Origin of the sequence: Flectobacillus rivi (genome assembly GCF_030056655.1) — a bacterium.
Classification (GTDB): Bacteria; Bacteroidota; Bacteroidia; order Cytophagales; family Spirosomataceae; genus Flectobacillus; species Flectobacillus rivi.
The window spans coordinates 115,343-227,803 of sequence record NZ_JASHIE010000013.1; the positions used below are offsets into that span (position 1 = coordinate 115,343).

General features: G+C 37.8%; 68 protein-coding genes (1 of these 68 running past the window's edge). 47 read left to right on the forward strand and 21 right to left on the reverse strand.

Annotated elements, in window-relative coordinates:
• The 4 genes from QM481_RS18275 to QM481_RS18290 all read left to right on the forward strand — a co-directional run.
• On the forward strand, positions 1-332 hold the end of the coding sequence (locus tag QM481_RS18275) for a sodium:solute symporter family transporter (protein WP_283382800.1). Its footprint begins 1,249 nt before the window's first position; only the last 332 of its 1,581 coding nucleotides appear in the window; its start codon lies off the left edge, out of view; it ends in the stop codon at positions 330-332.
• A gap of 49 nt (positions 333-381) precedes the next feature.
• Positions 382-2,568, forward strand: coding sequence for an alpha-L-rhamnosidase-related protein (locus QM481_RS18280; protein ID WP_283382801.1), 2,187 nt, complete (start codon positions 382-384; stop codon positions 2,566-2,568).
• A gap of 174 nt (positions 2,569-2,742) precedes the next feature.
• Positions 2,743-5,442: a family 78 glycoside hydrolase catalytic domain gene (locus tag QM481_RS18285; protein ID WP_283382802.1), complete on the forward strand. Its 2,700-nt coding sequence runs from the start codon at positions 2,743-2,745 to the stop codon at positions 5,440-5,442.
• A 177-nt stretch (positions 5,443-5,619) separates the two neighbouring features.
• A complete protein-coding gene (locus QM481_RS18290; RefSeq protein ID WP_283382803.1) occupies positions 5,620-7,170 on the forward strand; it encodes a glycoside hydrolase family 28 protein in 1,551 nt (516 codons plus the stop codon).
• A gap of 188 nt (positions 7,171-7,358) precedes the next feature.
• Here QM481_RS18290 and QM481_RS18295 read toward each other — a convergent pair whose 3' ends face one another.
• From QM481_RS18295 to QM481_RS18305, 3 genes are all read right to left on the reverse strand, one after another.
• A complete protein-coding gene (locus QM481_RS18295; protein ID WP_283382804.1) occupies positions 7,359-8,354 on the reverse strand; it encodes a hypothetical protein in 996 nt (331 codons plus the stop codon).
• A gap of 24 nt (positions 8,355-8,378) precedes the next feature.
• Complete coding sequence (locus QM481_RS18300) at positions 8,379-10,127, reverse strand: AAA family ATPase (protein ID WP_283382805.1); 1,749 nt, start codon at positions 10,125-10,127, stop codon at positions 8,379-8,381.
• Between the two features lie 95 nt (positions 10,128-10,222).
• Positions 10,223-11,119, reverse strand: coding sequence for a M48 family metallopeptidase (locus tag QM481_RS18305; RefSeq protein WP_283382806.1), 897 nt, complete (start codon positions 11,117-11,119; stop codon positions 10,223-10,225).
• A 337-nt stretch (positions 11,120-11,456) separates the two neighbouring features.
• Between QM481_RS18305 and QM481_RS18310 the strand changes: the two genes are divergently transcribed.
• From QM481_RS18310 to QM481_RS18385, 16 genes are all read left to right on the forward strand, one after another.
• Complete coding sequence (locus QM481_RS18310) at positions 11,457-11,957, forward strand: Xre family toxin-antitoxin system antitoxin (protein WP_166550786.1); 501 nt, start codon at positions 11,457-11,459, stop codon at positions 11,955-11,957.
• Positions 11,957-12,427 (forward strand): RES family NAD+ phosphorylase, encoded by a 471-nt coding sequence (locus QM481_RS18315; protein WP_283382807.1) that lies wholly within the window; start codon positions 11,957-11,959, stop codon positions 12,425-12,427. Before QM481_RS18310 ends, QM481_RS18315 begins: the two co-directional genes overlap by 1 nt.
• 258 nt (positions 12,428-12,685) lie before the next feature.
• Positions 12,686-14,167, forward strand: coding sequence for a serine hydrolase domain-containing protein (locus tag QM481_RS18320; protein WP_283382808.1), 1,482 nt, complete (start codon positions 12,686-12,688; stop codon positions 14,165-14,167).
• A gap of 291 nt (positions 14,168-14,458) precedes the next feature.
• Positions 14,459-16,984: a right-handed parallel beta-helix repeat-containing protein gene (locus QM481_RS18325; protein WP_283382809.1), complete on the forward strand. Its 2,526-nt coding sequence runs from the start codon at positions 14,459-14,461 to the stop codon at positions 16,982-16,984.
• A gap of 46 nt (positions 16,985-17,030) precedes the next feature.
• On the forward strand, positions 17,031-18,092 hold the full coding sequence (locus QM481_RS18330; RefSeq protein WP_166550782.1) for a Gfo/Idh/MocA family protein: 1,062 nt from the start codon (positions 17,031-17,033) through the stop codon (positions 18,090-18,092).
• A gap of 103 nt (positions 18,093-18,195) precedes the next feature.
• Positions 18,196-20,934 (forward strand): alpha-L-rhamnosidase, encoded by a 2,739-nt coding sequence (locus QM481_RS18335; RefSeq protein WP_283382810.1) that lies wholly within the window; start codon positions 18,196-18,198, stop codon positions 20,932-20,934.
• An 80-nt stretch (positions 20,935-21,014) separates the two neighbouring features.
• Positions 21,015-22,142 (forward strand): sialidase family protein, encoded by a 1,128-nt coding sequence (locus QM481_RS18340; RefSeq protein ID WP_283382811.1) that lies wholly within the window; start codon positions 21,015-21,017, stop codon positions 22,140-22,142.
• A 23-nt stretch (positions 22,143-22,165) separates the two neighbouring features.
• Complete coding sequence (locus QM481_RS18345) at positions 22,166-23,320, forward strand: iron-containing alcohol dehydrogenase (RefSeq protein WP_283382812.1); 1,155 nt, start codon at positions 22,166-22,168, stop codon at positions 23,318-23,320.
• A gap of 215 nt (positions 23,321-23,535) precedes the next feature.
• Positions 23,536-24,456, forward strand: a complete 921-nt coding sequence (locus QM481_RS18350; protein ID WP_166550778.1) for a dihydrodipicolinate synthase family protein — start codon at positions 23,536-23,538, stop codon at positions 24,454-24,456.
• 237 nt (positions 24,457-24,693) lie between these two features.
• Positions 24,694-25,722, forward strand: a complete 1,029-nt coding sequence (pdxA, locus tag QM481_RS18355; protein WP_283382813.1) for a 4-hydroxythreonine-4-phosphate dehydrogenase PdxA — start codon at positions 24,694-24,696, stop codon at positions 25,720-25,722.
• Positions 25,723-25,968: 246 nt separating this feature from the next.
• Complete coding sequence (locus QM481_RS18360) at positions 25,969-27,135, forward strand: four-carbon acid sugar kinase family protein (RefSeq protein ID WP_283382814.1); 1,167 nt, start codon at positions 25,969-25,971, stop codon at positions 27,133-27,135.
• A 20-nt stretch (positions 27,136-27,155) separates the two neighbouring features.
• The gene (locus QM481_RS18365) at positions 27,156-28,706 is read left to right on the forward strand and encodes a sodium:solute symporter family protein (protein ID WP_166550775.1); all 1,551 of its coding nucleotides are present in this window, start codon (positions 27,156-27,158) and stop codon (positions 28,704-28,706) included.
• A gap of 31 nt (positions 28,707-28,737) precedes the next feature.
• Positions 28,738-31,518 carry a glycoside hydrolase family 95 protein gene (locus tag QM481_RS18370; RefSeq protein ID WP_283382815.1) on the forward strand — a complete coding sequence of 927 codons (2,781 nt, stop codon included), beginning with the start codon at positions 28,738-28,740 and terminating at the stop codon, positions 31,516-31,518.
• Positions 31,519-32,100: 582 nt separating this feature from the next.
• Positions 32,101-35,556, forward strand: coding sequence for a malectin domain-containing carbohydrate-binding protein (locus QM481_RS18375; RefSeq protein ID WP_283382816.1), 3,456 nt, complete (start codon positions 32,101-32,103; stop codon positions 35,554-35,556).
• 166 nt (positions 35,557-35,722) lie between these two features.
• Positions 35,723-37,285, forward strand: coding sequence for a sodium:solute symporter family protein (locus tag QM481_RS18380; RefSeq protein ID WP_283382817.1), 1,563 nt, complete (start codon positions 35,723-35,725; stop codon positions 37,283-37,285).
• 33 nt (positions 37,286-37,318) lie between these two features.
• On the forward strand, positions 37,319-38,251 hold the full coding sequence (locus QM481_RS18385) for a dihydrodipicolinate synthase family protein (protein ID WP_283382818.1): 933 nt from the start codon (positions 37,319-37,321) through the stop codon (positions 38,249-38,251).
• 90 nt (positions 38,252-38,341) lie between these two features.
• Here the strand turns inward: QM481_RS18385 and QM481_RS18390 are convergent, their stop codons facing one another.
• The gene (locus QM481_RS18390) at positions 38,342-39,211 is read right to left on the reverse strand and encodes an AraC family transcriptional regulator (protein WP_166550770.1); all 870 of its coding nucleotides are present in this window, start codon (positions 39,209-39,211) and stop codon (positions 38,342-38,344) included.
• Positions 39,212-39,788: 577 nt separating this feature from the next.
• Between QM481_RS18390 and QM481_RS18395 the strand changes: the two genes are divergently transcribed.
• The 3 genes from QM481_RS18395 (at position 39,789) to QM481_RS18405 (ending at position 45,741) form a co-directional block, all read left to right on the forward strand.
• The gene (locus QM481_RS18395; RefSeq protein ID WP_166550769.1) at positions 39,789-40,496 is read left to right on the forward strand and encodes a DUF3826 domain-containing protein; all 708 of its coding nucleotides are present in this window, start codon (positions 39,789-39,791) and stop codon (positions 40,494-40,496) included.
• Between the two features lie 83 nt (positions 40,497-40,579).
• Positions 40,580-43,852, forward strand: coding sequence for a SusC/RagA family TonB-linked outer membrane protein (locus QM481_RS18400; RefSeq protein ID WP_283382819.1), 3,273 nt, complete (start codon positions 40,580-40,582; stop codon positions 43,850-43,852).
• A gap of 59 nt (positions 43,853-43,911) precedes the next feature.
• A complete protein-coding gene (locus tag QM481_RS18405; RefSeq protein ID WP_283382820.1) occupies positions 43,912-45,741 on the forward strand; it encodes a RagB/SusD family nutrient uptake outer membrane protein in 1,830 nt (609 codons plus the stop codon).
• A gap of 155 nt (positions 45,742-45,896) precedes the next feature.
• Here the strand turns inward: QM481_RS18405 and QM481_RS18410 are convergent, their stop codons facing one another.
• Positions 45,897-46,814: a bestrophin family protein gene (locus QM481_RS18410; protein ID WP_283382821.1), complete on the reverse strand. Its 918-nt coding sequence runs from the start codon at positions 46,812-46,814 to the stop codon at positions 45,897-45,899.
• Positions 46,815-47,084: 270 nt separating this feature from the next.
• On the opposite strand from QM481_RS18410, the gene QM481_RS18415 reads away from it, so the two are divergent.
• Entirely contained in the window at positions 47,085-47,636 is a 552-nt protein-coding gene (locus QM481_RS18415; protein ID WP_283382822.1) for a pyridoxamine 5'-phosphate oxidase family protein, read from the forward strand.
• Positions 47,637-47,846: 210 nt separating this feature from the next.
• Here the strand turns inward: QM481_RS18415 and QM481_RS18420 are convergent, their stop codons facing one another.
• The 7 genes from QM481_RS18420 to QM481_RS18450 form a co-directional block, all read right to left on the reverse strand.
• Positions 47,847-48,959: a glycoside hydrolase family protein gene (locus QM481_RS18420; RefSeq protein WP_283382823.1), complete on the reverse strand. Its 1,113-nt coding sequence runs from the start codon at positions 48,957-48,959 to the stop codon at positions 47,847-47,849.
• 17 nt (positions 48,960-48,976) lie between these two features.
• On the reverse strand, positions 48,977-50,239 hold the full coding sequence (locus QM481_RS18425; protein WP_283382824.1) for a bile acid:sodium symporter family protein: 1,263 nt from the start codon (positions 50,237-50,239) through the stop codon (positions 48,977-48,979).
• 9 nt (positions 50,240-50,248) lie between these two features.
• Positions 50,249-50,911, reverse strand: coding sequence for an aspartate/glutamate racemase family protein (locus tag QM481_RS18430; RefSeq protein ID WP_166550762.1), 663 nt, complete (start codon positions 50,909-50,911; stop codon positions 50,249-50,251).
• A gap of 127 nt (positions 50,912-51,038) precedes the next feature.
• Positions 51,039-51,950: a glycoside hydrolase family 43 protein gene (locus tag QM481_RS18435; RefSeq protein ID WP_283382825.1), complete on the reverse strand. Its 912-nt coding sequence runs from the start codon at positions 51,948-51,950 to the stop codon at positions 51,039-51,041.
• A 21-nt stretch (positions 51,951-51,971) separates the two neighbouring features.
• On the reverse strand, positions 51,972-53,816 hold the full coding sequence (locus QM481_RS18440) for a sialidase family protein (protein ID WP_283382826.1): 1,845 nt from the start codon (positions 53,814-53,816) through the stop codon (positions 51,972-51,974).
• 108 nt (positions 53,817-53,924) lie between these two features.
• Complete coding sequence (locus QM481_RS18445) at positions 53,925-55,169, reverse strand: ribulose-bisphosphate carboxylase large subunit family protein (RefSeq protein WP_283382827.1); 1,245 nt, start codon at positions 55,167-55,169, stop codon at positions 53,925-53,927.
• Between the two features lie 93 nt (positions 55,170-55,262).
• Complete coding sequence (locus tag QM481_RS18450; protein ID WP_283382828.1) at positions 55,263-57,293, reverse strand: aceric acid hydrolase; 2,031 nt, start codon at positions 57,291-57,293, stop codon at positions 55,263-55,265.
• Between the two features lie 273 nt (positions 57,294-57,566).
• Here QM481_RS18450 and QM481_RS18455 point away from each other — a divergent pair, with 273 nt between their 5' ends.
• From QM481_RS18455 to QM481_RS18500, 10 genes are all read left to right on the forward strand, one after another.
• Positions 57,567-59,903, forward strand: a complete 2,337-nt coding sequence (locus QM481_RS18455) for a DUF5703 domain-containing protein (protein ID WP_283382829.1) — start codon at positions 57,567-57,569, stop codon at positions 59,901-59,903.
• A 710-nt stretch (positions 59,904-60,613) separates the two neighbouring features.
• Entirely contained in the window at positions 60,614-61,750 is a 1,137-nt protein-coding gene (locus QM481_RS18460) for a glycoside hydrolase 5 family protein (RefSeq protein WP_283382830.1), read from the forward strand.
• Between the two features lie 96 nt (positions 61,751-61,846).
• A complete protein-coding gene (locus QM481_RS18465) occupies positions 61,847-62,893 on the forward strand; it encodes a glycoside hydrolase family 43 protein (RefSeq protein WP_310589675.1) in 1,047 nt (348 codons plus the stop codon).
• A gap of 304 nt (positions 62,894-63,197) precedes the next feature.
• Positions 63,198-65,225 carry a beta-L-arabinofuranosidase domain-containing protein gene (locus QM481_RS18470; RefSeq protein ID WP_283382831.1) on the forward strand — a complete coding sequence of 676 codons (2,028 nt, stop codon included), beginning with the start codon at positions 63,198-63,200 and terminating at the stop codon, positions 65,223-65,225.
• A gap of 92 nt (positions 65,226-65,317) precedes the next feature.
• Positions 65,318-67,723: a glutaminase family protein gene (locus QM481_RS18475; protein ID WP_283382832.1), complete on the forward strand. Its 2,406-nt coding sequence runs from the start codon at positions 65,318-65,320 to the stop codon at positions 67,721-67,723.
• A 209-nt stretch (positions 67,724-67,932) separates the two neighbouring features.
• Positions 67,933-71,889, forward strand: a complete 3,957-nt coding sequence (locus QM481_RS18480; RefSeq protein WP_283382833.1) for a hybrid sensor histidine kinase/response regulator transcription factor — start codon at positions 67,933-67,935, stop codon at positions 71,887-71,889.
• Between the two features lie 421 nt (positions 71,890-72,310).
• Entirely contained in the window at positions 72,311-75,526 is a 3,216-nt protein-coding gene (locus tag QM481_RS18485) for a SusC/RagA family TonB-linked outer membrane protein (RefSeq protein WP_283382834.1), read from the forward strand.
• 18 nt (positions 75,527-75,544) lie between these two features.
• On the forward strand, positions 75,545-77,434 hold the full coding sequence (locus QM481_RS18490) for a RagB/SusD family nutrient uptake outer membrane protein (protein ID WP_166550755.1): 1,890 nt from the start codon (positions 75,545-75,547) through the stop codon (positions 77,432-77,434).
• A gap of 19 nt (positions 77,435-77,453) precedes the next feature.
• Positions 77,454-78,152 carry a DUF3823 domain-containing protein gene (locus QM481_RS18495; protein ID WP_166550754.1) on the forward strand — a complete coding sequence of 233 codons (699 nt, stop codon included), beginning with the start codon at positions 77,454-77,456 and terminating at the stop codon, positions 78,150-78,152.
• Positions 78,153-78,959: 807 nt separating this feature from the next.
• The gene (locus tag QM481_RS18500) at positions 78,960-80,516 is read left to right on the forward strand and encodes a replication initiation protein (RefSeq protein ID WP_283382835.1); all 1,557 of its coding nucleotides are present in this window, start codon (positions 78,960-78,962) and stop codon (positions 80,514-80,516) included.
• 52 nt (positions 80,517-80,568) lie between these two features.
• Here the strand turns inward: QM481_RS18500 and QM481_RS18505 are convergent, their stop codons facing one another.
• Positions 80,569-81,474, reverse strand: a complete 906-nt coding sequence (locus tag QM481_RS18505; RefSeq protein ID WP_283382836.1) for a ParB N-terminal domain-containing protein — start codon at positions 81,472-81,474, stop codon at positions 80,569-80,571.
• Positions 81,475-81,476: 2 nt separating this feature from the next.
• The gene (locus QM481_RS18510) at positions 81,477-82,421 is read right to left on the reverse strand and encodes a ParA family protein (RefSeq protein WP_166550751.1); all 945 of its coding nucleotides are present in this window, start codon (positions 82,419-82,421) and stop codon (positions 81,477-81,479) included.
• Between the two features lie 757 nt (positions 82,422-83,178).
• Between QM481_RS18510 and QM481_RS18515 the strand changes: the two genes are divergently transcribed.
• The 6 genes from QM481_RS18515 to QM481_RS18540 all read left to right on the forward strand — a co-directional run bounded on the left by QM481_RS18515 (position 83,179) and on the right by QM481_RS18540 (position 90,957).
• Positions 83,179-85,464 carry a TonB-dependent receptor gene (locus QM481_RS18515; RefSeq protein ID WP_283382837.1) on the forward strand — a complete coding sequence of 762 codons (2,286 nt, stop codon included), beginning with the start codon at positions 83,179-83,181 and terminating at the stop codon, positions 85,462-85,464.
• A 37-nt stretch (positions 85,465-85,501) separates the two neighbouring features.
• Positions 85,502-86,896 carry an HmuY family protein gene (locus QM481_RS18520; RefSeq protein WP_283382838.1) on the forward strand — a complete coding sequence of 465 codons (1,395 nt, stop codon included), beginning with the start codon at positions 85,502-85,504 and terminating at the stop codon, positions 86,894-86,896.
• A 52-nt stretch (positions 86,897-86,948) separates the two neighbouring features.
• The gene (locus QM481_RS18525; protein WP_283382839.1) at positions 86,949-87,785 is read left to right on the forward strand and encodes a heme/hemin ABC transporter substrate-binding protein; all 837 of its coding nucleotides are present in this window, start codon (positions 86,949-86,951) and stop codon (positions 87,783-87,785) included.
• 4 nt (positions 87,786-87,789) lie between these two features.
• Positions 87,790-88,875 (forward strand): FecCD family ABC transporter permease, encoded by a 1,086-nt coding sequence (locus QM481_RS18530; RefSeq protein WP_283382840.1) that lies wholly within the window; start codon positions 87,790-87,792, stop codon positions 88,873-88,875.
• 226 nt (positions 88,876-89,101) lie between these two features.
• Entirely contained in the window at positions 89,102-89,947 is an 846-nt protein-coding gene (locus tag QM481_RS18535) for a heme ABC transporter ATP-binding protein (RefSeq protein ID WP_283382841.1), read from the forward strand.
• Positions 89,935-90,957: a hemin-degrading factor gene (locus QM481_RS18540; RefSeq protein ID WP_283382842.1), complete on the forward strand. Its 1,023-nt coding sequence runs from the start codon at positions 89,935-89,937 to the stop codon at positions 90,955-90,957. The genes QM481_RS18535 and QM481_RS18540 overlap by 13 nt, the downstream gene beginning before the upstream one ends.
• Positions 90,958-91,130: 173 nt before the next feature.
• On the opposite strand, the gene QM481_RS18545 is transcribed toward QM481_RS18540, so the two are convergent.
• On the reverse strand, positions 91,131-91,577 hold the full coding sequence (locus QM481_RS18545) for a molybdopterin-binding protein (protein ID WP_283382843.1): 447 nt from the start codon (positions 91,575-91,577) through the stop codon (positions 91,131-91,133).
• A complete protein-coding gene (locus QM481_RS18550; RefSeq protein WP_283382844.1) occupies positions 91,574-92,737 on the reverse strand; it encodes a cytochrome-c peroxidase in 1,164 nt (387 codons plus the stop codon). Before QM481_RS18550 ends, QM481_RS18545 begins: the two co-directional genes overlap by 4 nt.
• A gap of 77 nt (positions 92,738-92,814) precedes the next feature.
• On the opposite strand from QM481_RS18550, the gene QM481_RS18555 reads away from it, so the two are divergent.
• The gene (locus QM481_RS18555; protein ID WP_283382845.1) at positions 92,815-93,324 is read left to right on the forward strand and encodes a hypothetical protein; all 510 of its coding nucleotides are present in this window, start codon (positions 92,815-92,817) and stop codon (positions 93,322-93,324) included.
• Between the two features lie 410 nt (positions 93,325-93,734).
• Positions 93,735-95,921, forward strand: a complete 2,187-nt coding sequence (locus tag QM481_RS18560; protein WP_283382846.1) for a TonB-dependent receptor family protein — start codon at positions 93,735-93,737, stop codon at positions 95,919-95,921.
• A gap of 86 nt (positions 95,922-96,007) precedes the next feature.
• On the opposite strand, the gene QM481_RS18565 is transcribed toward QM481_RS18560, so the two are convergent.
• The 4 genes from QM481_RS18565 to QM481_RS18580 form a co-directional block, all read right to left on the reverse strand.
• Entirely contained in the window at positions 96,008-97,090 is a 1,083-nt protein-coding gene (locus QM481_RS18565; protein WP_283382847.1) for a PepSY-associated TM helix domain-containing protein, read from the reverse strand.
• Positions 97,091-97,147: 57 nt separating this feature from the next.
• Complete coding sequence (locus QM481_RS18570; RefSeq protein WP_283382848.1) at positions 97,148-98,695, reverse strand: PepSY domain-containing protein; 1,548 nt, start codon at positions 98,693-98,695, stop codon at positions 97,148-97,150.
• A 64-nt stretch (positions 98,696-98,759) separates the two neighbouring features.
• Positions 98,760-101,108, reverse strand: a complete 2,349-nt coding sequence (locus QM481_RS18575) for a TonB-dependent receptor (protein ID WP_283382849.1) — start codon at positions 101,106-101,108, stop codon at positions 98,760-98,762.
• Positions 101,109-101,383: 275 nt separating this feature from the next.
• Positions 101,384-101,782, reverse strand: coding sequence for a hypothetical protein (locus tag QM481_RS18580; protein ID WP_283382850.1), 399 nt, complete (start codon positions 101,780-101,782; stop codon positions 101,384-101,386).
• Positions 101,783-101,941: 159 nt separating this feature from the next.
• On the opposite strand from QM481_RS18580, the gene QM481_RS18585 reads away from it, so the two are divergent.
• The gene (locus tag QM481_RS18585) at positions 101,942-102,415 is read left to right on the forward strand and encodes a hypothetical protein (protein WP_283382851.1); all 474 of its coding nucleotides are present in this window, start codon (positions 101,942-101,944) and stop codon (positions 102,413-102,415) included.
• Positions 102,416-102,573: 158 nt separating this feature from the next.
• On the forward strand, positions 102,574-103,872 hold the full coding sequence (locus QM481_RS18590; protein ID WP_283382852.1) for a Fic family protein: 1,299 nt from the start codon (positions 102,574-102,576) through the stop codon (positions 103,870-103,872).
• A 134-nt stretch (positions 103,873-104,006) separates the two neighbouring features.
• On the opposite strand, the gene QM481_RS18595 is transcribed toward QM481_RS18590, so the two are convergent.
• Positions 104,007-107,297, reverse strand: coding sequence for a glycoside hydrolase family 2 TIM barrel-domain containing protein (locus QM481_RS18595; protein ID WP_283382853.1), 3,291 nt, complete (start codon positions 107,295-107,297; stop codon positions 104,007-104,009).
• Positions 107,298-107,692: 395 nt separating this feature from the next.
• Between QM481_RS18595 and QM481_RS18600 the strand changes: the two genes are divergently transcribed.
• From QM481_RS18600 to QM481_RS18610, 3 genes are all read left to right on the forward strand, one after another.
• On the forward strand, positions 107,693-111,025 hold the full coding sequence (locus tag QM481_RS18600) for a PAS domain S-box protein (RefSeq protein WP_283382854.1): 3,333 nt from the start codon (positions 107,693-107,695) through the stop codon (positions 111,023-111,025).
• 15 nt (positions 111,026-111,040) lie between these two features.
• Positions 111,041-111,478, forward strand: coding sequence for a response regulator (locus QM481_RS18605; RefSeq protein ID WP_283382855.1), 438 nt, complete (start codon positions 111,041-111,043; stop codon positions 111,476-111,478).
• Positions 111,471-112,461: PAS domain S-box protein (locus tag QM481_RS18610; RefSeq protein WP_283382856.1), on the forward strand; the 991-nt coding region annotated here is incomplete at its 3' end. The genes QM481_RS18605 and QM481_RS18610, both read left to right, overlap by 8 nt.

Genomic DNA, 112,461 nt, shown 5'->3' on the forward strand with positions numbered 1-112,461 from the left:
TAACTGTTTTCTGGAAAACCATGACACAAAAGGCCGTAAACGCCATTCTATCTTTTGGCTCAGCCTTTAGTCTTGGAGTTGGTGTATTGTACTTATGGGTATTTACGCCTGACAAATACAGTTTTTGGCCGCATTATCTCTTGTTATCCTTTTTCATTTTTGCCTTTTTGGCATTTGTCGCAGTGATTATTTCTATTACCGACAAAAAACCAGTTATCTATCTTTCTGAAAAAGAAGAATCTAGTCAAGAATTTAAACCAAGTACCAGAGTAATCACCCTTTGGACAGCCTTAGTGGTTGTGATGGTTTCTTTATATCTGTTTTTTAGTTAAAACAACCATTTCAAAAGCGAGAATTTTCGCCCCAAACCTCAATACATACATGAAACGTTTTTTCTACAAAAGCCTTTTACAGTCCCAGCTCATTTTGGGACTTTGGTTGTTTAGTGCAGGGCTAAGTCTTGCGCAACAAGCTACTTGGATTTGGTATCCAGGAGATTTCGAAATTTGGCTGGGTAACAAAATGCAAAACCGCCGTACCGAACGTGGTGTGTTTTTCCCACCTTTCTGGAAATTGGATAGTCATTATAACTTGATTGATTTTCATAAATCATTTACGCTCAATGCCCCAGAAGAAGTCTCGATTTTTGTAGAAGGACAATACAATGTTAAGATTGATGGAAAAGCCATTATGGGTTATCCCAAAAAAATCACGATGCCCACAGGAAAACATAAGTTAAGTCTGAAGGTATTTTGCCAAGACCGTGTTCCTGCTATTTTTATTCAAGGAAAAAATGTCGTTTCTGACAATTCTTGGTTGGTGACTTTTGAAGATAAAGAGTGGATTGACGAAACAGGAAAAGCTTCTGACCAATCGGGCACAACATGGCTCAATGCTGGTTCTTGGAATTTTAATACGCCAGCACAAGCACCTTCCAAATTTAGCTTAGCAACCAAATCACAAAAACCTGTAAAAGTAGAAATACTAAAAGAGGGTACAATGCTAGATTTTGGGAAGGAAACGTTTGGTTTTGTTCAACTCAAAGGACTAAAAGGGAAAGGAAAAGTTGAGATTTTTTATGGTGAATCTAAAGAAGAAGCCATGGATACTGAACACTGCGAAACACTTGATCAACTCACCATCAATCAGTCGATTGCCAAAGATTCGACAATGGAATTGACAAAGGCTTTTCGATATATTTTTATCAAAAAATCTCCTGTCGTATCCTTCAAAGAGGTATCCATGTTGTATGAGTATATGCCTGAGAAAGAGCGTGGTAATTTCCGTTGTTCAGACGAGCAAATTAATCAGATCTATGATGTGGCAAAATACACATTTCAGCTCAATACTCGGGAGTTTTTCATAGATGGTATCAAACGTGACCGTTGGATTTGGTCGGGCGATGCCTACCAAAGTTATTTGATGAACTACTATTCCTTCTTTGATTCGCCTGCTGTTACTCGAACGCTCTTGGCTTTGCGTGGCAAAGATCCTGTAACTAGCCATATCAATACCATTATGGATTACACATTCTATTGGTTCTTAGGAATTTACGATTATTATTTATACACGGGAGATAAAACTTTTATCCAACAATTTTATCCTCGTATGCAAACGCTCATGGAGTATTGCTTGAGTCGTCGCAACAAAGATGGTATGATGGAAGGGCTTTCGGGTGACTGGGTATTTATCGACTGGGCAGAAGGTTTGAGTAAAAAAGGAGCTGTAAGCTTTGAACAACTATTGCTTACTCGTAGTCTCGAAACTATGACCTTATGTGCCAATATCGCTAATGATACCAAAGGGGCTACTCGATACAAGCAAATTGGAGAAGAATTGAAATCTAAATTTTTCTCAACTTATTGGAATGACAACAAGCATGCTTTTGTACATAGTCAAGTAGATGGAAAACAGACCGATAACGTAACCAGATACAGCAATATGTTTGCGATTTTCTTCAATTATTTGGATGATGCCAAAAAACAAGGAATCAAAAATCATGTTTTGTTAAATGATAAAATTCAAAAAATCACTACGCCATATATGCGTTTTTACGAATTGGAAGCGTTGTGTGCTTTAGGTGAACAAAAATTCGTTTTAGACGAAATGAAATCCTATTGGGGCGGTATGCTCAAACTTGGAGCGACCTCTTTCTGGGAAGAATATAATCCAACAAAATCAGGAGCTGAGCATTATGCCATGTATGGTCGTCCGTTCGGGAAAAGTCTTTGTCATGCTTGGGGAGCAAGTCCTATTTACTTATTAGGAAAATACTATTTAGGCGTAAAACCAACAAGTCCAGCTTATGAGCAATATGAGATTACTCCTGAGCTTGGTGGCTTAGCTTGGATGGAAGGAAGCGTCCCAACCCCAAAAGGTGATGTCAAATTGTATTGTAGCAAAGAATCTATCAAAATAACTGGTACCAATGATGGTGTTGGAAAACTTAAGTTTAAAAGTCAAACCACACCAACTTGTACACAAGGAACGATTCAATCTATTGGCAATCAATGGTATGAACTAAGTATTCTAAAAGGACAAACCATCGAGGTGAAGTATCAGCAGTAGAAAAGTGACAAAGGGAACAGGCACAAAGGCACATAGTATTTTCAGATTCAATTTACACTTTGCGCCTTTGTGCCTGTTCCCTCTATAACTTCAGATTCAATTTTTATGAAAAACCCTCCATTAAACTACAAAAAACTAAAATTCTTCTTTTTATGCTTACTTCAAATTCTGTGCATGAGCTTTCTTGGGAATGCACAAAATTTGTCGCTTTATGACTTGCGTTGTGAATATCTCAAAAACCCTATTGGTATAGATATTCGCAAACCACGCTTGAGTTGGAAAATTCAGTCGGGGGGATATAATGTTAAGCAAACAGCATATCAAATTTTAGTAGCAGATTCACCTGAGTTGCTACAACCTAACAAAGCCAATATTTGGGATTCTGGCAAAATTACCTCTGACCAGTCTATCCAAATAGAATTTGATGGTAAAACGCTGGAAGCCACTCAAGTTTATTACTGGAAAGTTAAAATCTGGGATAATCAGGGGCGCTCGTCGGCTTGGAGTGAAGTTGCTACTTGGCAAATGGGGCTTTTCTCTGCTGGGGATTGGCGCAATGCCCAATGGATTGCCTACGAACGCTTGGCTGACAGTTTGGTGAATATTTTACCAACCGATGGACAAAAAGATAAGGTTTTCAAGAACAATATTTTACCGATGTTTCGCAAAGATTTTTCGGTAAAGAAAAAAGTGAAACGTGCTACTGTCTTTATCTCAGGCTTAGGGCATTTTGAGTTGAGTTTGAATGGTAAAAAAGTTGGCGATAATTTTCTGGATGCAGGATGGACAAAGTACGATAAACAAGCACTTTATGTAGGTTTTGACATAACAAAATCCTTGGAAGAAGGTAAAAATACCTTTGGGGTAATGCTTGGAAACGGCTTTTACTACATACCTCCCGTAAAAGGACGCTATCGCAAACTCAAAGGTATGTTTGGTTTACCCAAAATGATTTGTCGACTAAAAGTGGAATTCCAAGATGGTTCTGAGCAAAACCTCTACAGTGATAATTCGTGGAAAACTGCCCCAAGTCCAATAACTTTTTCAAGTATTTATGGAGGTGAAGACTACAACGCTAATCTGGAACAAAAAGGCTGGGATATGCCCAACTTCGATGAGAGTTTATGGCGAAATGCCATCGTGGTGGAAGGCCATACTCGTTTGAGTCCTCAGCTGATAGAACCTGTCAAAATCATGGAGTCTTTTCAGCCAATTCAGCAAAAACAAGTTGCCTCAAGCGATTGGGTATTTGATTTAGGACAAAATGCTTCTGGTATTATCGAATTAAAAGTAAAAGGTAATAAAGGCGATACGGTATGGGTTCGACCTTCGGAATTACTCAACGCCAATGGTACTGTCAATCAAAAGGCTTCTGGAAGTCCCTATATTTTTAGTTATGTACTCAAAGGAGAAGGCATCGAAACATGGCAACCACGCTTTAGCTATTATGGTTTTCGATATTTACAAGTAAAAGGAGCCAAGCCCGAGACTAATGCTAAAATACAGTTAATCAGCATAAAAGGATTACATATTCGTAATTCTGCCTCAACGATTGGGCAGTTTGCTAGCTCAGATACTCTTTTTAACCAGACACATCAGCTTATTGATTGGGCGATTAAAAGCAATATGACTTCGGTGTTCACCGATTGTCCACATCGTGAAAAATTAGGTTGGCTAGAACAAGTTCATTTGATGGGTTCTTCGGTTCGCTATCGTTACGACGTAGCTCCAATGTTCAAAAAGGCGGTTAAAGATATGCAGCTCTCGCAACTTCCAAACGGTTTGATTCCCGAGATTGCTCCTGAATATGTCAAATTTGAATGGGGTGGCGACATGTTTCGCGACTCACCAGAATGGGGCAGTAGCAGCATTATTGTTCCATACTACATGTATCTCTGGTATGGCGACACCCGTGTACTAGACGAGGCCTATCCCATGATGCAGCGCTATTTGAAATACCTTGCCAGCAAAGCTCAAAACCATATTCTTTCACAAGGCTTAGGCGATTGGTATGATTTAGGACCAAAACCTCCTGGCGTATCACAACTTACCCCTATGGGCGTAACAGGTACAGCGATTTACTATTATGATTTACAAATCGCTGAGAAAATTGCCAAAATCTTAGGGCATGGCGACGACGCACAGGAATATGCCGATATAGCTGAAGAAGTCAAAAAAGCATTTAATCAGACTTTCTTTAACCCTGACACCAAACAGTATGCTTCGGGTAGTCAAACCGTAAATGCCATGGCACTGTTCATGAATTTGGTTGAGCCAGAAAATCGTAAAGCAGTTTTACAACATTTGATTGATGACATTCAAACACGTAACTATGCCCTAACAGCAGGGGATATTGGCTACCGATATGTTCTAAGAGTATTAGAATCAGAAGGACGCTCTGACATCATTTTTGCGATGAACAACCGCTCGGATGTGCCAGGTTATGGCTATCAGCTCAAAAAAGGCGCTACTGCCCTTACCGAATCTTGGCAAGCTGGTGGTAATTCTCACAACCATTTTATGCTTGGACATTTAATGGAGTGGTTGTATAGCGGTTTAGCAGGAATCCGCCAAAGTGAAAGAGATGTCGCTTTTAAGGAAATCATCATCGCACCAGAAGTGGTAGGAACCCTTACACAAGCCGAGGGAAATTATGAATCTCCTTACGGAAAAATAAGTACCCTTTGGAAAAAAACAAGCAAACGCTTTACCCTAAACGTAAGCATTCCTGTCAATACAAATGCCAAGATTTTAATAGATCAACATTTAGGAAAAACTATTAAGCAAAATGGTAAAATCATTCCAGCCGAAAAGCAGGGCAATAAATATCTGATTTCAGTAGGCTCAGGAAATTACCTTTTCGAATTGTATTAGTCCTTTTTATCCGTAGAGATGCAAGGCATTGGAATTGTAACAAATATTATATCTACGAATAATAGAAAAGGTTCTATTAACAATATTTCTGTAGCTTTTTTTTGATAGTATCCATCTGATTATGAGTGCAATCTTATAACAGATATACTATTAACAAATAACTTATTTTTGAAAAACATGAGAAAAAATATCAGTCTTACCCTTCTCTTATTGGCGCTAGGTATCAGCGCACAAGCGCAGGTATATTTGAATGTATTGAAATTTGGGGTCAAAAATGATAGTTCTAAACTTGCTACAGAAGGCATCAAAAAAGCGATTGCCACTGCGGTCAAGCAAGGGGGAGGAACTATCTATTTTCCTGCTGGAAAATATAAAACTGGTCCTATCGAACTCAAAAGTAATATTACCATCTTCATCGATGCCGGTGCTGAATTGCATTTTACCGATGATTTTGACGCGTACCTTCCTATGGTTCCTTCTCGATGGGAAGGGACAGATGTCATTAATTTTTCACCACTCTTTTACGCTTACAAAGCCGAAAACATTGCCATAAAGGGTAGAGGGTTGATAGATGGTCATGGCAAAAAATGGTGGGCTTACTCAGAAGTACATGTCAAAAATATCCCCACTTCTAAATGGCAAGAGGAGTTTAAAAGACTTAACAAAGATGTATTGGCGCCAGACCTTCCGGGTTGGATAGAAAAAGGTTTTTTACGTCCTCCTTTCATTCAACCCATGTTTTGTAAAAATGTCCAAATTGAAGGTATCACGATTCGAAATTCTCCTTTCTGGACAGTCAACCCTGAGTTTTGTGACAATGTAACCATTCATGGTGTGACCATCGAAAACCCACATTCTCCCAATACAGACGGTATAAACCCCGAATCTTGTAGCAATGTACATATTTCCAATTGTCATATTAGTGTTGGGGATGACTGCATTACCATCAAATCTGGAAAAGATCGTTCGGGACGAAAAAGAAATATTCCTGCCGAAAATTATACCATTACTAACTGCACGATGCTGTCGGGACATGGAGGTGTTGTAATTGGTAGTGAAATGTCGGGTGGTGTGAAAAAAATTGTGATTTCTAACTGTATTTTCGATGGTACCGACAGAGGTATTCGTATCAAAACGGCACGCGGTCGTGGGGGCGTGGTCGAGGATATTCGTGTGGACAATATCGTGATGAAAAATATCAAAGAACAAGCTATTGTGCTTGATATGCAATACGCTAAAACGACGGTTGAGCCCATTTCTGAACGTACACCTATTTTCCGCAATATTCATTTTAGCAATATTACCGCACAAGGAAATCAAGCTGGTTATCTAAATGGACTTGAAGAACTACCTATAGAAGACATCAGTTTTCAAGACCTAAATTTCGATACTCAATCAGGTTTTGTCATTAAAAACTCCAAAAATATCCAGTTCGACAATGTGCATGTCAATACCGAAAGAGGAGCGGTCATTAAAGCCGAAAATAGTCAGCAAATCAGCATCAAACAAGTATTGACGAATAAGCCTCATGCAGGAGTTCCTATCTTGGATTTCAGCAACTTACAACAAGTTTCCATCCAAGGAAATATCCCATTAGTGCCGTCTGATATATATTTAAAGGTCTCTGGAGAAAAGTCAACTAATTATTTGATGGGAGATAACAATTTCAAAAATGTTAAAACGCCCATCCAAACAAGCCCAGAAGTTCCTGTAGGATTTAATCAGTAAAATTCGCATTGTAGAGACGTAACATGTTACGTCTCATTTGCTGGTGCTGGATTTCTATCCAGCACCTTATTTTTTCCAAGGATTCCAATCCTTGCTGTAGAAACGTAACATATTACGTCTCCAGATGATTGTCAAAATAGAAATCTAATTGGTAGACGTAGCAGTGCTACGTCTCTACGATGATGGATTTATAAAATTACCTTTATTAAATCATTGGTCAATTTTGAAAATGGTTTTAGATAGTATTTATGATGGTCAAGTTCAATACCCCAATAAACAGCCTTCATCTCATCAGAAAACCCATTTAACCCTAAGTCTGCAAACTGTTTTCCATAGCCTTTTAATAATGTTTCATTGTACATCTTTGCTCTTTCTACAACTAAATTGATTACTCCTTTATGTTGTTTCATTCTATCCTTTAGCTTAACTGATTCAAATAATGCTTCAAGCGATTTTTTTAATGCTAAATCTTGTGTTTTAAACTCAATTATTTCCCTAGAAGGAATATTTTGGTCTTTAGAAGTTTCTTTATCTTCCAAAATCGTATTTAGTTTTGCATCTAAACTAAAGTTGAAGCTATACACATCATCAACATTCACATTTTCGAATGGATTAAAAAACAATTTTGAATCAGCATTCTTAAATGAATTGCATACCTTACATGATGGTACCAAATTATAGAATGATACTGCAAGAAAAGGGTATTTTTCCTTGGGAAATAAATGATCCCAGTCGAATGTTCTTCTTATTGATTTTTTATCTTTACTACAAACTATTCGATATGTATAATTTTCATTACAATAGGGGCAAGTCAAAATATCGCAATCTTCGATAAGTTTATCGGAATCATATTCCTTTATAGTATTATTCTTTCTTGTAAATGTATCATATAAAGAGGTGAAATCTAAGCATCCTTTTTTATCTTTACTACCTGCTAATTTCATCTGTTCTTCAATTGGTAATTGATCAAAAGTATTCACAATCGAAGTAATTTCTTTGGGGGAAGCACATAATAAATCTTTAATATCTTTGATTCCCACATTCGAAAAATATTGGGCTATCAAGGCATTTATATCATCAAGATTGTACTTTGTACCCGATCGGCCCATATACTCTATCAATGCATTTGCATGCCTATCCTCTAGTCGTCCTTTTGCATATTTTGAATCAGAGATAGAAATCATAGTTTTATAATTGTTTTTAGTAGTTTAGTTAGCTTTATTTCTTTTATATCTTTCAAACATGCTTCTTAGTTGATTTCGAATAACAGATTCGCCAATTAGGGAGATAAATTTAGAAACATCCTCATCATTTTTGAAGGTAGCCCTTTTTTCTCCAGACGATTTTATGTATTCAACAGCCTCTTTTATCTTCTCATAAGCAAAGGCACTTATAAATTCATCAACAAAAAACTCATCTTGAAACAGCCTAAAGATATTTCCTCCAAGTGTTTCTGTTTCTTGATTATTCATCACTTTAGTAAATCCGTTTTCATCCTTTTGTAGTTTAATGAGGTTATAATGAGGTATATCCGACACTATAAATGGCGAGTGAGAGGTGAGTATGATTTGAAATTTTTTATTTAATCCTTGTACCTCATTGACTACTTCAAGAAATGAGCAAAGGCTACTGATATATTTTCTTTGCCACTCAGGATGAAAATAGGCTTCTCCTTCGTCGATTGAAATGATAATATTTTCTGCTTCAAGTTGATCTTTCTTTTCATTGTTGTCATTTCTTATTACTGAGAATAATTCTGCAAATTGTGACATTAAGGCTTCTTGCCCCGTACTAAAATTTCTAGGCCATCCATAAACTATTCCGTTATCAATGTGTGTTGAAGTAGCTCTCAATTTTCTAATAAATGAATTTGTTGATTCTGTAATCTTCATCAAGAATCTGCCATTTCTAAAACTAACTTCCTCATTTTCAGAAACTTTAAATTCTTCTACTTTATCAAGAAAAATCTTATCTAACTTTAGTTCATCGAATTTTAAATTAATATAACTCTCGTCAAGTCCTATTTCTTTTATTTCTATATTCTTGAAAAAATCTAAAATCGTATTACATTCAGACAAAAAAAGATAAATGTAGAGTTTAACATATAAGTTTAGCAAATTATTTAGCGGTAAAGGTGATGATTCAATTGATTTGGGCATATTTTCTAAATGCTCAATTAGTTGCTTATATAGTTCTTTTGATGGTTGTTTCTTTTCCCATTCAACTTTTAGCTTTTCATCTGAAAATATAATTACTATGCTTTCTGGGTTTATTTCTTTTAAAAGCTTCATCGATTCTCTATCTTGTTGCTTAAAAATATCTAGATTTTTATTAAGCCATGCAAAGAGATCAATCTGCCGACTATGAAGGAGTATCTTAAAATCATCAAGTAATTTCCCCCCAGAGGACTTAACCTCGGTACTTAAAAACTCTGCTGTTGCTGAATAATCTATAAAATGCTCTCTTTTAAAATATATACTCTCTGAACTTGAGAGAATTGGGTTGTAAAAAATCAATGCTAAATCATTGAACATTCTTTGAATTTCATCATCTTTTCTTTCTGTTATTAAAGAGCTCATGTTAAGCCTTACTCTAGGATTAGCTATTCGTATAAAGCTCAACATTTTTATACCTATATAGTCATAATAAATATATTCAGTCCCTTCCTCAAATATTAACACCACGGGCGCAAATAGTGGTTTTTGAGCAAATATCATATTTAACAACTTCAAAAAAGAGCTTTTCCCTGTACCATTAACCCCTACGATTCCTGTCACATTTGTGATAGCACTACTATTTTGAAATAGGTCAACATAGTTAATGGTTTCTTTTACTTCAATAGTTAGCGTGTTATCACTCAACCTGAAATCAAATGTATGTTTTCCTCCAAGGTTAAATCCTTGATTTTCAATTCCCATATAATTACTCACCCATACTGCAACTAATCTTTTACTCATGTTATTCTTAATTAAATAAGTGTGTTTATTATTTTTTCTCCAATTTAATAATATTTAATTAAAACCACCTTTCTAGACGTAGCACTGCTACGTCTCTACGACGCTGGTGCTGGCAGGACTTGAAACTGAATATTAGCCAATCGCTTTTCGATGCTGGGATGCGTCATACTCCCTTGGTCTACAATATGTTCTGTAAGTTCAGAGAGTTTTAGAAGAGCATTTCCCATCGCCTGATTTGAAGTATGCTGTGCTCCATATTGATCAGCCCGATATTCTGCATAATGACTTATTTTGGAGAATATAATTGCATAAACCAAGCCTATTAAACCTCCGTACCAAAAGACAAGATTTCCATCATTGAATGAAGGATAAAATTGATGCACCAAATCGAAGAAAGGTTGTCTGAAACACACAAAAAGGATAAATTGCAAAACCACCACAAAATAAAACTTTATCAAATCGTAGTGTTTATGATGCCCCACCTCATGATACAAGATTGCTTCTCGTTCTTCTTGTGTTAGCTTTTCCATCAAACCTCGTCCCATGACTATCACTCTATTTTGTGGCAAAAAGCCTGTAGCAAAAGCATTGATAGTATCATTATTGGTAATATATACCGAGACTTTTTTCTGGAGATTCTCAGATAACGTTGCTGAATATTCGGGACTAAATGTTAGCCTACGCTTATCGTATTTAAGAACAAATGGATGAACTATAAAAAAGTACCCATTAATAATAAGTAAGCCAATGAAAAATAGAGGAGCATTTTGAATAGTCCAATCTCCCTCAAACCATTCAAATAGTTTTGCAAAATAGGTGAATACAAATAGATAAATTGTTGCAAATAAATAATCTCGAAAAGTAAAAAATAGCAATTTACGAATAATGCTTAATTGCTTCTTGCGCAGGAAAAGATAGGGAAACAGGGTGACAAACAACTGAATGAGGGATAAACCAAGTGTGAGCTCTAGGGCAGATAGTAGTGTTTTCATTTTAAATAAGTGTTAAAAATCATTTTGTGAAGAAATGTATAAATTATTTCTGAAAACCCTTCTATTTAATCTCCAATAAATTTTATTTCTCGCTGGTGCTGGTTTATTTGCTGGTGCTAGATTCCTATCCAGCACCCCATTTTTCCAAAGATTCCAATCCTTGCCGTAGAAACGTAACATGTTACATCTACAAATGATTGTCAAGATATAAACTTACTTAGTAGACGTAGCGGTGCTATGTCTCTACTGGATAAAGATAATTCTCTTATTTTTAGGCATAAAGAAACTTTTCATTATAGCATAATTGTTGTACATTAGTAACAAATATGTTATAGCTATGGAAAAGTCAAGCATAAAAACAGGACGTTTTGACCCAAAACTCAGCATCAAACGTGCTCGTGAACAGAAAAAAGTCACCCTTGGGTCAACATTGGTAACCCCCACGCATACCTACACTTGGAGTTCAAGCATGGAACGCTTAAACATTCTTCGTGAAGGAATTCCTTATGAGTCAATCGAAGTATTGAGTCAGCGCATCAATACGTCTGTCAAAGATATTTTACAGTTGATAGATATGCCCCAAACCACTTATAATAAGAAGAAAAGAGAACAAGCGCTCCTAACAGGTCGCGATAGCGAAATTGTCTTGCTATCTATCGAACTACTCGATTATGGGATTGAGGTATTTAATCAGGAAGAAGACAAATTTCAGCGTTGGCTCAAAAAAAGCAATATTGCGCTTGGCGGTGTTACCCCCGAAAGTTTACTAGACTCTACCACAGGTATTCAAGAAGTGATGAATTGCCTCAACCGACTTGAATACGGAAATTTAGCTTAATGAAAGTTTATAGAATCGAACGAGAAAAGTATCTGTCCACCACGCTACAGGGGATTGGGGCAGCGCTTAGTAAAGGTTTTCGTTGGAATAGTCAAAATACCTATTTGGTTTATACTGCTGCCACTCGTGCATTGGCAATGCTCGAAGTAGCCGTTCACCTCGATTTGAGTGAAGATTTACCTAATGATCGGTATTATGTAGAAATAGAAATTCCTGACGACATAACCATTTTAGAATTAGCCAATGAAGATTTGCCAGAACAATGGGACGCAAAACCTCCATTGTTAGAAACCCAGTACATAGGCGACGATTTTGTCAGAAGTAATAGCGCAGCCGTTCTCAAAGTACCAAGTAGTATAGTACCACCAGAGTATAATTACCTTATCAATCCCAATCATCCAGAAGCTGCTAAAATAAAAGTTGTCTCAACCCAAAAGCTCGCTTTTGATAAACGACTTAGGGGAGAATAGTGACTTAGGAATGTACTATTGCGGATTTTGGATTTCGGATGTGTGACCTACTTCTTTCGAACCATATTTTATGAAAAATTAAGGTATGTTTCCTTATTCCGAAAACAAAAATCCAAAATCTGAAATAGCTGAAAGTCCCTCATGCCCCTACAGCCTACCATTATCCACTCATCTCACCAGTCATCATTATTTGTGTTATTGCTGGTCAAAAATCAGGCAATTTGCCTGCCTCAATCATTTATTAATCCCTCTTTAGAAATGAAAAAATACCTTTTTTACCTATTCATTCTTGTAAGTAATGCTTCAATTGCACAAGTATCTAAAAGTTCTGAGCTATTTAAAAGCATTATGAAACAAGACAGTCTATTGTTTAATGTAGGCTTTAATACCTGCGATATTTCACAATTTGAGCGTTTGTTAAGTGACAAATTTGAGTTTTTCCATGACGTCGATAGCATTTCGTATAAACCTCAGTTTTTACAAAATATCAAAAATGGATTATGTAAAACTCCAGATACCTATCAATCTCGTCGTGCATTGGTGGAAGAAAGTACAGAGGTTTACCCATTGTACAAAAACAAGGTTCTGTATGGCGCTATTCAACATGGCGTGCATAAGTTTTATGAAAAAATAGCTGGCAAAGCAGAACGATTTGCCAGTACTGCTAAGTTTACTCATGTATGGTTACTCGAAAATGGCACATGGAAATTAGCGCGTGGACTCAGCTTTGACCATCAGCAAAAAGATATTCCATTTCAATCTGCCTCTACTTTTGACAATATTCCTGATATAGAAAAATGGTTACAAGAAAACAAAGTTCCCACGCTCGGAATAGGCGTGATAAACGGTGGAAAAATTCAGGATATTAAGGTGTATGGAGAGCTAAAAAAAGGAATTTCTGCACCATATAATACTATTTTCAATGTAGCTTCTTTGACCAAACCTGTCACTGCAATGGTTACGCTCAAGCTAGTAAGTCAAGGAAAATGGAATTTGGACGAACCTATTTACAAATACTGGACAGACCCTGACGTTGCGAAAGACCTCAATAGCAAAATTTTGACCACAAGACATCTACTGAGTCATCAAAGCGGATTCAAAAACTGGCGTTTTATTAATCCAGATAATAAACTTCATTTTGATTTTACCCCAGGTACTAAATATCACTATTCGGGTGAAGGGTTTGAGTATTTGAGAAAAGCCTTGGAACACAAATTTCATAAAAGCTTGGAGCAACTAGCGCAAGAACTCATTTTTACCCCTTTGCAAATGACCCAAACCCAGCTGGTTTGGACCAACAAAATAGATATTTCAAGATATGCTATCGGCTACAACAAAGAGGGCGAAGCATATCCTATAGAAAAATATACTACTGCTAGTGCTGCCGATAATTTACTTACAACGATTGAAGACTATAGTAAATTTATGGTGAGTATCATGAAAGGAGAGGGCTTAAGCAAGGCTGTTTTTGAGGATATGATTAAAAATCAAGTTGTGACCAAAAAAGGAAAACATTTTGGCTTAGGTTTGGAAATCTATGAATTAGACAACGGAGAATATGCCATTTCGCATGGAGGAGCCGACAAAGGTTGTCAAACCATTATGTTTATTCTGCCTAAAACCCAACAAGGCTTAGTCATTTTTACCAATGTCGATGACGGATACAAAGTTTATGAGAAAATCCTTTTCCACTATTTAGGAGAAAAAGGTAGAAAAATATTTGATATCGAAACCAAATAATTTTTGTCACGTAGAGACTCTATTCAATGGGTCTCTACAATTTTATAAGTTACCCTTCATTTTAGGATAAATACACCTAGAATCCCAATAAGAAAAACTCCCAAAACTACCTTCCAAGCCTTTTGTACAAAGTTGACCAAACATTTCAAATAAGTAATTAAAAGCATCTATATCTACGGCAAAATTGTATAATACATTGAGAAAATGATACAAATAAGACCCTACACTGTAGGCTATCTTTGTGATTCAATCATTCTCATTTTTTCAATTACCTCAGCGTACTAATTGCCAATGAAAAATAGCACTGGTAAGATATTTTTGGTCTTTTGTTGTACTTTTATTGTACTTTGTTCAAATTGTTTTGGACAAATATCCGAAGTATGGGTATCTCCCACAGGTTCGGACAGTAACACTGGTACCAAAGAACAACCTCTTGCTAGCCCTTCTATGGCAGTGAGAAAGGTACGTGAGCTGAGAAGATTACAACAAACAGACCCTTCAAAATCTGTACATATTTATCTTAGCTCAGGTAGATATTTTTTAGAAGAACCTATCCATATTAGACCCGAAGATTCAGGTATATTAAATAACCCCACTATCCTCGAAGCAGCCCCTCATGCACAAGTTTCTATTAGTGGTGGCAAAGCCATTGTTAACTGGAAATTATTAAAAGAAAACCTCCCATTTTTACCACAAAAAGCTAAAGGCAAAATTTGGGTTGCCGATTTGCCCGAAGGTATTTCATTGGGAATTCGTCAGCTGTGGGTCAATGGAAAAAAGGCAACTCGTGCCAAGAATACTGCTGGCATTGAGATGCAACGTATTCTTTCTTGGAACAAAAAAGAACAAACCTGTTGGATTCCTGCTCCCAAAGAAGCGCATTTGGAACAAGCCAAAGGACTTGAGTTTTTTATCCATCAGTGGTGGGAAATTGCACAATTGAGGGTAAAAAGGATAGAAGTGCAAGGAGATAGCGCCAAACTTACTTTCTTCCAACCCGAAAGTCGTATTCAATCTGAACACCCTTGGCCAGCACCTTGGATTTCAAAAGAGACGGGTAATTCTGCCTTTTATCTATGTAATGCTCTACAGTTTTTGGACGAAGCAGGCGAATATTATTGTGATCCTGTTGCGCAGAAGATTTACTATTTCCCTTTCTCAAACGAGAACATGCTTCAAACAGAAGCAATTGCTTCTCATTTGGAAACCTTAGTTCGTATAGAAGGAACTCCCGAAAAACCTGTACAACATTTTCATATTCAAAACATTAACTTTGAACATACTGCTTATTGGCGACCAGCTACTCATGGGCACGTGGCGCACCAAACGGGTATGCCTATGACGGATGCCTACAACCTGAAAATTGCAGGTACGCCAGAAAAGCAAACGCTCGAAAATCAGGCTTGGATTATTCGTCCTACGGCAGCGGTTAGTATCAACCATAGTCAAAATATTCATATTCAAAACTGTCAATTTACTCATACAGCCTCTACTGGCTTGGATTTGTACAAAGGTGTTAACCAAAGTTTGGTGACTGGAAATGTTTTCAAAGACATTGGAGGAAACGGTATTTTGGTTGGTAATTTTTCTGATGAAGCTACCGAAATACATTTACCATACAACCCTACAGACCTTCGTGAAGTCAGTCACCATATCCAAATTTCAAATAACCTTATTTCCGATGCTACCAACGAAGACTGGGGAAGTGTGGGAATAGGCGTGGGCTTTGCACATGATATTCAAATTACGCACAATGATATTTCAAACGTACATTATTCTGGTATCAGCGTAGGTTGGGGCTGGACACGTCATATAACTGTTTTGAAAAACAATCTTGTAAAGGCTAATAAAATTCGCCTTTACGGCAAAAATATGTATGATGTCGCTGGTATCTATACGCTTTCGGCACAACCTAATACGCAAATCATTGAAAATGTCATTGATAGCATTTATCGTGCGCCGTATGCGCACATTCCTAGTCACTGGTTTTACCTCTATACCGATGAAGGCTCTTCATTTATGACCATTCGTGATAACTGGACAGCTTCGACCAAATATCTACAAAATGCGAATGGACCTGCTAATACGTGGGAAAACAACGGTCCTAGCGTAGCAGATAGTATTTATCAAAAAGCTGGTTTAGCGCCACAATACCAATCTCTTTTACGTTTCGCCAATCCGTATGACGCTCGTTACGACATCAATATCGAAAAGCCTGTAATAGTCGAGTTGGTGACAGCACAAGGAAAAACGCTTGACAAAGAAAAACTAAAAGTCATTTTGGGTAAAAGCAAAATCAGTACTTCATCGGTCTATCAGTGGCAAAATCACACAGTTATTTTCGATAAGGTACAGGATGTGTATTTACTGCAAGATCGCCTTAAAAATGCTTTTCCTGATGTAAAAATTAAAACTTATCATGATTTATTCTATGAATTTAATCGTGAAAAATGTGGCGAAAAGAAAAAGGAAGGCGCTTGGAAACATATTTTGTTAACTGCCAATTTGGTTGCTGATCCCAACAAACAAAAAGCGTATTTAGACGCTCACGCTACTCAATTTGAAAAATGGCCAGAAGTATCAAAAGGCTTTTGCAATGCTGATTTTCAACAACTCTTATTGTTTAGAAATGGGCGGCAGCTCATGCTTGTGATTAGCATCCCAGCAGAGGCGGATTTTGAAAAACTGAATCCACGTACCACACTCAACAATCCACGAGTAAACGACTGGAATAAAGCCATGAAAGATTATCAAGAAGGTTTGGAGGATGCTCCGAAGGGTGATACCTGGGAGTTTTTCAAATCATTCGAATTTTAAGATATACTGTTAACGAATAAAGTTATAAAAATAGAAAGTCAAGGTCATGTTAAGAATCGGCATTTTAGGACTAGGAGAAGGACGAAGCACCATGTCTGCTGCATTAGCCAGCTCAAAATTAGAATTAGTAAAAATCTGTGATTTGCGTTTAGAGCTATGTCAGCAGCGCGCCAAAGAATTTGATTTTCATGCTTATACTACCAATTTTCAAGAACTACTCGACGACGCAAGTATCGATATTATCGCCATTTATACCCCTGACAAATGGCATGCAACGCATGTAAAGCAAGCACTCTTACACGGCAAACATGTGGTATGTACAAAACCATTTATCGACAATTTGGCTGATGCCAAAGAGCTCATCGAGTTGTCTGAGAAAACAGGGAAAAAGGTATTTGTTGGTCAAAGCTCTCGTTTTTTCGAACCTATGAAAAAACAAAGAGCGGATTACGAAAATGGACTGATTGGCGATCTTATTACGATCGAGGGCTATTATCATGCCGACCACCGTTGGTTTTTGGAAAAAGGCTGGTCATTGGAATCAGCGTTTAAATGGTTGTATGGCGGATTGAGTCACCCTGTAGACTTTATTCGTTGGTATTTACCTAACATCGAAGAGGTGATGGGTTACGGTATGTTGAGTGCCAATGGTTTAAAAGGAGGGCTCAAAAATCCTGACACTATGCACTTTATCTTCAAAGCGACCGACGGGCGTATTGCTCGTGTAAGTGGCTGTTATACAGGTCCTGTGCAACCAGTAGTGCGCGATAGCGAAATGAGCTGCATTCTGCGAGGAACAGAGGGTTGTAGCCAAGCCGATTATATGGATTTGAGATACGCTGTGACAACCAATACAGGCGAAGAAATCGTACAGACTTGGGAACATAAACTAAAACATTATTTCAGATTTGAAGGTAAAAGTCACCACGCTGGCGAATATCAAAATTATCTTGAATACTTTGTTGATTGTCTAGAAAGTGGACAAACTGCTTATCCAGATGTAAGAGAAGGAATTGGAACTGTAGCTTTATTACAAGCAATGGATCGTTCTTTGTCGACTGGTCAGCCTGTAAAAGTTGCTGATCTTTTAGCAGAATTTGACATGTAAATCTTAGTATAGAATCATGAATATAAGTTTTTAATTATCAGAAACTTACATTCATGATTCGCTATTCTGCATTATTACCTCCGTTTGACAAAATAGTAAAACCATGAAACACTATTGCTTACTACTGGCTTTGTTGGGATTGCTTTTTTCTAGTTTTAGAAAAGACGAAAAAGCTATTTCTATAGAAAAAGCTCGTTGTGAATTTTTACAAAATCCTGAAGGCATCGACGTAGTACAACCATGTTTGAGCTGGCAAGTCAGCAGTAAACTAAGAGCTGTAAATCAAACGGCTTATCAAATTTTAGTGGCTTCTAGCAAGGAATTATTGGCACAAAACCAAGGTGATTTATGGGATTCTGGAAAAATCAATTCAGAAGAGACCATTCAGGTACGCTATGCAGGAAAAGTGCTCAAAAGTCGTAGCAAATGTTTTTGGAAGGTAAAAATATGGACAAATAAAGGTGAGTCGGATTGGTCTGAAACAGCTTCTTTTAGTATTGGTTTGCTCAATTATGTAGATTGGAAAGGACGCTGGATTGGTTTAGATCGTTCGTTCCCATGGGATAACGAAGGTCAGTTTTCACGCTTATCTGCTCGTTATTTTAGAAAAGATTTTACCGTAAAGAAAAAACTCAAAAGTGCCACGGCCTATATCATCGGTTTGGGTCTGTATGAGTTATATCTCAATGGTCAAAAAGTTGGTAATCAGGTATTAGCACCTGTTCCTACTGATTATAACAAAGGCGTCAAATACAATACTTTCGATGTAACAGCTCTATTGCAACAAGGAGCCAATGCTGTAGGGTCAATTCTGGGGAATGGTCGTTATTACACGATGCGCCAAGATTATAAACCTTATAAAATCAAAACATTTGGTTATCCTAAAATGCTTTTCAATCTCGAATTGGTTTACGAAGATGGAAGCCACGAAACCGTTGTCAGTGATGACACTTGGAAGGTGACAGCCGATGGACCCATACGTTGCAACAATGAATACGACGGAGAAGAATACGATGCGACCAAAGAATTAGGAAATTGGAGTCAATCGGGTTACGCAGACACTTCTTGGCTGAAGGCTCAATTGGTACAAGAACCAGGTGGAGATTATGAAGCGCAAATGACTGCAAACATGAAAGTTATGCAGACCATCAAACCAATTGCTCTTAAAAAGCTCAATGCTCAAACCTATATTTTGGATATGGGTCAAAACATGGCTGGCTGGTTACGACTAAGTGTTCAGGGGAAAAAAGGTCAAAAAGTTACCCTTCGCTTTGCCGAAAGTCTACAACCCGATGGGAGTCTGTATGTACGAAATCTGCGTGATGCCAAAGTAACCGATATCTACACGCTCAAAGGAGAAGGCGTAGAAACATGGGAGCCCCGTTTTGTTTATCATGGTTTTAGATATGTAGAAATTACAGGTTTCACTACCGAACCAAAGCTTGAGCAATTTGAAGGAAGAGTAGTATATGATGAGATGAGTGATACGGGCAAATTTCAAAGCTCAAATACTACACTCAATCAGATATTTACCAACGCTTATTGGGGAATTCGTAGCAATTACAAGGGGATGCCTGTAGATTGCCCACAGCGAAACGAGCGTCAGCCATGGTTAGGCGACCGCACTACAGGAGCTTATGGAGAAAGCTATTTATTTGATAATCAAACACTTTATACAAAATGGTTAGACGATATTGAACAAAGCCAAAAAGCAGACGGAAGCATCCCAGACGTAGCCCCAAGTTTTTGGAGATACTATGGCGACAATGTTACTTGGCCTAGTACCTATATCACGATTGCAGATATGCTTTACCAGCAGTTCGGGGACGCAGAACCCATCAAAAAGCATTATCCTTCTATGAAAAAATGGGTCATGTACATGGCCGAAAAGTATACCGAGAACGGATTAATTACCAAAGATAAATACGGAGATTGGTGCGTGCCACCTGAATCAAAAGAGTTGATTCATGCGAAGGATGAGAGCCGATTGACTGATGGTAAATTGCTAGCTACAGCAACTTACATTCGGGTGTTGCAGTTAATGCAAAAATTTGCTCAAATCACCGATAACACCAAAGATTTGGAAGGTTTTTCAAAAAAGGAAAGTGACTATAAAAATGCTTTTAACCAAGCTTTTCTAAAATCTTCAAATTATGGAAATGGCACCGTAACTGCCAATTTATTGCCCTTGGTCTATGGCATCATCCCAACGGAAGAGCGCAATAAAGTAGCTGAGCAATTGACACAAACGATTATTCAAAAAAATAAAAGTCATATCAGCACAGGCGTAATTGGTACCCAATGGCTCATGAGAGGCTTAAGTAGCATTGGTCAAGGGGATTTAGCTTATACGATTGCAACACAAAAAGATTATCCGAGTTGGGGTTATATGGTCGAAAATGGCGCCACTACAATTTGGGAATTATGGAATGGCAATACCGCCAACCCCGAAATGAACTCAGCTAACCATGTGATGTTGCTTGGCGATTTGTTGATTTGGTATTACCAACATTTGGCAGGAATTAAATCCAGAGAAACCGCATACAAATACATTGAATTAAAATCAGATTTTCCAAAAGGATTGAATCAAGTACAAGCTAGTTATCAGTCTATTCGAGGAACTATTGAATCTCATTGGAAAAAAGAAGGCAACACTACTACTTGGCAGGTGAACGTACCAGCCAATAGCAAAGCTATTATTTACCTACCAACTTCTGATTATCAAAACATTACAGAAGGAGGCAAAAATATTTCTCAGTATAAAGAAATCAAAATTATGGGATTGAGCAGAGAATATACGATACTAGAAATTGGTTCTGGTTCTTACTCATTCGCATTTTAAATATAGGAATAGAACAAAGGCTCAATTTTACACTTTGTGCCTATGTGCCTTTGTCACTGTTCTCTAGCAAAAAAGCATTTATGAAAAAATTACTCATAGGATTTATCTCATGCACACTGGCATTGCCCCTGACATCTGAAGCTCAAGCTTGGAAAAAAGGGCTTCTGTTGGATGAATTTGTGGTAGAAAATCCACCTTTTCTCGAAAGTCATGCCTCTACAATTGCTGAAACACCTACAGGGTTAGTTTCGGCGTGGTTTGGAGGTACCAAAGAACGCAATCCAGATGTTTGTATCTGGGTGAGTCGCCAAGAGAATGGCAAATGGCAAGCGCCACAAAATGTTGCTAATGGCATTGTCAACGACACTCTGCGCTATGCTTGCTGGAATCCAGTTTTGTACCAAATTCCAAATGGCGAGCTTTTACTTTTCTACAAAATAGGGCCTAGCCCTGCTAAATGGAAAGGCTGGCTAAAAACCTCTGCCGATGGCGGAAAAACTTGGTCAGAGGCAAGAGCTTTACCAGAAGGATATATCGGACCTGTGAAAAACAAACCTGTTTTGTTATCTAATGGAAATCTATTTTGTCCAAGCAGTACCGAAGGCTCACTGGGCTGGCGTTTGCATTTTGAGGTGACCAAAGATGGTGGAAAAACTTGGAGACAAGTCGGACCTATCCAAGGAGATAAGGATACGCAAGGAATCCAACCAAGTATTTTAGATCATGGAAAAGGTACATTACAAATTTTGGCGCGAAGCAGAAATAGAGCCATTTTGACCTCTTGGTCGTATGACAATGGAGAAACTTGGACTCCTTTAGCAAAAAGTAATTTGCCCAATAACAACTCAGGTACAGATGCCGTAACAGCCTCAAATGGAAAACATTATTTGATTTATAATCACGTATTGCCTCCTGGAGATTTGGCAAAAGGACCAAGAACACCCCTGAATTTATCGGTTTCAAAAGATGGAATCAATTGGTCAGCCGCCTTGATTATCGAAGATTCTCCTATTAGTCAATATTCATATCCATCTATTATTCAAACCAAAGATGGATTGTTGCATGTGATTTACACATGGCGTAGACAAAAAATTAAACATGCTGTTATAAATCCCAAAAAACTTAAAATCGTAAAAATTACTGATGGAAAATGGCCTTTTGTAAAAGGTTATACAGCTCCGCAAGGAGGCGAAATCACAAAAGACTAATCCTCAGAAATACCTTAATTAATATGAATACGCTTCAAAATGTAAGTATTTACTTCCCGAATAAATTGGTGTTTGGTAGCGGTGTGATCAACCAAATCGCCGATGAATTGAGTGGATACAATGCTCAAAAAGTTTTATTAGTAACAATAGAACCTATTCTAAAAGCCTTAGAACCGCTTTTAGCAGATATAAAAGCTCGACAAATCGAAGTACAGATTGATACTAGTATTGTTCAAGAACCTACTTTCGAAGACTTTTTTACATTAATGAAAAAAGTAGAGCCATTCAATCCCGACGTAGTACTTGGTATTGGCGGTGGAAGTGTGCTAGATATTGCCAAATTAGTAGCTGCTCAGCTTGACAATCCCCAAGAATTAAGAGAATATGTTGGTATTGGATTGTTAAAACAAAGAGCCAAAAAGTTGATTTGTGCACCAGCCACCGCAGGAACAGGAAGTGAGGTTTCTCCCAATGCAATTTTGGTAGATAATCTTGATAACCAGAAAAAAGGCATTATTAGCCCTTATCTAGTTCCTGATGCGGTATATGCCGACCCTTTGTTAACTGTAAGTGTACCAGCGGGTATCACAGCAGCTACAGGGCTTGACGCTCTTACGCATTGTTTGGAAGCCTATACCAACAAATTTGCCAATTTGTTTATCGATATGTATGCTTATGAAGGAATGAAGTTGATTGGAGCACATATTGTCGAAGCTGTACAAAATGGCAGTAACGAGCACGCACGTGTACAGGTTGCCATGGGAAGTTTATTAGGAGGTTTTTGTTTAGGTCCTGTCAACACGGCTGGAGTACATGCACTGTCCTATCCATTAGGAAGTTTATATCACTTACCGCATGGTTTGTCAAATGCCCTTTTGCTACCCTTTGTAATGGAATATAACCTTGTGGCAGCTCCCGAAAGATATGCTAAAGTGGCAGAAGCTCTTGGCTGTGAACCTATTAGCGACACCCTCGAAATGGCGAAATCGGGAGTAGCCAAGGTGCGAGAACTTATCAAGGCTTGTGGGATTCCTGCTACCTTACGTGAGGTTGGTGTGGCACGTGAAGAAATTTCACAAATGGCGAAAGATGCCTTAAAGATTCAACGGTTATTAAAGAATAATCCAAGACTAATAGAAGAGACTGACGCTATTCAAATTTTTGAAGCCGCCTTTTAAACTCCTAATTAGGACGGTACGAAGGAATATAATACCCATCCATTTCGGATATCGGATGTTGAATTTCGGAAGTATAATCTACTATTTTTTGTAAAAAATAAAGGTATTTTACTCTATTTCCGAAATCAGAAATCCCAAATCTGAAATGGCTGAAAAACTCCCAATCATAAATCCTTAAATCAACTGTTCTCGATGAACACGATATAAACTACCCCATGAGTATTCAAAAAAAATATAGCGGAATAGTGGTACCAGCGGTAACGCCTTTGACTGAAAATTTTCAGTTGGACCACGGTGCAGTCGAAAGCATGTTCGATAATTTTTATCGCAACCATGTTTTACCTTTTATTCTTGGAACTACTGGCGAGTCTGCATCTTTACCTTTTGAACTAAAGGCAGATTATGTGAGACAAGCTGGAAAAAATAAGCAAAAAGGTACAACATTGTATGCTGGTATTGCCTCTAATTGCCTCGAAGAATCGATAGAGCTTACTAAAATTAGCGAACAAGCAGGAGTAGATGTAGTGGCAGCTACGTTGCCATCCTACTACGCGCTGACCGAAAGTCAGATGAAGCGCTATTTTGAGCAATTGGCCGATGCTATTCCTTTGCCATTGATTATTTATAATATTCCTGCCACCACACATAGCTCTGTTCCTCTAAAAATTATCGATGAATTGAGCTATCATAGCAATATTATTGGCTTAAAAGATTCTGAAAGAAATATAGAACGCCTTCATGAATCTCTTCATCTGTGGAGAGATAGACCAGACTTCAGTCATTTTATGGGATGGGCAGCCAAATCGGCAGAAGCTATGCTCCTAGGAAGTGACGGTATTATTCCAAGTACTGGAAATTTCATTCCTAGCATTTATCACGAAATGCAAGAGGCTGTGCTTCAAAATGATACCAACAAAGCTTTACGAATGCAAGAGCTCTCGGATTTGTATGGTGGTTTGTATCAAAAAGGGCGTACACTCGGCGAATCTCTTTGGGCTTTAAAAGTCCTAATGTCAACACACCAGCTTTGTCAGCCGATCGTGATGCCTCCATTACAAGGTTCGTCGCAGGAAGATTTATTGCAATTGCAAGAAGCTTACGCACAAACGCTAGAGAGTTTAGCATTGTCAGAATAGACTTAATGTAGCTATCTGATAATCAATATTAATCCTGTACAAGGTTGAAGCTTTGTCATAAAAATAGAATTGGTGTAGTGGCAACTCTTGCAGTTGCCGCATTCAAGATGGCAACCGCAAGGGTTGCTACTACATCAAAAAATAAGAATGCTTTTGTACAAAATAAAATCTTTGTAAAAGAGTAAATCTATATTCACTCATTCACAATTCAACATTAAAAATTCTGCATTAGTACTTATGTCAGCATTACCAATTATCGGAATCACCATGGGGGATCCAGCCAGTATTGGACCCGAAATCGCCATAAAAGCCTTATTAGATCAAAATATTTATCAAACTTGTCGCCCACTATTGGTGGGTAGTGCCAAAGTTTTTAGCCATATCATTCATTTATTAGGTCTCGAAGCCACGATTAATCCTATAAAATCGGTAAAAGATGCGCAGTTTCAGTTTGGACAAATTGATGTCTATGACTTGGACAATGTGGATATGGATACCTTACGTTTTGGCGAGATTTCTGCCATGTGCGGTGAAGCCTCTTTTCAAGCAGTAAAAACGGTTATTGAACTAGCCTTAGCCAATGAAATCGACGCGACTGTTACTGGTCCTATCAACAAAAAGTCTATCAACGAGGCTGGTCATCATTTTGCAGGACATACCGAAATTTATGCGCATTACACCAATACAAAAAAATATGCCATGCTTTTGGTAGAAGATAAACTAAAAGTAATTCACGTATCCACGCACGTATCCTTACGCCAAGCTTGTGATTTGGTGAAAAAAGAACGCATTCTACAAGTAACAGAATTGCTACACACAGGCATGAAACGTTTGGGCGAAACCAATATGCGTATCGGTATTGCAGGTCTAAATCCTCACGCTGGCGATTCTGGTTTGTTTGGTACCGAAGAAGCAGAGGATATTGCTCCAGCAGTCGAGGAAGCTTTGCGTTTGGGCTATGAAGTAGAAGGTCCCGTTCCTCCAGATACCTTATTTGCCAAAGCAGCAACTGGATATTATGGTGGCGTAGTAGCTATGTATCATGACCAAGGACATATCCCTTTCAAACTTACTGGGTTTAGATGGAATGCCGAAAAAGGTCAAATGGATAGTGTAAAAGGGGTAAATATTACCTTGGGTTTACCAATTATCCGTACATCTGTTGACCACGGAACGGCTTTTGAAATTGCAGGAAAAGGCATCGCTAGTCCAGATGCTATGACATTGGCTATCGAAAGTGCTATTCAATTGAGTAAGAATAAGTAAAAAGAGGTTATTTGTTAATAGTATATCAGTTATTGGAATACACTCATAGTCAGAAGAATACTATTAAAGTGTAGTGTATAAACTTTGTTAATTTAATATTACCTTTTATTTCTTGTACGAAAGATTGTAAGAACTATATATTTCGGAAGTAAAGTAAAAATAAAGGTATTTTACTTTACTTCCGAAATCAGAAATCCCAAATCTGAAATAGGAAGAAATCCTTCGTACAGTCCTAATTTTCTAACTATGATTCTTGTCATTGCTGACGACCTAACTGGAGCAGCCGAAATAGCTGGGATTGGATTGAGATATGGGCTCAAAGTAAGAGTTTGTACAGAAATTAATCAAGAAGCAACAGAGGATTTGTTAGTCATTTCAGCAGACACTCGTTCGCTAACTAAAAATCAGGCAATTACTAAGATTGAGTATTTGATTCAAACTAGTCAACAATATAAGCCTAGTTTGATTTATAAAAAAATAGATTCAGTGCTTCGTGGTCATGTTTTGGCTGAAATTAAGGAGATTCAACATTCTCTTGGTCAAAAAAATTGCTTAATTATCCCTACCAATCCATCCATGGGACGGAGAATACAGGACGGAAAATATTATATAGGTGATAAATTAGCGCATGAAACGGCATTTGCTCATGACCCAGAGTTTCCGATTCAGGATAGCGAAGTAATGAATATGCTGCGTGCCAAGCCAACTGATAAGGTACAAATATTAGCACAACCTGTATTGCCATTACAAGGTACAATTATTGCTGAGGTTAGTCAAAAGGAAGATTTATTGAAATGGGTAACACACTCAGCACAAATTGACCTGTTGGTCGGCGGAGCTGAGTTTTTTGCCTCAATTCTATCGAATTTAGGGTATAATCTTGTTGAAAAAACCTTTTCTCCTCAACATACAGCCCAGAAATGTCTATATGTGAGTGGAACGACTTTTAGTGATAGTGTTGAAAAAATACAAAACCATGCCAATCAACAAGGTGGTGTTTGCTATTTACCTAAAGAGCCAACCACACAACCTGTTGACTCAGAAGAATTTAACCAATCGCTAAATCGTTGGGCAAGCAATATCATTCAATGCTTTAGTCAACATCAAGTAGTTGTTATGGCTATTGAAAAGCAGTTGGATACGACCAAAATATCTCCTGCTGGATTAGCTAAATTAATGGCGAAAGTTGTCAAAAAAGTATTGAATCAAGTACATTTAGAAGAAATACTCATCGAAGGAGGTGCGACGTCAGCCGCTATTTTGGCAGAAATTCCATTACAGAATTTTCTTCCCACTGAAGAATTTGCTCAAGGGGTAATTCGTATGCAAAGCCTCGAACGTCCGAGTACCTATTTAACACTCAAACCAGGAAGTTACGCATGGCCACCAGCTGTGACGTATGCTCAACTGTAGAAAATCTTTATCACCAACCCATGAACCATACATTACATGCCATTGACTATGGCATTATTTTGTTTTTTTTAGGATTGACGTTATACTTCGGTTTTATTTTCGCCAACAAACAAAAAACAACTCAAAACTATTTTCTTGCGAAAGGTAAAGTACCTTCTTGGGCCATTGGTATGTCCTTGCTGGCTACACTTATCAGTAGTGTAACTTTTTTGGGATACCCAGGCGAAGGTTATTCTTCCAACTGGATTTTATTGGTACAAGGCTTGATGGTTCCCATTGTTTTATTAGGAACAATATGGTTTATCGTGCCTATTTTCAGAAAAGTCATTGGACTCAGTACTTACGAATATTTCGAGAAACGCTTCGGACGTTTTGCTCGTTATTATAGCTCCTCTTCATTTATCCTTCGTCAATTTTCGGGCATGGGAACGGTATTGTTCCTGATGGCAATTGCATTGGGTAATCTTACGGGACAATCTCCTTTACTAATCATGCTGGTGATTGGCGGAATTATCATTTTGGTCAATCTCAAAGGTGGTATTGAGGCCGTAATTTGGCTCGACGTATTTCAAGGTTTTATGCTGTTAGCCAGTGGTATTACCTGTCTGGTCGTTTTATTATATTCTATCAAAGGTGGTTTTTCAGAAGCTTGGCAGATTGCCTCTAGCAAAGGTCATACAGGCTTTGGACCTTATGAACTAGATTTAAGCAAATTGACTTTTATCGTGATGGTAATCAATGGAAGTTTTTATGCTATTCAAAAATATGGGACAGACCAAACTGTTGTTCAGAGATATCTAACCGCCAAAACTGACCGTCAAGCTATCAGAGCCTCACTTATGGGTATTTTCTTAACTGTACCTGTTTGGATGATGTTTATGTTTATTGGAACGCTACTTTTTGTATTTTACCAACAAAATCCACTTCCTGAAAAGGTACAAGCTGACGCTGTATTTCCTTATTTCATGATGACTCAATTACCAACAGGCGTGGTAGGCTTTATTCTTTCTGCCCTAATATCAGCAGCGATTTGTAGTCTAAGTGCCGATCTAAATTCATTGGCTGCCGTGGGCGTAGAAGATTATTATAAAGTATTGCGTCCCAACCAAAGCGATGAAAGTTATTTGAAAGCCAGTAAATGGATTGTTGTTCTTTCAGGAGTCATTACCCTTCTTATTGGCGCTCTATATCTGAGCACTGGCAGCGAAGGAGTACTTGGAATTGTATTCACACTTTACGCAATATTTTCAGGAGGAATAGTTGGTATTTTCTTGTTAGGTTTACTCAGTAGTCGTGCCAATACACAAGGAGTAAATATTGGTATTTTTGTCTGTATTCTCTTTACTGCCTATGCTTTTTTGACGTCTACTCAAATTGGATTAGGTGACCAGAAATCATTACTATTAGATTTGGGAGCGTACAATTTCCCACACCATAAACTCATGTTGGGCGTTTATAGTCACCTGATTGTGATTGTAGTAGGATATGTGGCAAGTCTATTTTTTCCAGCACCTAACTGTGATAGAAATTTATTGCTAAAAGGTTGGTTTGAGGATAGAAAGAAAAAATAATACCATAATCAATTCTCTGAACTTAAAGCTTATGAAAAAGCTATCTTTCTTGCTTTTGGGTGTATTTTTTGCCCATATTCTTAGTGCTCAAAATTATCAATTATGGTACGATAAACCTGCTCAGAAATGGACAGATGCTTTGCCATTAGGTAATGGGCGTATTGGAGCAATGGTTTTTGCAAATCCTTCCCAAGAGCGCATTCAATTCAATGAAGAAACACTTTGGACTGGAGAACCTCGTGAGTATAATCGAAAAGATGCCTATCAATATTTGGGGCAAATTCGTCAGTTATTACAAGAAGGAAAACAAAAAGAAGCAGAGGCTTTAGCCGAAAAGCAGTTCATGGGGCTCAAAAGCAATGAAGGCAAGCGAGAAACTTGGATTGCAGATATGTTGGCTTTGAAAGGAATATCTGGAAATCCTTCACAATTAAACTTTGATGACTCTTCATGGAAAACGATGACTGTGCCATCCTATGAAGGTTGGGAAGCGGTCGGCTATGAGGGGCTCGATGGAGCTGTTTGGTTTAGAACAACGATTGATATTCCAGCAGGTTGGGAAAATCAAACGCTCGTATTGGATTTGAATCGCATCCGAGATTATGATTATACCTATATCAACGGAAAGTTGATTGGTAGTTCACAGCATACAGAAGGGCGTAAATATCAAATTCCTGTCAATACTTTACACGTAGGAAAAAACTTGATAGCGATTCAAGTATTGAACTTTTCCGATAAAGGAGGTATAGCAGGCTACAAAGATACTTCTCGCCATATTGGTATATATCCTGTGGGTCAAGAGGATAAAAAAATCTCGTTGAATGGTCAATGGAAATACTTTATTCAAAGCGATGAAGCGCCAGCAGTAGGCAAATATCAAGCAGATTACCAACCATTTGGTGATTTGTATATCAATCTTCTGCATGGAAAAGAATATCAAAACTATCGTCGCTCTCTTAATTTAGCGACTGCTGAATCACAAACTGAATATTCTGTTGACAATGTAGTTTTTAAAAGAGAGTATCTGGTAAGTCAACCTCATCAGGTGCTAGCATTGAGACTTTCTGTCAACAAAGCTCATCAAATCAACTTAGAGAGTTTTTTGACAAGTCCACACAAAAACTATAGCTTTAAATCTCTCGGTAATAATACTTGGGAGTTGTCGGTCAGGGTTCGAAATGGCGCCTTATTTGGAAAAGCCTATTTACAAATCCAGCAAAAAAATGGCTCAGTAGAGGAGCAAGCAGGTAAAATCGTCATTAAAGGAGCAGATGAAGTCGTTTTTTATTTGACCGCTGCCACCAATTTTATCAATTATCAAAATATTTCAGGAAACCCTCAAAAGCGTTGCGAGGAAGTTTTTAGCAAACTAAAAGGAATATCTTACGAGCAAATTCGAAAGGCACATCAAGCTGAGTATCAAAAATATTACAAACGTTTTGCCATTGAGTTAGGTCAGGATGCCAAAAGTCATTTACCTACGGATGTTCGTTTAGCGAATTTTGGCAAAGACAATGACCCATCTTTCGCAGCATTATATGTACAATACGGACGCTATTTATTGATTTCGGCTTCACGAGCAGGAACACAACCTTCTAATTTACAAGGTATTTGGAATGATTTGTTGGCTCCACCTTGGGGAAGTAAGTACACTACCAATATCAATGCCGAAATGAACTATTGGCCTGCGGGTGTTTTGAACCTTATTCCTACTCAACAACCTCTGATACAAATGATTACAGATTTGTATAAAGCTGGTCAAACTACCGCAAAAAATTATTATAATGCTCGTGGTTGGGTGGTTCATCACAATACAGATTTATGGCGAGGAACAGCCCCTATCAATGCCTCAAACCACGGTATTTGGGTGAGTGGTGCAGGATGGTTGAGTCAGCATTTGTGGGAACATTATCAGTACACGCAGGATAAAGAGTTTTTAAGAAAAACGGCTTATCCTATCATGAAATCGGCTTCAGAATTTTTTGTAGATTTTTTGGTAAAAGATCCTAAAACGGGTTGGCTTATCAGTACGCCTTCTAATTCACCAGAACAAGGTGGATTGGTAGCTGGACCAAGCATGGATCATCAGATTATCAGAGAGTTATACAAGAATACGATTAAAGCCTCGCAAATTTTAGGGCTAGACAATGCCTTTGCTGATACACTGAGCCAACAATACAAACAAATAGCGCCCAATCAAATTGGCAAGCATGGGCAATTGCAGGAATGGCTACAAGATTTGGACGATCCAAAAAATAATCACCGCCATGTTTCACACCTTTGGGGCGTACACCCAGGCCATGATATTGGTTGGGACATCGACTCGACGATGATGAAAGCCGCTCGACAATCACTTATTTATCGTGGTGACGAAGGTACAGGTTGGAGTTTGGCTTGGAAAATTAATTTCTGGGCAAGATTTCATGAGGGCGAGCACGCTTTACAATTAGTCAAAATGTTACTCAGACCGGCCACAAGTGCAGGAGGTTCATACTTAAACCTATTTGATGCCCATCCACCGTTCCAAATAGATGGCAATTTTGGTGGTGCAGCGGGTATTGCCGAAATGCTTATCCAAAGCCAAACAGATATTATTGAGTTATTACCTGCCTTACCCAAAGACTGGTCAGAAGGGAAAGTAAAAGGCATACAAGCTAGGGGAGGGTATATCTTGAGTTATGCTTGGAAGAATGGTAAAATCACAGAATTGAGCATTACAAGTAAGGAGTCTACCACCTGCAAAATAAGAATTAATCAGGTTGTACATACCCTCAAGCTACAGTCTAATAAGCCCTACCTCATCGAATTTTAAACTTTTCTAGTCAATAAGTAAGTAAAGAGACGTTATTAGTCAACAGTATATCTGTTATTGTAAGATAATCATAATCAAAAGGTTACACTCAATTTTTTACCTTTGAGATACTATTGATTTAATCTTTCCTGCTACTTAGGGAAACGTTATTAGTTAATAGTCTGATTACTGGACAAAATGAGAAAGTGTGATACAGGAGTATCGACTTTTTCACTGATTTTTTTAAAACAGTTTTAAACTGTTTTAAAAATGAGTCCAAGACTAAGTCTTGAACTAGTAAATGGGCTTTGGAAAAATGCATGTTTGTGGTTTTTAAATACATTTAACACTCTGTGCCTTGTGCCTGTTGCCTTATGCCTAAACACATAACTTAAATCTTATTTTGCTTGATTACTTACTTCTGAAACTTACTGTTAACACGAGATATTTTCATAAAAGTATCTCGTGTTAATTTTGTACAATACTTTGAAAAAATCTTACCGAAAAAGTCGCATTTACCTACCTATTTTTGTACAATAATTCTGATAAAATTCATTTTACCGATATTTACCTATGTTCACCAGAAGAAGGTATTGTACAATCTTGATATTCTTTCTAGGATTCTTATTTTCTGCAAAAGCACAAAGACAAGATATTTCCCTCAATGACAACTGGCTAACCACCATTCATGAATCCAACATTCATGCGTATGATGGATTTGAGAAAAACACGTTTGCAACTCAATCTTGGAAATCTGTACAAGTACCTCATAACTGGGATCAATACGACGGTTATCGCCGTTTGACACATGGCAACAAACATGGATACGCATGGTATCGTAAAAGTTTCACCGTCAATTCTTCTCATAAAAACAAGCGCTATTTTCTTTATTTTGAAGGTGTTGGCTCCTATGCAACTGTTTGGCTCAATGGAAAATTACTAGGCACACATGCGGGTGGGCGTACTACCTTCCAACTAGATGCCACAAACTATATTTTACTCAATAATCAAGAAAATATTCTGGCAGTACGCGCCGATCATCCTGCCGAAATCCAAGATTTACCTTGGGTCTGTGGTGGATGCAGTACCGAACGAGGTTTTTCTGAAGGCTCACAACCGATGGGGATTTTTCGTCCTGTGCATTTATTGATTACAGAACCTATTCGAATAGCTCCCTTCGGCATTCATATTTGGAATGACACGACAATCACAACACAAAAAGCTCAACTCTATGGCTCGGTAGAAATACAAAATCTAAGTACTAAAAAATCTTCTATTAAAATCGTTCATGAATTACGAAACCAAGATAATCAACTGATTGTCAGCAGTAACAATATTTATTCTCTTTCAGCCAAAACAACAGAGACCATTCCTATTTCTTTGCCAAGTATTACCAATCCTAAACTTTGGTCGCCAGAACAGCCCCATTTATATCAAATGGTGACAAAAATTTATGAAAATGGAAAACTATTAGATATCCAACAGACCTCTTATGGTATCCGAGTTATCACATGGTTAAAAAGACCGAATGGACAAAAGCAATTATTAGTAAATGGTAAACCATTCTTTATCAATGGCATAGCCGAATACGAGCATCTTTTGGGCAATAGCCATGCCTTTAGTGCAGAGCAAATTAAGACTAGAGTTGGCATGGTAAAAGCTGCTGGATTCAATGCTTTTAGAGATGCTCATCAACCTCATAACTTGCGCTATCAAGACTATTGGGATAAAGATGGGATTTTATGGTGGCCACAAATGGCAGCACATATTTGGTATGATTCGCCAGCGTTTCGACAAAATTTTAAGGCTCTATTAAAAGATTGGGTTAGAGAACGCAGAAACAGTCCTTCCATTATTCTTTGGGGACTCGAAAATGAAAGTACTTTGCCTGAGGATTTTGCCAAAGAATGTACCCAAATTATTCGAGAATTAGACCCAACAGCTTCTATCCAACGATTGGTGACAACCTGTAATGGAGGCAAAGGCACCGATTGGGATGTGCCTCAAAACTGGACAGGAACTTATGGTGGTGATCCAGCCAAATATGCAGAAGATCTTGAAAGACAAGTACTCGTAGGAGAATATGGCGCATGGAGAACGGTAGACTTACACCAAGAAAAACCCCAAGCAGGAATATTTAGCGAAGAAGCCATCGGAGAATTAATACAGCTAAAACTTCGCTTGGCCGAAGCTGCCAAACAAAATTCCGTAGGGCATTTCTTCTGGCTATTGACCTCTCACGATAACCCTGGGCGTGTTCAAAGTGGAGAAGCATTGCGCGAATTAGACAGAATCGGTCCCGTAAATTATAAAGGCTTATTAACCCCATGGGAAGAGCCAGCCGATATATTTTATTTATTTAGAGCGACTTATGCTCCAGCTAAAACCCAACCGATGGTCTATATTGTCTCTCACACTTGGCCTGATCGTTGGACTCAAACGGGCATAAAATCAGGGATAAAAGTGTATTCCAATTGTGACGAAGTCGAATTGTTTAACGACCTAAATATTTCGTTAGGAAAACAAAAAAGAGGTAAAGAGAGCGTATTTACTTGGAACAATGTTGCGATTCAATACAATGTGCTAATTGCAAAAGGCTACGTAAATGAGAAAAAAGTGGCAGAAGATGTAGTGCAATTGCATCATTTACCAATAGCTCCTGCTTGGTCTGCTCAAAAGAGTCTAACAAAAAGCATTATTACCCATAACCCACAAAAACACTATCTCTACCGTGTCAATTGTGGGGGCGATTCCTATACAGACAGAAACAAATCCTCATGGCTAGCAGACCAAGCAAAAACACCTCAAAATAAATGGGGGTACATTTCTTGGGCGAATGATTTTGAAGGTATTCCTAAAGCTTATGCAAGTCAAAGGAGAACATTTGACCCGATCACAAATACCACAGACGATGAATTATTCCAGAGTTTTAGATATGGGCGAGATAAACTTTCCTATCAATTTGCCCTACCAGACGGTCATTATGAAGTAGAATTATATTTTATCGAGCCGTGGCATGGCACAGGTGGTGGTTATGACTATTCGGGTTGGCGTTTGTTCGACGTGGCTTTTAACGGTAAAACTGTTCTCAAAAATTTGGATATCTGGAAAGAAGTAGGGCATGATGCAGTGTTGAAAAAAACAATTCCATTTCAAGTAAAAGGAGGAAAGCTAAACATTTCTTTCCCACAAATCGCCTCAGGACAAGCCATTATTTCGGCTATTGCAATTGCTAGTACTGAGAAGAAAAGTACCTTTTCTACAAGTTCAAATACTTTGATTTCGTCAGCAAAAACTATCAAAACTTGGCTAGATACTGGCAAACCACTTTTTAAAGATTCACAAGAAAATTATGTGGGTTTACCACCAGTTTTATACGGGGCAGAATACCTATTTTCTGAAAAAAGTGAAAAATTGTACAAACTTGCTCTGAATGAGATAGGAGATATTTACGTCGGAATAGATTCTACAAATGCATTACCAAAGACTTTAGAGGCATTTGAAAATACCCAAAGTTATATTCAAAGTACCCAAAAAGTATATCGAGTTTTTAAGAAAAGAGTTCAAGCCAAAACAGAAGTAGAATTAAATTTCAATGCTATTGATGCTGAACCACTCATTTTTGCCTTGCCAGCAAGTACTTTGCAACCACCATTTGACCTAAAAACTACGACAACCTATAAGGCTACCGAAGCCAAAGGAATAGGAGAGGGGATCAAAAAAATGGCTTTCTTGGGCAAAGAACGCATGAGTATTGTCAAAAAAGGTCAAAATTCGATTCAATGGACTATTTCTACTGGCGTTGCTGATACCTATTCTTTAACTATCAAATACCATAATCCTACAACTGAAACGATTTATGGAAAACTAAACATTAGTCTGATTGATGGCACCATTATCAAAAGTGATGAAAGGGTTGCTCTAGTTCCAACCAAAACAGGCAAATGGAATTATGTAAGTACCACAACAGGCACAATGATTAATGCAGGAAAATATCATATTGTTCTAGAATTAGATGACGCAACAGAACTTCATTTGGATGCCTTGGACATCCAGTAAGATATATGCTAATATCGTATAATTTAATATAAAAATACTATAAATTTTACTAGATAAAGTACTATAATTTTGTATCAGCCTCCAAGGGGAGAAAGAGAAAAAGTAGGGCGGAGCGTTAGTGACATAGTGAGACCTTTTAACTTTATGAAAATAATCTCAATACACTATGAACCACCAAAGCTTACCGCTTGTGGATATCTCTCTGATTATCATCTATTTATTGGGAATGATAGCAGTAGGATACCATTTTTCGAAAAAGAACCAAAACGCAGAACAATTTACTAAGGCATCGGGGAGTATCCCTGGCTGGGCAATAGGAGCTTCAATTTATGCCACTTTTTTGAGTAGTAATACCTTTTTAGGGGTACCGGGCAAAGCTTATGCAGGCAATTGGAATGCATTTGTATTCAGTTTGTCTATGCCCTTAGCAGCTTGGGTAGCATCCAAATATTTTATACCATTTTATCGAGGAACAGGTGAAATATCAGCCTATACCAATCTCGAAAAAAGGTTTGGTGCATGGGCAAGAACGTACGCTGTAGTGTGCTTTTTGCTAACACAATTAGCCCGAATGGGTTCTATCTTTTTCGGAATAGCACTTAGTTTACAAGCACTTACAGGCTATTCGATGGAAATAATTATGTGGGTGATGGGTATTTGCATCATTGTATATACAGTGTTAGGAGGTATCGAGGCTGTGATTTGGACAGAAGTAGCGCAGGCATTTATCAAAACTTTTGGCGCCTTATTGATTCTATACTTAATCATAAAGGATATGCCCGAGGGGACACAACAAGTAATCGAAATCGGCACAACAGAAAATAAATTTAGCTTGGGTTCTTTGAATTGGGATTTTACTAGTTCAACTTTCTGGGTGGTTTTGTTTTATGGTTTTTTAATAAATCTGAACAATTTTGGGATGGACCAAAACTACATTCAGCGTTATCATACTACCACCTCGGAAAGCGAAGCTCGAAAATCCCTCTGGATGTGCGTTTGGATGTATATTCCAGCATCCTTGCTTTTTTTCATTATTGGCTCAAGTTTATATGCCTACTATGAGGTTCATCCTGAATTATTGAATCAACTCAAATTGGAAGTTGTCAAAGCTAAATTTCCCAATCTGAGTTCTTCTGAGTTAGTAGCCCAGGCGGCTCAACTCAAAGTAGAAGATTATGGAGATAAGGTAATGCCACATTTTATGGTTCACAAAATCCCTGTTGGATTGATGGGACTCATTATCTCGGCATTATTGTCTGCTGCTATGAGTACCATTAGCTCTGGCATGAATGCCTCAGCCACAGTGTTTTCAATAGACATTTACCAACGATATTTTGTCAAAGAGATAAGCGACAAAAGTAGCTTACGTATATTACATACGTCAACGGTTATTTTCGGCTTTTTAGGACTAGCCTCGGGGATGGCTATGATTGGTGTCAAAAGCATTTTAGATATATGGTGGCAACTATCAGGTCTATTTGCCGCAGGTATGTTAGGTTTATTTTTACTAGGATTATTTAGTAAAAAAGCAACTAATCAGGCTGCCATTATTGCTACACTAATAGGATTAGTTGTTATTTGTTGGGTCACATTCTCTGACATCTTACCAGCAGAATATGATGGATTAAAAAGTCATTTACATAAAAATATGAGTATTGTACTTGGTACAGTTACCCTATTCATCTCAGGAGTGATTGTCACTAAATTAATGGCCAAAAACGACTCATAATCAAGATATTAGCTTTTCAATTCCTCTACAGTTATGATTACTACCAAAAAAGGATTTATTCCAGTAATGTTAACGCCATTCCATGAAAATGGCGAGATAGATTTCGAAGGTCTTGGTCGACTGACAGAGTTTTATGTAGAAGCTGGAGCAAGTGGTCTATTTGCCAATTGTTTGTCTAGTGAAATGTTTGAACTTACTGAAAATGAACGCCTTCAAGTAATCAAACAAACTATAAAGAGTGCGTCAGGGTTACCGGTAGTAGCCACAGGAAGTTTTGGCAATAGCTTACAAGAGCAAGCTGATTTTGTCAAAAAAGTATATGATACTGGCACTGATGCAGTGATTATCTTGGCAAACGCCATTGCCGAAAGTCATGAGACTGACGAGGTTTTTGAAGACAGAATGATGGCTTTATTAGACTTAACTGAAAACATTCCCCTAGGGCTTTACGAATGTCCAGTACCCTACAAGCGATTGGTTTCAGCAGACATTTTGTCGAGACTAAGTCGCACAGGAAGAGTCATTTATCATAAAGATACTTGCTTAGATATTGAGCAAATAAAGGCTAAAATCAAAGCTACAGAAGGGCAAAATTTTGGACTTTATGATGCATACATGGTTCATGCTGTGGATTCTCTAAAGGCAGGGAGTGCTGGTTTGTCTTGTATTCAAGGCAATTATTTCCCTAAATTAATCGTCTGGTTATGTGACAATTATAATAAAGAGGAGCTTTCGTCCGAAATACAAAAAGTACAAGACTTTTTAGTGAAACAAATGGATGTCATGCATCAGGTTTATCCAACTGTTTCTAAACTATTTTTACAAAAAAGAAATTTTCAGATTTCGACATTCACACGACGTAACGTAGGGAAGATCAGCCCTTCAGTCGCAAACGATATTGAGACTTTGTATCTGGCATACAAGGACTTACAAGATACTATACCTTTACAGGAGATAGTTTGTTAATTAATTTGGGATGGAATCCCCCGCAATAGTTTTACTAGCGGGGGATTTTTTTTGGCTCTTAAATATTCTTTCGTTGCTGTAAGCCAACAGTTATTTCTTATGATATTTTCGCTTATACTCCAGCGGTGTAATACCCATTACTTTTTTGAAATGTCTATAGAAATTCGACACATTATTGAATCCACAGTCAAAGCAAATCACCTCTGTAGGTAGCTTATCCTCAACCAAAGCCCTACAGGCGTGTGAAATACGGATTTCAATCAAGAAATCATAGTAGGTCTTCTTGGTCATGAGCTTAAAGTATCTACAAAACGATGTGACGCTCAGGTTACTAATTGCAGCAATTTCTTCAAGGGTAATATCCTTTTTATAGTTCATCAAAGTATAATTACACACCTTATTCAATCGGAGTGTATCCGACTCGTTCGACTGGTAAAAAGCTTGTCCACCCGCAATGGTTTCGAACTCATCACTTTCTGCCAAAAGATGCAAAATAGAAATGAGCAAAGAGATACGCTCTAAGTTTTTGGCCTGCGCAATTTTTACCATCAGCTCAGTCAGGCGTTCTCGGGTTTCGCCAATAATAACCATGCCGCTTTTGGCCTTATCATACAATTTTGGGAGCAAATATGCCTCTGGTAATCCAAGCAAATATTTTCCAAGACAATCAGGCAAAAATTGTATAACCACAGCCTCTACGTCGAGGTCATTATCAGGATAAAAATACTCCTCTTTACAACGCCAAGTATGAGGTAAGTTTTCGCCCACCAACACAATCTCACCATGCGAAAAGTTGCTGATATTATCACCAATAAAACGAACCCCTTCGCCTCTGATAATATAGTGCAACTCTAGCTCAGGGTGATAATGCCAGATGCCTCCAAAGTTAGGTCGAACGTCGTGTCTGACACTAAAGGAGCTTTCTAGCTTAACAGGAACTTTCTGGAAAAGTGGTTTCATAACTCAATATTATCAAAAAAATAGGACTATTCTTTTATTTCTACTTTCTCTAAAAAACGTTCTACTATCAAAAATTTTGTACAATATATTCAAATATGATGATTCCAATTTATTATATGACAATATTCTACACTAAGTTGGTAAAAAAATGCATAAAAATAGGACTTTATATAGTGAAATTTGAATCGTAGAAACAACACAATTTTACTTGTATAAAAGAATATTACCAAATTATATAACTAACGTAATATAAAAAAAGTATAAAGTTGTCATTACTTGTCTTGATTGAAACTTATAATAAATTAATAATCAATTACTTAACCACTAAAAAATTACAAGTACCAGTAAATCAATGTGTCAAAATAACACTTATCATAGTTCTCAGAAATCAGGTTTTGAACAAGTAGAGTGCAATTCCATGATATTATGATAAAAGACTACAATAGATAGCCTAAAAAAATTAGAAAATAGCAATATTTTATCAAAAAGCACTGCTAATAAATCATAATTATACAGACTGTCGAAAAGTGTTAAAAAAAAAATTCAATACCAACATAACAGATAAACGTACCTTATAATGTTCCAATTCAGATTTCTCTCGATTACCTCTTTGCTATTAGGATTTGTATTGTTTGGAAATGCGCAAAACATTCAAGATGCTTCTGCAAAAGAAGCCGCATATACCAAAGCAATTACAGAAAGAGCTGATAAGATTGTACAGAAGCTTGATGTGAAAAAAGAAAAGAAAGCACTCAAGGTAAGAGACTTAATTGCCAATCAATATCGTAATCTCAACGACATCCATGAGCAAAAAAAGAATAGCATCTTAGCGCTCAAAGGAAATACTTCTTTAAGTAAGGAACAGCTAACAGCGGAAATTCAAAAAGTAGAGCAAAAAACAGACGCTGATCAAAACACCTTACATGAAAAGTATCTTAAATCTCTTTCAAAGGAATTATCAGACACTCAGGTAGAAGCAGTAAAAGACGGTATGACTTACAATGTATTACCTAACACTTACAGAGCTTATCAAGAAATGCTTCCTGATTTGACTAAAGACCAAAAGAAACAAATTTTGGATTATTTAACAGAAGCAAGAGAGCATGCAATGGATGCCGAATCATCAGAAAAAAAACACGCTTGGTTCGGAAAATACAAAGGCAAAATCAATAATTATCTTTCGGCTCAAGGAGTAGATATGAAAAAGGCAGGGCAAGAGTGGGAGAAGAAAATCAAAGCTGCCGAATCAGCTAAAAAGGAAGCAAGTAAAACCTCTGGACAATAATAATTAGGAAAACTCAAAGTAACTCGAACGCAAGTCGAAAACGTACAAACACTATTAGTACTCAATTTAATGTAAGGAAAAATATGACATTTCATTTACAACCACAATTTGGCAAACGTAAAGGCACTAAACTTACCTGTACTTTGCTATTAGCAGCCCAATTCATTGCGGGAGCTCCTTTTTTGGAGGCAGCTCAAGCTTCAAATCCTGCATTGGGTTCTGCCGTTAAGACTAGTAATGCAGACCACACAGTGACAGGTTCTGTAAAGGACAGTGAAGGCGCACCATTGGCAGGTGTAACAATTCGTATCAAAAACAGCAAAACAGGTACAACCACTAAAGCTGATGGTACATTTACACTTAATGCCCCAACTGGCAAAGAAACGCTAATTATTAGCTCGATTGGATATAAAACACAGGAAGTTTCAGTTGCAGATCGTAAAATCGTTAATGTCATTTTAGTTAGCGAAACTTCTTCTTTGGATGAAGTAGTAGTGGTGGGATATGGTCAGCAGAAGAAAATTCACTTGACTGGTGCAGTTGCTCAAATCGATATGAAGTCAATTGAAGACCTCCCTGTAGGTAGCTTGTCAGCGGCTTTGACAGCCCAACAACCTGGGGTTGGTGTTTCTGGTGGTTTTGCTCGTCCTGGCGATCCAGCTTCTATCACTATTCGTAACCCTACCTTACTATCAAAAGATGGAGGTACTCTTCGACCGTTGTATGTAATTGATAATATAATTCGTTCTGAAGATGACTTCAACACGTTAGATCAATCAGAAGTTGAAAATATCTCTATCTTAAAAGATGCTGCTGCTGCTGTATATGGTGCTAGAGGAGCTTACGGGGTAATTGTAGTCACAACAAAACGTGGTAAAACAGGTGCTCCAAAAATTTCTTACAGTACTTCAATTGGTCGTTCAGATGCTCAATTGCCATCAATGATGAATGGATACCAATTGGCAACTTACATCAATGATTATAACATGAATACAGCTGACAAATCGGTGTTGTATTCACAAGATGAATTAGACTACTACAAAGCCAATAGCCAATCTTGGTTAGACCAAGCTTGGAAAGCCTCTTATGTGACAAGACATGCACTGAATGTAAGTGGTGGAAACGAAAAAGCTACCTACTTTGCTGGCGTTACTTATAACCAACAAAATGGTAATTTTGATAAAATTAACTTTGACCGTTGGACATTCCGTGCCAGTGCAGATGTGAAGGTTTCGAAAAATGTAAGGGCTGGATTAGGTTTATCAGGTGACTTGTCAACCAAAGATCGCTACTTGTTGAAACAAGGTGGTACTGATAACGAAAAAGATTACAAATCGTTGTTATACGCAGCTCCATTCAAGCCAGCTTATTACAATGGTTATCCAGTAAACTTGAGTGGTACAGGAAGTACTACTGAAAACTTCCACTTCTTCGAAGCTCAGAAGTCAAATAACTACTTGTTATCTAAAAATACGGGTATGAACTTAAACGTATATTTAGAATATGAAGCGCCATTCTTGAAAGGCTTGAAAGCGAAAGTAACGTACAACCGTAACTTAGAAAATACTTGGGGTAAAGAATTTGGTACAAAATACAACTTGTATAACTTCAGCATGTTGGGTACCAATAAGCATATTGTAGGTGGTACTGTTCTTCCAACACCTGTTACAGTAAGCAACAGTAACCGTATTTATTATGCACCAGGTTACTCAGACGTTTACCAATTAAATGGATACTTAACGTTTGACCGTACATTCGGAAAACATAGCATTTCAGCATTAGCATTGGTAGAGCAATCTGAAACATATTCAGATGGTATTACTTCTTATCTTGATAACCTAGTTGATGGCGCTCTTGACAATGCAGGATATGCTCTAGGTGGTACAACCTCTGGCGCTGGTGTTGGTACTATTGCAGAAGCAGAAGCAGAAACTGGTCGTTTGTCGTATGTAGGTCGTTTGAACTATGCTTATGCCAACAAATACCTTGTTGAATTTACAGTTCGTCGTGATGCTTCTACCAACTTTGCTCCGGAAAATCGCTGGGGAACCTTCCCATCATTGTCATTGGGTTGGGTTATTTCAGAAGAACCATTCTTCAAAAACAATGTACGTTGGGTAGATCAATTAAAAGTAAGAATATCGGGTGGTTTGACAGGTATGGATAACACCAGAGCCTATAACTGGTTGAAAAGTTACAACTTGATTCAAACAGGTAATGGTCCTGTATTTGGAGGAAACCTTGACCGCGCAGGTATCTTACGTTTAAAAAATGCTATGCCAAACAGAGATGTATCATGGGATGATGATACTAAATTGAACGGAGGTATCGATGCGTCGTTCTTGAGAAATCGCTTAAATCTAACGATTGATGGATTCTACGATCATCGTTATAATATGTTAAGCTCTTTAGTCTCTTCGGTTCCTTTAACTGTTGGAGCAACATTACCTTCTGAAAACTTCTCAACTGTAGACGGATTTGGAACTGAGATATCACTGGGATGGACTAATAAAATTAATCAAGATTGGTCTTACAAGGTACGTGGATTTATGTCATGGAGTGATAATAAGCAAGTGAAAGTAGACGTAGATAAAGGTATCATCGGTACATTTAAAGACCCATCTGGAAGATCTACAGATATGGGTGTATTAGGATTGAAAAGTATGGGAATGCTACGTACTCAAGCTGATGTAGATGCTCTATTGGCTAAATACCCTAATTACACCATCTATGGTACTAAGCCAGCAGTGGGTATGTTGTATTACGATGACATTAGAGGTGCAAAAAGTACAACACCTGATGCTAATGGTAACTATACTTACGCAGCGCCAGATGGTAAAATCGATGATAACGATTTACAATATTTAACAAATAAAAAAGACAACCACTACGGTTTTGGGTTCAATTTCTCAACAACATACAAAAGATTATCATTCTCTTTTGCTTTGGGTGGTTCGTTTGGTGGACAAGATTTGCTAGAATCAGGTGCAAGAAGCTGGGGTACTTCAGCTCAAGTTACAGCTAAAACAAACTTGCCAATCAACTTAGTAGATCACTGGACGGTGGATAATCCTAACGCTATGTATCCTGCTCCTGCTTATCGTGCACAAAATGGATATGATTCTGATTTCTGGTTTGTAAGTTCATTCAATATGTCGGTGCGTACGTTGAACATTTCGTATGATATTCCTCAATCTATTACAGAAAAGTTGAATATCAACGGTGCTAGAATTTACTTGACAGCGACAAACCCACTTAACCTTTATAACCCATACAGCTACAAGCAATACTCTGGAGCATTTGATGTGTATCCTACACTTCGTACATTCTCAGCTGGTATTAACTTGAATTTGTAATCGTTTCAGACGTTGGACAGGTCAACTTCGGTTGACCATTTCAAAAAAAACTAAGAATAATGAAAAAGAAATATATTTTATGGACGGCACTTTGCTCAATGTTCGCATTAGCTAGTTGTGAGAGTGTACTTGATAAAACAGACTTAGGAGCGGCAGACCCAGATTTAGTATCAGGAGACTCGGTATTGGCCAATCTTTCTTTGAACTATATCTACAACCAAAACCTTCCTGATTGGGGTGGTTACACAACTATCAGTGGTTTGGGAAGTAGTACTTATACAGAAGAATCATACAATCAGGGTTCTTCTCAAAATAAATATTTAGAAGGGGCTATTGCAGAAAATGATGTAACAGATTTTGGTACAGCGTTGAACGCAACAAACAACTACGGTAAAATCCGTACTATCAACTCATTCATTTCGGATTTGCAACAAAATCCAAAAATGGATGCAGGTGCCAAAAATCGTCTTTTAGCTCAAGCTTACTTCTTCAGAGCATGGCGTTATTTTGAATTAGTAAAACTTTATGGCGGTGTTCCATTAGTACTAACTCCTCAAAATGCAGTTGGTATCGAAAATCGTGAGGCTACATTTTTACCTAGAAATACTACGTCACAATGTGTGAAACAAATCTCTGCTGATTTAGATTCTGCGGCAAAATACCTTCCTGCTACATGGGCAAGCCCAGCAGCAAACTGGGGTCGTATTACAAAAGGTGGCGCTTTGGCATTAAAAGGTCGCTTGTTGTTATATGCAGCTTCTCCACAGTTTAACCCAACTGACGTAAACACTAAATGGCAAGCTTCTTATGACGCTAACAAAGCGGCGTATGATGCCTTGACTGCCAATGGTTCTAAATTGATTGCTGATTATGCAAAAATTTGGTTTACTGAGTCTGGCAATACAGAAGCTGTTTTTGTAACTGGTTATAACATTTCTGTAGGGGATCAACAAAGAAGAAACAGTGGTTGGGAAGCATCAAACCGTCCTAAATACTCAACTGTATCGGGAGGTGGTTCAAATCTTCCTTCTTGGGATATGGTAAAAGCTTACCCAATGAAAGATGGTAAAAAACCTGGCGATTCAAAATATGCTTATTCTGATTTATTGTTCTTCAAAGATCGTGATCCTCGTTTTGAGAAAACTATCGCTTACAACGGTTGTACTTGGCCTATGAGCAATGTACCAAACAACAGACTTTGGACATACTATGCAGCTGGTAAAAGTGTTGAAAATGGTGGTGTGAACTTTAGCTTTACAGGTTTCTATTGTAAAAAAGCCTTGCAAACCTCTGATGTAGCGGGTTCAACTCTTGATCAATCAAATACAATTTATTCAGGAACTGACTGGCAAGAAATTCGCTTTGCAGAAGTGATGTTAAACTATGCAGAGTCTGCTGCTGGTGTTGGCAAATTAGATGAAGCTTATACACAACTTATTAATATTCGTAAGCGTGCAGGTATCGAAGCTGGTTCAGACAACCTATATGGTTTGAAAGCCAATATGTCTCGTGCCGAAATGTTCAAAGCTATTTTGGATGAAAGACAAGTTGAATTTGCTTTTGAAGGAAAACGTTTCTGGGATTTACGTCGTTGGAGATTATTGGAATCAACGTTGAATGGTTCAAAAGGTACAAAAGTGCAAATCAACTTGAAAACTACAGGTGTTCCTGCTGACTTTGCTACTTCTCGTGATGGTATGAAATTAGAAGATGTTTATACTAATTATTTCACCATTGCATTAACACCAAATGCTTTGATGAGCCGTACAGCCATCAACTATTTACCAAAATATTATTTCTTCGCTATTCCAACTTCAGCCATTGATAATAACCCATTATTGAAACAAAATGATGGTTGGACAAACGGAGCGTTTAACCCATTAGAGTAAGATTATTTCGTGATTTAATCACTAATGATACAATTTATTACTTTAGCATAATCGTCTGAAATTATTAAAAGCTGTTCTCGTTTGAGGACAGCTTTTTTTTATAAAATATTGTCTAGTCTTGAAATAGCAATACATAACAAACCCTTCATTAATTTTTAATCCAAAATATATCCATCCAACTGAGGTTGCGAAGGAATAGGTTCTCCAATCATTTCAGACAATGTTGTTTCAATGGTAAGACACATCGCGTTGAGTGGTAAATCATTTGGTTCTGTCCCAAATGGTTCTTCTAACTCATCAGCAATGGTTTCAAAAGCTACGAAAGTGTAAGCAATAAAAACAGTGATAATAGGAGTAAGCCAACCCAAACTATCCACCAAACCAAATGGCAAAAAGAAACAATACAAATAGACGGTTCTATGCAAAAGCACACCATAAGTATAAGGTATTGGAGTGGAATGAATTCTTTCACAACCACCAACTATGGCCGATAACTGGTTCAAATTTGCATCTATTGCCATTTGCCCTATCGAATCTATTTTGCCTTCTAATTTGGCTTTTTTGACCCAATTCGCTAATTCATATTGCAGAAAAGTTGGTTTAAAACCAATAGTTTTACTTCTTTCAAAAGCCTCCGAAGATAGCCTTTTTTGCAAATCAGTATCCGAGTTAGTATGGCGAAGTTGATGTTTTAAGGCATACGAAAATGCTATCAAAAGATTAGCAAACTCTTTAATTTGTGGACTCTTATTATCGTAAGTTGTTAAACTCAACGCTTGTCTCAAGAGTGAACGAGAATCAATAACTAGCGCACCCCAGAGCTTTCGACCCTCCCAAAATCTATCATAACTAGCGTTGTTTCTAAAACCTAAGAACAAAGCAATAGCCAATCCAAACAAAGTAAAGGGGGCAGGGTTTAAAGGGACTTTATAATGATATAGCGTACCATTAAAATAAACGATGACCATAGAGAAAACCAGCAATAAGCTCAAGCGAGGGACCAGCTGCGGTAAAACTGAACCATGCCATATAAACAGCATATAGAACCAAGACTTTTTCTTCCGTTGAATCATAACTTTAATTTTTAGAAATCTTCAAAATTCGTGTGTAAATCGCGCCAAAGATAGAATAATTCAAAAAGAGAAGCAATCTCAAAGGAATATACCAATAGTTTTAGGGCGTTTGTTATAGAAAACTCAAATCTTGGTAGAAATAAAATAGTAATATTGTTTTCAAATTCATCAGATGATATGATGAATAAACAACTATTACCAACTTTAAAAATAAAACCTACACCAATCCACCAAAGCTTAACACTTTACATATTTAAATCCTAAACAACTATGGGTACTTTTTCAAATACCATCACATCTGCTCACAAAAAATTCGTCGACAAACAGCATATGTTTTTTGTCAGCACAGCCCCGCTAAATTCTGAGGGTCATGTCAACTTATCGCCTAAAGGGCTTGACTGTTTCCGATTTCTCTCTGATACAGAGGTAGGATACATGGACTTGATTAGTAGTGGAAATGAGACATCTGCACACATTCTGGAAAACGGAAGAATTACGTTGATGTTTTGTTCTTTTGAAGGTCCTCCAAGCATATTAAGGCTGTACGGAAAAGCTATAACTGTATTACCTGAAACTGAACTTTGGGATAAATATGCACCACATTTTACCATTCACCCGAGCACTCGTCAACTCATTGTGGCAGACATCAGTTTAGTCCAAACGTCTTGCGGTTGGGGTGTACCTTTGTATGACTATGTAGGAGAACGTGATACTCATTTTAAGTGGGCAGATAAATTAGGTCAGGACGGACTGCAAGAATATGTTAAAGAAAATAATTTAGTCAGTCTAGATGGTTTGCCCACTAGCTTAGGTTTAAAATAGTCGTAGTAATTACGCTTATTATTTTATGAGAAATACTTTTAACTATTCACCTACAGCATAAAGCCTAGCGCTTAAAGCGGGTAAAATTGCAATAATCTTGCTCACCAATTAAAGTTGTATAAATTACCTTATGTTAAATACAAAATATGAAAACAAAAAGGCATACAAGAATCCTTGTATGCCTTACATATTCAACCTTAAGAAACTAATTTATGGCTTTTTAAGCTCCATGAATTTTACTTTACTTTTTCCAAAATCTTTAGAGGTCGCAACAGCAATACCTCTTTGGTCGCCTTTGTTTACTCCACAATAAAAGTGATATACCACACCTTTATACTTTAATACAAAAGATTTATGTGCATATAATTCATCGTACGCTTCAGACGATTGAACAAGGCTTTCACCATCCCAATCCGTCCAATGCAATAAATCTTTGGACACAGCAAAGCGATTGAAAGCACCTTTTCTATCTTTCCAAAATGCCCCAAAATAGAACATCACGTAGTTATCTCCTATCTTCTGAATTTGTGGATCACCTGTAATTCCTTGCGAATGATACACTAAAGGCTCTTCTTGTATTCTCTTCCATGAAACCATATCATCAGAAACTGCCATACCAATGCGTTCATACCAACGTGTCTTTTTGTTATTGACCGCCGAGTCACCATTAGCATTGTAGTACATCACAAACTCATGTCCTAAGTGCTTTTGTGGGTCTTGAATAACTGTGCTTTTGAATAATTTTCGATTTTCCCACCAACGAGTATCCTTATCTGTTGCGGTCAAAACAGGTTTTTCTAACCTTTGCCATTCATGTGCCTTATTTGGGTCATCGCTTGTGTATGCCATGCTAATTGATAAATCGCCAGCTTCATATCCAGCGGCATTCCCTCCAAAATAGGACATCCAATATTTTCCTTTATATGGTTTTAATTCATAACTACCACCCCAAGCCATATCTTGAAGCGCCATATAACCAGCTTTTTGATTTGCATCCCAAATCTTTGTTTTAGTGGTATCCGAAAAAGACATCAATCTTCCTTTCGAAGTCCAATTCAACAAATCTTTACTTTCTGCCAACCAAGTCTCATAGCCTCGACCGTTATAAATCAGGTAAGACATATACCATTTTTTGCCTTTTCGAAATACGGTCGGACAATCCATTTTATGCTCTGTATCTTCAGGGACAAGCACCAAACCATATTTATACGGTGTTTTTACTTCTTCATAAATGGCTTTCATTTCTTGAGAAGAAATAGATTTTTGCCCAAATGAAGCATAGCAAACTGAAAAAAACAGTAAAGCTAATAAACTCGTTTTCATACTCTTATTTATTAAATTTATTTATCAACTGCCCGTTTTCTCCAGAAATTTGCGAGAATAGAGCCAGAAATATTCATCCAAGGACTAAATACCGCTGCTGGCAAACCAACGGTTCCGAGCTTACCCATTGTACCTGCAAGTCCAGAAGCCATACCTCCATTTTGTAAGCCAACTTCAAAAGCAATCGTGCGAGCATCGGTTTTGCTCATACCAAAAAAGCGAGCTAACCAATACCCAAAAAAATATCCACTAGCATTGTGAATCACCGAAACAACAAAAAGTAAACCACCCACTTTCAACAAGTTATCTCGACCAGCAGCAGTAGTAACAGTAGTAAAATAAATGATTCCCATCATTGAAATATAGGGCATCCACGTATCCAGACGTGGCTCAAATGATGTTGCTCCATGATATAAAACTCCCATAACATAGGCCCCGAAAATAAAACCTGTTATTTCTAATGATTCTTTCAAAGTACCGTCTACAGCTCCATTTTTTATCAACAAGAAAATACCAATCATGATAAAAAGTAAAACTAGCGCAATAATACGTGACTTGTTTACTACAGAAGTATTCGCATTTTTCAAGTAATCATACAACAACGCCGCACCGATTGGAATCAAAACTATCTTGATAATTTCCATCATCATGCCTACAAAAGCGACCTGTATGAGTGTTCCTGCCAACAACTTCATGAGTAATGGCGTTAGAAATGGCGCTGCCAATGTTGCCATAGCCGTTACTACAACCGATAAAACTAGGTTTCCTTTTGCCAAATAAACCATTACATTCGACGCTAAACCAGAAGAGCACGAGCCAATCAAAATGATGCCAGCGGCAATTTCTGGGTCAAAATGAAAAATTCTTGTCAACAAAAAACCCATCAAAGGCATTACTGAAAAATGGCAAAATAAACCTACTAATACTCCTTTTCCTGTTGAACCAATTCCTGCAAAATCTTTTACCTTGATATGTGTCCCCATGCCAAACATCACAAATTGGATGATAATCAATATGAGGGTTTTGTCACGTAGGTTTACTCCACCCCAAGATTTGAAAGACTCTGGATAAAGCATTCCTGATAATACTGCTGTCATAATCCAAGCAGTATATTGGTAGTTTTTGAGGGCTTCTACCTCTTTGATTCCCAAAGCAAAACACACAATTGTAACTATCGCCAAAGGACAAAGTGCATCATGGCTTCCTGAAAACCAAAGGGCTATACCCGTTATTAACAGTAGGAAAGAAAGAATTAAACAGGTTTTAAAGACAACTTTCATAGTGGTGAGTTAGGATAAAGCTTGTTGAGAAGCCAAATATTCAATCGCAATTTGAGGACTTGAAAGAATAGGTACTTTCTTTTCGCTTGGGTTCAAATTAGCGACTACGCGAGCCATTGATGCCTGCGCCAAAACAATCACATCTACTTTAGAAGCTAATTGTTTGAGAACCTCCGTCACTTTTTGGTCATGTGTCGCGGCATCGCCACGCATTAGGGCATCAAATGCACCTTCGCACAAAACAGCCTCTAATTGAATTTTCTTACTCGCTACTTCAGCTCGACGAGAAATCAAATCCGCTGTCGGTTCAAGCGTTGAAGACAAAGTCGCAATCACACCTATACGAGTGCCCATAGCGACAGCCTTATCAGCCATTGGCTGATCAACTCTCAATACAGGGATATCCACTAAATGCTCCGACAATTCTACTGCTGGACCAATCGAAGAACAAGTTACTAATACTTGATCAGCGCCGCCCATTTGTGCAGACTCCACGTAGCCCACGACTTGTTTGGCAATCGTAGGGGTAAGCGAACCTGAAGCAATGATATTTTTTACTAAAAAGTCATCTACAATATTGAACACTTGTACGCCAGGCAAAAAAGCTTGACATAGCTCCTGAAATACAGGAATTAAAGTCGCCGATGTATGAACTAGGGCTAATTTTTTCATTGAGTAATAAGGTTATTTTGTGAGTTAAAAATCTATAAGTTTAAGAAATGATATTCATCAAACGCTATCAGGATTTGCATTTAGCAATCCGTATAATTCTGTAAATCATTTACTTATATATATTTCACTAGGGTTGCGACAAAAGGTTTTTTAAGACTTTTTTTGACACCTTCAGAATGGTCCCATGTTTATGCCCTTGCGGAACAGATACAATTTTCGAAACATCCTCAAATGTTTTAAAGTCTTTAGTACGCATAGCTTCATAGGTTTTGCTTTGGTACGAATCAAAGTAAATGAGGTACTCCTCTCCTACTCTGACTACCGAAGGTCCTTCCGTAAACTTCTTGGTAAATGGTTCCGAAACATTACTGAATTCGCCCGTAGCACTTTTTCCGAAAGCTACTTTAATGTTACGATTTGGACGAGTATTGTCTTTCAGTACCAATACGTAATCATCCTTTTTACGAGGAACGATTACTGCGTCAATAACACTAAAATTAGGATCTAGGAATAATCTACTTGGGGAGAATGTCTTGAAATCCTTTGTGGTAGTCACATACATTCGATGGTTGTTTTCCTCATCTTCTATCCCTTTCTCAAAACGCTTAGGAATACAGGAAGCCCAAATAATAACAAATTGTTTGGTTGCTTTATCATACAAAATCTCAGGTGCCCAAACATTAACCGTACTGGTTTCATTTGCCATGGCTGGAATAAATTGCTGTTCAGACCAATGAATCAAATCTTTAGATGATGCGTATCCAAAGCCCAAATCGCCTTTCCAGCTACTGGTCCAAACCAAGTGAAAAGTGCCATCAGGTCCTTGCGCGATAGACGGGTCACGCATGACTTTTTGCTTTCCGGTTGTGGGAGCCAGTAAAACCTTGTTGAGGTCTTTCCAATGATAAGCATCCTCGCTGTAAAGCATCCTCAAACCTTCATTAGCAGGTTCATGAAAAGAAGTAAAAATATAGGCTTCTTTTTTACAAGAACTTGATAATAAAGCAATTAATATTAAAAATATTCCAATTCGTTTCATGAGCTAAAAGGCTATCCTTTATTATTTAACAATAAAGTTCTTGATATAAAAAATCGCTTCAGGTGCCTGCTCTCCTGCTTTAGGCACGTCAAAATCTTGGTCGGTTGGCGTATCAGCATTAGGAAAACGGCGTACCTCTCCCGTACGGAAAACCACACGACGGAAAGATGCCACAGGTGCAAATTGTAGGCGAGTTCCCTTTTTCTGACCGTTGATATAAATGTCATACATACGTTTATATCTATCCAATTCAACACGAATTTCATACGGCTTTCCAGTCTCATACGCCTGAACACCTGAGTTACGATACCCCACTTTTGCTTTTAGCGTACTATCTGAATCAAAAATCAAACGAGCGGCAGGCGTTCCTTTTTCATCTTGAAATTCAATGTGTAATAGCCCTTTATTGTTTTGAGCAGGAATAACTGTGAAAGTAATCGTAGTTTTAGTTGCTTCAGGAATAACACGTTCTGCTTTGGCAAAGTCGAAAGGATCTTTATCATGTAAAGTCAGAGCTTTGGTACCATCAGGGGCTTTTTCAATACCTACTTTTGCCCAAAGAGGACTATAAATATTCCATAACTCTAGCTCTTTGCCTTCTGGCATTTTATCAAATGTCTCATTGATACTTCCGTAAACTTCACTAGCCACAGGAACTGGCACTTTACTCACCCAAATATCCTCTTTGTTCATGCTGTAGGTCAACCACATATTTCCATCAGGCGGTGTTCCATTCCCCTCTATAATGCCTCGAACGTATTGCGGACCATAAGATTTATAATTCCCACCATAGCGCATAGTTGAAATTTCTCCCGTCACTAACAATAAGTTCTTGTAATCCAAGCCATTATCCGAAACAGAGATACCCAAAGGCCAACGAAATTCTGATGGATTATAAACAGTAGCATATTGTCCATTAGGCAATTTTTGACCCCAAATTTTCGCATTACTATTAACAAACCCTGGTGCACGCAAAGGACTATATTCCCACGTTTTGCCTTCGTCTTTACTGATGGAAGTTAAAGCATGTTTCCACAGACCAACCACATTTTTGTTTGGTAAATGATAAAAACTAAAAGCTTTTACTTCTTTCTTCAAAGGAATCAATTCGTCATCTCTATCTGCTTCTTCTACCCATTGTTGCATCATCAACGGAGTTGCCAATAATTCGTTACAAGCCTCAATAAAGCCTTTATCTTTACTTTGCGTAAACATCATATAGGGCGATTGTTTCAAATCCCAAGTGCGATTGGGGCGAATAAAATGAATCGGACCAAAGCTTCCATCTTTATATATTTCGCGCACCACACGACCTATTCCTTTTCCGTCGTTCGGGTCATCTTTGGCATCAAGGGCGATTCCGTAGTACGCCAAAGCCAGTAAACGGTTTTTCTTAGATACATAAAAACCCATACGTTGATGCATCACGGCATATAAATCTTTGGCTACACCTTTATATCCTTCCTTCGTCCAGCCATCAGGAATTTTATGGGGAGGAAACAAAACTACAGGGTTTGTCCAGTCCTTTCCATTAGAAGAAGTTTGTAAAAACGTTTGTCCAGGAGGAATATGCTCGCCCACAGGGTCGCTCAAAAACTCCAAGAAAAAGGTATTATTCCAATACGCCAACATCGGGGCATGGTTATAGGTCCATGAACTCCCGCCTGCCCATTCGGGGTGTTCACGGTTGGCTCTAAACGTTTGGTAATTATGAACACCAACTGCCAAAGGCAGCTGTCCATGATGATAATCGACATTCACTAAAGTTTTGCCAACATATCTCACGGTATCTTGGCAAATAGTTTTTTGAGAAAATAGACCCAATAAAGCTATTCCCAAAAAATGTATGAAATTCTTTTTGTACATAAACAAAATATTTTTGGTAGAGACGTTGCGTACAACGACTAACGCAAATGTTTTAAATCTAAAAAGATGCCATCAGACATCTATATGAAGACGTTGCATGCAACGTCTCTACGATTTACCAAATTTCTCAACAGATTTTGCAAACTCTGGATATATTTTAGCGGCATCCTCTACAGACAAACCGTCAACTGCCGCTTTCCAAGCTTGTTGCAAGGCCGTTACGCCAGCGCTCGCGCCCATAGGATGTGCCATAATACCACCACCTGCCATGTACAGCAAATCGAGGGTTTGAGTACGGCGATACGTTTCAGGTGCTTGTCCGCCCCATTGTCCCGACGATACTACGGGCAATACCTTATAACCACCCAACATCGGTTTTAAACACTGTTCTATTGAAGTCACGACCGAATCATCTGATTCCCAAAATTTATTTTGAATACCATTTACGTGCAATTGGTCAACCCCAGCCAAACGCCATAATTTTTGATAGGCTGTAAATTCTATGCCTAACAAAGGATGACGTGTCATCATTCCCCAACCATTGCGGTGTGCATGAATTGCTAAAGCACGTTGATCACAGATTTTTTTGGTACCAGAAATACCTACACTATTGATACTCACCATAGCGCAAGTACCACCCGATGTTACGATTTTTTCATATCGACGGAGCATATCGTCTATATCTCCGCTGATATTAAAGGCATACATGACTTTCTTGCCTGTTTTATCAGCATGGCGATTAATCACATCCATGATGGCATCGACTCTTTTCTCGAATGGAGAATTGGCTGTTGAGCCCATCAATTCATCATCCTTTACAAAATCAATACCTGCTTCTGCCAGTACTTTTACGGTTGCGGCGGTATCTTCTGGACTTAATCCTACACTTGGTTTGATAATCGTACCAATCAAAGGACGGTCATAGACTTGGGTTAATTTACGACATCCTTCTATGCCAAAAGCTGGTCCTTCAAAATGATTTGCAAAAGAGTCTGGCACTTCAAGAGATAGCAATTTCAAGCCTGTAAACTGTCTAATTTCATACAAGTTTCCTTGCAAAGTAGAAATCATGACAGGTAAGTTATATCCAAAATTCTCGATTGACCAAGACACCTCAACCAGCGCACGATGATATTGCCCTGTCGGACTTTCAGCACCTGGGATCGCTGGGGTATTTACAGTTTCGAGAAAAGTTACCTTTTCTACTCTCGCTGCAAAACGAGCTTTCAACTCTTCTGTCTCGCCAGGAACTGCGACAAAGGTTCCAGAAGATTGTTCACCTGCTAATACCATTGCTGCTTTTTCAGGAGCAAATGGCGTTTCGATATAATATGTTGCAAAAATTCTTTCCATGGATATCTTTTAAATAGTAATTGAGACACGAAGTGTTTTTACACAATTTTATAGAACACTTTGTGCCTTTGTGCCTGTTCCCTTAACCCTCATCTACCTACTCACAGGCAACCACACACTCATTTCGGTATCGCCACGGTTGGCCCAGGCGAAGTATGGTATCAACGAAACTTTGGTTGTTTGGGTATTGGTTGAAACAGGACGGTACAACGAATTTTTCCATTGATTATCTATAACCAATTTCACGGAGCCTTCTAATGCTGTAACTTCGGTATTTACAATTTTTTGTTTTTTAGGAATCCACTGAGTTGTGGTCGGAATTAGGATAGAAGACAGTTTTTGGCTTGAAGGCAAATCTGCTGATTCTAAACAATATACAATTGGACCACGCTTTACAGCTACCTGATTTCGAGTCTCTTCAACAAGTGGATTGGACTCTAGCAACTGGGTAGGCATAGCCAAACGCAATGTTAGTTTATCGCCTTTTCTCCAATTCTGTTTAATTCCAACATATTCACCAATCGTAATAGTTTGATTTAGTTTTTTACCATTGATAAAAATCTCAGCACCAGTTGTCCAACTTGGAATACGTAAATAAATCGTGTAATTCTGGGTAGGTACTTCTTTCAAATCTAAAGTAATACTGCCTTCCCAAGGGTAATTGGTTTGTTGCTCAATCCACAATTTTTGTCCGTTTTCCAAGGACGTTCTAAGTGTACTTCCACCATATAGATTGATATACAAACCATCTTTTGCCAAACTATACACATAGTTGTTGACCTCAGCCACAGTACGCACTACATTGGGAGGACAACAGTTTGATTTACTGATATAGGGCGAACGACCGCCATGCCAGCGCATCAAGTAAGGAAAATCTTTGGAGGCACTCAAGGGATTGGTATAGAAGAACTTATTTCCTTCCAAATTAACCCCAGACAAAATACTATTGTACAAAGCCAACTCCATAATATCGGCATATTTAGCCTCGCCAGTAAGTTGAAGCATACGCCAATTCCAGAGTAAATTTCCAATATTGGCACAAGTTTCGTTATGAGCAGTATGATTTGGTAGCTGATAAGAACGCCCGTAAGCTTGATGCACTTTTTGTACAGTATCAGGTTTGTAGGCTGTACCATCAGGAGAAACACCATCATACAAGGCTCCACAAGCACCTGTTACATACATTTTATGATTAATTACATCGTCCCAAAGGGCATTGAGAGGCGCTAGCAAAGTAGCATCCCCCGTTTCGGCATACACATCTGCCACCCCTGCGAACAAATAGTTGGCACGCACCGCATGACCAATTACTTTCGTCATTTTACGAAAAGGAACACGGTCAGAATTATCGTCAGTACCTTCTGATTCACCACGAATCGTAATCAGTTTTTCGGCTAATGCCAAATAACGAGGCTCCTTGGTAGTTCGATACATTTCGATGATACCCATATAGTGAGATGGACAAATCGCATTGCGAGCCTGTTCAGGAGATGCTGTATTGTAAAAACCAATCAAAAAATCTGTCGCCTTTTTGGCAATATTCAATAAGCTTGTTTTTCCAGTGACACGATAATGAATACAAGCAGCCGTCATCAAGTGTCCAAAATTATAAGCCTCAAAACTTAGCTTATCATCAAACATTTGCGTTTTTCCACTAGCTTTTTGTTCAATAATCGATTTGGTGTAGATATATCCATCGGGCTTTTGCGCTTTACCAATTACCTCAATCGCATGGTCGAGCCATCCCTCCAACTGAGGATCTTTGGTAGAGGCATACATCGCTGCCACCGCTTCTAAGGTTTTGTAAAAATCTCCATCATGAAAAGAAGGTCCTCTGAAACGCCCTTTAGCCAGACCTGCCGCTACCTCAAAATTGTGAAAGGCATGACAACTTGTGGTATCGTTATAGCGATTCCAGAGTGTGGGTACCATCGTATTTTTGCAAACCTCAAATCTATCTGCCCAAAAACCCTTGGTCCAAGACACCGACCCAATGTCAACACTTTGGAGTTTGGCATACTTACTATTTTGGGTATTAGTCAGCCCTTTGGTCTGTGAAAAAAGCGTTTGAGAAATCAAACCCAAACATCCAATTAGTAAGCCTTTTTGTAGGATATTCAACATAGTTTAGAAGACGTATATTTTTGGAATATATAAAATCTTATCATCGGTCAACAAAGGTACTAGGCTGTCAAAGTGTTTTTTTGTACCATTTTCTCAAAGTTTTATACCATATTGCCTTTCATTTAGTCAATATTTTCTTACTAAGAGCCAATATTGTATCTTGGCATAGTTGTAAGAAAAAATGTGCAAAAATGAGGTGATTTTTTCAAAGGCTATGATAATATCCTATTAATTTAGAATAAAAGGTTTTTCCTCTATAACAATCTGATAGAAATGAAGATAATCAAAAGAATGCTATTTTTAGTTTGCATGTGGAGTATAGGTCTATGCCATCTTTTTGCACAAAATACCCCTTCCAATATCGACCAATACAATGTAGTTTGGAATAGTCCGAGTCAACATGCAGGAGAGTCTATGCCTTGTGGTGGCGGAGATATTGGCTTAAATGTATGGGTCGAAAAAGGAGATATTTTCTTTTATATTGCTCGTAGCGGTACTTTTGATCACAATAATGCGGTCCTAAAACTCGGAAGAATGCGTTTAACTGTATCTCCAAATGTATTTGAAAACCCTAAGACTTTTACTCAAATACTTAGATTACCATCGGGTGATGTCATCATAGAAGGAAGCAATGGCAAAATCAAAACACAGGTAAAAATTTGGGTTGATGTTTTTCATCCCAATATTTATGTAGAAGTCAATAGTAATCAATCAATTTCGGCAAAAGCACAGTATGAAAACTGGCGCTATCAAGACCGTTTGATGAGTAAAGGCAAAGAAAATAATGCTAATTCCTATAAATGGGCACCACCCCATCAGGTCGTTACACGTAAAGATAGCATTCGCTTTGCCCCTAAAGGAATCCTATTTTATCATGACAATGGTGATGAAATCTCAGCTTTTGACGTAGCTATGAAACAACAAGGGTTAGATAGTCTGAAAAAACAGTTTTACAATCCTATCAAAAATTTAGTTTTTGGAGGTATCATTTCAGGAAATAACTGGCAACAAGACGGTACTGAGCAAGGGAAATATCGTGATACAGATTTTAAAGCTTGGAAAATCAAAACCATAAAATCATCTCGCCAGCAACAATTCATGATCAGTTTGAACACCGAAACGACAAATAGTGTCACTGATTGGGAAAAACACTTATTACATACACAAACAGAGGGAGAAAAGAATATGCTAGTGGCTCAAAAGGCTACACAAAATTGGTGGAAAGAGTTTTGGAACAAAAGCTTTATTCATATTACTCCTGACCCAAAAAATAGTAAAAGCTGGGAGCTCTCTCGCAACTATCAGGTTTTTAGATACCAATTAGCTTGTAATAATTTTGGACAATATCCTACAAAATTCAATGGTGGTTTGTTCACAGTTGACCCCTATTATACAGATACAACCATGAAATTCACTCCAGATTTTAGAAACTGGGGTGGTGGTACACATACAGCTCAAAATCAGCGTTTAGTCTATTGGGGATTATTAAAAACTGGCGACTTTGAAGCTATGAAACCTCAATTTGATTTTTATAAAAGAATTCTTCTCAATGCCGAACTACGAACTAAATATTATTGGGGACATCAAGGAGCTAGTTTTACAGAACAAATTGAAAATTTTGGTTTACCCAATCCCGCAGAATATGGTTGGAAACGTCCCGCTGGCTATGACAAAGGCATGGAATACAATGCTTGGCTCGAATACGAATGGGATACGGCATTGGAGTTTTGTTCCATGATTTTAGAAATGGAACGGTTCACGGGAAAAAACATTTCAGAATATATTCCATTAATAGAAAGTTGTCTACGGTTCTTTAATGAACATTATCAATATTTAGCTCAAAAACGAGGTAGTAAAGCTTTGGACGGCAACAAGCAATTAATCATTTACCCGGGTTCTGGTGCAGAAACTTACAAAATGGCTTATAATCCTAGCTCAACCATTGCAGGATTAAAAACGGTGTTGGAGCAACTTCTCTCCTCACCTTCTATGGTAGCTGAAAATAAAAAAACTTGGGAAGAAATGCTCCTGAAAATTCCTCCAATGAGTTTCAGACAGTTTGAAAATCATGTAACCATCGCTCCTGCCAAAACTTGGGAGCGTATCAATAATGTAGAAAGTCCACAACTTTACCCCGTTTTTCCTTGGAATCGCTATGGGGTCGGAAAGTCGGGCTTGGACACTGCACGCAATACCTATTTATATGATACAGATGTAATCAAGTTTAGAAGCCATATTGGTTGGAAACAAGATGTGATTTTTGCGGCACGCCTTGGGCTAAGAGAAGAAGCCCAAAAGTTGCTATCACTTAAACTACAAAATGCTCCCCGTCGATTCCCTACTTTTTGGGGACCGGGTTACGACTGGACACCCGATCATAACTGGGGAGGCTCAGGGATGATTGGACTACAAGAAATGTTATTACAAACCACAGATCAAAAGATATATCTACTCCCAGCATGGCCCAAAGAATGGGATGTGCATTTCAAACTTCAAGCACCCTACCAGACGAGCGTAGAAGTAGAATGGAAAAATGGCAAACTCGAAAAACTCATTGTTATACCCGAATCCCGAAGAGCAGACATTGTAGAAGCTTGGGATTTGAAATAGATATCTTGATATTTAGTGATTTGTGATTGAGCGATTTAGTGATTATTATTATTTGAATTTTCGTGTAATACACAACACTTTGTGTCTAAAATGCTATCATATTAGAATATCATATCAAACTTGAGTCATCCCAAATATTGAAACTAAGATGATTCTATAACTTTCCATTATAAAAGCGGTCGAACAAATAATTTTCGACCGCTTTTTTTGATACGCTAACTCAGCTTAAGACGCAAAGCATTGCGTCTCTACAGCAAGAATACAATATTGAAAATAATCACTCATCCACTCAATCGCAAATCACTAAATTTTAAAAAACGCCTATTTTATTGGAAAAAATAGCAATTCAATAAACCCTTTTAATCCAATTTCGAAGTCAGAATTTATAAAATTTACACCAATGACGCCGTTCGAAACGACCTAAGACAAAATACTCATTTGTCTCATAGAAATGAACAATTTTATAACACTATAGAACAGTTTTGCCTAAAAATGACTCAAAATAGCCCTTCTAAATTGTTCATTGAATTGATGATTTGAATAAAAAGCGCAAATTTGATACGTTTTGATTAATATTTGAATAGAAACATCAAAGAGAATCCACTTACTTTGTTTCAATAAAATATCAAATAAGTTCAATAAAAATTGAATCGAAAGCTATTAGCGATATTATTCCCGAATTAATTAACTTAAACGTATTAAAAGAAAACATGATGAAGTTCAAAGGAGGTTGGTACAAAGGCATTTCATTGGCAGCTTTAATGATGTGTGCTATATCCAACAACTCAACTGCCCAAGTGCGCAAGGTATGGACAAAAGAGCAGGCAAATGAATGGTATAAAAAACAAAGTTGGCTCGTCGGTGCAAACTACCTTCCAAAATCGGCTATCAACCAACTTGAAATGTGGCAAGCGGACACTTTTGATACAGAGAATATTGATAAGGAGTTAGGATATGCTCAGTCGCTAGGTATGAATACGATGCGTGTATTTTTACATGATTTGGCTTATGAAACAGATTCATTAGGATTTTACAAACGCATTGATACATTTTTGAATATCGCCCAAAAGCATAAAATTCGTCCTTTGATTGTAATTTTTGATTCATGCTGGGATCCATTTCCACAAACGGGCAAACAACATGAACCAAAGCCTTATGTACACAACTCTGGTTGGGTACAAAGTCCAGGACAAAAAGCCTTGCAAGACGAAAGTCAGTATGTACGTTTAGAGAAATACGTTAGAGCTGTCGTAAGTCATTATGCAAAAGATAAAAGAATTTTGGGTTGGGACGTATGGAACGAACCAGATAATATGACTGGTCCTTCGTATGAAAGATTAGAAATCAAAAATAAAGTAGATATTATCACGAAATTGCTCCCTAAAGTTTTTACTTGGGCGCGTGCTGCCAAGCCTACCCAACCACTTACTTCTGGTGTTTGGGCGGGAGATTGGTCTCAAGATTCAAAATTAAAACCTATCGAAAAAGTACAATTGGAAGAATCGGATGTGATTTCGTTTCACAACTATGATAACCCAAGCATCTTTGAAAGTAGAATTAAAGAATTGAGTCGCTATGGAAAACCGATGTTGTGCACCGAATATATGGCTCGTCCCAACGGAAGCACATTTCAAGGTTCATTGCCAATAGCTAAAAAATACAAGGTAGCCATGTTCAACTGGGGCTTTGTTTCAGGAAAATCACAGACCATCTACCCTTGGGATAGTTGGACTAAACAATACAATGCTGAGCCTCCAGTTTGGTTTCATGACATTTTCAGAGAAGATGGAACTCCATACAAACAAGATGAAGTAGACTTTATTAAGTCTATGACACAGAAAAAATAGAACCTTGAATAATTCGTTCCGAGCATATAAATGCTCGGAACAAACCTTAACTAACCTATTTTAAATAACTGATAATCAAACACTAAACAATATAAGGTGAAAAAATTATTAACTATAATCCTTGCTTTGGGACTTTGTTCTTGTGGGCAAATGGATGTTTCGGCGCAAAGTCAAGAAACATTCACGAACCCCTTGTTACCCTCCGGAGCTGATCCTTACAGTTTTTATAAAGATGGGTATTACTATTACACCCATACGACAGGCAACCGTTTGGTTTTGTGGAAAACGAAAAACATAGCAGAACTAGCAACAGCACCCAAGAAAACTATCTGGACACCACCAGTAGGAACGATGTATTCTAAAGAAATCTGGGCGCCAGAAATTCATTTTATTCAAGGAAAATGGTATATGTATTTTGCTGCGGATGATGGCAAAAATGATAACCATAGAATGTATGTATTAGAAAATGCCTCTGCTGACCCTATGGAAGGTGAGTGGATATTTAAAGGGAAAGTCGCTGACAAAAATGACAAATGGGCAATTGATGGTGATGTTTTTACCCATAATAATCAGCTCTATATGATATGGTCAGGTTGGGAAGCTGATGTAAATGTGCAACAAAACATCTACATCGCTAAAATGAAAAACCCATGGACCATCGATGGTGAGCGAGTTAAAATATCAGGATCTGATTACGATTGGGAAAAGCACGGAGATTTGAATGATGCAACCAATCCACCTCATGTCAACGTAAACGAAGGACCTCAATACTTATCTCACGGTAAAAAAGCATTTATCATTTATTCAGCAAGTGGTTGCTGGACAGACTTTTATGCCTTGGGTATGCTTACTGCAGATGCAAATGCTGATTTATTGAATCCTAACTCATGGAAAAAATCGGCTCAACCTGTTTTCAAACAATCAGCAGAAAATAAGGTATATGCTCCCGGACATAACTCGTTCTTCAAATCTGCCAATGGCAAAGAAGACTGGATACTTTATCACGCTAACCCAGAACCCAATCAAGGTTGTGGAAACCATCGTTCACCAAGAGCTCAAAAGTTTACTTGGAACTCCGATGATACTCCCAACTTTGGAAAACCAGTAAGTACACAAACACAGATGCCCTTACCTGCAAAGTAAGCATTTGGCGACTTTGAGTATCACTGAAATTGTGCAATTGACTTATGCACAATTGCGGTTACCCAAATCGTAAATTATTCCAATTTTCTATGAGAACGCCTCGGGGGTGTCATGCCCTCGGGGTTATTTTAAAGTTATCTACTAATCTGTTTTCTTAACATTACCATCTGCTCGATGGGTAATTTAGAAGTGTAAAATTTAGAAAAGTACAAATCAAGTTTTATAAAACCTTGGTGATTAACATTTTGCATCCAATATATTTACTGGTACTGAAACAAATACTAGATAACTATTAACTATGAATATGATGAAAAACCGTTTACTTCTAACTTTATTTATTTTATGCGCTTGGTCTGGTTTGGCTCAAAAAGCACAATATCAAGGAAATAAAGCGCCTTTAGCTCCTCTCAAATATATCGAATTGCCTTTAGGAGCTGTAAAGCCACAAGGTTGGCTTCGTCAACAGCTCGAAGTCATGAAAAAAGGGGCAACAGGGCATCTGGACGAATATTTCCCTAAAGTCCAAAACGACAATGGATGGTTAGGAGGCAAAGGTGATGCTTGGGAAGAAACCCCTTATTGGTTGGATGGCGCTGTGCCATTAGCCTATTTACTCGAAGATAAAACCCTCACTCAAAAGGTTCAAAAATATATAGATTGGACACTTTCCACACAAAGACCCAATGGTTTCTTTGGACCGTTGACCAACGAAGAAAGAAAAGGAAAATCCATAAGCTCATGTGAACAAGGTGCTGACTGGTGGCCAAGAATGGTAATGCTTAAGGTATTGCAACAATACTATACTGCAACCAAAGATGCTCGTGTCATTCCGTTCATGACCAAATATTTTCACTATCAACTACAATCCATCAAGGCTTGTCCGCTCAACAAATGGACAGATTGGGCTCGTGCTCGTGGGGGTGACAATATCATGTCTGCTTATTGGCTCTACAATCAAACTGGGGATAAATCTTTACTAGAACTTGCTGATATACTCTACCAACAAACCACTCCATGGACACAATACATGGCAGAAAGAAACTGGGTTATGCAGGCTTCAGCCAATCAAACGGGTGAAAGTTGGATGGATCGTCATGCGGTAAATGTGGGGATGGGTATCAAATTACCAGCTATTTATTATCAAAGTCAAAAAACCGACTATTATCTCAAAGCGATGAGCCAAGGTTGGAAAGACATCATGACTTTGCATGGTTTACCTCACGGAATGTTTTCTGGAGATGAAGATTTGCACGGAAACGAACCTTCTCAAGGTGTAGAGCTTTGTGCTATTGTCGAAACTATGTTTTCGCTTGAAAATGTCCTAGGTATCACAGGTGACCCAATGTATGCACAAGCACTTGAACGCATGACTTACAATGCTTTACCTACGCAAACAACAGATGACTATATCTCTCGTCAGTATTTCCAGACAGCCAATCAGGTGGAAGTTAGACGTGGTACTTATGATTTCTCATTACCATTTTATCGCGGTATGAATAACGTATTTGGTCCTTACGCTGGATACACGTGTTGTACTTCAAATATGCACCAAGGCTGGACAAAATTTGTAAGTCATCTTTGGTATGCAACGCCAGAAAATGGTCTAGCGAGCTTACTTTATGGACCATCAAGTATAAAAGCTAACGTGGGCAATAGCGTAGAGGTTACGATAAACGAAAGCACTAACTATCCTTTTGAAGATCAAATCAACTTTGAGCTACAATCTGCTAAAGCCGTCACTTTTCCTTGGGAGTTCCGCATCCCCGAATGGTGCCAAGAAGCTACCATTAGTATCAACGGTAAGGAATTCAAAAAAGGAAAAGCTGGCGAAATTGTAAAAATTCAACGTCAGTGGCAAAATGGAGACAAAATTACCTTACATTTTCCTAGTGAAGTTCGTACTAGTGTATGGGCACATAATTCAAGAGTTGTCGAAAAAGGACCACTAGTTTATGCCTTAAAAATCGAAGAAGAATGGAATAAAAAGGAAATTAAAGAAGAAGGTACTTTTTATGAAATTCTCCCAAAAAGTGCTTGGAACTTCGGTATTCCTACTTCAGTAGCCGAAAAACCAAGCAAATTTTTACAAGTAACTACTAAAGGAATGCCGCAAGGTTATGTTTGGAATGCTCAAAATGCTCCTATAGAAATCAAACTTTCGGCCAAACAAATTCCAGCTTGGATCATCAATAACGACGGTGTTGCCCGCATTCCTGTTACCACCCGCGACGGGTTCTATCAAGGGGCGGTCGATAACAAAGAACAAACCATCACACTTATTCCGTATGGTTGTAGTAAATTAAGAGTTGTAGCATTTCCTTTAATCAAATAATAGTAGAGAGTTTGAAAGAAATCAAGTGTTTTATCCCAAACATGAGATTTCTTTCCCACCCAATTCTCTATATCATGAATCAATTTTATCACATGAAAAAATCAATTGTTGCACTTCTGAGCCTTTTCAGCATTTCAACGCAAGCTCAACAGTTGCGTCCACCTGCTGTTCCACTCATTGCGAATGACCCTTATTTTAGTATTTGGTCTGTTACAGACAAAGCTAATGAGTCAGTAACAAGACACTGGACTGGCAAAAATCACTCTCTTCAAGGTATTGTCGAAGTTGATGGCAAAGCTTTTCAATTTTTAGGAATGCCTAAAATCAATTACAAAACTTACGCTACTACAGCCGCAGAAAAAGTATATCAAGCAAAATACACGTTGGATAAGCCTGCTGCTGGTTGGGAAAAAGAATCATTCGACGACAATGCTTGGAAAACAGGTACAGCTCCTTTTGGTGACGGTGCTGGTAGCAATCCAATGCGTCCAAATACCGATTGGAAAACAAAAACAATCTGGTATCGTCGTGCAGTAGAACTTCCTGCAAAATTCAATGCTGAGAAATTAAGACTACAAGTAAGTAATGACGACGATGTTCAAATTTATATCAATGGCGTTTTAGCATACGAGTGTGGCCCTTGTTATATTGCTGGTTATGAGCAATATAAACTTTCACCAGCAGCACAAAAAGCTATTAAACCTGGAAAAAATATTATTGCAGTACACTGTATCAATCCAATTGGTGGTGGTTTTGTGGATGTAGGTATTCAGGAAGAATTACCTCCAGCAACACCAGTAACAGCGGCTACTCAAACAAGTGTTCAGGTAAAAGCTACTAACACTATTTATACATTTGATGCTAATGGTGTTCAGGTAAAAGCTACTTTTACCTCTCCCCTGTTGATGGACGAATTAGAGGTTTTGGCTCGCCCAGCTTCGTATGTAACCTTCGAAACAAGCGCTAAGGACGGTCGTTCTCACAAAGTAAAAGTGAAAATGGATGTTTCGGCAGACTTAGCCGTGAATATGACTTCTCAGGAAGTAGCAACAAAAGTATTACCAAATACTGCTGGAGGATTGAAATTGATGTCAGCAGGTTCAGTTGAGCAAAAAATCTTAGGAAAACGTGGCGATGACCTCCGTATCGACTGGGGATATGCGTATGTAGCAGCAAAAAATGCTACTTTTACCACAGGAACTCCTCAAGAAAGAGTTTTGAAAAGTACATTTGATTTTGGTACTGTTGGTCAAACTTCAAAATCTAATCACTTGATTTTGGCTTATGATGATATTTACGCAGTTCAATATTTTGGTAAAAACTTGCGTGCGTGGTGGCGTAGAGATGCTTCGATGACAGCAGAAAAAATGTTAGATGAGGCTGAAAAAGATTACACTAGATTGATGGCAAAAACAGCAGCATTCGATCAACAATTGTATCAAGATGCACAAAAAGCAGGTGGCAAAGAATACGCAGATTTATGTGAACTAGCTTATCGTCAGGCTATTGCAGCGCACAAAACTGTTGACCGTGGAGATGGTACCTTGTTGTTTTTCTCGAAAGAAAACTTTTCAAACGGTTCTATTGGTACAGTTGACGTAACTTATCCGTCAGCACCGATGTTCTTGTTGTACAACAATACTTTGATGAAAGGATTATTAGAATTTATTTTCGAATACTCTGAATCTGGAAAATGGGCAAAACCTTTCGCAGCACACGATGTAGGTACTTATCCATTGGCTAATGGTCAAACTTATGGAGAAGATATGCCAGTTGAAGAATGTGGAAACATGATTACCTTAGCTGCCGCAACTTGTATTGTAGATGGAAATGGTGATTACGCCAAAAAACACTGGTCAACATTATCGACATGGGTAAAATACTTGGAAGAATACGGTTTTGACCCAGCTAACCAATTATGTACAGACGACTTTGCTGGTCACTTGGCTCGTAATATCAACTTGTCAGCTAAAGCTATTATGGGCATTGCATCTTATGCAAAAATGGCAGAAATGATTGGCGACAAAGCTACTGCTTCTAAATATCAAGCTATTGCAAAAGAAATGGCAAGCAAATGGCAGACAATGGCCGAAGATGGAGATCACTATGCTTTGACTTTCGACAAAAAAGGTACTTGGTCTCAAAAATACAACTTGGTTTGGGATGAGCTTTTGGGCTTAAATGTATTTCCAAAATCAGTAATGCAAAAAGAAATTAAGTATTACTTGAACAAACAAGAAAAATACGGTTTGCCTTTAGATTCTAGAAAAACATATACCAAGTCTGACTGGATTATGTGGACAGCAACGATGGCTGATTCGCAACAAGATTTCCAAGCATTGATTCACCCAATTTGGAAATTTGCTAACGAAACAACCTCAAGAGTTCCATTATCTGACTGGCATGAAACTACAAATGCCAAGCAAGTTGGTTTCCAAGCTCGCTCGGTAGTAGGTGGATATTTTATCAAAATGCTTGAGGGAAAACTCCATAAATAAAAAACAGACTTTGTGGCTATTTGATCTGCTGACAAATAGCCACGAAGTTTGAGCAAAATGACAATAAATTTGGGATTTTAAATTGTTCATTTTTGTTCAAATTTTATTCAAATCTTCTCAAAATAGCCTCTACACCTAAATTAAGTATATTTACAGTTTTATGCATCTAGGAATTAAATTTATCTTTACAAGACAAAAAACACAGTAAATTGAAACTTAATCTTACAATAGTATTATTTGTTTTATGGTGCCAACAGTTGCTGGCTCAGTCTTTCAGCTTTCGTCATTATGAAGTAGAAGATAATCTTTCTTACAACTCCGTAATGTGTAGTATGCAGGACAGTAAAGGCTTTTTGTGGTTTGGTACCAAAGACGGACTCAATCGTTTTGATGGATACTCTTTTAAGGTTTACAGGAAAATAGAGAACAACCCCAAAAGTTTAGGAAACAATACTGTTTTTTCAGTTTGTGAGGGAGACGAACAAACTATTTGGGTAGGAACTTACGCAGGAATTTATCAGTACAATACCATTACAGAACAATTTAGTTTATTACCAGACACCAAAGAGCATTTTATTCGCACTATCAAAACAGATGACGAAGGAAATGTCTGGTTTATTAAGGATTACAACTTACAGATTTATAATCCTAAAACACAAAAGACAGAAAAATTAGATACAGGAAAAGAACGAATAGATATTACTTCTTTTATCCTCAATAAACAACAGATTTGGTTAGCGACCACAGATGGCAATTTGTGGGAATATAACACGTTCAGCAAATCGTTGAAAAAGTATAATATGTTTGAGAAATCTGCTCCTGCAATTTCTCATTGGATAGACAAAATTTATGATACCAAGCAAAATGCGATTTTGATTGGTACCTCAAGTCAAGGAGTAAAATTGTTTAATACCAAGACGAGGACTTATGAAGATATATTGACTTACAATTCCAATAAAACTGCCATCTATGTACGCGATTTTATGCATCGCACCGAAGATGAATATTGGATTGCCACAGAGTCTGGATTGTATATTTATTATTTACAATCTCGAAAATATATCAATCTAAAACACGAATATAGTAATCCTTACTCCATCTCAGACAATGCGCTGTACACACTTTCAAAAGACCGTGAAGGTGGGATTTGGATTGGAACATACTTTGGAGGTATCAATTATTTGCCTACACAACACGTAGCATTTGATAAATATTTTAACCAAGGAGCCAATAATAGTATTACGGGCAATGCCGTAAGAGAAATTTGTGAAGACAAATTTGGGAATTTATGGATCGGAACTGAAGACAATGGATTGAATAAACTCAACCTCAAAACGCGTCAGTTTACCCATTTCAAACCTGACGGAAAGCCCAATAATCTTTCACATTCCAATATTCATGGGCTAATGACTGTTGGTGATAAGCTATGGGTAGGTGCCTTTGAGTCTGGCTTAGATATTCTAGATATTCCTTCTGGAAAAGTGGTAAAGCATTTTGTAGCAGGAAATGGACCTAGAAGCTTGAAAAGCAATTTTGTGGAAACACTCTACCGAACAAAGTCAAATATGATTTTGGTAGCAACCTCCAACGGGCTGTTTCGTTTTCACGAAAAAACACAAGACTTTACGCCTCTTTGTGACCGAACTACCTATGGGCATTTTATTACTGTCACAGAGGACCAAGAAGGAAATATTTGGGCAGGTACAACTCGAGAGGGTCTACGTTGTATAGATTTTAAACACAATCGTGTAGTTAATTTTCGTTCAAGCGAAAAAGATATTACCTCTATCAGTTGTAATGCTATCAATGGCATTTTTATCGACCATGCCAATCGTATGTGGGTTACAACCGAAAACGGGCTGAATTTACTGGATAGAAAAACAGGAAAATTCAGAAGATTTGGAACAAAAGATGGTTTTCCGAGTGATGTTTTTTACAAAATATTGGAAGATCAACATCATAAACTTTGGATAAGTACCTCTAAAGGCTTGTGTGCGTATGATTTTGAACGCAATAAGCTCGCAACTTATACCAAATCAAATGGAATTTTGAGCGACCAGTTTAACTATAGCTCCGCCTTCAAAGACGATGAAGGACGAATGTACTTTGGAAGTGTAAAGGGTCTAAATAGTTTTACACCTGATACTTTTATGCAAAATGCTTTTGTACCCCCAGTATACCTGACGGGTATTCAAGTAGACAATCAAGAGTTAGAGATTGGAGAAGAAAACTCTCCGCTCGAGCGCTCGATTTCGTTTACCAAAAGCATAAATTTAGACCATACACAATCCACCTTTAGTTTAGACTTTGCCGCCCTAAGCTATACCTCACCACAAACCACCGAGTATATGTATATGCTCGATGGCTTGGACAAAGGCTGGAATTTATTAAAAACTAACCGAAAGGTATATTTTACCAAACTTGCCCCTGGCTCCTACACGTTTAAGGTGAAAGCTTCGAATGGTAGTGGCATCTGGAGTGAAGAGATGGCCGTGCTCGAAATTGAGGTTAGCCCTCCTTTTTGGGCAAGCGGAATTGCGTATATACTTTACAGTATTGTAATTTTGTTGGCTATTTACTTTGGTATTCAAATGTACCATGAGTATATCAATCAGCAAAATCAGCGTAAAATTGATATGCTTGAAATTGAAAAGGAAAAGGAAATTTATGCCGCCAAAATTGAGTTTTTCACCAATGTTACTCATGAAATCCGTACACCATTGACGCTTATTAAGGCGCCACTGGAAGATTTAATGAAAAAAAATGTTGAGAATAATGCGTTGTCGTCAGGCTTGCAAGTGATTGAGAAAAATACAGATAGATTGTTAGAATTAACAAATCAACTCTTGGATTTTCGTAAAACAGAGGCCAACGGTTTTAGTTTGAATTTTGTAAAAATGAATATCAGTCAGTTTTTACAAGAACGCTTTGAGGAGTTTTATCCCATGGCAACATTCAAACAAATAAGCTTTGAGCTACAACTACCCAATGAAGATTTTTGGGCGTCTGTCGACCGTGAGGCATTTCAAAAAATCATCAGTAACCTTATTGACAATGCTGTAAAATACGCTGAACATAAGGCAATTATAAAATTATACTCTATAGATGAAACTCATTTTTCGATTGAGGTTCAAAACGATGGTGTGCTCATTCCAGAGGATTATCGTCAGCGCATTTTTGAGCCATTTTATCGAATGAATAATGTAAAAAATCAAAGAGGAACAGGGATTGGTTTGGCATTGGCTCGTTCTTTAGCAGAACTACACGAAGGAACATTGAAGGTGGTAGATTCGAGAAACATGAACATTTTTCTGCTAGAATTACCCATTCATCATGCTTATGAATTTGATATTAGGAAAGAAGTTGTTTCGCCATATTCCGAAAATGTTGCTCAGAAAATTGCTCAGGATGAGCGCCCAACCATACTTTTGGTTGAAGACAACTATGAAATTGCCCAGTTTATTGGCGAAAAACTTGAAGAAGATTATCATATATTACGAGCCAACAACGGACAAGTAGCATTAGAACTCCTAGAGTCTGAGTCTGTTCAGCTAGTACTATCGGATGTCATGATGCCCGTTATGGATGGTTTTGAACTTTGTAAACATCTGAAAAGTAACCAACAATATTCACACATCCCAGTGATTTTGTTAACCGCTAAAAATACACTTCAAGCCAAAATTGTAGGACTTGAACTTGGTGCAGATGCTTATATCGAAAAGCCATTTTCTTTAGATTATTTACTAATGCAAATTTCTAACTTATTGATTAACAGGTCTAAGGTTAAAGATTACTTTGCTAATTCGCCGCTAGTGCACCTCAAAAATATAGCACATAGTAAATCAGATGAGGCATTTTTAGAAAAAATTACAGAAATTATTTTCCAAAATATAGACAATAATCAGCTAGATGTGGACTTACTGGCCGAAACCATGAATATGAGTCGTCCAACGCTTTATAGAAAAATTAAGGCTGTAGCAAATCTTTCTCCCAACGAATTGATTATTGTTACAAGGCTCAAAAAAGCAGCAGAGCTATTAGTTCAAAGTGATTATAAAATACAAACTATCGCAAGCATGACGGGTTTTAATTCGCAAGCGCAATTTGGTAGAAGCTTTTTAAAACAATTTGGAATTCGTCCTTCCGAATATGCCAAGAAAAGATAGTGTACAGTATAATGCTAAAGAATATTACCTTTAAATGAAGATAAGATAAGTAATAGTGTCGAATAATTGTTGATTGATTTTGAGTGTAAAATATTGATAATTAAAAATTTACGCTATAAGTCACAACTCATCATTCAGCACTAGTACTAAGCAACCCTTAAACTCTGAGGTTATAGAGTATAAACCTACTAAGTCGAGAGAAGTTCACTATTGCATCAATATCTCCCCTAATCAAAGCAAGAATTTCTCTCGACTACATGAAAAAACAATGATAAGATAACGTGTATTTCAATCTCAAAAAAAAGTCAAGGATGCTTGTCCCATCCCTGACTGGTCGTTTGTTCATACTCAACTGATTGGCGTCAGTTGTGGATTTTTATTGCTCGAAAACTAAAACAATACGAACAAATCTTTCAAATTTATGAATCAATCTAGACTATTACTATCACCATGGATGAAAAAATCTGTGGTACAAATCCCCGTGGCCTGTTTGCTGCTCAACTTGATTGGCGTCAAGGATGTTACAGCAAAGACAACTGCGGGATTTTTAACCAGTAATTCAAGTAATGTCAGTAGCCTTATCGCCGATCAGACGGTAAAAGGTAAGGTTGTTGATGAAAAAGGCGAACCAATCGCTGGAGTAAACATTCTTGTGAAAGGAACACCCAACAAAGGAGCAAGTACCAATGCTTCAGGGGAGTTTACTATCAACGTAAGTAATCAAAATGTGACCTTGATTTTTTCTTCTATTGGCTTCGTTAGTCAAGAAGTAGCTATCAACAATCGTACGTTTCTCGAGGTAAAACTTTTAGCAGATGTAAAAAGTCTCGATGAAGTTGTAGTAGTTGGTTACGGTACTCAAAAGAAAGAATCGTTGACAGGTGCTATCTCGGTAATAACTTCAAAAGATATTGAAAAAGTACACGGGGGATCAACCGTAAGTGCGGGTTTGGCAGGTAAAATCCCAGGGGTAACTTTCCGTATGGCTGATGGTCGTCCAGGTGCGAGTGCCAATATCCAAATTCGTAACATGGGTGATCCACTTTACGTAATCGATGGTATTCAACAAGATGCTGGTCAGTTTAACAACATTGCTCCTAACGACATTGAAAGTATCTCTGTGTTGAAAGATGCTTCTGCGGCTATCTATGGGGTTCGTGCTGCCAACGGGGTTGTTGTTGTAACTACCAAAAGAGGAAAAGCTGGTTCTAAAAATACCATTAATGTAGATACCTACACTGGATGGCAAAACTGGTCGCGATTCCCAAGTGTTGTAAATGACTCTTATCAGTGGTGGTTAGGAAAGGTAGATGCTGATGTAAACCAATTTTTTACAACAGCTATGACAAAAACTGAACTTGAAAAATATAAGGTTGGAACAGAATATGGTTACCAAACTTTCAACTGGAAAGACTTTATCATTCAAGGAAATGCTCCACTTAATTCATTGAATATCAGTGCAACTGGTGGTTCAGACAAAATTACTTATTACTTATCTGCTACACGTTTAGCTCAAAGTTCGGTATTAGGTCGTGAGTTTACTTTCCAAAGAAGTAATATCCAAAGTAACGTAGATGCTCAAATCTCAAATCGTTTGAAAGTGGGCGTACAAATCAATGGTCGTATCGAAACACGTGACCAACCGGGTATCCCTGGGGCAGATGATTACTGGTTACCAAGATTTGCCATTTTGAGAAACCGTCCTTTCGAACGTCCTTATGCAAATGACAATCCAGAGTATTTGAACGATATTAAGCACAATGAAACAAACTGGGCTTATAACAACAAAAAACTAGGAGGATACTGGCGTGAAGACTGGCGTGTAATGCAAGCCAATTTTACAGGAGAATACCAAATTCCGGGCGTGAAAGGTTTGACAGCCAGAGGTATGTATTCTTACTACATTGCTGACCGTGTTATGAATGGACATGAATATACGTATCAAGCGTATACCTATAACCCAACAGACAATAGCTATAAAGTAACTGGTGGTAGTACCAACCCTTGGCGTGAAAGAGGTACTCGCAAAGTAATGCGTAATATCTATCAAGGTCAATTAAGTTATAATAATACTTTCGGAAAACATAACGTAGGAGGAGTATTTGTAACAGAACGTCAGGAACAAAGATACCAAGACCAGTGGGTTCACTCGGTGCCAAAAACAAACGTGTTGCCACTAGTGTATTTCACAACAATGGATACCTACAACGATACAGACAACGAGGAAGCTAGAATTGGTTATATCGGTCGTTTCAACTACAACTTTGCTAACAAATATTATGTTGAAGTTTCTGCTCGTCGTGATGCCTCTTGGAAATTTACTCCAGACAAACGTGTAGGTGTATTCCCTTCTGCTTCAATTGGTTGGAGAATTACAGATGAGCCTTTTATGAAAAATATTCTAGGTTCAAAAAGCATTTTGGATGATTTAAAGTTAAGAGCTTCTTACGGGGTATTGGGTGATGATAACATTGGTATTGGTGCTTATGACTACTTAACTGGTTATAACTACAACGCAGGAACTGTTATTTTGAGCGGTACGCCAGTAGTTACTAGCCGTGACAAGGGTCAACCAATCACAAACATCTCTTGGTTTAAAAGTAAGGTTACCGACATCGGTGCAGACTTTTCTTTGCTAGGCACAAAATTGACAGGTAGCGTAGATTATTTCCATCGTTTAAGAACTGGGTTGAGAGGTCGCAAATATGACATCTTAGTACCAAGCGAACTAGGTTATAGCCTTCCAGACGAAAACGTAAATAGCGACGCCCAATCAGGTGGTGAAATTGCTCTTCAATACAATAACAAAAAAGGAGATTTTAGCTACAGTATCGGTGGAAACCTTTCTTACGCTCGTAGCAAAACGGTTGAAACGTACAAACCAATTTTCAACAACTCTTGGGATAACTACCGTAACTCAATCGAGAATCGTTACACAGGGATTTTCTGGGGCTACGAAACCACTGGTCAGTTCAAAACTATGGAGGAAATCAATGCTTATCCTGTAAACATCGATGGTCAAGGAAACCGTACGCTACTTCCTGGTGATTTGATTTACAAAGACATCAACGGTGATGGTAAAATCGACCAATACGATGTTCGCCCAATTGGTTACACCACTACAGGTCAGCCAACGATAAACTTTGGCTTTAACGTATCAGTAGGTTGGAAAGGCTTCTCTCTAACAGCTGACTTCTCTGGTGGTAGCATGTACTCTTGGAACCAAAACTGGGAACAAAGATGGGCATACCAAAACGAGGGAGCACTCAATTCACTTTTGACAGACAGATGGCATCGTGCTGATCCATTCAATATCAACAGCGAATGGATTCCAGGTCGCTTCCCTGCATTCAGATACAACAACGGTGGACATAGCAATTACAACCGTAACTCTACCTTCTGGTTACAAAACGTAACTTACTTACGTGCTCGTACCCTAGAATTAGGCTATCAGTTACCAAAATCAATCTTAGATAAAATCAAAGTTCAAAGAGCACGTGTGTATATCAACGCATACAATATGTTCTCTTTCGACAATCTGAAGGAGTATGGTGTTGACCCAGAAATTGCTGACGACAATGGTTTGCAATATCCTCAAAGCAAGTTTGTTAACATCGGTCTTAACCTTTCTATCTAATTAATTTTGAATCCGAAAATGAAAAAAACGATATATAGTATTCTTTTGGCAAGTCTTGGAATTTGTTGGTCGTGTAATGATGATGCCTTCCTTGACAGAAAACCAACCAATATTTTAACAGAACAACAAGTATGGTCTAGTCCAGACCAAGCGCTGTCTGTTTTAGGCGATTTATATAACAGATATGTTGACCTTGGTACTGTAAAAAACTGGACAGCTATCTCTGACTTCAACGAAGCATTTTGGTCTGAAGCAGGACAGTATGGAAACTTCCAAAACACAGGTTGGGACTACGGTGCTTGGGGAGCATGGGATTACGGTTACATCCGTGACTTAAACCTTTTTATCCAAAAATGTAATAATGCAACTGCCCTTGACGCTGCCACAAAAGACCGCTTTTTGGCAGAAGCTAGATTCTTGAGAGCTTCGTATTATTTTGAATTGGTAAAAAGAATGGGCGGTGTGCCGTTAATTCTTGAACCTCTTACTTATGACTTTAGTGGCGACCCAACGTATTTGCGTAATCCTCGTGCTAAAGAATCGGAAGTGTATGATTTTATCTTGAAAGAATCCGATGATATCAAAGATAAACTTCCATCAAGTACTTCGGAAAAATCAAGAGCAACCAAAGGTGCCGTATTAGCCATGGCTTCTCGTGCTGCCCTTTATGCAGCATCTATCGCTCGCTATGGAACAAATACACCTGTTGTGACACTCTCAGGTGGTGAAGTTGGGATTCCAAGTAGTTTGGCTACTGGTTATTACAACAAAGCCCTAGGTTATGCTCAAGATTTGATTTCTGGAAAAGCTGGTGCTTATAGTTTGTACAACAAAAAACCAGATTTATCTGAAAACTTTGCTTCTATTTTCTATGATAAAGCAAATAACCCTGAGGTGATTTTTGTAGAAGATTTTAAACTACAATCTGGTAAAACTCACAATTTCACTGTTGTAAACCAACCACGTTATGGAGCTGAGGAAGAAGAAGGCGGACGTATTAACCCTTCTTTGAACTTTGTTCAAGCATTTGAAAAGTTGGACAATACTTATGCGCCACTTCCAACAACCAACAGCGACGGTACTCCTGTGTATTATTCGGGTATTAGCGACATTTTTGCTGACCGTGATGCTCGTTTGGCTGGTACTGTTATTCTTCCTGGAAGTAAATTTAAGGGTAGAGCAGTAGATATTTGGGCTGGTTATCAATTGGCAGATGGTTCTATTATCAGTGGTACAGACCGTGGTGCACAAAAAGTATTACCGGGTAAAACGCTAGCAGAACAAGTAGTAGGATTTGACGGACCAATCGATGGCTTTGAATTTACTGCTCAAACAGGTTTTTATTTAAGAAAATACCTTGACCCAGCAGTCGGTTCGGGTCAGCGTGGGGTGCAATCTGAAATGTGGTTTGTTCGCTATCGTTTTGGAGAGGTATTGCTCAATGCAGCAGAAGCAGCATTCGAGTTAGGTCAAAAAGACTTGTCTGCTCAATACATGAACTCGCTTCGTGCTCGTGCTGGTTTAACCAAAGCGCTTACAGCCAACGATATCAACTTCGACCGTATTGCTCACGAACGTCGTGTGGAGTTAGCATTTGAAGGTCATACGCTTTACGATATGAAACGCTGGAGAATTGCTCACCTAATTCAAGATGGGAATAGCATCTCTCCTACTGAGTTAAATTCTGAACTTGATAAAGCGACCAAACGTAATACTCAGCCGTACTCACTTTGGCCGTATCGTATCTATGCGCCAAATACAGCCAACCATGACAAATGGATTTTCAAGGTGGTGAAATTGACACGTGTAACTGGTGCTGACCGTTTCTTGATGGGTAATTACTATTCAAGAATTGGTGACGATATCATCAGTAACAACCCTAAAATTGTGAGAAACCCAAATCAATAGACATTCAATTTAATTCAATATGAAAATTTTAAAATACTTCGTTGTGCTTGCCGGACTACTTTTGGTTGCCTGTTCAAAGGATAACTATGTAGCACCATCAATTACACTCAAAGGTCGCATCGTGTATGGAGGCGAGCCTTTAAATCTCGAATACAGCCAAGTAGGTATGCAGCTTTGGGAGCCAGGTTGGGGAAAATTAGCGCCTATCGATGTAACCGTTTCGCAAGAAGGTACGTTTTCTTCTTTATTGTTTGCAGGAAAATACAAATTGATTATTCCTAAAGGTCAAGGACCGTTCATGACCAAAGCACAACAAGGTAGTTCTTCTGATACTTTGTATGTTGATTTGAAGGATAATCAAAACATCGACATAGAAGTAACTCCATATTACTTGATTAAGAATGCCAAATTCGCCAATGAAGCTGGAGTAGTCTCAACTACCTTCGATCTCAGTAAGGTTATAACGGACGCTAACGCCAAAAGTATTGAGCGTGTGAGTCTTTATATCAACAAGACGCAGTTCGTGGCTGGTAGCACAAATATCGCAGCCACAAACCTATCTGGTGCTAATGTGACTAATCTAACAGGTATCAAAATGTCTGTTAACGTTCCAACCATCAATCCAGATCAAAATTATGTGTACGCACGTGTGGGCTTAAAGATTGCTGGTGTCGAGGATATGATCTTCTCTCCTATCCAGAAAATTCAATACAAATAGTAGATACTCTACCAATGTTTTGAAGCATCATCCCTTTAGGATAGCGGCTGTTGGATTGCGGAAGTATCATCAACTTTATAAAAAAGGCGGTGTTTTTCTATATTTCCGCAATCAACAGTCCCCAATCCACTATTAATCATTCATATTATAGCCCAATTTTTCTGGAATAATCCGAAAAATTGGGCTATTTTTATCATTTTTATATAACCGATTTCACGAAATTAGGCTTAAAATCTTCGTTATTTTAAAATTAAAGCACTTTTTATATATAACCAAAATCACGATTTAATATAACCATTTTCACGGAATGCCTTTTTTATTTAACAAAATCGAACTAGCTACCTTTCATATTCACACTATTTTTTTATTCATTTAAGAAATCAAAGAAGGACTATTTTTTTTAGAGTCGATTAAAAAAAATAAACAAAAACTTTTAAAAAAACAGCAACATCTTCTTTTGTTGTTTTTATTCTTTTTTATTCTTTTTTATGTTTAAAGGCTTTGTAACTATTTGATTTACAGTTTATTGCAGATGCAACTATAACCAAAATCACGACAACTATAACCATTTTCACGAGTAACTATAACTATAATCACGATTAACCATAACCAAAATCACGGATAACTATAACCATTTTCACGAGTAACTATAACTATAACTCGACGGAGTTATAGTTATAGTTATAGTTAATTCTTTGTATATTTGTTATAGAAAGTGCTCATTATTAATGGCCATAAGCACTTTTTGGAATTCTATAGAAGATACTGAAATATCAATGTGTTGTTGATTAAACTCTGAACTGATTAATGACAAAGAAACGAACACCAGCTTTACGTAAAAAGCAAGATTATCAAGACCGATATATCATCCGAATGCAAGGTGGTAAAGCAGGACTTGTGGAAGCTACCTCTAAAATGGACATCCATGAGTTTCGTGTATTTATGGCCATGCTCACGATGGTATTGCCCGACGACGATGATTTTGCGGAATACGAAATCCGTACACAAGACATTATCAAATTATATTCTTTGAGTGATGATGGTCGATACTACGAGGCTATTCGTGATGCGGCAGAGCGTCTTTTTAATAAACGCTTTGTCATCTATGAAAAAAAAGAAGATGGCGAGATCTATAAGACGACTATTCACCTAATTGATGAAACAAGTGAACCTGTCAAGAAAAGTGAAAAAAATCGTATTCGCCTAAAGTTTAATCCCAAACTGAAACCCTATTTGTTGGAGCTCCAGAGAGAGTACCTAACCATCGATATTCGGAATATTGCAAATGTGCAAAGTCCGACATCGGTAAAGATGTACCTAATATTGAAGCATCAGTTTAATTTAGGAAACCGTCGAGCACGATATTCGGTAGCACGTTTGCGAGAAATTTTGGCGATTCAAGATAATGAATATCCGATGTATGGAAATTTCAAACAGAAGATTTTACAGAAGACGATCAATGATTTTGAGAAATACACTGACTTGGTTGTAACGCAATTGGAAGAAGAAAAAGTTGGTCGTGCTGTGGATGCCGTTATATTTCATTTAGAAGAAAAGAAAGCCCCAAAGCAATTAGAGCAGATTTCGAAAAAGCTTACCAGACAAGTCATCAAATCAACGAATGGTAGTATTGTAGTAGCTTCAAGAACACAGGATTTTATTGAAGAAATCACTCCTAGCGAAGTAATTGAGTCCACTCTCATTCAAGCAGAAGAACGTACCAGTACATTAGACCAGCTATACGAAAACGTCAGACGCTTCAGAATTGCTAAAAATACCCTCAAAAAGTGGTTAGATGGTTATTCTGAAGAGCAAGTAAAGCGTTCGATTGATTATGTGATTACAAAAATAGATAAGGGGGAAAAAATAAAAAGTGTCGGCGGCTATATCTTTAATCGTATCAAAGACGCTGATTGGGGAAATGAAGTGGTGACAAAAGAGATAAAAGTCAAACCCCAAGGTCCCTCTCCTATGGAGATTCAAAAAGCGAATCAACTACAAAGTGAATTGGAGAGATTGAAAGTTGATTTGCAAAAAGACTATTTTCAAGAGCGATTGGGGCTCGTACAAACCTTGGTTCAGGATGAGCAAGCTTTGATTGCGCAATTGATGTTACAGCTTAAAAATGATAATGTAACTGAAAATCCGAATATCTTAGCTGAGCTTGCCCAAGCAAATTATCAGTTGTATCCTGAGTTGGATAATGTGCAAGAGTTTTTGGTGAACTTTGATAAAGGGGGAATTTTTCAAGGATATATGTTCGAGAAAGTGGAGAAATTATATCCAACAAAATTTGCTAAAATAAGAGAAGATTTTCAAGCAAAAGCTTTAGCAAACGGACTTAACGCAAATACCTTTTTTTAAAGTTTGAAGGTCTATCAAATGGTCAAAATGACCATTTGATAGACCTTCATTTTTAGAATACTTTCTTAAAATTATTGAAAGATTTTTGAGCTTCGTCCAAATCTATCTTGCTTCTAGAGGCGAAAGCAATTCTTATTTTTTCCAAAACATCTTCATACAAAGTCTCAATAGCAGGTTCTTCTATGGCTACGATCGAACTCGGTGCTTGGTTTTGAGATACAATTGCTTCGAATTGAGAAAGATCTTCAATTGGTTGTTCGACTACTTGCTTGGATAGTTTTTGAACCTTAGCTTTTTCAATTTTTGCTTTTCCAGAAAGAACTTCATTTCTTAATTGAGTACTAAACTTTTCGAGACCAGCAGCAAACTCAGCATCACGACGAATGGTTTTTTCTGAAACATTATATTCTTCCGCAAGCTTTTTAGCTGTAGAACTCTCTTGGGAACTATCAGCTATCAATTGGTCATTTTGACCATTAGATAGTTCCTTTTTGAAGTTCAAACCAACATTAATTTTTTCGGTTTGATAACGGAGTCCTCGAAGGTAAGAAGCTTGTTGAGGATTCAAATTACGACGACCCAATTGAAGGTCAATCATGTATTCCTTGGCTTCTTTAATAGAGTCGAAAGGCACCAACTGAACATTGAAATTAATCCCCAACTCGCTACAAATGTTGTAACGGTTGTGCCCATCTACCAACACATAAGCGGCTTCTTCTGCCGACCCTGTTCCAATGATTTCTTTAGTTGTTTCCCATACTAAAAGAGGGTCTTTGCAACCATCCTTTAGTAGGTTTGAACGTAATTGTTCATATTCCTGAGGTAATAGAGGTGGAATAAAGTCTCTTAGTTCGTCGAGAATTGTGATATTGGTTTTGATTTTTTCGACATAACTAAAAGAGTTGGTAATAGCTTCCCTTGCTTTAGATTTCAAGGTGCTTTTAAAATCTTTTGCCATAATTAGAATAGGGTTAAATATTCGGCACAGAAGGTATCATAACATTTTGCAGCTTCCGAATCTTTGTCGTACATCCTGATAGGAATTTGCTCAATTTGGGCTTTTTGAAAAGCAATCAAGTGTCGAATTTCATTACTAAAAATACGAACATGATTAAATTCTTCACGAACTAAATCTTTGATTCCATTGTGAACGGTATTGTTTCGAACCATGGTAAATACAATTCCATCCACCTGCAAAGAAGGGTTAAAGATTTGTCTAGCTTCTGAAACACGTTCCAAAAGAGTATTCAATCCTTTCAAGGCTGACATTTCAGGAAGCAAGGTAATCAAGCAACTATTAGATGCCTGCATGGCACTCATCGTAAGGATATTCAATGACGGAGGGCAGTCAATCAAAATGAAATCGTAGTTTTCACTCAGCCTCGAAATGAGAATTTTAAGACGTTGCTCTCCTCCTACTTTATTGATTAACTCGGTTTCAGCTTTGGACAACTCAATATCTGATGGACAAATATAAAGGTTGTCTGCCACCTGATAACTTGGTAGGTCTTGAAGTTTTACCAAGCTAGTGTACACCTGTTTTTCGTCTTGGATATCAACGTCAAAAATCTGACTCAAATTGCCTTGTGGGTCAAGGTCGATAAGTAATACCTTAAAGCCTTTTTTAGCAATGGCTTCACCCAAATAACCAGTAGTTGTAGTTTTGCCTACTCCACCTTTGTGATTGATAACGGATACAACTCTGGCTTTCTCGAATAACTCTGGTGAGTAGCCATAAGCTGTCAAAACTGGCAATAAAGATTCTACGTGTTTATCACTTAGTTTTCTTTCACCTTTAAGTGCTTTTGCTATAGTATCTTTAGGTAAATTTGCTTCACGTTCAAGCGTAGCAATCGACAAGGCATTACGCCTTCTGATAAATCTAAGCAGTTGGTCTTGTATCATTTCTTTTGCATGTAATTATATACAAATATAGTTATTTTGCATGATTTTTTATGCAAAATAATGAAGAAAATTTTTACTTATCTAATGGTCATTTTGACCATTAGATAAGCTTCTCTTCTTTTGTGCGAATTGCAGAAATCTATCAAAAAACTATTTCTATCTAATGGTCATTTTGACCATTAGATGAGTGTCTCTTCTTTTAGAAGAATCGTAGAAATCTGTCAAAAAACTATTTCTATCTAATGGTCATTTTGACCATTAGATGAGCTTCTCTCCTTTTGTGTGAATTGCAGAAATCTGTCAAAAAACCATTTCTATCTATTGGTCATTTTGACCATTAGACGAGTGTCTCTTCTTTTAGAAGAATCGTAGAAATCTGTCAAAAAACTATTTCTATCTAATGGTCATTTTGACCATTAGATGAGTGTCTCTTCTTTTAGAAGAATCGTAGAAATCTGTCAAAAAACCATTTCTATCTATTGGTCATTTTGACCATTAGACGAGTGTCTCTTCTTTTAGAAGAATCGTAGAAATCTGTCAAAAAACCATTTCTATCTAATGGTCATTTTGACCATTAGATGAGACGGCCATTTTCTAGATGATAAAGACTATTTTGAAAATTATTTAAAATGATTCTAAATAATACTTGACAATTCAATTCTTTTTTACATACCTTTGTATAGTTATTTATATTGAGTCTAAATAAAAATAATAAAAGTATTTAAGAATATTACTTATTTGAATTAGCGTCAAATCCATGAGATATAAGTGTGTTGTGTTATTGTTGCTATGTTTGGCAGCAAGCTGGCAAGTATTTGCCCAAGAAATAATAGTAGAAGGAAAAATTACCAATACGGAGGGATTCCCAATAGAAGGTGCTACTATCCTATTGCTAAAATCTGGCAAAGGAACTGTGAGTAAATCAGACGGAAGTTTTAGTTTAAAGGTTACTCAAAAGCAGACGGAACACGTTAAAATTAGCTCAGTTGGGTATGAAACTGTCGAGAATGCACTCGATTGGGAGAAGCCTACAAAAATCCAAGTGTCCTTAAAACCTTCGGTAAAGAACCTTGACGAAGTAGTTGTAACGGGACAGTCACATGGTCAAACGCTCCGTAATTCTGTTTATCAAGTAAGAGTTATCGATAGAGCAAGAATAGAACAGCGGGCAGCTACCAATGTGATGGGAGTTTTGAATAATGAAATAGGTTTCAGGTTTTCGAATGATATGGCTTTAGGTACAACGGATATTCAGTTGATGGGTATGTCGGGTAGAAATGTCAAGATATTATTAGACGGAGTTCCGATGCTTGACCGTGGAGATACACGAGAAAGCTTGAATCAGATAGATATTAACAGCATCGAAAGAATCGAGATAGTGGAAGGTCCTATGTCGGTCAACTATGGAACAGACGCCTTGGCAGGGGTAATCAATATTATTACGAAAAAAGGAAATACGAATCATTGGAGTCTGTCAGCTAAAGTTCAAGAAGAAACGGTGGCAAATGAATACGGTTTTAGTAAAAATGTGGGAGATGTTTGGAATGGCGTACATCTACAAAGTATTACTGGAACGTGGCAACATAAGGCTCTATCCTTTTCGGCAGGTTTGACCAACCAAAGTTTTGGTGGCTGGCAAGGTAGTTCAACAGGAAGAAATAAAGAATGGTTGCCTAAAACACAAATGCTAGCGAATGCCAAGTTGGGCTATCGATTGAAAAATGCTGAATTCTATTATCGATTAGATGGTCTAGATGAAGATATTGTCAATCTTGGAACAGTTAACATCAACACGAATCAAGCACGAGACCAGCGCTTTTTAACATCAAGACTAATGCACCAATTTCAAGGAAATTGGCACGCAAATGAAAAACTGACGGTAAATTTCTTAGCAGCCTATACCGACTATCAGCGCAAAACACAAACCTCAATTTTGGATTTGAATACGGGTAAAAGAACGCTTTCGCTTGGTGCAGGAGAACAAGATATTTCAAAATTTAATAACGCTATGATGCGAGCTACCGCATATTATAGATGGTCGAAGTTGTTGAATTTACAAGCTGGTTTTGAAATCAATGCAGACCGAGCTAGCGGAGCCAGAATTGAGGGTTCGCCTAGTATCAATGACTATGCACTATTTGTAGCGCCAGAAATTAATCTTGACTCAGTTGTGTTGATTCGTCCTGGATTTCGAATAATCAAAAATTCGGTATATGCTGCTCCTCCATTGATACCTGCATTGAATGTGAAGATAAAATTGAGTCAACATTGGGATTGGCGTATGGCGTATGCACAAGGATTTAGAGCTCCTGCCTTGAGAGAACTATATTTTAATTTCTTTGACGCAAGTCATTCAATCAAAGGCAATCCTAATTTGAAAGCAGAAAACTCAGACAGCTTCAATGCCTCACTGACTCGAATAGGCAATATTGGGAAGTTTCAACATAAATCAACGTTGACGGGATTTTATAATGATTTCAGAAATTTGATAAGCTATGGGACTGATCCAACGAACCCAAGTGTTTCGCAAACGATAAATATCGACAGATTCAAAACAACTGGTTTTACAATTGAACAAACGTTAGCAACTCAAAAATTACGTGCCAGCTTGGGGCTTTCATACATTGGCAGATACAATCAACTGTTGAGTAACGAGAGCTTGGCGAATACGGCTATGGAAAGTTTTTTATGGTCGCCAGAAGTAAATACCAATGTGAGCTATACACTAGGCTCAGGTACTACATTGGGTTTGTTTTATAAGTTTACAGGAAAGCAACCTGCCTATCAAGCCACTACTGATGCACAAGGGAATGCTACAGCAAAGTTGACTGAGATAGGAAGTTTTCACTGGGCAGATTTTACCATAACCCAAAAACTAAAGCATGGCTTTCAACTTAACGCTGGAGTCAAGAATCTAGCGAATGTTACACGCTTAAATAATACAGGTACAACCTCAGGCTCGGCGCATAGTACGAGCGGACCCGTGCCAATGAGTTATGGACGCTCCTATTTTGCAGGTATAACTTATCAGATTCATCAATAAAATTTTGTAACTCATTCTCATAAATTAAACGAAAACAATGAAGTATTTTTCTCAATTATTAGGAGCATTACTTTTAGGTGGTGCTTTGGTGGTATCGTCATGCAAAGACACAGAGATTGCTCTACCCGATAACCTAGCACAATTTGAAGCAACACAACAAGGAATTGATGCCGCTACAACAGAATCAGTGATCAAAGTAAAGCTTTCGAGAGCTGTAGAATCTGCGACTTCTGTTACTTTACAATTGGCGGCAACAGGGCTTACTTATGGAACTGAGTTTACAACAGAACCTGCCGCAAGTAATAATCAGATTACTTTACAAATCCCAGCGGGAAGTAGCGAGACATCTTTTAAACTAACTAAAAAAGCAGGTATTTTTCTGAGTGGCTCAGAGTCACTCGCTGTAAAAATTGCTTCAACGACCAACTCAATTTTGGTTGGAATTAATGCAGAATTGACCGTGAAATTTACAGCAATTGTGTCTGATGGCTCAACACTCAAACTCAATGGTGGAACTGGAGGTTCCTCGGCAGTCAATTCCGTTTGGGTAGACTTTAGTAATAATAGTCAAACCGCTGTAGCTCGTGCTGCTTGGGATTTGGGTTTTTATACAGGAAATACTTTTTCCGTAAAAATTAATAACCTGACTGCTGCAACAGCTATTGCAACAACTAAGACAGATATAAATCAAGTTTCCTCTGCCGATACAGTAGGTAAAAACTTGACACTCGGTTATGAAACAGCTCATTTTGCCTTGGTGGATGATGTGACAGGAGATATTTCTAAAACGGTAATAGCAGCGGTTTCGGCAACTGATGCAGACAATAAAGTATATATTTTGAATAGAGGAACTGGTGGGGCTATTGCCAAGAAAGACTTGATCAAACTACGTGTATTGAGAAATGCATCAGGAGGATATACTTTACAATATGCCAAACTAAATGAAACAAGCTATCAAACTATGACGATTGCTAAAGATGCTTCATTGCAGTTTGTGTACACCTCTTTCGATAGCACAAGTCCTGTTTCGGTAGAGCCAGCCAAAGAAAAATGGGATATTCAATGGACAGGAGCTTTGTATAAAACAGCACTATCAGCAACCGCAGATATTCCTTATTATTTTTCCGATCAAGTCTTTATTAACCATTTGGCGGGCGTGCAAGCCGCAGAGGTGTTGACTAGTACCGTAAGTTATGATGCCTTTGCCGAAAGTAATATTAGTACAGTAACGTTTAGCAATAACCGTTCGATAATTGGCGCTAATTGGAGAGCCACTACAGGAACAGTTGGTGTAAAAACAGATAGATTTTATGTAGTAAAAGATGCCACAGGAAATGTCTATAAATTGAAGTTTTTAAACTTTACTTCTGCTGATGGTGGAGAAAGAGGCTATCCCAATATTGAATATAAATTGGTGAAAAAAGCACAGTAGTTTAAGGAAGAAAAGATATCAAGTGTAAAAGAACTTTCACTTAAAAAAGGTTATGAAAAAACTCATTTTAGGGTATTTATTGCTTTGCAATATTTCTCTTTTCGCACAATCAAAAACACCAAGAATCGTCTCTATCAGTGGCGCTGTTACAGAGATATTGGTTGGCTTAGGTTTGCAAAACCAGATTGTTGGCACAGATGTAACCTCCAATTATCCTGCCTCAATCGAGAAACTCCCGAAGGTAGGACACAACAGAGGCATAGGAGCTGAAGCAACTTTGGCATTACAGCCTACCATTGTAATTGGGACAAAGGATGAAAAAGGAAGTTCTTTTTTGAAACCAGAAGTAGAATCGCAATTCAAATCGGCGGGAGTAAAAGTTCAGATGTTTACTCAAACCTATACCGTAGATGGTACGAAGAAACTCATAGATGAAGTAGCGTCATATTTTGGGAAAAAAGCCGAAGCACAACGATTAAAGCAGCAAATTGATGTGTCACTGAAGCAAGTCAAAAAACTTAAATCTTCGCCTAAAGTTTTGTTTATCTACGCACGAGGTATGGGAGCATTGTCGGTGGCAGGTAATGGTACTTCTGTGAAAAGTTTGATAGAATTGGCAGGAGCACAAAATGCTGTCAATGATTTTGAGAATTTCAAACCACTCACTCCTGAAGCGCTGGTAGCCGCTAATCCAGATTATATTCTATTGTTTGATTCTGGTTTAGAAAGCATTGATGGCACAGCAGGATTATTAAAAATTCCTGGAGTAGCACAAACTACAGCAGGAAAGAAAAAGCAATTTATCACCATGGACGGAGCAATGCTAACGGGTTTTGGTCCGAGAGTAGGCTTAGCAGTTTTGGAACTGAATAAAAAAATTAACCTTTAAATCTATGAATAATTCGGCTGAAGTACGGTTTGTAGACACGCTATTGACAAGCAAAACTAGCTCTTTTACCAAAAATGGACTCATTCTTCTTGGTCTGACATTGGTACTAATCACTGTAAGTTTGTGGGCAGCAGGCTTGGGTGCAGTAGCAATTTCATTCCGTGATGTTTGTTATATTTTAGGTCAAAAGTTAGGACTTGTTAGTGGTGCTGTCGACGACCAAGCCAGTGTAATCCTTACTGTAATTCGCTTGCCTAGGGTATTGATGGGGATTTTGATAGGGGCGATATTGGGCATGACAGGAGCTTCCATTCAAGGTCTTTTTCGGAATCCATTAGCCGACCCGGGTCTGATTGGTATTTCGTCGGGGGCTTCGCTATTTGCGGTATCAATGATTGTGTTAGAACTTCATTGGTTGAGCGAATGGCAAATGCTCGGTCTGTTTGGGATGTCTATTATGTCATTTATAGGCGCTTGTTTAACGGCTTTTGGAGTGTATCAATTATCCAAAGTCGAAGGAAAAGCCTCTGTTTCCAATATGCTTTTAGCAGGAATCGCCATCAATGCTCTTTGTGGAGCTATTACAGGCTTGTTGACTTATCTGGCAAACGATGCTCAGTTACGAAGTATTCAGTTTTGGGGACTAGGAAGTTTGGGTGGTGCGACTTGGGAAACGCTTCAAGTAGGCGCAATAGGGTGTTTTTTGCCTTTGGTTGCTATTCCAAGATTGGGGAAATCGCTTAACGCCTTTGCCTTAGGCGAAGGTCAAGCACAACATTTAGGAATCAATGCCAAACGTTTGAAAATTCAATTGATTTTATTGACAACATTAGGTGTTGGAATTTCCGTAGCGCTTTGTGGTACAATCGGGTTTGTAGGTTTAGTGATTCCGCATATCACCCGAATGCTGGTGGGACCCGACCATCGAATTGTTTTGCCAGCATCGGCGTTGATGGGCGCTATTTTATTGACTTTAGCAGATTTGATTGCAAGGACGATTGTTGCGCCAGCTGAGTTGCCTATTGGCATCGTCACGGCTATTGTTGGAACGCCAAGTTTTATCGCGATACTTATCAAAAATCGTCGATAGGAGAAATTGAGTTATTAGTTAATAGTATATAAGTTATTGGAATACGCTTGTAATCAGCAGAATATCTACAACGTATGTCATAGGAATAATTATTCATGCAGAATTAGATTGTTTAGGCAACAGGCACAAGGCAAAGAGTGTTAGAATGTTTTAATAACCAAAGACATGCTTTTTCCAAAAGCCCACTGCCGAAAGCCGATACCTGTTTGCCCAAACCCATTATAACATGATTGAAGTTCAAAATATCAATTATAGCATTAACAAACGACAACTTTTAAGTCAGGTGAGTTTTAACTTTTCTAGTGGAAAACTCTTGGCAATCATGGGTGCTAATGGCGCTGGAAAATCTACTTTACTGAAAGTATTGAGTAAAGAATTGCCTTATCAAGAAGGTAAAGTTAGATTGGCACATCGTAATCTAAATACTTATCGCTCGGATGAACTAGCCCAGATAAGAGCAGTATTAGTACAACAAAATACCCTAGCATTTGAATTCAAAGTGGATGATTTGGTAATGATGGGTCGGTACCCGCATTTTACTTCTCGACCCAACGCCCAAGATCGAGCTATTGTGGAATATTGTTTAAACCAAACAGGTATCGCCCATCTTGCCAATCGTACTGTACATACATTATCAGGAGGCGAGCAACAACGTGTGTATTTGGCAAAAGTCATGGCGCAATTGCTCGACTACGAATCGCTATTTGATAAAAATTATAGGTCAGAGCAACCCAAATATCTGTTTTTGGACGAGCCTGTAACAGGGTTGGATTTATTTCATCAACAACAATTATTGACAACCGTAAAAGAGTTAACGCATAAAGGTTTTTGCGTAGTGGCGATTCTTCACGATTTGAACTTGGCGATGCAATTTGCAGATTCGGTGCTATTACTCAAAAAAGGAAAAATCGTGGATTACGGCGTCACACAAAAGGTTTTACAACCCGATGCTATTCATGAAACCTTTGGGATTCAAGTAAAATTATTTCAGGATAGCCAATTGGATTATCCCTTTATTATTCCATTTCAAGAAAATATTTATCATAAAACAGCAAGGATATGTCAAGTGTAACCCTTTCTCTCAAAGAGATATATCAAAATTTTCAAAACGAAAATCCTAAAGTTAGAATAAGAGACGCCGCCAAGCAATTGGGTGTTTCTGAAGCAGAATTGCTAGCCACCTCAATTGGTGAAGGTGTGGTACGACTGAGTGGGGATTTTAGAGAGTTGATGAAACAAATTCCTTCGTTGGGATATGTGATGGCGCTGACTCGTAACGAAAGCTGTGTGCACGAACGCAAAGGAAAATACGAAAAGGTCTCATTCAACAACCACGTTGGGTTGGTACTAGGCGAAGATATCGACCTACGTTTGTTCATGAGCCATTGGAAATTTGGTTTTGCTGTTGAGTCTCAAAACAAAAGTCTTCAGTTTTTTGATGAAAATGGAAATGCTGTTCATAAAATCTTTTTGCAAGAAAGTAGCAATGTAGCGGCCTACCAAGACATTGTTTCTAATTTTCGAGATACTGAACAATCAGAATTGTTGGAGGTAATTCCTGAAATTGAATTTATGGCTCCGCCAGCTAATCCTGATTTGGATGTTGAGGCATTTCAGGAAGCTTGGTTAAAATTGGAAGATACCCACCAGTTTTTTCCTTTATTACAAAAATTTGGGGTAAATCGTCAGCAAGCTTTGGCTTATGCACCTGAAGGATACGCACAAAAAGTTTCGGTGGAGCAAGTAAAACAGGTGCTAGAAGAAGTATCAAGTACAAATACAGATATTATGATTTTTGTGTCGAGCAAAGGCTGTATTCAAATTCATACAGGCTTGGTGCAAAAGTTGGTATCTATGGGACCTTGGTTCAATGTACTGGATCCACAATTCAACCTACATTTGCGTGAAGATCATATTGCTGAAGCTTGGCTCGTGAAGAAACCAACCAACGATGGCATAGTTACAAGTTTGGAATTATTTGATGAAAATTTCCAACAAATTGCCTTGATTTTTGGAAAAAGAAAACCAGGCAAACCAGAATTAGAAGCTTGGCGAGTAGCCTTGGAGAAATTTATAAACTAATGATTGATTTTGTAGAATCGGTACCGTTTGTGGTACCGATTTCTTTTTGAGTAAAAAAAGCAGAGAATTGTATAAGCAGTATGAAAGACTAAATTAGTAGTGCCTTTTGATAGTATCCATCTGATTATGTGTTCAATCCAATAACAGATATACTATTAACCAATAACTTCTTGTTACTTAGCGAATTTTATCTCTAGAGAAGCCAATTCTCGAATCCATCTGGCTCGGCGTTTTTCTTTTGGGACAATCAATCTAAAAGTCCCTTCGTTGGGTGCAATTAAAATAGGTGAATCTGTAAACTCAGGGTCAAACTCGGTTAAGGCAAAAACCACTTCATAGCCATCAGAAGCCTTTGCAACGACGTATTTTGATAGACTTTCGCCTCGTAATTGATTTCCCAATGTAACGCCAGCGACTTTGAATAGCTCATAAACACCCACGGCGTTATAAGTTTTGCTTTGATCTTTGTCTTTTACTTCAAAATTAGAAGAAGGATATTTACTCAACGCTTGTGCATCGAGGTTGATTTCTTGCTGTACTTCTCCGAAAATTCTTAATTTTTGGGCAGAAATAGAGTAGGAGAGTAGTACTGAAAATAGGATAAATAATGATTTTTTCATGGATTTGGTGTTTTATGAGGATTCGCGAAAGCGGGATTTTGAATAAAGCTTGAATCGGTGAGTGTATGTAAAAAGGCAATAATATCTTGTTTTTCCTGAACCGTTAATGCAAGACTTTTTCCGTTCTTTTCGTTCGTATTATTTTTCAAAAAAGGGCTTAAATTCGGAACATTCTCGATATGTTCGTTATAATGATCGAGCACACTTTCCAGTGTTTTAAATCTGCCATCGTGCATATAAGGTGCTGTGAGGGCAATATTCCTCAAAGTTGGAACTCTGAACCTTGCCTTATCAATGGTGTTTTGAGTAGTTTCAAAACGCCCCAAATCTCTTTCATCAATGAGAAGTCCATTATTATGGAATAATTCGATATAGGTTTTGGCGCCCCCGTGGCACTGGACACAACCAGCGCCACGAGCGCCATTTTCAGGTTGAGGTAAGCTTGAAAATAGTTTTAATCCATTGGATTCATGAGAGTTAAGTGATGTTGTTCCTGCTAAATATTGATCATATTTGGCATTGGCTGAAATAAGGGTTCTTTCAAATTGAGCAATAGATTTTGTAATGAGTTCGGGTGTAATCTTTTTTGTATGAAAAACCTCTAAAAATAGTGCTGGATATAACCTAGTCTTTTCAAGTTTTTGACACGAGACAGCTAGACTTTGAGCCATTTCATCAGGATGCGTAAGTGGTCCCATGGCTTGTTCTTCCAAGCTTGATGATCTACCATCCCAAAACAATTGTCGAACCCAAAGCAAATTGGCGAGTGACATACTATTGCGTTTGGTGGTTTTTCCACTGACGCCAACGCTCAGAGTTTTTCCATCAGTAAAAGCTAAGGTTTGTTGATGACAACTGGCACATGAAATTTGGTTATTGGCAGATAAAAGTGGCTCATAGAACAGCATTCGTCCTAGGTAGACCACTTCTTTTTGCATTGGGTTATCGCTTGGAATAGAAAATCTATTTCCAAAGTTTTTGGGATATTCTAACAGATATTCGCCTCTCGGAATGAGCTCTGTCGAGACAAAAGCCATCAGTATTGTAAGTATCGAACTCGCAAGTACGAACCATTTAAGCTTTTTCATTCCATATTCGTTGTATTTGTACAAATATAGCGAATATGGAATGAAAATAGAAAAGTTAATGATTTGAATCATTGGTGAAGATTGTTTAAAATGTTATTTTTGTTAAAATTTCTATAAAAATATTGAGAGCACTCACAAGCATATTTCTATTGGTATTATTACTAAATTCTATTTTTAGTAAAAGTATTGCTTTGTTGATGGTTCATGAAACGCCTCAAATTGAACAGGAAGATCTTGTTTCTGAACAAATAGAAGTTGGTATGCCAATGATTTTGCCTTACACCTTTGACTTTCATAATAGGGTAGAAGGAAGAGCCTTGGTAGAGCACGATGGAAAGTTTTATAGTGTAGTGGAAAAAATCTATAGAAATGATAGTTTGATTACAGTATTACAATTGAATGAAAAAGCCACTCAAAAAATCAAACAAATTGCGCAAGAAGTTAAATTAGAAAGTGGACAAACACCAACTTCTGATCCTATCCAAAAAGCATTAGAACTCTGTAAAAACTTAGTAGTAGAATATTTACCTAACATTACCTTTTCTACTGTTTCCTTATCAAAAAGTACTTCCTTTATTTATACAAAAAAGACTTTTTATTATTCTACTTTGTATCATTTTTCCTACTATTTGAAGCTTCTCAAACCTCCGTGTTTTTAGTTATACTTATAATTAATTTGTATTTTTAATATTAAAATATCATTCATAATGATTTATAAATAATTTTGTTTTTAAATTCTATGAAATGATTTTGCAATAATGAAGATGTTTAAACTTTCGTAAAATTACTGGCGTAAGCAATGAATTTATACTGTTTGAGCGAAGCGAGTTTATAAATTCTTGAATTTTTTGCGGCCGCCGCTGCGGTTACTTTTTGTTTCAAGACAAAAAGTAAGAGGAAGAGTTAAGCCAAATAGCCTATTTTGATAAAAGTTTTAGCAGATTCATTTTTAATGTTTATTAAATACAAAATAATTAATATGAAATTTTATTTAATTCTCGACTCATAAATTGAGCCGAGAGTTATGCTTTTATCTAATAAGTGAACTATTACGTTTTGAAGAGAAGAAATGAATTTAAAATATTTTACAACTACATTATTTATATCATGTTGGGCTATAAAAACCAATGCTCAAACGACTGATTCTACTAAATCTAAAGAGTTACAAACTATTACAGTAGAAGGAAAAAGTCTTCACGAAGACATAGGTCGTCTTTCTGGAATTACGGGTACGTATATCATGGAAGGTAAGAAAAGCGAAGTCCTAAAAGTATCACAATTGAACGCCAGTATTACCGACAAAACAGGTCGTCAGATTTTTGCCAAAGTCCCTGGTGTATTTGTGTACGACATGGATGGAACGGGGAATCAGGTCAATATTTCGACGCGCGGACTAGACCCACACCGAGGTTGGGAATTCAATATTCGTAAAGATGGCGTTATTACCAATTCGGATATGTATGCCTATCCTGCAAGCCATTATAGTGTGCCCATGGAAAGCGTAGAACGTATTGAATTGGTTCGTGGAACGGGTGCGTTGCAATATGGAGCGCAGTTTGGCGGGATGCTCAACTATGTTAGTAAGCAAGCTAGTGGCCATAAAGCTATTGAATTAGAAGCTATTTCGACAGCAGGATCCTATAATCTTCTGAGCAATTATGTATCGTTGGGAGGAACGCTTAAAAAATGGAAATATTATACTTATTTTCTTCAAAAATCGCGAGACGGATATCGTGATTATGAGCACACCAACATGAATGCTCAGGGGGCTGTGGTACAGTTTGCACCAAACGAAAAATGGAATTTTCGTTTGGAATGGGCACGTTCCAGCTATTTATACCGTATTCCAGGGCCATTAACGGATGCCATGTTTGCAACTGATCCGACTCAGGCAACACGTAGTCGCAACTATTTTAGTCCTACAATTAATGTTCCGTCGTTTAGAGCAACTTACCGTTTGAGTGCTAATACCACTGTAGAGTTTACTTCTTCGGCAGTTATTGGAACTAGAAATAGCGTGATGTTTGATAAACTAGCGACCATTCAGGATACACTAAACCGTGCGACTCTACAATACGCTAATCGTCAGGTAGACATTGACCGTTTTAATAGTTTTACCAATGAGTTGCGTGTCTTGAGTCATTACAAAATAGGTCAAGTGGAAAGTAATTTGGCGAGTGGTGTTCAGGTAATGACCAACGATTTGCATCGTACGCAATTGGGCAAGGGGACAACTGGAGATGACTATGATTTAACTTTAGTTGACCCTGTTTGGGGAAGAGACCTGCATTTTGCTACCAATAACGTAGCTATTTATGCAGAAAATAGTTTTTATGTTCTGAAAAATCTGAAAGTGAATGCAGGGGCACGGGTTGAAATGGGAGAGAGCCGTATGAGTGGTACAATGACCTATTATCCAGAAAATAAAATTCCTGTATCTATCAAGCACCAATACCCTTTGTTGGGAGCAAGCTTTAGCTACAAGCCAAGTTTATTAGGTGAAGTATATGGAGGATTCTCGCAAATGTACAGACCAATGATTTTTAAAGACTTAGTACCAAGTTCTATTTATGAGAAAGTCGATCAAAATATCAAGGATGCCAAAGGATACAACCTCGAATTAGGTTACAGAGGACGCAAAGGCTTTTTGAAATGGGACGTTACAGGCTTTTTGTTGAGATACGATAATCGTTTTGGAACCTTAGGAATTACCGATGAAACAGGTACATTTATTACGTACCGTACCAATATCGGAAACTCTGAAACGAAAGGCTTAGAGATTTTTATTCAAGGAGATTGGAATTTGAGTAAAAAATCTTCTCTATCAATCTTTACTTCGACCTCACTGATGGATGGAAAATATGTTTCTGGGGAAGTCAAAACGGGTAATGCGAATATTTCTGTGGTAGGTAATAAAATTGAGAGTGTTCCTGCGGTAATTACACGCAATGGGCTTACTGTCAACATCGGTGCGATTAGTTCTACACTTTTGTATAGCTACACATCCGAAACTTATGCCGATGCGCTCAATACCCGTACCCCAAATGCAAGTGGTGCTATTGGCTTGGTTCCTTCGTATGGTATTCTTGATTTAAATGCAGCTTGGAGACTAAGCGACATGATTCAGTTGAAAATGAATATCAATAATATTACAAACGAGCATTATTTTACCAAAAGACCATTATTCTATCCTGGTCCAGGTATTTGGCCTTCAGACGGACGTAATATGCAACTGTCTTTGACGATTAAGATTTAGTGATTTGTGATTGAGTGGATGAGTGATTATTTTGGAATGTATTTCACCCGTAGAGACGCAATGTATTGTGCCTCTACGGGTAATCATCACATTTTCACCTTTCTCCACCACAGCAAAAATCCTGTAATTGACAATAGGGCGGGGCTGAGTCCTAGAATAACATAAAGTATTTTGAGTAAAATACCTCCGTAGTTTCCCACATGGAGCGGATAAAGCAGCGCTTCGATTTTGTCCCAAAATTCCATTTCTTCAAACCGTCCCATACTACTGAATTGGCCTGTTTGAGCATCAAACTTTATAAAATTGCCGCCTGCAAATAAGGCATTTTGCCCAGCGATATTTCCTCTAACATTAAATTTCTTTTCGGGTTGTGTTGGGAAATACACATAATTAGGGACTAAATCTGGCATTTTTAGTCGGGCTTCATGATACATCTTGTCGATTGAAACTTTTACAAGGGTATTCTCGGGAGCTAATTCCTTTTCTACCTTCCACTTTTCTGTTTCAAAAGCAAATAAATTCATCCAAAAGCCTGTAAAAAACACGACTATATTGAAAAGCAAAGCCCAAACGCCCACAATTCGATGTAAATCCGAGGAAATAGTACGCCAGTTTTTGGTTTTTATTTGCACTTTGAAAGTAAGTACTTTCCAAATAAATTTTCGGTAAACAATCAAGCCCGTAATAATCGAAATAAGCATACAAATCCCCATAATGGCTGTTATCGCTGCTCCTGGCATTCCTAAATGGAAAGAAAAATGAAATTGAAATAGCCAATCTATCAACCCTGTTACAAAAGTATCGCTTCGCCCTGTTCGGATGATTTTTCCTGTGTATTGGTTGATATTCAGTCCTCCCAAATCATAAGTCATCAATTTGGCATCGTTAAGATATAAACGAAACTTATACGATTCATCTGGCGAAGCCACAGGATTTATCCAAGACGCCCCATCTAATCGAGGATATTCTTTGACAATTACCTGATAAAGAGTATCTAAAGAAAGAGGTTTACCTGTAGGAACTACCTTTGTAGATTCATGATCCAGAAAGTGCTCTAGCTCGTCTTTGAAGACTAATAGTGAGCCACTTACGCCTAAGAGTAATAAGAAAATTCCAGTTACTAAGCCAAACCATTTGTGAACACTATAAATATTTCGATAAATACGCATGATTGTTGATGTCCATAAAAATCGGCTACCAGTCAACAGATAGCCGATAAATGAAAATTATTTAGTTTTAATAAAAATGGCAAGACCAAAAATACTTACCACCAGTACTCCAAAGGCTGCTAAAGTCATAACGCCATCTCTGATATCTTTTCCGAGGCTTTCTAAACCATTGTATTTGTGTAAGAAAGCAAATGAAAATCCTTCACGGCGGTCAGCATCGGTCACTTTGGCCGCCAATCGATTGGTGGCTGGCTCAATGTAAAAGGTCGTATTTTCGGAAGTATTATAGGCTAATTTTATAACAGGCAGCCTTTTATTAACAAAGCCGTATTCTCCTGCAAATTTATTAATGATTTTAGCTTCCTTTAAATCCGCATCGCTCAATGACATAGACGATTTGTTATCCATCATTTCACAGCATTCTTCACCACCTTTTGCCTCACGATTTGAGAATTGATTAGCAAGATATTCGGCATAGACTTTAAAACCATCTTTCAATGGTTTATGCTCCTTGACAGTGAGATATTCAAAGCTCGTTTCTTTGGTCTCCCAGTTCTTTTTGATGAGTTGCCAATAAATCTGTTCATTCATTTTTACCAAAGAGATATTACTGACGCCTTTTAAGTTCACTAATGAATCTTGGGCTATCGCTTTTGTCTGCATGATTGGTTCGCTTACGTATTTCAGTCTTTCATCGGGTGTAAATTTCCTTGTTGCATGATAGATTCCTGAAAAGGCGAAAGTAAAAGTGACAAAACTAGTCCAGAGTCCAATAGAACGGTGGTATTTTCTAAATATACTTACCTGATTTTCCTTTTTTGCTGGCTTAAATTTACCCCACATAAAGCCATAAATTACCAAACCACCTACAGCTGATGCAATAATAATTGTTAAAAAAATCATCATCACAATGATTCGAATGGTATTGTTACTAATAGCATTCAGAAAATCCCAGTTGTGGAAAATATCAAAGATTTTGATAAAAACTTTTCTTTTAGCATCGTTAAAAACGATAAAGCGACTTTGTTCTGTTTCTACATAAAGATCCATTTTGTCTGGTCTATCAAAGGATACTTTGTAGGCTGGTAAAATTCGGTTTACGTAAGGGTATTCTTCGGTAAACTCCGTTAGTTTTTCAATACTTTTTATTTTGCTTGTGGAGTCTGCCAACATAAAACGTGCAATCTGTTCTGCAAATAATATATCGCCATTTAGTAATGGTTTTCCGTCTATTGTATTGAAATATAGCGAGTTATCTTTGGTGTCCTTTACTTGATAATAACTTTTCTGATTAAACTTGACGAAACGAATATTTTTGAAAGAAGTAATTTGGTTTTGTGTGAGAGCTTGTCCAGCGGTTAGTTTTACCTCGTCTTGTTTAGTAGTTTCAGCTTTGTAAAATTCATTAGCAATTTTGGTTTTGAACCAATGAGACATAAACGGATGCATTACGCCTGAAGCTGTCCAAAATATAGTTGGAACCAGCGCTATGATTCCAATAATACGATGCCAACGGTACATATTGCGTTGAATCCATTTTTTGAACCCAGTCTTTTGACTTTTTGAGTTTTTATCCTCAAAATCTGAAGTTATTGATTGTGACATTTTTTCTTAGATTGAGAAAATGTTTGGTTACAAGTTTATCCGCTGTAACCAAACACTTTATGAATTATTTTCCGATAAAACTGTATTGAATTCCCATCACAAAAGTGCGTGGTGCAGCAGGAGTGAAGGTGGTACGGTCGGTAGAAGCGTTACCTCTTGTAGCATTGGTGGCATAAAGTGCATCAGTGGCATTCATGATGTTGGTGAATACCTCGAAGCCTTTCCAACGATAACCAACACGGAAGTTGACTAAATCATATCCACCGTAAGTCACAGTATTGATTTGGTTTTGATACCATTGTCCAACATGTTGCCATTCTAAAGCTGTTCTTAAGCCCTTAAACCACGTAGGATAGTAACTAACCTCGGTATTCCACATCCAACGGGGTGCCGAAGGCATATCCATTCCGTTTACATCTTTGATCGCATCTGTAGCTTTTTGGCTCAACGTAAATTCGATAAAGCGGTGCACCGAGTAAGTCCCACCACCTCTAATCGACAATTCTTTGTTAGGGCGATAGGTGATACCCAATTCTATGCCTTTATGTTCTGTTTTGCCTGCTGCCTGATAGTCTGTTGAATTATCAGGTTGACGAATACTCAACAATTCGTTACGACCGTCCATTTGGTAAATCGATGCGTCGACATATACTTTGTTTTTGAACAACGAAGCCCAACCACCGACTTCAGTGTTGGTGAATGTTGCAGGAATAAGGTTGTAGTAAAACAAATCGCCATTTGCAGCAGGAGTTGGTCTTTTGCGGAAAATGGCCGTCAAGCCAGAAGGAGCAAAGCCTTGCGAGTAGTTGAAATAAACACCTTTGCTGTTGCCAAGGTCGTAGGTCAAGCCTAACTTAGGCGTTACATTGGTATAGGTTTTGCCACCTCCGATACCCAATCCAGTAGTTTTATCAACATCCAAATTGTTCACATAGTCAAAAGACATATTGTCATAACGCAAACCTGCCGATACATGTAGTTTTTGGATTGGCTCAAAATCGTATTGTAGATAAGCTGCTGTATTATAGATTTTTGCGTTATAATCAGCAATTTTGATATCGGGACGTTCTTTAGTAATTGTATATTTTTCAACTGATTTTCCATCGGTTCTCAATTTGGCCGCCAAGTCGATTTGATATGACCAGTAATCATTAGGAGAGTAGTCGATGCTCGCTCCTACGATTAGTTTTGAATTAAGAAAATCAAATTTCTGAGTATGTTGAGTAATCAAGCCTAAGCTTCTAAAATTGCTAGAGTTGATTTCGCCTCTTGCGGTAGTAGCTCCTGAAGTCCAGCGAATACCATAGCTTGGATTTTGACCGTGTTCATTATCTCTTCCAAAAACGGTTATGTATGTTTGAGAACCTTTTGCCCAATCTTTTTCAAAAGTCAATCTAGTGCGTAGTGAGTACGCTTTACGATAGGTAAAATCTGTCGTACTAACATATTGTCGATTATAGAATGCTACACTATCGACACTACCGCTCGTTTGCGAATTATATTTTGCATAAGAAAGGGTATAAATCAAGCGTGAAGTAGGATTGATTTGGTATTCTAAACGAGCGTATTGTGCATTTTTGGTATAATCAGAGCTTGCCATCCAAGAGTTAGTTTGGTCTGATACCAATCCTCCTATGTACACACCCAACTTGCCAATTGTTGCGCCAGCACCGTATTGCACACGTCGGAATCCCCATTGGTCAAACTGAACGCCAGCACGTGCGGTTGGTACTGCTGTAGGTCTTTGAGAGATAAAATTTACAGCTCCACCAACAGCCTCTGGTCCGTAAATAGAAGATACAGGGCCTTTTACGACTTCGATTGAACTTACTGTAAACTGGTTCATTTCCAACAGTGAGTTATGATTAAAGACACCCATTGGACGAATCGGAACACCATCCTCCATATACAAATAATAGGCGTTGGTGGTCATAGGTTGGCGTATCGACATAGAGTGTTGTTCGTTGCCTAGGTTTACCATTAAAACCCCAGGAGTTTTGTTCACCACTTCATAAATCGCCGTAGGTTTTGCTTCCTCTATTTGCTTTGGGGTTAATTTGCTAATGGCAATAGGGGCTTCGGTTCGTAAACTTGCCTCACGGTTTGCAGTAACTATAACTTGTTGTAAATCATGGATTTCTTGTTCTAGCGAAATTGATATAGTCTTTTGATTAGCCGTGGAAATCGTTGTTTTTTTATAACCAACAAAAGATACAGTTACACTAGCTGGACTACTTTTTAAACTAAACTGACCTTGTTGATTAGTAACTGTGCCAGCACCATTTGCTTCGATATTAGCACCGATTAAAGGTTCATGAGTAACGCTGTCAAAAACTTTCCCTGTGATTTGGGCATTAGTGATGAATGCGATTGCGCTGAATAGCATAACCGACAGGATACGTAAAAAATACATAATAATGTTTTAACTTTAAAATTGGAAAAAAGTACTAAAGGCATACTCGTGCCTATTTGCTGGTTTTTCAGCAAATGCAACGAAATGTCTTAGTATGAAAATGGAAAGTTGAATCAGGTAGGATTTTATCTTACCTGATTTTTATTTGGAAAGATCAATAGTCGACTGATATGTTTTTTGAAAACAAAAACATATATTTTGGACTAACCCAAGAGGTTAACCACAACATAGACAATTGCCATGCAGTACTACCAAAAATCCAATAAAATGAGGAATTAAGCCACAGTCGGTGGTTTGAGGAGAAAATTGAAATAGATAGAAGTGTAATTATTGCTGTAGATAGGAAAAGAGTGTTTCTTTTTTATCTCAATAATGTCATTTGTGAGTACTAAATTATGATTAATTGTAGGTACAATACATGGAATTTCAAGGAGAATTCTGGCAAAAGCCATTCCTTTTTCTGAAGTCTCTTTTTGGTCAGCAGCTGCCACACGTTTAGCCAAATAACATTTACCATCACAGTGCAAGTCGGGTCTAAAACGATTCTCACAAAGATTTTTGATAATGTAGTCTTTACGAAGATTGTAATCAACATACACCAATGGTACTGCCATCATCCTGATAAACAGGAGAATAGCAAGAAGCAAAGCCGCTATGTTGTATTGTTTCTTCAAAATTTTGGTCTAAATTTTCTGGACAAAGATAATCCAGCTTTTTTAATCTAGCAAATAGATATACTGATATATCTGGGAAGAAACCCTGATTCTTATTAGTTATGTTCAATATTTTTATTCGAATTTTGTACTTTATTAATATTTATAAATGCTCAAATTATGCTTTATTCCTTTCTTTTGGCTTTTCATTCGTTTTGGAGATGGGTGGTGCTAGTAACTTTAATAGCTAGTGTTTTTCGTACTTATATTGGAAAAAAAGACAAACTAGTTTTTTCGAGAAAAGATGATCAACTTCGGCTATTAACAGTAATCTCAGCACATATTCAACTCACGATCGGCGTAGTTTTGTATGCCGTAAGCCCGATTGTAAGTTATTTCTGGAATAATTTTGGAAAGGCAGTGCATGAGCGACAAATTCGCTTTTTTGGAATAGAACACATTACAGTCATGATTTCGGCTGTAATTATACTAACAATTGGTTCGTCAAAAGTCAAGAAGCAAGACGGAGATTATAGAAAACATAGTACTATGTTCTTTTGGTTTGGTATCGCACTTTTATTGATTCTAAGTTCGATACCTTGGTCATTTTCACCGCTGACGAGCCGACCAAATTTTCGAGATTTTTCGTGGTAGGAGATAGAATCGATAAGGCAAAACTAGCATCAGTATTATTTGAATACTAAAAATTGCGAGATTATCCGATAATCTCGCAATTTTTAGTATTTTTGTTTATAGAAAAAAAGAAAAGCTGCGTAGCAACATTACATTCGTATTTTTTCTATTCTTGAAAAATGATTGAATCGCCTCCTACATATCGAACCAATCCTGAAACCATTGCTTTGATGGAAGCATATTGGCAGGATGGGACTTTACGAAAAATTCAAGACGATTATCTGTATTGGGATAAAATTAAATATCGTGACAGATATCATAGTCCTCAGGCATTATGGGCAGCGGTAAAATTGCATAGAAACCTCAGAAGTACGACAGTCCAATTTGGAAAGTATCGTTTTAAGTATGTGATTACAGATTACATGCAAAGAACGCTACATCAATTTGATATGCATTTGGGAGGCAATTTGGGGAGTAATATCGGTATTGCAGAGACTGACAAAACCAAATTTGTGATTAGTTCAATCATGGAGGAAGCTATATCGAGTAGCCAAATGGAAGGTGCAAGTACAACGCGCAAGCGTGCTAAAGAGATGATTCAACAAGAAAGGCGCCCTCAGAATAAATCAGAGCAAATGATTATGAACAATTTCATTACAATGAAACATATTGTTCAGGCAAAAAATGAGGAACTTACGCCAGCCAAAATGCTTGCTATTCATCAGCTTGTGGCAAATAAAACGCTCGAAGATAGACTAGAAGAGGGGCAATTTCGTGAAAATGACGAAATTCATGTGGTAAATCATTTTGCCAGTGAAGTTGTGCATACGCCCCCGCCTCACGCCGAATTAGAAGTACTAATACAAGCTTTGTGCGATTTTTTTAATAACGATGGTGAAGATTTTATTCATCCAATTATTAAAGGTTGTATTATTCATTTTATGGTGGGTTGGATACACCCTTTTAGCGACGGCAATGGTCGAACGGCTCGTGCTTTGTTTTATTGGTATATGCTTAAAAAGGGTTATTGGCTAACGGAATACCTCTCTATTTCTAGAATTATTAAAGATTCAAAAGCGCAGTATGAAAAAGCCTATTTATATACTGAAATAGACGAAAATGATTTGAGCTATTTTATCACCTATCATTTCAAAACAATGGAAAAAGCCTATGCTGCTTTGAAAGAATATATAAACAGAAAACAAAAAGAGGTTTTCCAAGCAGCTAAGTTTATGAAAATACCTTCGGTAAACGACCGTATGGCACAAATTCTAAAATTGGTTTATGATGATGCCGACCGAATTATGACAATCAAAGAGATTGAAAGTAGATTCAGTGTTTCTGATTTTACTGCTCGTACAGATTTAAAAGCTTTAGTCGATTTGGGCTTTTTGGAGGTCATACAAGTCAATAAAAAGAAACAGCATTTTGTTCGTGCCGAAAGTTTTAAACAAATGCTTGGTCGCTACAGGATTTAAGTTGTCAGGCATTAGGCAATTAGTTTTGAAATATTCTTTAATAATCAAAGATATGCTTCTGCCGAATGCCTATAGAAATAAAGGTGTTTTTATGAAATTAAAAGACCTTTTGCCTAATGCCTACAACAATTACCCTAAAAAACTAACTTCCTTTTGACATTCGTGATACTTTCTTTACCCAAAGCCATTGGTTTCAAATAGAAAGAGTAGGTATAATCCTTTGCAGGAATCTGATGCTGTTCCAGCGGAGCAGCGACGTCACTCCACGAATCGTTGCCTCCTACACCCATTTGCACAAGGTCGATGTTGAGCGTAATATAGCCTGCATCCTGCAATTTGTAGGTATGTTTAGCTGCTTGAATATTGGCTTCAGTGAACGGCCAAGCACTCATACTCAACAGGCTATCGGCAGCGACCAACAGACCTGTTTGTTGCTTATTTCCCAAAAACATCCATCTTACATCGGTACGATTGCCATTTTCTTGTGGCACTACATAATTTTCCATGAACTCCTGAATAGGTTGAGAATAGATACCCACATCCATTCCTTGACGCTTATCAGTATAGTTTTCCATAGGACCACGACCAAACCAAGTAATTTGCTCAAACTCACGACGAACCCCCATCTGCATACCAACTTTTGGTAGATTTGGTAATTTGTAACGAGGAGTGAAGTGATATGTTACTTTTATAACACCTTGTGCGTTAATGAGATATTGAATGTTGACACTCGCACTATCTCCCACAAGACTGTAGTTTGTTGTGACCAAAACGCCTTTATCCGACTTTTCAGTTTTTAGGTCTTTTACCTTCAATTGGACGTTATACCATTCTTTCATTTTACGCTGAGGTTTCCAACCACGACGGTCATTGTCAGTCAATGGACGAGAAAAATGGGGGAGGAGTGGGGCGAAAATTTGCTCTTTCCCATTGAGCAAATAGGAATTTAAGGCACCAGATTCTTTTGAGAAACTGATTTTATAGCTCTTATCTGAAACAATTATTTGTTGGGAATTCTCTTCTATTTTGAGATTGGCTTTTGAGTTGCTCGAAGCAATATTTTTTGTAGTAGCTTTGATTTCTAGTTGATTACTAGCTACTACAAAACCCTTAGTAGCCCAAGGCAAGGTTTCTGGCAACAAGAATGAAATCTGAATATGATATTCTGCCTCAGGTTTTAAGGATGGCAAATACGGAGCGATATTCATTTGAGAAGAACTACCTGCTTCTAGATTTAACTTTGGCAATGCCACTGTTTTTACTAAATAACCATCTTCAAAAACTTGTAGCTGCATATCATAATAGGACGCATTTCGACTGGCGTGTCGATTAAGAATATGAATTTGCTTTTCCTTCAAATTACGCCAAGTTACTTCTATTCCCTGAAAAACTCTTTTTGCCTCAAACATGGCAGATTTGGGGCTTCCATCGGCATTTACTACACCTTTTATCGTAAAATTATCGAAATATTTTTCTCCAAAATCTCCACCATAAGCATAATACGGTTTACCTAAAGAATCAGTTTTTACTAGTCCTTGGTCTTTAAATTCCCAAATACAGCCACCAATCACACGAGGGGTTTTACGGAATACATCCCAAAATTCCTGTAAATTACCAGCACTATTTCCCATCGCATGTGCATACTCACAAAAGAAAATTGGTCGTGTATCGCCGTTAGGTTGATTTGCCAAAAGTTCTGGTGTGTAGATGCCTGGGTACATTCGACTGACCATATCTACATAATACTGGTCGAGAGGGTTTTGAGTTCGATGCGAATGATCGTTGGGTTTGAGGTAACGTGGGTCTTTCGGATCCATATACCCATCCAATTTGGGACTTCCCATAGATGGCTCATAGTGCACAGGGCGAGTAATATCAAAATCATGCAACCAAGCAGCCATCGCTGCATGATTGGGACCACGACCTGCTTCGTTTCCTAAACTCCAGAAAATAATAGAAGGGTGGTTTTTGTCGCGCATTGCCATGCGATTACCTCTCTCTAGATACGCACCAGTCCAAGCAGGGTCATTGCTGAGTTTACCACCCAACCCATGTGTTTCTAGATTGGCTTCGTCAATCACAAAAATGCCATATTCGTCACAAAGTTCATACAGATACGGGTCGCTAGGGTAGTGACTAGCACGAATACAATTGAAATTAAATTTCTTAATAGTCTGAACATCAGCTAGTATGTCTTCTCTTGATAGGGCTTTCCCTTTCGTAGGATGGTGGTCTGGTCGGTTTACACCATATAAATAGGTTTCACGACCATTGATTAATAATTTGCTATTTTTAGGAGAAAAATCAATTGAGCGAAACCCTACTTTACAGCTTTTTGCCTCCAAAGTCGCACCTGTACTATCCTCCAGTGACATCACTAAAGTATAAAGATAGGGATCTTCGTCACTCCAAAGATGAGGTTGGTTTACTTTACTTTCCAAAATCCCAAATTTGGCATTGTCCAAACGTGGATATACTTCATTGACAATACTTTCGACAGTACAAGAAAGCGGATCTGTCCAGACTGGTGCATTCTTTTTATCATAAAGTTGTGCTTTGATAAGCGTCTTTTTCGAAATAGGTTTTCCTGTAAAATTATCAATACGAGGACGAAGACTAAAAAGAGCTTCTTTGGAGTCTTTCCCTAATTTGGTTTGATAAAAGAAATCGGCAATACGAAGGCATGGTTCGGCGTGTAAAAAAACTTCACGATGAATGCCACTCATACGCCATTGGTCTTGATCTTCCAAAAAAGAGCCATCGCCCCAGCGTATTACCCAAACGGAAAGAATATTTTCCCCTTCTTTCAAGTAGGGAGTAATGTTGAACTCCGAAGAGAGAAATGAATCTTCGGCATATCCTACAAACTTGCCATTGAGCCAAACCTTATAAGCCGAACTTACTCCTCCAAAATGTAGATTGATCGTTTGTCCCTTCCAAGAAGCAGGAACAGTAAAACTTCGCTGGTAACAGCCTACACCATTATAGTCTTTGGGTACAAAAGGTGGGTTGACAGGACGAAATGGATATACGGCACTTTTATAAATAGGTTTGTCATAACCCTGCATTTCCCAAGAAGAAGGTACTGGTATTTTTTTCCAACCTTGCACTTTTTGTTGATAGAAATCCTGAGGCTCGTCGCCAGGTTTTAGAGCAAATGCAAAGTCCCAATCACCATTGAGCGACATATAACGCCCACTTTGCTCTCGAGGTTTTTGGATTGCATCGTCGACCGTAGCATACGAGTAAGCAGTGGCACGTGAGGGCTCTCGATTAATGCCATTTATCAGAGGGTCTTCGTAAGGTTGGGCTTGGTAAACACTAGGAACAACTGGTACAGGAGCAGGAGTTTTATCAACTAGTTGAGCCAAAGAGGTAAATGGTACAAAAGCTAATACCAGCCGAGAAAAGGTAAGATATTTCATGAAAATACAATTAGATTCAAGACTAACAATCTTTCCGATGTCTTTGTCGCGAACTAATTTGATACAGAAACATTGGAAGAAAGCCAAAATTAATTCTAATACTCCTTTAAAAAATTCTATATTTTTACAAGAGATTGTATGATGTTATCAGAGTTTATGAACTTTCATGAAAGAATTAAATGGTAAAGCAGCAAAGTAATACACAAATTGTAACGATAATATTAAAACTGTTGAAACTTTAGAAAATTTTCTGTCGAAAATCATTTTTAAAGTACGTAATATATTCTATTTTGCTTTAGTAGAAAGAAAATTTGCCTGAGTGTATTCAATAATAAATTACCAACCTCAATTCCAGTGAGGTTGAATCGTATTGTTTATACTAAAATCAACATAGCATGTTGGATATTATAAAGCATATTTCAAAACCCTACCTTCTTTTCAAAGTTGAGCAAAATAACTTTGTGGTTGTAGAGCTAAACATAGCTTATTTGAACTACACAGGAGGATTAACCGAAATACAAATTCGTCAACAGAATTTTGAGGAATTACAGCCTCTTTTTTCTCAAAACGAGATGTATTTCAATGAAACTTTATACTCTTTGAAAGAGGCAGTCTCTACTAAGGCTACCCATAGTGTGTATATAAGTTTGAATAATACTGAGGTCGAAATTCAAAATAGTTACTTTGAAGAAAATCACACCCAGTACATATTACATATTATCACTATTGCCGAGAAAAGCAGTATTTATCTTCCTGAGCTTTTTGAGACAGTGGTGGCACATACCACCGATACTATTCTTATTTTGGATACATTTAAAGAGGGCTGTGATGATCCCAAAATTTTATTTGCCAATAAAGCATTTTGTAATCTTTCGGGATATACCTTGAGTGAAGTTTTGGGGAATAACCCATTGATGTTTATTGGGTTAGAAACGGATTTGGAAGAGATAAGCCGTTTGCGGACATCATTAAAGAATGACCATCCTATACAGCTTTCACTTTTAAGTTATAAAAAATCTGGTGAAAAGTTTTGGTTAAATATTTCTGTCACACCGATTTATGATAAATCAGGAAATTTGCTTCAATGGCTGTCGCTTGGTCGTGATATTACTATTTACAAAAATGAAGAGCTGAGAAAAGCCTTTAAAGAAAAAGTTAGATCGTTGTTTAGGCAACCCCAAAATCTAAATTTTATTCTTTCTGAACTCAGTCTTTTGATTACCCATGGATTAGGCTTGAAAAATGTTGAGATATGGCTCAATAGTTTTACCCATGACATGATACGCTTTGGGAGTCAACAAAACTATATATTCCCCGATGCCAAAGCAGGTGCAGATTTTGCTATGAAAGCATTTGCCTCAAAGGAAGAAACGTGCGAAACCTTTGAACTACCTGATACAAAAGTCATAGGTATTGTGATGCAAACTCCTAAAGGACTTTGGGGAGTGCTAACTTTAGGAATGCCCAAAGGCTTAGTTTCAGAATTTGAGTTAGATTGGTTCAAAAAGCTAGGGGAGCTTTTGATTAATGAAATAGAGCGGAAGCAGGTTGAAGAAGAATTGAAACAAATATTCGACTTTGCCCCTGATATGATTTGTATATTGGGCTTGGATGGTTTTTTCAAGAGAGTTAATCCTGCATTTTGCGAATTGTTAGGTTATACAGAGCAAGAGCTATTGAGCAAAAAATTCTATGAATTTATCTTTCAAGGAGACCAGAATCCCACGCTTGAAGCTTTTAAGTCAGAAAAGGATTTCTCGAAAGTGTACTCTTTTGAAAATCGATATTTGACTAAATCTGGTCAAATTTTGAATATCGCTTGGCGTTCGTCAATACGGATGGATGGAAGGCATTTGTTAGCCATCGGAAGAGATATTACTGAGGAACGAAAGCTCCAGCAATTGTTGAGAAAAACTAGTCTGATGTCGAAAATAGTAAGCTGGGAGATTAACTTACAATCTCAAAACATATTTGTATCAGATACGATTCATGATGTGTTTGGCTATTCTCAAGATGATTTTAAACTGACCACACTCAACAAACTCGTTGAAGTTTATCAAGAGGGGGAACATCGAGAACGCGCCTTTTTCTGTATCGACAGAGCTATACAGACTGGACAACCATGGGACGGAGAATTTATTATAATATTACCAAATGGTACCGAGCGTTGGGCTAGAATTATTGGCGAAACCGACTTTGTCAACGGTAAATGCGAGCGCCTTTACGGAAGTATTCAAGATATAAATCATTCAAAAATCAACGAATTAGCTCTCCAAGAGGTGATTATTCAAAAAAATGATATTCTCGAAACAACAGGGGATACCTTTTTGATGCTCAACCAAGAGTGGGTTGTGACTTATTGGAATGCCCAAGCAAACAAGTTGACAGGTATCTCAAAAGAGCAAATCGTAGGTAAGGTAATATGGGATGTTTTCGCTGGAAGTATTGAAACAGATATTTTTAGCAACCTGGAATATTCTCGTAAAAATATGGTACCTGTGACCTTTGAGTCTTTCTATGCACCTATCAACAAATGGGTGGAGATTCGTTGTTTTCCTACCGAAGACATTATGAGCGTATATGCCCGTGATATCACAGAGCAAAAAAATGTTCATCAACGCATTAACGAAGAGCGCAACTTACTACGTACACTAATCGATAATTTGCCCGAGACGGTTTATTTTAAAGATACGAAAGCTCGAAAAGTTATTAGCAATCGCGTAGACTATTTGTTTTTGGGAGCAGAAAATGAACAAGAGGTTTTGGGGAAAACAGATTTGGAACTGTTTGGTAACGAGCTAGGTAAAATCGGATATGACCATGATTTACATATTCTTCAAACAGGCGAATCATTGTTTAATTATGGACAATTGCACCAAACCCCAGAGAAACCCGATTTGTGGTTAGAGTCGACCAAAGTGCCCGTTAAGAATGAAAAAGGTGATATTATGGGTGTCTTAGGGATTGGGCGCGATATTACGATTCAAAAACAACAAGAATTAGAACTAAAAAAACTTAATCTTGAGCTAGAAGAATATATCAAACAGTTGGAAGTGTCTAATACTGAATTAGAACAATTTGCGTATGTGGCTTCGCACGATTTGCAGGAGCCGCTCCGAATGATTACCAATTTTCTTTCTCAGATTGAGCATAAATACGAGGCGATTCTCGACGAGCGAGGAAAGCAATACATTTGGTATGCCATAGACGGCGCTAAGCGTATGCGACAGATTATTTTAGATTTGCTGGATTTTTCGAGGGTTGGTCGAATAGAAGAAAAAAAACAGTTGGTCGACATCAATGAAGTGCTGAACCATACTTTAAGTATACTCCATCATGAGATTATACATAATGAAGCACAGATTACGATTGGTTTTATGCCCGTTATTTTTTCGAGTAAACTTCGCATCGAACAAATCTTTCAGAATTTGATTAGCAATGCGCTCAAATACCGAAAACCCGATATCAATCCTGTCATAGAAATAGAAGCCAGCGAAACGCTTACTCATTGGATTTTTTCGGTAAAAGATAATGGCATAGGTATTGAAGAAGAATATTTTCAGACCATTTTTATCATATTTCAACGTCTACACACCCGTGAAGAATACCCTGGCACAGGCATTGGTTTGGCTATTGTCAAAAAAATCGTTGAAATGCTGGGCGGAAAAGTCTGGGTAGAATCAATCGAACACTACGGAAGTACATTTTACTTTTCAATAAAAAAATAACCCGCACACGATACTATGAAAAAAGGACACATCCTATTAGTTGAAGATAATGAAGGAGATATTCTTCTTACTAAAGAAGCCTTTGAGCATTCATCCCTCGTCAATAAATTGAGCGTTGTTCGAAACGGAAAAGAAGCGATGGATTTTTTAACAAAAAAAGGAAAATATGCTCATGAAGTTCTACCAGATTTTGTGCTATTGGATGTAAATATTCCTAAAAAAAATGGACATGAAGTATTACGATTTATCAAAAATACTGAACATATTAAGCATATTCCTGTCGTGATGTTTACGACTTCGTCGACGCCCAAAGATGTTAGTATGGCTTACGAAAACCATGCTAACTGCTATATTACTAAGCCCGTAGATGTAAAATCGTTTCAAATAGCTGTAAACCAAATTGAGAATTTTTGGCTATCCTTAGTCCAATTACCGCCAAGTTATCATGCATAGAGACCAATTTCCCTACAAAGTACTTATCATTGAAGATAATATGGGAGATTTTATCCTCATCAAGGATTATCTCCACGATATGATGCGTGAGCCGCAAATCACACATTGTCAAACTTTCAGACAGGCACAAGTAGTTTTGCAAAAGCCTGAAGAAAAGTTTGATATGATTCTGCTCGATTTGTATTTGCCCGATAAAAGTGGTCAATCGTTAATTGATGCTGTTTTATTGATCTCCAAAGATTCTCCAGTAATCATCTTATCAGGTAATTCTGATTTAGCATTTAGTGTAAAATCAATCGCTTCGGGCGTTGATGATTATCTCATAAAAGACGATTTACGTCCTACCACCCTATATAAAAGTATCATTTATTGTATTGAGCGTCGTAAAAAGCGCCAAGAATTACTCGATTCAGAACAGCGCTACAACGAGCTTTTTGACTTTAGTCCGCAACCCATGTGGGTTTTTGATTTAGAAACGCTCGATTTTATGGATGTCAATCTAGCCGCTATCAAACATTATGGCTATAATCGTTCAGAATTTTTGTCAATGAAAATATCAGATATTCGCCCTTCAGAAGAGATACCTGCTTTGATGGCAGAAGTACAAGAAACACGAAGTATAAATCCGTATTTTGCAGTTGGAGTATTTAAGCATCTCAAAAAAAATGGAGAAATCATTTTAGTTGAAATCCGAGCTAACCCAATTAATTATAAAGGTCGAAAAGCACGGGTAGTATTAGCCAACGATATTACCGAAAAAGTTAAGTACATCGAGTCTATCGAGTTACAGAATAGAAATCTTAGCGAGATAGCATGGATTCAGTCACATTTGGTACGAGCACCCTTAGCACGAATCATGGGAATTATCCAGATGTTTGAACACAATAAATTGATGCCAGAAATCGAAAAGCGTATGTTTTTTGAACATATCATTACTTCTGCACATGAGCTTGATGAATTAATCATGGAAATAAGTCAGAAGG

Excerpts from the sequence above, each read along its gene's own strand:
- QM481_RS18450 (WP_283382828.1), bottom strand. The coding sequence starts at position 57,293 with ATGTTGAATATCCTACAAAAAGGCTTACTAATTGGATGTTTGGGTTTG.
- QM481_RS18470 (WP_283382831.1), top strand. The coding sequence starts at position 63,198 with ATGATGAAAAACCGTTTACTTCTAACTTTATTTATTTTATGCGCTTGG.
- QM481_RS18445 (WP_283382827.1), bottom strand. The coding sequence starts at position 55,169 with ATGGAAAGAATTTTTGCAACATATTATATCGAAACGCCATTTGCTCCT.
- QM481_RS18285 (WP_283382802.1), top strand. The coding sequence starts at position 2,743 with ATGAGCTTTCTTGGGAATGCACAAAATTTGTCGCTTTATGACTTGCGT.
- pdxA (WP_283382813.1), top strand. The coding sequence starts at position 24,694 with ATGTCAGCATTACCAATTATCGGAATCACCATGGGGGATCCAGCCAGT.
- QM481_RS18605 (WP_283382855.1), top strand. The coding sequence starts at position 111,041 with ATGAAAAAAGGACACATCCTATTAGTTGAAGATAATGAAGGAGATATT.
- QM481_RS18385 (WP_283382818.1), top strand. The coding sequence starts at position 37,319 with ATGATTACTACCAAAAAAGGATTTATTCCAGTAATGTTAACGCCATTC.
- QM481_RS18340 (WP_283382811.1), top strand. The coding sequence starts at position 21,015 with ATGAAAAAATTACTCATAGGATTTATCTCATGCACACTGGCATTGCCC.
- QM481_RS18525 (WP_283382839.1), top strand. The coding sequence starts at position 86,949 with ATGAAAAAACTCATTTTAGGGTATTTATTGCTTTGCAATATTTCTCTT.
- QM481_RS18595 (WP_283382853.1), bottom strand. The coding sequence starts at position 107,297 with ATGAAATATCTTACCTTTTCTCGGCTGGTATTAGCTTTTGTACCATTT.
- QM481_RS18390 (WP_166550770.1), bottom strand. The coding sequence starts at position 39,211 with ATGAAACCACTTTTCCAGAAAGTTCCTGTTAAGCTAGAAAGCTCCTTT.
- QM481_RS18520 (WP_283382838.1), top strand. The coding sequence starts at position 85,502 with ATGAAGTATTTTTCTCAATTATTAGGAGCATTACTTTTAGGTGGTGCT.
- QM481_RS18380 (WP_283382817.1), top strand. The coding sequence starts at position 35,723 with ATGAACCACCAAAGCTTACCGCTTGTGGATATCTCTCTGATTATCATC.
- QM481_RS18335 (WP_283382810.1), top strand. The coding sequence starts at position 18,196 with ATGAAACACTATTGCTTACTACTGGCTTTGTTGGGATTGCTTTTTTCT.
- QM481_RS18455 (WP_283382829.1), top strand. The coding sequence starts at position 57,567 with ATGAAGATAATCAAAAGAATGCTATTTTTAGTTTGCATGTGGAGTATA.
- QM481_RS18440 (WP_283382826.1), bottom strand. The coding sequence starts at position 53,816 with ATGTACAAAAAGAATTTCATACATTTTTTGGGAATAGCTTTATTGGGT.
- QM481_RS18585 (WP_283382851.1), top strand. The coding sequence starts at position 101,942 with ATGCTTTATTCCTTTCTTTTGGCTTTTCATTCGTTTTGGAGATGGGTG.
- QM481_RS18565 (WP_283382847.1), bottom strand. The coding sequence starts at position 97,090 with ATGCGTATTTATCGAAATATTTATAGTGTTCACAAATGGTTTGGCTTA.
- QM481_RS18395 (WP_166550769.1), top strand. The coding sequence starts at position 39,789 with ATGTTCCAATTCAGATTTCTCTCGATTACCTCTTTGCTATTAGGATTT.
- QM481_RS18330 (WP_166550782.1), top strand. The coding sequence starts at position 17,031 with ATGTTAAGAATCGGCATTTTAGGACTAGGAGAAGGACGAAGCACCATG.
- QM481_RS18575 (WP_283382849.1), bottom strand. The coding sequence starts at position 101,108 with ATGTATTTTTTACGTATCCTGTCGGTTATGCTATTCAGCGCAATCGCA.
- QM481_RS18365 (WP_166550775.1), top strand. The coding sequence starts at position 27,156 with ATGAACCATACATTACATGCCATTGACTATGGCATTATTTTGTTTTTT.
- QM481_RS18425 (WP_283382824.1), bottom strand. The coding sequence starts at position 50,239 with ATGAAAGTTGTCTTTAAAACCTGTTTAATTCTTTCTTTCCTACTGTTA.
- QM481_RS18405 (WP_283382820.1), top strand. The coding sequence starts at position 43,912 with ATGAAAAAGAAATATATTTTATGGACGGCACTTTGCTCAATGTTCGCA.
- QM481_RS18505 (WP_283382836.1), bottom strand. The coding sequence starts at position 81,474 with ATGGCAAAAGATTTTAAAAGCACCTTGAAATCTAAAGCAAGGGAAGCT.
- QM481_RS18360 (WP_283382814.1), top strand. The coding sequence starts at position 25,969 with ATGATTCTTGTCATTGCTGACGACCTAACTGGAGCAGCCGAAATAGCT.
- QM481_RS18300 (WP_283382805.1), bottom strand. The coding sequence starts at position 10,127 with ATGAGTAAAAGATTAGTTGCAGTATGGGTGAGTAATTATATGGGAATT.
- QM481_RS18320 (WP_283382808.1), top strand. The coding sequence starts at position 12,686 with ATGAAAAAATACCTTTTTTACCTATTCATTCTTGTAAGTAATGCTTCA.
- QM481_RS18590 (WP_283382852.1), top strand. The coding sequence starts at position 102,574 with ATGATTGAATCGCCTCCTACATATCGAACCAATCCTGAAACCATTGCT.
- QM481_RS18400 (WP_283382819.1), top strand. The coding sequence starts at position 40,580 with ATGACATTTCATTTACAACCACAATTTGGCAAACGTAAAGGCACTAAA.
- QM481_RS18490 (WP_166550755.1), top strand. The coding sequence starts at position 75,545 with ATGAAAAAAACGATATATAGTATTCTTTTGGCAAGTCTTGGAATTTGT.
- QM481_RS18545 (WP_283382843.1), bottom strand. The coding sequence starts at position 91,577 with ATGAAAAAATCATTATTTATCCTATTTTCAGTACTACTCTCCTACTCT.
- QM481_RS18460 (WP_283382830.1), top strand. The coding sequence starts at position 60,614 with ATGATGAAGTTCAAAGGAGGTTGGTACAAAGGCATTTCATTGGCAGCT.
- QM481_RS18370 (WP_283382815.1), top strand. The coding sequence starts at position 28,738 with ATGAAAAAGCTATCTTTCTTGCTTTTGGGTGTATTTTTTGCCCATATT.
- QM481_RS18550 (WP_283382844.1), bottom strand. The coding sequence starts at position 92,737 with ATGATTCAAATCATTAACTTTTCTATTTTCATTCCATATTCGCTATAT.
- QM481_RS18570 (WP_283382848.1), bottom strand. The coding sequence starts at position 98,695 with ATGTCACAATCAATAACTTCAGATTTTGAGGATAAAAACTCAAAAAGT.
- QM481_RS18495 (WP_166550754.1), top strand. The coding sequence starts at position 77,454 with ATGAAAATTTTAAAATACTTCGTTGTGCTTGCCGGACTACTTTTGGTT.
- QM481_RS18410 (WP_283382821.1), bottom strand. The coding sequence starts at position 46,814 with ATGATTCAACGGAAGAAAAAGTCTTGGTTCTATATGCTGTTTATATGG.
- QM481_RS18515 (WP_283382837.1), top strand. The coding sequence starts at position 83,179 with ATGAGATATAAGTGTGTTGTGTTATTGTTGCTATGTTTGGCAGCAAGC.
- QM481_RS18295 (WP_283382804.1), bottom strand. The coding sequence starts at position 8,354 with ATGATTTCTATCTCTGATTCAAAATATGCAAAAGGACGACTAGAGGAT.
- QM481_RS18305 (WP_283382806.1), bottom strand. The coding sequence starts at position 11,119 with ATGAAAACACTACTATCTGCCCTAGAGCTCACACTTGGTTTATCCCTC.
- QM481_RS18530 (WP_283382840.1), top strand. The coding sequence starts at position 87,790 with ATGAATAATTCGGCTGAAGTACGGTTTGTAGACACGCTATTGACAAGC.
- QM481_RS18350 (WP_166550778.1), top strand. The coding sequence starts at position 23,536 with ATGAGTATTCAAAAAAAATATAGCGGAATAGTGGTACCAGCGGTAACG.
- QM481_RS18535 (WP_283382841.1), top strand. The coding sequence starts at position 89,102 with ATGATTGAAGTTCAAAATATCAATTATAGCATTAACAAACGACAACTT.
- QM481_RS18280 (WP_283382801.1), top strand. The coding sequence starts at position 382 with ATGAAACGTTTTTTCTACAAAAGCCTTTTACAGTCCCAGCTCATTTTG.
- QM481_RS18560 (WP_283382846.1), top strand. The coding sequence starts at position 93,735 with ATGAATTTAAAATATTTTACAACTACATTATTTATATCATGTTGGGCT.
- QM481_RS18510 (WP_166550751.1), bottom strand. The coding sequence starts at position 82,421 with ATGATACAAGACCAACTGCTTAGATTTATCAGAAGGCGTAATGCCTTG.
- QM481_RS18540 (WP_283382842.1), top strand. The coding sequence starts at position 89,935 with ATGTCAAGTGTAACCCTTTCTCTCAAAGAGATATATCAAAATTTTCAA.
- QM481_RS18435 (WP_283382825.1), bottom strand. The coding sequence starts at position 51,950 with ATGAAACGAATTGGAATATTTTTAATATTAATTGCTTTATTATCAAGT.
- QM481_RS18310 (WP_166550786.1), top strand. The coding sequence starts at position 11,457 with ATGGAAAAGTCAAGCATAAAAACAGGACGTTTTGACCCAAAACTCAGC.
- QM481_RS18600 (WP_283382854.1), top strand. The coding sequence starts at position 107,693 with ATGTTGGATATTATAAAGCATATTTCAAAACCCTACCTTCTTTTCAAA.
- QM481_RS18485 (WP_283382834.1), top strand. The coding sequence starts at position 72,311 with ATGAATCAATCTAGACTATTACTATCACCATGGATGAAAAAATCTGTG.
- QM481_RS18420 (WP_283382823.1), bottom strand. The coding sequence starts at position 48,959 with ATGAAAACGAGTTTATTAGCTTTACTGTTTTTTTCAGTTTGCTATGCT.
- QM481_RS18500 (WP_283382835.1), top strand. The coding sequence starts at position 78,960 with ATGACAAAGAAACGAACACCAGCTTTACGTAAAAAGCAAGATTATCAA.
- QM481_RS18325 (WP_283382809.1), top strand. The coding sequence starts at position 14,459 with ATGAAAAATAGCACTGGTAAGATATTTTTGGTCTTTTGTTGTACTTTT.
- QM481_RS18430 (WP_166550762.1), bottom strand. The coding sequence starts at position 50,911 with ATGAAAAAATTAGCCCTAGTTCATACATCGGCGACTTTAATTCCTGTA.
- QM481_RS18475 (WP_283382832.1), top strand. The coding sequence starts at position 65,318 with ATGAAAAAATCAATTGTTGCACTTCTGAGCCTTTTCAGCATTTCAACG.
- QM481_RS18290 (WP_283382803.1), top strand. The coding sequence starts at position 5,620 with ATGAGAAAAAATATCAGTCTTACCCTTCTCTTATTGGCGCTAGGTATC.
- QM481_RS18315 (WP_283382807.1), top strand. The coding sequence starts at position 11,957 with ATGAAAGTTTATAGAATCGAACGAGAAAAGTATCTGTCCACCACGCTA.
- QM481_RS18415 (WP_283382822.1), top strand. The coding sequence starts at position 47,085 with ATGGGTACTTTTTCAAATACCATCACATCTGCTCACAAAAAATTCGTC.
- QM481_RS18345 (WP_283382812.1), top strand. The coding sequence starts at position 22,166 with ATGAATACGCTTCAAAATGTAAGTATTTACTTCCCGAATAAATTGGTG.